Origin of the sequence: Skermanella mucosa, from assembly GCF_016765655.2 — a bacterium.
In the GTDB taxonomy this organism is placed as follows: domain Bacteria; phylum Pseudomonadota; class Alphaproteobacteria; order Azospirillales; family Azospirillaceae; genus Skermanella; species Skermanella mucosa.
On record NZ_CP086106.1, the window covers coordinates 4316986 to 4427118 of the forward strand.

General features: G+C 68.1%; 113 protein-coding genes and 1 pseudogene (2 of these 114 cut by a window edge). 67 read left to right on the top strand and 47 right to left on the bottom strand.

What is annotated here, in order from left to right; genetic code table 11:
* The 6 genes from JL100_RS20020 to JL100_RS20045 form a co-directional block, all read left to right on the top strand.
* Positions 1–509, top strand: partial view of a glycosyltransferase family 4 protein gene (locus JL100_RS20020; protein WP_202684242.1) — the end only. 628 nt of this gene lie to the left of the window's left edge; only the last 509 of its 1137 coding nucleotides appear in the window; its start codon lies beyond the left edge, outside the window; it ends in the stop codon at positions 507–509.
* 49 nt (positions 510–558) lie between these two features.
* Positions 559–1677: a CgeB family protein gene (locus JL100_RS20025; RefSeq protein WP_202684243.1), complete on the top strand. Its 1119-nt coding sequence runs from the start codon at positions 559–561 to the stop codon at positions 1675–1677.
* Positions 1677–2774, top strand: a complete 1098-nt coding sequence (locus tag JL100_RS20030) for a CgeB family protein (protein WP_202684244.1) — start codon at positions 1677–1679, stop codon at positions 2772–2774. The genes JL100_RS20025 and JL100_RS20030 overlap by 1 nt, the downstream gene beginning before the upstream one ends.
* Positions 2771–3895 carry a CgeB family protein gene (locus JL100_RS20035; protein WP_228420802.1) on the top strand — a complete coding sequence of 375 codons (1125 nt, stop codon included), beginning with the start codon at positions 2771–2773 and terminating at the stop codon, positions 3893–3895. The genes JL100_RS20030 and JL100_RS20035 overlap by 4 nt, the downstream gene beginning before the upstream one ends.
* A 210-nt stretch (positions 3896–4105) precedes the next feature.
* On the top strand, positions 4106–4744 hold the full coding sequence (locus tag JL100_RS20040; protein ID WP_202684245.1) for a helix-turn-helix domain-containing protein: 639 nt from the start codon (positions 4106–4108) through the stop codon (positions 4742–4744).
* A gap of 665 nt (positions 4745–5409) precedes the next feature.
* Positions 5410–5724, top strand: coding sequence for a S24/S26 family peptidase (locus tag JL100_RS20045; RefSeq protein WP_228420803.1), 315 nt, complete (start codon positions 5410–5412; stop codon positions 5722–5724).
* On the opposite strand, the gene JL100_RS20050 is transcribed toward JL100_RS20045, so the two are convergent.
* The 3 genes from JL100_RS20050 to JL100_RS20060 all read right to left on the bottom strand — a co-directional run bounded on the left by JL100_RS20050 (position 5715) and on the right by JL100_RS20060 (position 8535).
* Positions 5715–6020: an ATP-binding protein gene (locus JL100_RS20050; RefSeq protein WP_407696874.1), complete on the bottom strand. Its 306-nt coding sequence runs from the start codon at positions 6018–6020 to the stop codon at positions 5715–5717. The two genes, JL100_RS20045 and JL100_RS20050, sit on opposite strands and share 10 nt — an antisense overlap.
* Positions 6021–6080: 60 nt before the next feature.
* Positions 6081–7637, bottom strand: coding sequence for a PAS domain-containing sensor histidine kinase (locus tag JL100_RS20055; protein ID WP_202684247.1), 1557 nt, complete (start codon positions 7635–7637; stop codon positions 6081–6083).
* A 295-nt stretch (positions 7638–7932) separates the two neighbouring features.
* Positions 7933–8535 (bottom strand): HupE/UreJ family protein, encoded by a 603-nt coding sequence (locus tag JL100_RS20060; RefSeq protein WP_202684248.1) that lies wholly within the window; start codon positions 8533–8535, stop codon positions 7933–7935.
* Between the two features lie 364 nt (positions 8536–8899).
* Between JL100_RS20060 and JL100_RS20065 the strand changes: the two genes are divergently transcribed.
* The 17 genes from JL100_RS20065 to JL100_RS20145 all read left to right on the top strand — a co-directional run bounded on the left by JL100_RS20065 (position 8900) and on the right by JL100_RS20145 (position 23794).
* Complete coding sequence (locus JL100_RS20065) at positions 8900–10000, top strand: hydrogenase small subunit (RefSeq protein WP_202684249.1); 1101 nt, start codon at positions 8900–8902, stop codon at positions 9998–10000.
* 72 nt (positions 10001–10072) lie between these two features.
* Positions 10073–11866 (top strand): nickel-dependent hydrogenase large subunit, encoded by a 1794-nt coding sequence (locus tag JL100_RS20070; protein ID WP_202684250.1) that lies wholly within the window; start codon positions 10073–10075, stop codon positions 11864–11866.
* A gap of 16 nt (positions 11867–11882) precedes the next feature.
* Complete coding sequence (cybH, locus tag JL100_RS20075; protein ID WP_202684251.1) at positions 11883–12641, top strand: Ni/Fe-hydrogenase, b-type cytochrome subunit; 759 nt, start codon at positions 11883–11885, stop codon at positions 12639–12641.
* Positions 12638–13249, top strand: a complete 612-nt coding sequence (locus JL100_RS20080; protein WP_202684252.1) for a HyaD/HybD family hydrogenase maturation endopeptidase — start codon at positions 12638–12640, stop codon at positions 13247–13249. Before cybH ends, JL100_RS20080 begins: the two co-directional genes overlap by 4 nt.
* Positions 13250–13265: 16 nt before the next feature.
* On the top strand, positions 13266–13589 hold the full coding sequence (locus JL100_RS20085) for a HypC/HybG/HupF family hydrogenase formation chaperone (RefSeq protein WP_202684253.1): 324 nt from the start codon (positions 13266–13268) through the stop codon (positions 13587–13589).
* Positions 13589–13969 (top strand): thioredoxin domain-containing protein, encoded by a 381-nt coding sequence (locus JL100_RS20090; protein ID WP_202684254.1) that lies wholly within the window; start codon positions 13589–13591, stop codon positions 13967–13969. The genes JL100_RS20085 and JL100_RS20090 overlap by 1 nt, the downstream gene beginning before the upstream one ends.
* A gap of 34 nt (positions 13970–14003) precedes the next feature.
* Complete coding sequence (locus JL100_RS20095) at positions 14004–14870, top strand: hydrogenase expression/formation protein (protein WP_202684255.1); 867 nt, start codon at positions 14004–14006, stop codon at positions 14868–14870.
* Complete coding sequence (gene hybE / locus JL100_RS20100; RefSeq protein ID WP_202684256.1) at positions 14867–15628, top strand: [NiFe]-hydrogenase assembly chaperone HybE; 762 nt, start codon at positions 14867–14869, stop codon at positions 15626–15628. The genes JL100_RS20095 and hybE overlap by 4 nt, the downstream gene beginning before the upstream one ends.
* 4 nt (positions 15629–15632) lie before the next feature.
* Positions 15633–16817: a nickel-dependent hydrogenase large subunit gene (locus JL100_RS20105; protein WP_202684257.1), complete on the top strand. Its 1185-nt coding sequence runs from the start codon at positions 15633–15635 to the stop codon at positions 16815–16817.
* A 1-nt stretch (position 16818) separates the two neighbouring features.
* Positions 16819–17151, top strand: coding sequence for a hydrogenase maturation nickel metallochaperone HypA (gene hypA, locus JL100_RS20110; RefSeq protein ID WP_211113180.1), 333 nt, complete (start codon positions 16819–16821; stop codon positions 17149–17151).
* The gene (gene hypB / locus JL100_RS20115; RefSeq protein WP_202684259.1) at positions 17151–18014 is read left to right on the top strand and encodes a hydrogenase nickel incorporation protein HypB; all 864 of its coding nucleotides are present in this window, start codon (positions 17151–17153) and stop codon (positions 18012–18014) included. The genes hypA and hypB overlap by 1 nt, the downstream gene beginning before the upstream one ends.
* Before the next feature lie 3 nt (positions 18015–18017).
* Complete coding sequence (hypF, locus tag JL100_RS20120) at positions 18018–20267, top strand: carbamoyltransferase HypF (protein WP_228420805.1); 2250 nt, start codon at positions 18018–18020, stop codon at positions 20265–20267.
* 9 nt (positions 20268–20276) lie between these two features.
* Positions 20277–20534, top strand: a complete 258-nt coding sequence (locus JL100_RS20125) for a HypC/HybG/HupF family hydrogenase formation chaperone (protein ID WP_202684260.1) — start codon at positions 20277–20279, stop codon at positions 20532–20534.
* Positions 20531–21676, top strand: coding sequence for a hydrogenase formation protein HypD (gene hypD, locus JL100_RS20130; protein ID WP_202684261.1), 1146 nt, complete (start codon positions 20531–20533; stop codon positions 21674–21676). The genes JL100_RS20125 and hypD overlap by 4 nt, the downstream gene beginning before the upstream one ends.
* 5 nt (positions 21677–21681) lie before the next feature.
* Positions 21682–22734, top strand: a complete 1053-nt coding sequence (hypE, locus tag JL100_RS20135) for a hydrogenase expression/formation protein HypE (protein WP_407696876.1) — start codon at positions 21682–21684, stop codon at positions 22732–22734.
* Positions 22731–23456, top strand: coding sequence for a Crp/Fnr family transcriptional regulator (locus JL100_RS20140; protein WP_211113181.1), 726 nt, complete (start codon positions 22731–22733; stop codon positions 23454–23456). Before hypE ends, JL100_RS20140 begins: the two co-directional genes overlap by 4 nt.
* Positions 23456–23794 (top strand): endonuclease domain-containing protein, encoded by a 339-nt coding sequence (locus JL100_RS20145; RefSeq protein WP_202684262.1) that lies wholly within the window; start codon positions 23456–23458, stop codon positions 23792–23794. Before JL100_RS20140 ends, JL100_RS20145 begins: the two co-directional genes overlap by 1 nt.
* Positions 23795–23947: 153 nt before the next feature.
* Here JL100_RS20145 and purU read toward each other — a convergent pair whose 3' ends face one another.
* The 4 genes from purU to JL100_RS20165 all read right to left on the bottom strand — a co-directional run bounded on the left by purU (position 23948) and on the right by JL100_RS20165 (position 27844).
* Positions 23948–24802 carry a formyltetrahydrofolate deformylase gene (gene purU / locus JL100_RS20150; protein ID WP_202684263.1) on the bottom strand — a complete coding sequence of 285 codons (855 nt, stop codon included), beginning with the start codon at positions 24800–24802 and terminating at the stop codon, positions 23948–23950.
* Between the two features lie 88 nt (positions 24803–24890).
* Entirely contained in the window at positions 24891–26276 is a 1386-nt protein-coding gene (locus JL100_RS20155) for a hypothetical protein (RefSeq protein WP_202684264.1), read from the bottom strand.
* Complete coding sequence (locus JL100_RS20160; protein ID WP_228420806.1) at positions 26266–26844, bottom strand: BON domain-containing protein; 579 nt, start codon at positions 26842–26844, stop codon at positions 26266–26268. Before JL100_RS20160 ends, JL100_RS20155 begins: the two co-directional genes overlap by 11 nt.
* A 163-nt stretch (positions 26845–27007) precedes the next feature.
* Positions 27008–27844, bottom strand: coding sequence for an N-acetylmuramoyl-L-alanine amidase family protein (locus JL100_RS20165; protein WP_202684266.1), 837 nt, complete (start codon positions 27842–27844; stop codon positions 27008–27010).
* Between the two features lie 329 nt (positions 27845–28173).
* Here JL100_RS20165 and JL100_RS20170 point away from each other — a divergent pair, with 329 nt between their 5' ends.
* From JL100_RS20170 to JL100_RS20195, 6 genes are all read left to right on the top strand, one after another.
* Entirely contained in the window at positions 28174–28335 is a 162-nt protein-coding gene (locus tag JL100_RS20170; protein WP_202684267.1) for a hypothetical protein, read from the top strand.
* A 116-nt stretch (positions 28336–28451) separates the two neighbouring features.
* Positions 28452–29240 (top strand): 2-oxo-tetronate isomerase, encoded by a 789-nt coding sequence (otnI, locus tag JL100_RS20175; RefSeq protein WP_202684268.1) that lies wholly within the window; start codon positions 28452–28454, stop codon positions 29238–29240.
* Positions 29241–29333: 93 nt separating this feature from the next.
* Positions 29334–30215, top strand: a complete 882-nt coding sequence (locus JL100_RS20180; protein ID WP_202684269.1) for an FkbM family methyltransferase — start codon at positions 29334–29336, stop codon at positions 30213–30215.
* A 670-nt stretch (positions 30216–30885) separates the two neighbouring features.
* The gene (locus JL100_RS20185; protein WP_228420807.1) at positions 30886–31389 is read left to right on the top strand and encodes a MotA/TolQ/ExbB proton channel family protein; all 504 of its coding nucleotides are present in this window, start codon (positions 30886–30888) and stop codon (positions 31387–31389) included.
* On the top strand, positions 31376–31984 hold the full coding sequence (locus tag JL100_RS20190) for a hypothetical protein (RefSeq protein ID WP_202684271.1): 609 nt from the start codon (positions 31376–31378) through the stop codon (positions 31982–31984). The genes JL100_RS20185 and JL100_RS20190 overlap by 14 nt, the downstream gene beginning before the upstream one ends.
* The gene (locus JL100_RS20195; RefSeq protein ID WP_202684272.1) at positions 31984–32508 is read left to right on the top strand and encodes a hypothetical protein; all 525 of its coding nucleotides are present in this window, start codon (positions 31984–31986) and stop codon (positions 32506–32508) included. The genes JL100_RS20190 and JL100_RS20195 overlap by 1 nt, the downstream gene beginning before the upstream one ends.
* Before the next feature lie 78 nt (positions 32509–32586).
* Here JL100_RS20195 and JL100_RS20200 read toward each other — a convergent pair whose 3' ends face one another.
* From JL100_RS20200 to JL100_RS20220, 5 genes are all read right to left on the bottom strand, one after another.
* Positions 32587–33591, bottom strand: coding sequence for a TIGR01620 family protein (locus JL100_RS20200; protein WP_202684273.1), 1005 nt, complete (start codon positions 33589–33591; stop codon positions 32587–32589).
* A complete protein-coding gene (locus tag JL100_RS20205; RefSeq protein ID WP_228420808.1) occupies positions 33588–35006 on the bottom strand; it encodes a YcjX family GTP-binding protein in 1419 nt (472 codons plus the stop codon). The genes JL100_RS20200 and JL100_RS20205 overlap by 4 nt, the downstream gene beginning before the upstream one ends.
* 76 nt (positions 35007–35082) lie before the next feature.
* Positions 35083–36183, bottom strand: coding sequence for a right-handed parallel beta-helix repeat-containing protein (locus JL100_RS20210; RefSeq protein WP_202684274.1), 1101 nt, complete (start codon positions 36181–36183; stop codon positions 35083–35085).
* Between the two features lie 60 nt (positions 36184–36243).
* On the bottom strand, positions 36244–37242 hold the full coding sequence (locus JL100_RS20215; protein WP_202684275.1) for an esterase-like activity of phytase family protein: 999 nt from the start codon (positions 37240–37242) through the stop codon (positions 36244–36246).
* A 107-nt stretch (positions 37243–37349) separates the two neighbouring features.
* Positions 37350–38165 carry a 4Fe-4S cluster-binding domain-containing protein gene (locus JL100_RS20220; protein WP_202684276.1) on the bottom strand — a complete coding sequence of 272 codons (816 nt, stop codon included), beginning with the start codon at positions 38163–38165 and terminating at the stop codon, positions 37350–37352.
* Between the two features lie 244 nt (positions 38166–38409).
* On the opposite strand from JL100_RS20220, the gene JL100_RS20225 reads away from it, so the two are divergent.
* Positions 38410–38703 carry a hypothetical protein gene (locus tag JL100_RS20225; protein WP_202684277.1) on the top strand — a complete coding sequence of 98 codons (294 nt, stop codon included), beginning with the start codon at positions 38410–38412 and terminating at the stop codon, positions 38701–38703.
* Positions 38704–39126: 423 nt separating this feature from the next.
* Positions 39127–39726 carry a sensor histidine kinase gene (locus tag JL100_RS20230; RefSeq protein WP_202684278.1) on the top strand — a complete coding sequence of 200 codons (600 nt, stop codon included), beginning with the start codon at positions 39127–39129 and terminating at the stop codon, positions 39724–39726.
* Positions 39727–39843: 117 nt separating this feature from the next.
* Here the strand turns inward: JL100_RS20230 and rplS are convergent, their stop codons facing one another.
* From rplS to ffh, 5 genes are all read right to left on the bottom strand, one after another.
* Positions 39844–40242, bottom strand: coding sequence for a 50S ribosomal protein L19 (rplS, locus tag JL100_RS20235; protein WP_202684279.1), 399 nt, complete (start codon positions 40240–40242; stop codon positions 39844–39846).
* Between the two features lie 71 nt (positions 40243–40313).
* Complete coding sequence (trmD, locus tag JL100_RS20240) at positions 40314–41081, bottom strand: tRNA (guanosine(37)-N1)-methyltransferase TrmD (protein WP_202684280.1); 768 nt, start codon at positions 41079–41081, stop codon at positions 40314–40316.
* Complete coding sequence (gene rimM / locus JL100_RS20245) at positions 41081–41704, bottom strand: ribosome maturation factor RimM (RefSeq protein ID WP_202684281.1); 624 nt, start codon at positions 41702–41704, stop codon at positions 41081–41083. The genes trmD and rimM overlap by 1 nt, the downstream gene beginning before the upstream one ends.
* A gap of 37 nt (positions 41705–41741) precedes the next feature.
* Positions 41742–42119, bottom strand: coding sequence for a 30S ribosomal protein S16 (rpsP, locus tag JL100_RS20250; RefSeq protein WP_202684282.1), 378 nt, complete (start codon positions 42117–42119; stop codon positions 41742–41744).
* Between the two features lie 91 nt (positions 42120–42210).
* Positions 42211–43575: a signal recognition particle protein gene (gene ffh / locus JL100_RS20255; RefSeq protein WP_202684283.1), complete on the bottom strand. Its 1365-nt coding sequence runs from the start codon at positions 43573–43575 to the stop codon at positions 42211–42213.
* Between the two features lie 1526 nt (positions 43576–45101).
* On the opposite strand from ffh, the gene JL100_RS20260 reads away from it, so the two are divergent.
* Positions 45102–45689 (top strand): exopolysaccharide biosynthesis protein, encoded by a 588-nt coding sequence (locus JL100_RS20260; protein WP_202684284.1) that lies wholly within the window; start codon positions 45102–45104, stop codon positions 45687–45689.
* 415 nt (positions 45690–46104) lie between these two features.
* Here the strand turns inward: JL100_RS20260 and JL100_RS20265 are convergent, their stop codons facing one another.
* Positions 46105–46998, bottom strand: a complete 894-nt coding sequence (locus JL100_RS20265) for an MBL fold metallo-hydrolase (RefSeq protein WP_202684285.1) — start codon at positions 46996–46998, stop codon at positions 46105–46107.
* 196 nt (positions 46999–47194) lie between these two features.
* On the opposite strand from JL100_RS20265, the gene JL100_RS20270 reads away from it, so the two are divergent.
* Positions 47195–48526: a pentapeptide repeat-containing protein gene (locus tag JL100_RS20270; protein ID WP_202684286.1), complete on the top strand. Its 1332-nt coding sequence runs from the start codon at positions 47195–47197 to the stop codon at positions 48524–48526.
* Between the two features lie 30 nt (positions 48527–48556).
* Here JL100_RS20270 and JL100_RS20275 read toward each other — a convergent pair whose 3' ends face one another.
* From JL100_RS20275 to JL100_RS20285, 3 genes are read right to left on the bottom strand one after another with little or no spacing between them, the layout of a single operon-like run.
* Positions 48557–49921 carry a glutamate--cysteine ligase gene (locus JL100_RS20275; protein WP_202684287.1) on the bottom strand — a complete coding sequence of 455 codons (1365 nt, stop codon included), beginning with the start codon at positions 49919–49921 and terminating at the stop codon, positions 48557–48559.
* An 11-nt stretch (positions 49922–49932) separates the two neighbouring features.
* A complete protein-coding gene (locus JL100_RS20280; RefSeq protein WP_202684288.1) occupies positions 49933–50745 on the bottom strand; it encodes a 16S rRNA (uracil(1498)-N(3))-methyltransferase in 813 nt (270 codons plus the stop codon).
* 58 nt (positions 50746–50803) lie between these two features.
* On the bottom strand, positions 50804–51682 hold the full coding sequence (locus JL100_RS20285) for an alpha/beta fold hydrolase (protein WP_202684289.1): 879 nt from the start codon (positions 51680–51682) through the stop codon (positions 50804–50806).
* A 277-nt stretch (positions 51683–51959) separates the two neighbouring features.
* Between JL100_RS20285 and JL100_RS20290 the strand changes: the two genes are divergently transcribed.
* Complete coding sequence (locus JL100_RS20290; RefSeq protein WP_202684290.1) at positions 51960–53333, top strand: hypothetical protein; 1374 nt, start codon at positions 51960–51962, stop codon at positions 53331–53333.
* Positions 53334–53489: 156 nt separating this feature from the next.
* Positions 53490–54725: a hypothetical protein gene (locus tag JL100_RS20295; protein WP_202684291.1), complete on the top strand. Its 1236-nt coding sequence runs from the start codon at positions 53490–53492 to the stop codon at positions 54723–54725.
* Positions 54726–54756: 31 nt separating this feature from the next.
* Here the strand turns inward: JL100_RS20295 and JL100_RS20300 are convergent, their stop codons facing one another.
* Positions 54757–55020 (bottom strand): hypothetical protein, encoded by a 264-nt coding sequence (locus JL100_RS20300; protein ID WP_202684292.1) that lies wholly within the window; start codon positions 55018–55020, stop codon positions 54757–54759.
* Between the two features lie 299 nt (positions 55021–55319).
* On the opposite strand from JL100_RS20300, the gene efp reads away from it, so the two are divergent.
* The 6 genes from efp (at position 55320) to JL100_RS20330 (ending at position 61723) form a co-directional block, all read left to right on the top strand.
* Positions 55320–55886 carry an elongation factor P gene (gene efp / locus JL100_RS20305; protein ID WP_158046517.1) on the top strand — a complete coding sequence of 189 codons (567 nt, stop codon included), beginning with the start codon at positions 55320–55322 and terminating at the stop codon, positions 55884–55886.
* 9 nt (positions 55887–55895) lie between these two features.
* Entirely contained in the window at positions 55896–56717 is an 822-nt protein-coding gene (locus tag JL100_RS20310) for an inositol monophosphatase family protein (protein WP_202684293.1), read from the top strand.
* Between the two features lie 165 nt (positions 56718–56882).
* Positions 56883–57803 carry an OmpA family protein gene (locus tag JL100_RS20315; RefSeq protein ID WP_202684294.1) on the top strand — a complete coding sequence of 307 codons (921 nt, stop codon included), beginning with the start codon at positions 56883–56885 and terminating at the stop codon, positions 57801–57803.
* Between the two features lie 65 nt (positions 57804–57868).
* On the top strand, positions 57869–59011 hold the full coding sequence (locus JL100_RS20320; protein WP_202684295.1) for a flagellar motor protein MotA: 1143 nt from the start codon (positions 57869–57871) through the stop codon (positions 59009–59011).
* A 37-nt stretch (positions 59012–59048) separates the two neighbouring features.
* Positions 59049–60545, top strand: coding sequence for a peptidoglycan -binding protein (locus JL100_RS20325; protein ID WP_202684296.1), 1497 nt, complete (start codon positions 59049–59051; stop codon positions 60543–60545).
* Between the two features lie 68 nt (positions 60546–60613).
* Positions 60614–61723: an Rpn family recombination-promoting nuclease/putative transposase gene (locus JL100_RS20330; protein WP_202684298.1), complete on the top strand. Its 1110-nt coding sequence runs from the start codon at positions 60614–60616 to the stop codon at positions 61721–61723.
* A gap of 169 nt (positions 61724–61892) precedes the next feature.
* On the opposite strand, the gene JL100_RS20335 is transcribed toward JL100_RS20330, so the two are convergent.
* Positions 61893–63839: an AsmA family protein gene (locus tag JL100_RS20335; protein WP_202684299.1), complete on the bottom strand. Its 1947-nt coding sequence runs from the start codon at positions 63837–63839 to the stop codon at positions 61893–61895.
* 90 nt (positions 63840–63929) lie between these two features.
* Positions 63930–65603 (bottom strand): acyl-CoA synthetase, encoded by a 1674-nt coding sequence (locus JL100_RS20340; protein WP_202684300.1) that lies wholly within the window; start codon positions 65601–65603, stop codon positions 63930–63932.
* A gap of 169 nt (positions 65604–65772) precedes the next feature.
* Between JL100_RS20340 and JL100_RS20345 the strand changes: the two genes are divergently transcribed.
* The 3 genes from JL100_RS20345 (at position 65773) to JL100_RS20355 (ending at position 69609) form a co-directional block, all read left to right on the top strand.
* The gene (locus tag JL100_RS20345) at positions 65773–66429 is read left to right on the top strand and encodes a formyltransferase family protein (protein ID WP_202684301.1); all 657 of its coding nucleotides are present in this window, start codon (positions 65773–65775) and stop codon (positions 66427–66429) included.
* A gap of 6 nt (positions 66430–66435) precedes the next feature.
* A complete protein-coding gene (locus tag JL100_RS20350; protein WP_202684302.1) occupies positions 66436–67545 on the top strand; it encodes a glycosyltransferase in 1110 nt (369 codons plus the stop codon).
* Between the two features lie 156 nt (positions 67546–67701).
* Positions 67702–69609: a propionyl-CoA synthetase gene (locus JL100_RS20355; protein WP_202684304.1), complete on the top strand. Its 1908-nt coding sequence runs from the start codon at positions 67702–67704 to the stop codon at positions 69607–69609.
* 82 nt (positions 69610–69691) lie between these two features.
* Here the strand turns inward: JL100_RS20355 and JL100_RS20360 are convergent, their stop codons facing one another.
* Together JL100_RS20360 and JL100_RS20365 are read right to left on the bottom strand one after the other, a co-directional pair.
* Positions 69692–70201 (bottom strand): helix-turn-helix domain-containing protein, encoded by a 510-nt coding sequence (locus JL100_RS20360; RefSeq protein ID WP_202684305.1) that lies wholly within the window; start codon positions 70199–70201, stop codon positions 69692–69694.
* Positions 70202–70213: 12 nt separating this feature from the next.
* Complete coding sequence (locus tag JL100_RS20365) at positions 70214–70513, bottom strand: type II toxin-antitoxin system HigB family toxin (RefSeq protein ID WP_202684306.1); 300 nt, start codon at positions 70511–70513, stop codon at positions 70214–70216.
* A gap of 478 nt (positions 70514–70991) precedes the next feature.
* Here JL100_RS20365 and JL100_RS20370 point away from each other — a divergent pair, with 478 nt between their 5' ends.
* The 4 genes from JL100_RS20370 to JL100_RS20385 all read left to right on the top strand — a co-directional run bounded on the left by JL100_RS20370 (position 70992) and on the right by JL100_RS20385 (position 74679).
* Positions 70992–71501, top strand: coding sequence for a sigma-70 family RNA polymerase sigma factor (locus JL100_RS20370; RefSeq protein WP_202684308.1), 510 nt, complete (start codon positions 70992–70994; stop codon positions 71499–71501).
* 9 nt (positions 71502–71510) lie between these two features.
* Positions 71511–72431 (top strand): anti-sigma factor family protein, encoded by a 921-nt coding sequence (locus tag JL100_RS20375; RefSeq protein ID WP_228420810.1) that lies wholly within the window; start codon positions 71511–71513, stop codon positions 72429–72431.
* Positions 72432–72593: 162 nt separating this feature from the next.
* Complete coding sequence (locus JL100_RS20380; protein ID WP_202684309.1) at positions 72594–73889, top strand: O-acetylhomoserine aminocarboxypropyltransferase; 1296 nt, start codon at positions 72594–72596, stop codon at positions 73887–73889.
* Positions 73890–73896: 7 nt separating this feature from the next.
* The gene (locus JL100_RS20385; RefSeq protein ID WP_202684310.1) at positions 73897–74679 is read left to right on the top strand and encodes an alpha/beta fold hydrolase; all 783 of its coding nucleotides are present in this window, start codon (positions 73897–73899) and stop codon (positions 74677–74679) included.
* Here the strand turns inward: JL100_RS20385 and JL100_RS20390 are convergent.
* From JL100_RS20390 to JL100_RS20400, 3 genes are all read right to left on the bottom strand, one after another.
* The gene (locus JL100_RS20390; RefSeq protein ID WP_202684311.1) at positions 74672–74983 is read right to left on the bottom strand and encodes an AzlD family protein; all 312 of its coding nucleotides are present in this window, start codon (positions 74981–74983) and stop codon (positions 74672–74674) included. The genes JL100_RS20385 and JL100_RS20390 overlap by 8 nt on opposite strands.
* Positions 74973–75692, bottom strand: coding sequence for an AzlC family ABC transporter permease (locus JL100_RS20395; RefSeq protein ID WP_202684312.1), 720 nt, complete (start codon positions 75690–75692; stop codon positions 74973–74975). Before JL100_RS20395 ends, JL100_RS20390 begins: the two co-directional genes overlap by 11 nt.
* A 76-nt stretch (positions 75693–75768) precedes the next feature.
* Positions 75769–76680 (bottom strand): LysR substrate-binding domain-containing protein, encoded by a 912-nt coding sequence (locus tag JL100_RS20400; RefSeq protein WP_202684313.1) that lies wholly within the window; start codon positions 76678–76680, stop codon positions 75769–75771.
* A gap of 90 nt (positions 76681–76770) precedes the next feature.
* On the opposite strand from JL100_RS20400, the gene JL100_RS20405 reads away from it, so the two are divergent.
* The gene (locus tag JL100_RS20405; protein ID WP_228420811.1) at positions 76771–77634 is read left to right on the top strand and encodes an alpha/beta fold hydrolase; all 864 of its coding nucleotides are present in this window, start codon (positions 76771–76773) and stop codon (positions 77632–77634) included.
* A gap of 45 nt (positions 77635–77679) precedes the next feature.
* Positions 77680–78114, top strand: coding sequence for an acyl-CoA thioesterase (locus JL100_RS20410; protein WP_202684315.1), 435 nt, complete (start codon positions 77680–77682; stop codon positions 78112–78114).
* 68 nt (positions 78115–78182) lie between these two features.
* On the opposite strand, the gene JL100_RS20415 is transcribed toward JL100_RS20410, so the two are convergent.
* On the bottom strand, positions 78183–78659 hold the full coding sequence (locus tag JL100_RS20415; RefSeq protein WP_202684316.1) for an Hsp20 family protein: 477 nt from the start codon (positions 78657–78659) through the stop codon (positions 78183–78185).
* Between the two features lie 266 nt (positions 78660–78925).
* On the opposite strand from JL100_RS20415, the gene JL100_RS20420 reads away from it, so the two are divergent.
* Positions 78926–79327 carry a DUF1465 family protein gene (locus JL100_RS20420; protein WP_202684317.1) on the top strand — a complete coding sequence of 134 codons (402 nt, stop codon included), beginning with the start codon at positions 78926–78928 and terminating at the stop codon, positions 79325–79327.
* Between the two features lie 16 nt (positions 79328–79343).
* Here the strand turns inward: JL100_RS20420 and JL100_RS20425 are convergent, their stop codons facing one another.
* Positions 79344–80282, bottom strand: a complete 939-nt coding sequence (locus JL100_RS20425) for a LysR family transcriptional regulator (protein WP_202684319.1) — start codon at positions 80280–80282, stop codon at positions 79344–79346.
* Between the two features lie 93 nt (positions 80283–80375).
* Here JL100_RS20425 and JL100_RS20430 point away from each other — a divergent pair, with 93 nt between their 5' ends.
* Positions 80376–81392 (top strand): NADP-dependent oxidoreductase, encoded by a 1017-nt coding sequence (locus JL100_RS20430; RefSeq protein WP_228420812.1) that lies wholly within the window; start codon positions 80376–80378, stop codon positions 81390–81392.
* Positions 81393–81735: 343 nt separating this feature from the next.
* Here the strand turns inward: JL100_RS20430 and JL100_RS20435 are convergent.
* A pseudogene (locus JL100_RS20435) lies at positions 81736–83159 on the bottom strand (IS3 family transposase); the annotation flags it as partial.
* 206 nt (positions 83160–83365) lie between these two features.
* Complete coding sequence (rpmE, locus tag JL100_RS20440; RefSeq protein WP_037457659.1) at positions 83366–83590, bottom strand: 50S ribosomal protein L31; 225 nt, start codon at positions 83588–83590, stop codon at positions 83366–83368.
* Positions 83591–83770: 180 nt separating this feature from the next.
* On the opposite strand from rpmE, the gene JL100_RS20445 reads away from it, so the two are divergent.
* The 4 genes from JL100_RS20445 to JL100_RS20460 all read left to right on the top strand — a co-directional run bounded on the left by JL100_RS20445 (position 83771) and on the right by JL100_RS20460 (position 87183).
* Positions 83771–85612: an ABC transporter transmembrane domain-containing protein gene (locus JL100_RS20445; protein WP_407697025.1), complete on the top strand. Its 1842-nt coding sequence runs from the start codon at positions 83771–83773 to the stop codon at positions 85610–85612.
* A 9-nt stretch (positions 85613–85621) separates the two neighbouring features.
* Positions 85622–85846: a hypothetical protein gene (locus JL100_RS20450; protein ID WP_202684614.1), complete on the top strand. Its 225-nt coding sequence runs from the start codon at positions 85622–85624 to the stop codon at positions 85844–85846.
* A gap of 97 nt (positions 85847–85943) precedes the next feature.
* Entirely contained in the window at positions 85944–86408 is a 465-nt protein-coding gene (locus tag JL100_RS20455) for an RrF2 family transcriptional regulator (protein WP_202684615.1), read from the top strand.
* A gap of 172 nt (positions 86409–86580) precedes the next feature.
* The gene (locus JL100_RS20460) at positions 86581–87183 is read left to right on the top strand and encodes a hypothetical protein (protein ID WP_202684616.1); all 603 of its coding nucleotides are present in this window, start codon (positions 86581–86583) and stop codon (positions 87181–87183) included.
* Between the two features lie 21 nt (positions 87184–87204).
* On the opposite strand, the gene JL100_RS20465 is transcribed toward JL100_RS20460, so the two are convergent.
* A complete protein-coding gene (locus tag JL100_RS20465; protein WP_202684617.1) occupies positions 87205–87819 on the bottom strand; it encodes a PAS domain-containing protein in 615 nt (204 codons plus the stop codon).
* 284 nt (positions 87820–88103) lie between these two features.
* On the opposite strand from JL100_RS20465, the gene JL100_RS20470 reads away from it, so the two are divergent.
* Positions 88104–88310: a hypothetical protein gene (locus JL100_RS20470; RefSeq protein ID WP_202684618.1), complete on the top strand. Its 207-nt coding sequence runs from the start codon at positions 88104–88106 to the stop codon at positions 88308–88310.
* Between the two features lie 38 nt (positions 88311–88348).
* Here JL100_RS20470 and JL100_RS20475 read toward each other — a convergent pair whose 3' ends face one another.
* The 3 genes from JL100_RS20475 to JL100_RS20485 all read right to left on the bottom strand — a co-directional run bounded on the left by JL100_RS20475 (position 88349) and on the right by JL100_RS20485 (position 92882).
* Positions 88349–88645 carry an HNH endonuclease gene (locus JL100_RS20475; RefSeq protein ID WP_228420814.1) on the bottom strand — a complete coding sequence of 99 codons (297 nt, stop codon included), beginning with the start codon at positions 88643–88645 and terminating at the stop codon, positions 88349–88351.
* Positions 88646–88751: 106 nt separating this feature from the next.
* Positions 88752–89534 carry a 3-hydroxybutyrate dehydrogenase gene (locus JL100_RS20480; RefSeq protein WP_202684620.1) on the bottom strand — a complete coding sequence of 261 codons (783 nt, stop codon included), beginning with the start codon at positions 89532–89534 and terminating at the stop codon, positions 88752–88754.
* 111 nt (positions 89535–89645) lie between these two features.
* On the bottom strand, positions 89646–92882 hold the full coding sequence (locus JL100_RS20485; RefSeq protein WP_202684621.1) for an AsmA family protein: 3237 nt from the start codon (positions 92880–92882) through the stop codon (positions 89646–89648).
* 259 nt (positions 92883–93141) lie between these two features.
* Between JL100_RS20485 and JL100_RS20490 the strand changes: the two genes are divergently transcribed.
* Complete coding sequence (locus tag JL100_RS20490; protein ID WP_202684622.1) at positions 93142–93324, top strand: DUF4169 family protein; 183 nt, start codon at positions 93142–93144, stop codon at positions 93322–93324.
* Between the two features lie 120 nt (positions 93325–93444).
* On the top strand, positions 93445–94248 hold the full coding sequence (locus JL100_RS20495; RefSeq protein WP_202684623.1) for a DUF2189 domain-containing protein: 804 nt from the start codon (positions 93445–93447) through the stop codon (positions 94246–94248).
* 15 nt (positions 94249–94263) lie between these two features.
* Here the strand turns inward: JL100_RS20495 and JL100_RS20500 are convergent, their stop codons facing one another.
* The 3 genes from JL100_RS20500 to JL100_RS20510 form a co-directional block, all read right to left on the bottom strand.
* On the bottom strand, positions 94264–95379 hold the full coding sequence (locus JL100_RS20500; protein ID WP_202684624.1) for a 5-(carboxyamino)imidazole ribonucleotide synthase: 1116 nt from the start codon (positions 95377–95379) through the stop codon (positions 94264–94266).
* Positions 95376–95843, bottom strand: a complete 468-nt coding sequence (gene purE / locus JL100_RS20505; RefSeq protein WP_202684685.1) for a 5-(carboxyamino)imidazole ribonucleotide mutase — start codon at positions 95841–95843, stop codon at positions 95376–95378. Before purE ends, JL100_RS20500 begins: the two co-directional genes overlap by 4 nt.
* Positions 95844–95986: 143 nt before the next feature.
* Entirely contained in the window at positions 95987–96187 is a 201-nt protein-coding gene (locus tag JL100_RS20510; protein WP_158046558.1) for a YdcH family protein, read from the bottom strand.
* A gap of 197 nt (positions 96188–96384) precedes the next feature.
* Here JL100_RS20510 and JL100_RS20515 point away from each other — a divergent pair, with 197 nt between their 5' ends.
* The 5 genes from JL100_RS20515 (at position 96385) to JL100_RS20535 (ending at position 99169) form a co-directional block, all read left to right on the top strand.
* Complete coding sequence (locus JL100_RS20515; protein ID WP_202684625.1) at positions 96385–97470, top strand: ATP-dependent 6-phosphofructokinase; 1086 nt, start codon at positions 96385–96387, stop codon at positions 97468–97470.
* The gene (locus JL100_RS20520; protein WP_228420815.1) at positions 97460–98002 is read left to right on the top strand and encodes a TIGR02444 family protein; all 543 of its coding nucleotides are present in this window, start codon (positions 97460–97462) and stop codon (positions 98000–98002) included. Before JL100_RS20515 ends, JL100_RS20520 begins: the two co-directional genes overlap by 11 nt.
* A gap of 118 nt (positions 98003–98120) precedes the next feature.
* Positions 98121–98411 carry a hypothetical protein gene (locus tag JL100_RS20525; RefSeq protein WP_202684626.1) on the top strand — a complete coding sequence of 97 codons (291 nt, stop codon included), beginning with the start codon at positions 98121–98123 and terminating at the stop codon, positions 98409–98411.
* 75 nt (positions 98412–98486) lie between these two features.
* The gene (locus JL100_RS20530; protein ID WP_202684627.1) at positions 98487–98744 is read left to right on the top strand and encodes a type II toxin-antitoxin system VapB family antitoxin; all 258 of its coding nucleotides are present in this window, start codon (positions 98487–98489) and stop codon (positions 98742–98744) included.
* A complete protein-coding gene (locus JL100_RS20535; protein ID WP_202684628.1) occupies positions 98741–99169 on the top strand; it encodes a type II toxin-antitoxin system VapC family toxin in 429 nt (142 codons plus the stop codon). The genes JL100_RS20530 and JL100_RS20535 overlap by 4 nt, the downstream gene beginning before the upstream one ends.
* Here the strand turns inward: JL100_RS20535 and JL100_RS20540 are convergent.
* From JL100_RS20540 to JL100_RS20550, 3 genes are all read right to left on the bottom strand, one after another.
* Positions 99159–99785, bottom strand: coding sequence for a UbiX family flavin prenyltransferase (locus tag JL100_RS20540; protein WP_202684629.1), 627 nt, complete (start codon positions 99783–99785; stop codon positions 99159–99161). The two genes, JL100_RS20535 and JL100_RS20540, sit on opposite strands and share 11 nt — an antisense overlap.
* A 6-nt stretch (positions 99786–99791) precedes the next feature.
* Positions 99792–100487: a DUF1013 domain-containing protein gene (locus JL100_RS20545; protein WP_202684630.1), complete on the bottom strand. Its 696-nt coding sequence runs from the start codon at positions 100485–100487 to the stop codon at positions 99792–99794.
* Between the two features lie 144 nt (positions 100488–100631).
* Complete coding sequence (locus JL100_RS20550) at positions 100632–101639, bottom strand: NAD(P)H-quinone oxidoreductase (RefSeq protein WP_202684631.1); 1008 nt, start codon at positions 101637–101639, stop codon at positions 100632–100634.
* 156 nt (positions 101640–101795) lie between these two features.
* Here JL100_RS20550 and JL100_RS20555 point away from each other — a divergent pair, with 156 nt between their 5' ends.
* Together JL100_RS20555 and JL100_RS20560 are read left to right on the top strand one after the other, a co-directional pair.
* Positions 101796–101978, top strand: coding sequence for a DUF1192 domain-containing protein (locus JL100_RS20555; protein ID WP_202684632.1), 183 nt, complete (start codon positions 101796–101798; stop codon positions 101976–101978).
* Between the two features lie 64 nt (positions 101979–102042).
* Complete coding sequence (locus JL100_RS20560) at positions 102043–102897, top strand: sulfite exporter TauE/SafE family protein (RefSeq protein WP_202684633.1); 855 nt, start codon at positions 102043–102045, stop codon at positions 102895–102897.
* A gap of 12 nt (positions 102898–102909) precedes the next feature.
* On the opposite strand, the gene JL100_RS20565 is transcribed toward JL100_RS20560, so the two are convergent.
* The 3 genes from JL100_RS20565 to fumC form a co-directional block, all read right to left on the bottom strand.
* Positions 102910–103626, bottom strand: coding sequence for a DUF599 domain-containing protein (locus JL100_RS20565; protein WP_202684634.1), 717 nt, complete (start codon positions 103624–103626; stop codon positions 102910–102912).
* On the bottom strand, positions 103623–103853 hold the full coding sequence (locus JL100_RS20570) for a ribbon-helix-helix domain-containing protein (protein WP_202684635.1): 231 nt from the start codon (positions 103851–103853) through the stop codon (positions 103623–103625). Before JL100_RS20570 ends, JL100_RS20565 begins: the two co-directional genes overlap by 4 nt.
* 111 nt (positions 103854–103964) lie before the next feature.
* On the bottom strand, positions 103965–105365 hold the full coding sequence (gene fumC, locus JL100_RS20575) for a class II fumarate hydratase (protein ID WP_202684636.1): 1401 nt from the start codon (positions 105363–105365) through the stop codon (positions 103965–103967).
* A gap of 336 nt (positions 105366–105701) precedes the next feature.
* On the opposite strand from fumC, the gene JL100_RS20580 reads away from it, so the two are divergent.
* The gene (locus JL100_RS20580) at positions 105702–109205 is read left to right on the top strand and encodes a PAS domain S-box protein (RefSeq protein ID WP_202684637.1); all 3504 of its coding nucleotides are present in this window, start codon (positions 105702–105704) and stop codon (positions 109203–109205) included.
* Between the two features lie 36 nt (positions 109206–109241).
* On the opposite strand, the gene JL100_RS20585 is transcribed toward JL100_RS20580, so the two are convergent.
* Positions 109242–110133, bottom strand: partial view of an FAD-linked oxidase C-terminal domain-containing protein gene (locus tag JL100_RS20585; RefSeq protein ID WP_202684638.1) — the 3' portion only. It continues 521 nt past the right edge of the window; 892 of the gene's 1413 nt are visible here — the last part of the coding sequence; the start codon falls outside the window, past its right edge; its stop codon occupies positions 109242–109244.

The window sequence follows — 110133 nt, forward strand, 5'->3', positions numbered from 1 at the left end:
GACTGGACTGGCCGGTGGTGGTCGCCGGCTCCTGGCGGCACCCGGACGGGCGGCACCCGGACGGGCGGAGCCCGGAAGGCGATGCCCTGCCGGCGAACCTGCGGCTCCTGGGCCATCTCCGCCCCGACGAGCTGGCCGACCGGTACGGACGGGCGGCGGTCTTCGCCCTGCCCGCCCGGTACGAGCCGTTCGGACTGTCGATCCTGGAGGCCGCGCTGTCCGGCTGCGCCCTGGTGCTGGGCGACGTGCCGAGCCTGCGCGAGCTGTGGACCGGAGCCGCGGTTTTCGTCGCCCCGGACGATCCGGCCGCCCTGGCGCGCGAACTGCGGCGGATGGCCGCGGATCCCGCACACCTGCTGGCGCTCGCCACCGCCGCGCGCCAGCGCGCACGCAGTTATGGCACGGAACGCATGGTCGCGCGTTATCTCGACGTCTATGCCGACCTGCTGGACGCGCCGCGCTCGATCCCGCTTCACCGCGATGGCGCCGCCGTACCGCTGGAACGCTGACTCGACGCCGTTCTTCAAGCCAAGCGTTCTTCAAGCCAAGCGGAGACCCATGCGCTTCGTCTATTTCACCCATTCGCTGGTGTCCGACTGGAATCACGGCAACGCCCACTTCCTGCGCGGCGTGATCCGGGAACTGACCGCCCGCGGCCATCAGGTCCAGGTGTTCGAGCCGCGCAACGGCTGGAGCCTGCAGAACCTGATCGCCGACCAGGGAGCCGAGGCGGTCGCCCGCTTCGCCGCCGTCTTCCCCGGCTTCGGCTCCACCAGCTACGATCCTGCCACCCTGGACCTGGACCGCGCGCTGGACGGTGCCGATGTCGTGATCGTCCACGAATGGAACGACCATGACCTGGTGGCGAACATCGGCCGCAAGCGGGCCGCCGGCGGGCGCTTCCAGCTGCTGTTCCACGATACCCATCATCGTTCCGTCACCGATCCGAAGTCGATGGCGGCCTACGACCTGACGGCGTACGACGGCGTGCTGGCCTACGGCGCCGTGATCCGGGAGATCTATCTCAGCATGGGCTGGGGCCGGCGCGCCTGGACCTGGCACGAGGCGGCGGACACCGCCCTGTTCCGCCCGCTGCCCGGCCGCCCCCGCGAGGGCGACCTGGTGTGGGTCGGCAATTGGGGCGACGGCGAGCGCTCGATCGAGCTGGGCGAGTTCCTGTTGCTGCCGATCCGCCAGCTCAAGCTGAAGGCGCGGATCCACGGCGTGCGCTATCCCGCCGACGCCAAGGCGGCCATCGCGCTGGCCGGGGCCGAGTATGCCGGATACCTGCCCAACCACGAGGCCCCCGAGGCCTTCGCCCGGTTCCCGGTGACGGTCCACGTGCCGCGGCGCCCCTATGTCGAGACGCTGCGCGGCATCCCGACCATCCGCCCCTTCGAGGCCCTGGCCTGCGGCATCCCGCTGGTCTGCTCGCCCTGGGACGACGCCGAGGGACTGTTCCGCCCCGGCAGCGACTACCTGATAGCCCGTGACGGTACCGAAATGACCAAGCACCTCCGAGATGTCCTCAACGATCTCGACCTCGCCGCATCGCTCGCGCGGAGCGGCTACGAGACGATCCAGTCCCGTCACACCTGCGGCCACCGGGTCGACGAGCTGCTGGAGATCTGCCGCGGCCTGAAGCAGGAAAGACCCCTGTTGCAGGAGGCCCGCTGATGGCCGGCCTCGACATCTCCTTCTACGGGTCCAGCCTGGTCTCGGCCTACTGGAACGGCGCCGCGACCTATTACCGGGGCATCATCCGGGCCCTGGCGGCGCGCGGTCACCGCGTGACCTTCTTCGAGCCGGATGCCTATGGGCGCCAGCAGCACCGCGACATCCCCGATCCCGACTGGGCGCGGGTGGTGGTCTACCCCAACGACGAGGCGAGCGCCCGCCGGGCGCTGGAACAGGGCCGCAACGCCGACGTGATCGTCAAGGCCAGCGGCGTCGGGGTGTTCGACGGCCTGCTGGAGGCCGGCGTGCTCGACGTGCGGCGCCCGGACGCCACCGTGATCTTCTGGGACGTGGACGCTCCGGCGACCCTGGCGTCAATGCGGGAGAACCCCGGCGACACGCTGCGCCCGCTGATTCCCCGCTACGACATGGTGCTGACCTACGGTGGCGGCGACCCGGTGATCCGAGCCTACCGCGAGGTCGGCGCGCGGGACTGCGTGCCGATCTACAACGCCCTGGACCCCGACACCCACCACCCGGTGCCGGCCGACCCGCGCTTCGCCGCCGACCTGGGCTTCATGGCGAACCGCCTTCCCGACCGCGAGGCGCGGGTCGAGGAATTCTTCCTGAAGGCCGCCGCGGCGCTGCCCGGCCGGCGTTTCCTGCTGGGCGGCAACGGCTGGGGCGACAAGCCGATGCCGGGCAACGTCAATTATATCGGCCACGTCTATACCGCCGACCACAACGCCGTGAACTGCTCCGCGCTGGCCGTGCTGAACGTTGCCCGCGACAGCATGGCCGCCGTCGGCTTCTCGCCGGCCACCCGCGTGTTCGAGGCGGCGGGAGCCGGCGCCTGCGTGATCACCGACGCCTGGGAAGGAATCGAACAGTTCCTGATCCCCGGCGAGGAGATCCTGGTGGCGCGCGATGGCGCCGAGGTCGCGGCCCATGTGGACGCGCTGACGCCCGAGCGGTCCCGCGCCATCGGCGAGGCGGCCCGGCGCCGCATGCTCGACGCCCACACCTACGCCCACCGCGCCGGGGAGGTCGAGGCCCTGCTGGTGAACGGCGCCCATGCCGGGCGGGTCCCGGCATGACCGGGATCGTCTACGGGCGCATGGCCGAACGGGCGGCCGGGCTGTCGATCGTCGTCCTCGGCCTCAGCATCACGTCGTCCTGGGGCAACGGCCACGCGACCACGTACCGGGCGCTGGTCAAGGCCCTTTCCGACCGCGGCCACGACGTGCTGTTCCTGGAAGCCGACCGCCCCTGGTACGCCGCCCACCGCGACCTGGCGGAGCCGCCCTTCTGCCGGACCGCGCTGTACCAGGATCTGGAGGACCTTCGCGATCGGTTCACCCGGGAGGTCCGCGACGCCGACCTGGTGATCGTCGGGTCCTTCGTTCCGGACGGCGTCGATGTCGGCGGCTGGGCGATCCGGACCGCGCGCGGCGTCACGGCCTTCTACGACATCGACACCCCGGTGACGCTGGCGAAGCTGGAACGCGGCGACGTCGAGTATCTGAGCCCAGACCTGATCCCGCGCTACGACATCTACCTGTCTTTCACCGGCGGTCCGACCCTCGGGCGGCTGGAGAGGCAGTTCGGCTCGCCGATGGCCCGCGCGCTCTACTGCTCGGTCGATCCCGAGCGGTACTATCCGGAAACGGGAATCGGCCCGGGGTGGGACCTGGGGTATCTCGGCACCTACAGCCCCGACCGCCAACCGACGGTGGACCGGCTGCTGGTGGAACCGGCTCGGGCCTGGGCGGAGGGGAGATTCGTGGTCGCCGGGCCGCAGTATCCGGAAACCATCGGCTGGCCCGGCAACGTCGAACGGGTCGACCACCTGCCGCCGGACCAGCATCGCGCCTTCTACAACGCCCAGCGATTCACGCTTAACGTGACGCGGGCCGACATGATCGCGGCCGGGTGGTCGCCCAGCGTCCGGCTGTTCGAGGCGGCAGCGTGCGGGACGCCGATCATCAGCGACTGGTGGCCGGGCCTGGACGGCCTGTTCGAGCCAGGCACGGAGATCATCATCGCGGCGGATGCCGGAGCCGTGCTCGAAACCCTGCGATCCATGTCCGATGGTCACCGTCAGGCGATCGGCGAACGGGCGCGTTCGCGGATCCTCGCCAACCACACGGCGGCACACCGCGCGGCCGAGCTGGAAATGTTCGTCGCGGAAGCGCGGGCGGCCGTTTCCACCGCGTGACGGATCGGGAAAATGCCGGCCGTGGACATGTTGTCGCGGCCGGCCCCTTTGCCCCCGGATCAGCAGTCCGAATAACCGGGCGGCCACGCTCCGTCAAAGACGTATCCCGATAATGGCACGCCACCGGTGCGGGTTGAATCTGTTTCTATGTGCCGGGAATTTTAGGTAAAATGGAAATGTATTCGAGCAGCCGCAATTTTGAGAAAAAAGATGGAATCCAAGGTTGAGCATGACGGCACGCGTCTTCGCAACTACCGGATGATGAAGAACATCACCCTGACGAAAGCCGCCGGCATGTGCGGCGTATCGAAGAGCGAGTTGTCCAAGCTGGAATCCGGGGCGCGCCCCATCCGGCCCGACCATGTGATCAAGCTGGCCGGGGTCTATGGGATCACCCCGCTCGACCTGCTGACACCGGACAGCAAGCTGCGCGCCTTCATCGAGCGAGCCACCGATACGCCCCTCCACCAGCACGAGATCCCGCTGTTCGAAGGCCGGACGCTCTCCGCCCGGCAGAATGACGCGGTTCCGACCGGCAAGGTCCCCTGCCCGATCCAACTGGTCGACGTGCCGGGCGCCTATGCGGTCAGCATCGGCGACATGGCCAACGCCCCGGCACTCCTGCCCGGCGTGATACTGCACATCCACCCGCAGCGTCCGGTCGTCATCAACGATCTGGTCATCAACCGCGTGACCTGGTCCCCGCTGGTGTTCTTCCTGCGGCAATCCGACGACGGGGACCTTTACGGCCTGACCTTGTCGAAGAAGCGCGTCGATCTGGACCGCGACGCGATCGACCTGCTCCACAAGGTGGCGGGAGTCTGGATGATCAACGGCCCGCGCGAGTGAATGGACACGCACGAGTCGCTCCCCTTTTCCAAGCCGCAACCCCACGACGCCGCCTGTGCGGAGCGTAGCGGCCTGCGATCCGCCCCGTGCAATGCCGCAAGACCGAATTTCCGGTTCGGACATCCGCTCGGATTCCGCACAGCGCATTCCCTGAATCGGTATTCGAACGGCTTTGCTCTAAGTCGTCTTGTTACTTCCTGTTCATGAACATTCCTGGATCGGAACATTATCCGACGGCATCCGATAGCATTGATAACTAACCAATTTTCATCTTTCCAAGAGGCGAAATTAGAAAATACACCGGATTTTCTTTTTGCTATGACTGCGTAGCAAGCAGTTGGGGGCAGACGATGAAAATGGTCTTGGATGGCGCGGATGGTCATCGCCAGTCGGTTCTTGCCCTGATCAGGACCAAGAGCACTTTAAAGGCCGCCAGCATCGCCTGCGGCAGAAATCACGGCTACTTCCATCAATATCTGTTCCAAAGCAAGCCGCGCTTCCTCCCGGAAGACGTGCGGATCAAGTTGGCTCAGTACCTGGGAATAGGAGAAAGCCGGCTGCGTGAACCGGAATTGCTTGTTTCGGCGGAAATGCCGGTTTCCGCCTCCGCTGAAACGCGCCCCAGACTGATGGTTTACGGACGGGCATCCGATCTGGAGATCGACATGACCTCGCCGGTCGCCGAGACCGAGCGGCCGGCCACGCTGGCCCATGTGATCGACGCCTTCGCCGCTTATGTCCACGATGGGGCGCTCAGCCCATGCCTGCCGGTCGGCAGCCTGGTCTATGTCGATCCGAGCAAGCCGTTGCGGCCTGGCGATTTCGTCCTGGTCAAGCAGGCTACCACCGCCCGGATCGCGGTGTTCCGCGGAAGGAACGCCGATGGCGTCATCCTGGATTTCGGCGGCGGGCGGGAGGAATCGATGGGTATCGGGCGGTCGGCCGCCATCTGCAAGATCGTCGGTGCCGACTATCCCTGACGCGCAGCACCCAAGGGCAAAGCCAGCCCCGACAGGGGCAGGCCTGACCGGGGCAGTATGACGCAGACACGGGTGCCGATGCCAAGCTCGCTGCGGATGTCGATCCGGCCTCCGTGCATTTCCGTGAGGGAACGCGTCAGGGCCAGCCCGAGACCGGTTCCGGCATGCCTGCGGGTATGGCGGTTGTCGATCTGCTCGAACGGGGTCCCGACCCGGCGCAGATCCTCGGGCGCGATGCCGATCCCGGTATCGGATACCGCGACGTGCATCTCGTCCCCGACGACTTCGGTCGACACCGTTACCTTGCCCCCGCGGTCGGTGAACTTGATCGCGTTGGACAGCAGGTTGAGCAGGATCTAGTTGAGGGCGCGCTCGTCCGCGAGGACGGTGACGCCGTCGGGCGGCGTCCCGCCATCGCCGGTTTCGACGATCTCGATGCCCGCCTCGTCGGCCCGGAGGCGGACCATCCGGGTGCAGCGGCGGACCACTGCCGATACATCGACCTCGGTCCTGTGCAGCACGTATTTCCCGGCTTCGATCTTCGACATGTCGAGGATATCGTTGATCAGCTCCAGCAGGTGCCGGCCGCTGGTATGGACATCGCGGGCATATTCCACGTAGCGTTGCACGCCGACCGGCCCCAGCGCCTGGGTCTCGATCATCTCGGAGAAGCCGATGATCGCGTTCAGCGGCGTCCGCAGTTCATGGCTCATCATGGCGAGGAACTGCGACTTGATGCGGCTTGCCTCCTCCGCGTTGTCGCGCGCGGTCAGGTAGCGCGACGCCAGTTCGGACAGCGCGCAGGTCTGCGCTTCCAGCCGGGAGCGCGCCTCCTCCAGCTCCGCGACATGGACGCGCAGGCTTTCCTCGCTGGTCTTCAGCTTCAGTTCCTGCTGCTTCAGCAGGGTGATGTCGGTCCTGATGCCGACGATCCCGCCTTCGGACGTACGCCGGTAGCTGCCGAGCAGCCAACGCCCGTCCGGCAATTCCTGCTCGTGCTCGCCCTCCAGCCGGACACCCTGCGGCGCCAGGCACGCTTCGCCCGAATCCGAGGGAGACAGGTCCTTGTAGCGGCTGTTGCACAGGACCAGGCGCTGATCGGCGTCCCAGAGCACGAAGCCCTCGTTGACGCTTTCGATGGCGTCCCGAAGCCGCTGCTCGACGCGCTTGATCTCGGTGACGTCGACCCAGGCCGCCACCATGTGGCCGCGCGGCGTTTTCTGCTCGCTCACCCGGAAATGGCGCCCGTCGGTGAAAGCCACCGTGAGGTCCGTCCCGGTACCGCATTCCCCGCGGCATCGCAGCCGCGCCTCCATCCACTCCTCGGCATCGCCCTCGATCCGGTAGACACCCGCCTCCACGTTGGCCCGCAGCAGCCGTTCGAACCGGACCCCGGGGCGGATCAGGTCGGCGGTGGGTGCGAACAGATCCCGGAAGCGCTTGTTATGGAGAAGCAGCCGGCCCCGCGGATCCCACAGGGTGATGGCCTGCGAAACGGAGTCGACCGCCTCCTGCAGGCGGTTGTTCGCTTCGCGCAGGGCGTTCAGCTCAAGGCGCCGGGCATCCAGTTCCAACCGGTGCGCCGTGATGTCGCGCTGGACCGCCAGCACAAGGCGCCGCCCGTCGGTGGCGTCCTGGAAAGGCGAGATCGTCACGTCCGACCAGTATTCCCGTCCGTCCTTGGCATAGCCGCGGATTTCCGCCCGCACCGCCTGCCCGAGGCCAAGCGCCCGGCATATCCTGGCCAGCTCCCTGCGGGACGGATCGATGCCCGGGAGGAACCCGGGCGTCAGTCCGGCGATTTCCTCCGGCCGGTAGCCCGTCAATTCGGTGAAAGCGGGATTGACGTAGACGACTCGGGCTCCGGACAGATCGGCGGCGCCGTCGGCGAGCGTCCAGTCGGCGATGGTCACCGTATCCGGAGAATGGCGGAACAGGGAATCGAAAGCGGGTTCCGGCCGCAAGGCCGTTGGAACCGGGTTCATCTCCCTGGTGATCGCTCCGCTTTCCATGATCCCGGCGGTGTGCGGGCATTTCGCCCGGCCTCTTGTCGATATGAAAGGGTACCGGCCGGCGAATGAATCTTTCGTAAATGATCCGCCAGCAGGAGATGGCAAAAAGATACCTCCTCCCCGCGAAGGGAGGAGGTTTGCGACAGACGGATCCGCCGCGCCCGGGACCGGAGCGGCGGAGAAAGGGCCGCTCCGGTCAGCCCATCAGGACCAGGGCCACCCCGCCGATGCCGACCAGCGCGCCGCTGCCGCGCACCGCGATCGTTCCGGCCGTACCCCGGGCGACGTTGCGGATGGCGAGGATCGCCCCGATGCCGGCGCCGTGGAGCAGCGCGGTCGCCAGCGCGAAGCCCATGCCGTACAGCCACGGCGAGGCCGCCGCCGGCATCTCGGCGCCGTGCGCGTAGCCGTGGAAGACCGCGAAAAGCGCCGTGATCGCGGCGCAGGCGGCCAGCGGAAGCTTCGGCTGGAACGCCACGAGCCCGCCCAGCACCAGCACCGAACCGATGATGCCCAGCTCGACCGACGGCAGCGGCAGCCCAGCCATGCCGGCCAGCCCGCCCAGCACCATGGTCACGACGAACGACTCCGGCAGCACCCAGAGCGCCCGGCCGCCCAGTTGCGCGGCCCACAGGCCGACCGCGACCATGGCGAGCAGATGGTCCAGGCCGCCGAGCGGATGCTCGAAGCCGTGCATGAACCCGCCCGGCTCCATGTGCCCCGTGTGTGCGAACGCCGCCATCGGCATGGCCGCCAGCGCGGCCGCCACGAGCCCTAGTCCGAGACCTGTACGCCTCATGTGATCGTCTCCTGAAGAAAGAATTGAAGCCGCCAATGCGCAACCTTGCCAGAAGGCAACTGGCCAGCAGGTGACCTGGACCGGGACGGCGACAGCAAGGGTGGATATTTTAACAAAAATTGCCCAATCGCGGTTGATCCAGATCAATGTGAGCCAAAGACATAAGACAGATTGTCTATGACCTGGCTGGCAGGGGAAGGCCCGGACCAAGGAATCGCCGGGACAGCGACGGAAAGCAAGGGTCGCGTTCGGTTAGAGGCCTGATTTCGGGAAGCGGCGGCATTCTGCGGGGCATTCCGCCGCGGACGTCGATCGGGGCCGTCGGGAGCAAGGCGGATCGGGTACAAGCGAAAGGAACAGGCCTATGGCCAGGGTGGAAACCTTCTACGACGTGATCCGGCGGCAGGGTATCAGCCGCCGCAGCTTCCTCAAGTTCTGCTCGCTGACCGCGGCTTCCCTCGGACTGGCGCCGGCCTTCGGGCCGCGCATCGCCCACGCGATGGAGACCAAGCCCCGCATCCCGGTGCTGTGGCTGCACGGGCTGGAATGCACCTGCTGCTCGGAGAGCTTCATCCGCTCCGCGCACCCGCTGGTCAAGGACGTCGTCCTGTCGATGATCAGCCTGGACTACGACGACACCATCATGGCCGCCGCCGGCCACCAGGCGGAGGCGATCCTCGACGAGATCCGCCACGAGTACAAGGGCCGCTACATCGCGGCGGTGGAGGGCAATCCGCCGCTGAACGAGGACGGCATGTACTGCATCATCGGCGGCCGGCCGTTCGTCGAGCAGCTCCGCGAAGTCTGCTCGGACGCCATGGCCGTGATCTCGTGGGGCTCCTGCGCGTCCTGGGGCTGCGTCCAGGCGGCCAAGCCCAACCCGACCCGCGCCACCCCGGTCCACGAGGTCATCACCGACAAGCCGATCATCAAGGTGCCCGGCTGCCCGCCGATCGCCGAGGTGATGACCGGCGTGGTGACCTACATGCTGACCTTCGACCGCATTCCGGAACTGGACCGCCAGGGCCGGCCCAAGATGTTCTACAGCCAGCGCATCCACGACAAGTGCTACCGCCGGCCCCATTTCGACGCCGGCCAGTTCGTCGAGCAGTGGGACGACGAGCAGGCCCAGAAGGGCTATTGCCTCTACAAGATGGGCTGCAAGGGGCCGACCACCTACAACGCCTGCTCGACCACCCGGTGGAACGCCGGCGTCTCCTTCCCGATCCAGTCCGGCCACGGCTGCATCGGCTGTTCCGAGGACGGCTTCTGGGACAACGGCTCGTTCTACGACCGCCTCACCAACATCAAGCAGTTCGGCATCGAGGCGAACGCCGATCAGGTCGGCGGCGCCGTCGCGGGGGTGATCGGCACCGGCATCGCGGCCCATGCCGCCGTCAGCGCCGTCAAGCGCGCCCGCATGAAGGCCGGCGAGACCCAGGCCCCCGCCACTCCGCACGACTGACCGCTGGTCCGCCCCCGGAACAAGCGCCCGGACCCGTGAACGCGAAGATCTAAGGACTAGAGGAACAGCGCGATGGCAACCGTTTCGACGCCGAACGGATTCTCCCTGGACAATGCCGGCCGCCGGGTGGTGGTCGATCCCGTGACTCGGATCGAGGGGCACATGCGCGTCGAGGTCAACCTCGACGGCGACAACGTGATCCGCAACGCGGTTTCCACCGGCACCATGTGGCGCGGGCTGGAGGTCATCCTGAAGGGTCGCGATCCGCGAAACGCCTGGGCCTTCACCGAACGGATCTGCGGCGTCTGCACCGGCACCCACGCGCTGACATCGGTCCGCGCGGTCGAGGACGCGCTTGACATCAAGATTCCCGAGAACGCAAACACCATCCGCAACATCATGCAGCTGACGCTGCAGGTCCACGACCATCTGGTCCATTTCTACCACCTGCACGCGCTCGACTGGGTCGACATCGTCTCCGGCCTCAAGGCCGACCCCAAGGCCACGTCGGAGTTGGCCCAGAGCATCAGCTCGTGGGGCAAGTCGTCGCCGGGATATTTCCGCGACATCCAGGCCCGGCTGCGCAAGTTCGTGGAGAGCGGCCAGCTCGGCCCGTTCAAGAACGCCTACTGGGGGCACGCCGCCTACAAGCTGCCGCCCGAAGCCAACCTGATGGCGACCGCCCACTACCTGGAAGCGCTCGATTTCCAAAAGGAGATCGTGAAGATCCACACGGTCTACGGCGGCAAGAACCCGCACCCCAACTGGCTGGTCGGCGGCGTGCCCTGCCCGATCAACATCGACGGGACCGGTGGCGTCGGCGCCATCAACATGGAACGGCTCAATCTGGTATCGTCGATCATCGACCAGTCGATCGAGTTCGTGAACCAGGTCTATATCCCGGACCTGATCGCCATCGCCGGCTTCTACAAGGACTGGCTGTACGGCGGCGGGCTGGCCAGCACGTCGCTGATGTCCTACGGCGACATCCCGGAGCGGGCGAACGACTATTCCGACAAGAGCCTGATGCTGCCGCGCGGCGTCATCCTCAACGGCAAGCTGGACGAGATCCACGAGATCGACCTGAGGGCGCCCGACCAGGTGCAGGAGTTCGTCAACCATTCCTGGTACAAGTACGCCGACGAGTCCAAGGGCCTCCACCCCTGGGACGGCGTGACCGAGCCCAACTACGTGCTCGGCCCCAACGCCAAGGGCACCAAGACCCGGATCGAGGCGGTGGACGAGGGGGCGAAATACTCCTGGATCAAGTCGCCGCGCTGGAAGGGCCACGCGGTCGAGGTCGGGCCGCTGGCCCGCTACGTCATCGGCTATGCCCAAAACAAGCCGGAGTTCAAAGAGCCGGTCGACCAGCTCCTGAAGGCCCTGGACGTCCCGGTCACCGCCCTGTTCTCCACCCTGGGCCGCACAGCGGCGCGCGGGCTGGAATGCGCCTGGGCGGCGGAGAAGCTGCGCTACTTCCAAGACAAGCTGGTCCGCACCATCAAGGCCGGCGACGAGACCACGGCCAACACCGCCAAGTGGGACCCGTCGAGCTGGCCGAAGTCGGCCAAGGGCGTCGGCTTCACCGAGGCGCCGCGCGGCGCGCTCGGTCACTGGATCCGGATCGAGAACACCAAGATCGCCAATTACCAGGCGGTCGTCCCGACCACCTGGAACGGCAGCCCGCGCGACACCAAGGGCAATATCGGGGCGTTCGAGGCCTCGCTGCTCGACACCCCCATGGCCGATCCGGAGCAGCCGCTGGAGATCCTGCGCACCCTGCACAGCTTCGACCCCTGCCTCGCCTGCTCGACCCACGTGATCGCGCCGGACGGCAGGGAACTCACCGAAGTCACCGTGCGCTGAGCGGAGGAACGCCCCCATGACCGCGCATGTCGACAAGACCCCGGCACCATCCTCCGCCGACGACGAGATCGCCGATCTCGCGACCGCGCGGAACCACCTGCAGGTCCGCCAGACCGCCATCTACGTCTACGAGTGGCCGGTGCGCCTGTGGCACTGGGTGAATGCCGTCGCGATCCTGGTGCTCGCCGTCACCGGCTACCTGATCGGCTCGCCGCCGGGCTCCCAGCCGGGAGAGGCGAGCGACGCCTACCTGATGGGCTATATCCGCTTCGCCCACTTCGCCGCCGGCTACGTGATGGCGATCGGCATGGCCGGGCGGATCTACTGGGCTTTCGTCGGCAACGTGCATGCCCGCCAGATGTTCGTCCTGCCGTTCTGGTCCGGCAAGTTCTGGCGGGAAGTGCTGGTCGAGGCGCAGTGGTACGCCTTCATGCGCGACTACCCGAAGAAATATATCGGCCACAACCCGCTGGCCCAGCTCGCCATGGTGACGATCTACAGTGTCGGCAGCATCTTCATGATCGTCACCGGCTTCGCGCTCTACTCCGAGGGGGCGGGTCAGGACAGCTGGTTCGACACGCTGTTCGGCTGGGTGATCCCGCTGGTCGGCAACTCGCAGAACCTGCACACGATCCATCATCTCGGCATGTGGGTGATCGTCACCTTCGTGATCATCCACGTCTATGCCGCGATCCGCGAAGACATCATGAGCCGGCAGAGCATGATCAGCACCATGATCAGCGGCTGGCGGATGTTCAAGGACGACGGCAAGTGAGCATCGAAACCGGTCGTCCCGTCCTCGTCCTGGGCATCGGCAACATCCTCTGGGCCGACGAGGGCTTCGGCGTGCGGTGCGTGGAAGAGCTGCACCGCCGCTGGAGCTTTCCCGACGACGTGCTGGTGATGGACGGCGGCACCCAGGGCCTCTACCTCGTCCATTACGTCAAGGCCGCCCGCCGGGTCATCGTGTTCGACGCGATCGACTACGGCGAGGAGCCGGGGACCTTGAAGCTGGTGCGCGGCGAGGAGGTGCCCAAGTTCACCGGCGCCAAGAAGATGAGCCTGCACCAGACCGGCTTCCAGGACGTGCTGAGCGCCGCCGAGCTGCTGGGCGGCACCCTCGACGACATCCTGCTGATCGGCGTCCAGGCGGTCGAGTTGGAAGACTACGGCGGGAGCCTGACCCCGCCGGTCCGGGCCCGGATCGAGCCCGCCCTGGCCATCGCGGTCGAGCAACTGGAGCGCTGGGGCTATCCCGCGACGCCACGGACCGGCGCTGCCGACCATCTGCTGCACGGCGGCATCGGCCTCGCCGATTACGAAGCCGGCCGCCCCTCCGCCGAAGACGCCTGCCGCGTCGGCGACTCCCGCTTCTTCGCCTGATCGGAGCCGAACGGCCATGTGCATCGGCATCCCCATGCAAGTCCGCTCCGAAAATGGACTGACCGCTCTGTGCGCCGGCCGGGGCGAGGAACGTCGGGTCAGCCTGCTGCTGACCGGCGAACTGCCGGTCGGCGCCTGGGTCATGGTCCATGTGGACACCGCGATCCGCACCCTGGACGAGGCCGAGGTCCCGCTGATCAACGACGCCCTCGACGCGCTGGAGGCGGCCGGCCGGGGCGATCCCTTCGAGCACCTGTTCGCCGACCTGATCGGCCGCGAACCCCAGCTTCCCGACCATCTCCGCGAGCAGCAGCCCGCCCCTTCACGAGGAAAAGCCTGATGCCCGCAACGGTCATCGAACGCCTGATCGCGATCGAGAACTGCCCGGTGATCACCGAAGGGACGGTGGACCGTTTCCTGGACGGCAGCGGAATGGCGATCCTCTTCTTCACCGGGGATCCGCGCCAGCGGCCGGAAAGCAACGATGTCGCCGTCGTCCTGCGCGAGCTCAACACGGTGTTTCCGGGCCGCCTGCGCGTCGGCATCGTCGACCAGGCGGCCGAGGCCGCGCTCAAGCCTCGCTTCGGCGTGCTGGTCGTGCCCACCCTCGTCTATATGCACCAGGGCGAGTTCGTCGGCCTGATCCCCCGGATCCAGGACTGGCGGAGCTATGTCGAGAAGACGCGCATCTTCCTCGAAGCCGCGCCGCCGGGCCCCTGACCGAAACCCGCCGCCAGAGAAGGGAACGACCACGATGCGCCACCCGATGAAATGGGAAAACGAAGAGCAGCCGACCGGCGTGTTCCTGGGCGGTCCGGAAGCCGAGTCCCTGGACCTGATGCGGATGCCGGCCGCCGTGCGGCGTCTCGACCGGCTGTCGCTGCCCGGAACGACGCCGGGGCTGGCGGATGCCGCGCGCACCCTCATGGCGGTTCGCGCGGCCCTCGACGGCTTCACGGTCGACTCATCCCCGGCGCTGTTTCCGCTCTCCGGACTGGACGAGGCAGCGGTGGCGCTGCTCGACGACGCCCTGGGCGAGGGCGAGGTCGGCATCGTCGTGTCGGGCGCCAGCGAGTACCAGATCCAGGAATCGGTGCTGCCCGGCGTCTGGCGGGTCAAGACGTTCGCCCTGGCGGGCGGTCCCGCAGGCGCCCTGGCCGGCGACCATATCGAGGTGGCGGACGTCCCCGGCGTCGTGCGCGCCGCCGCCCTGGGCGGCACCCGCGCGCAGTTGGAAATCGGCGATCCGCCCGAAGGCTGCATGAACGTCATGCCGGTCCTGGCCGAGCTTCGGGCGCGCACGGCGGCCTACGTCCAGGGCGACCGCAACCATGTCATCAGCTTCACCCTGTTCCCCATGAACGAGACGGACATGGCGTTCCTCAAGCTGACGCTCGGGATGGGGCCGGTCCAGGCCGTATCGCGCGGCTACGGCACCTGCCGCGTCACCCTAACCGGCCAGCGCCACGTCTGGAGCGTCCAGTACCTCAACGCCATGGACACGGTGATCCTGGACACCATGGAGATCGGCGACGTCCCGGTCGCCCTGTCGGCGGCTGACGAGGATTTCCAGGACAGCGCCGAGCGGCTGGGCGAGATCCTGGAGGCCTATTTCCAATGACCTCGGCGTCCCCGGCACTCCGGAACCTGTTCGAAGGCTCGTTCCTGGGCGACGCCGCGCGGATCGCCCCGGACGCGCGGCTGGAATGCGGCATCTGCTGGACCCCCTACGACCCTGCCGAAGGCGACCCGGTCTGGCAGATCCCGCCGGGAACCCCCTTCGCGGCCCTGCCCGAGGACTGGCGCTGCCCGACCTGCGACGCGGAAAAGCACAAGTTCATGGTGCTGGACGCTCCGGCCGCCGCCCCGGCGGAGTCGCCGCCCGGCGACCCGTCCGGTGCGCTGGCCGAGGCCTATCGGCGGATCGCGCGAACGGTGATGTCCGACCTGCCGCTCTACAATCCACGCCTGGCCGTCGAGGCGGTCGGCTTCCGGCGATATGGCGACGGCTGGCTCGGCATCATGGTGACGCCCTGGTTCATGAACGCCGTCCTGGTGCCCGGCGTTCCGGGAGCCTGGGACGGCCTGAGGGACGGGGTGAAATCAGTCCGGACCCTGCCGTCCGGCGACTACGAGTTCGTCGCCGGCCGTCTCGACGGCGTCGGGACGATCCTGAACTGCTCGCTCTTCTCCCCGATGTTCGAGTTCGAGGAGCAGGCCGTCGCCCTTCAGACCGCCGAGGCCGCGCTCGCGGCCCTGCTCGAACCCGAACCGGGTGCCGAGGCATCCCCGCTACCCCCTCCCGCGCCCGCGGCCCCGGCACCCGCCCCGGTCGAGGTGAGCCGCCGCCATCTGCTGCGCGGCAGCTTCGGAGGCTGACCCCATGAACGCGCGCGCCGGCATCGAGGGTACCCTCTCTTTCCAGATCATGGTCATCGACTCCACAGTGGCCGACGTGCGCCTTAAATCGTCGCGAGGAACCGGCATCGACCGCATGCTGGCGGGACGCCCTGTGGCCGACGCCCTGTCGCTGGTTCCCATGCTGTTCAGCCTGTGCGGGACCGCCCAGGGCGTCGCCGCCGCCCGGGCCTGCGAGGCGGCGGCGGGCATCGTCCCGGCGGGCGCGCATCAGGCGGCGCGCGAGATTCTGATACTGGGCGAAATGGTCGCCAGCCACGCCTGGCAACTGGCGATCGAGTGGCCGCGCCTGATGGAGGAGGCACCTGACCCCGGTATCCTTCTCGGGATCCGCCGCCGCGTCTCGGCGCTTGCCGAATCGCTCTATCCCGCGCGCGACTGGACCCGGCCGGGCGGCGGCGCGCTCAAACCCGACGCCATCGCCCTGGACGATGCGCTGGACCATATCGCCGGCGCGGTCGAGGCACTGGTCGGTGCCGGCTTCGAGGAGATCCGGGACGGCGAGGATCTCGCCCGCTGGAGCCGCCGGACCGGCACGACGGCGGCCCGGCTGATCAGCCGCGTCATGGCCGACGATATGGCGGGCTTCGGGCGTAGCGGGGTAGCCAGGCTGCCCGGCCTGCCGGACCGCTGGTTCGCCGACCGGCTCTCGGCCGATCCGGGCTTCGCCACGGCCCCGGACCTGGACGGCGGGCCGGCAGAGACCGGCGCCCTGGGCCGGGCCGCCGGCACGCCGCTGATGGTCGCCCTGACCGGTTGCTTCGGCAACGGCCTGCTGCCGCGTTTCGCGGCACGGCTGGTCGACCTGTCGGGCTTGCCGGCCCGGATGCGCGACGCCGCGAGGCTGCTGGAAGCCGTCCGGCCGGCTCCGCCGGACTCCGTCCAGGGGATCACGGGCTCCGGCGCGGGCTCGGCGGAGACGGCACGCGGCCGGCTCGCCCACTGGATCGCGCTGAACCGGGGAGCGGTGACCACCTACCGGTCGGTCGCTCCCAACGAGTGGAATTTCCACCCGCGCGGCGCCTTCGTCCGGGGATTGGTGGGCCTGCCGGCCGACGACGGCCTGCGCCGGAGGGTCGACCTGCTGATCGCCGCGCTGGACCCCTGCGTCCCGTGCCACGTGATGATGGAGGAACGCGCCGGTGCATGAGATGGCGCTGTGCCAAGGCATCCTGGACATCATCCGCGACCGGGCCGCGGAGGAGCACTTCAGCCGCGTCGCGGTGGTCCGTCTGCGCGTCGGGGCGCTCTCCCACGTCGATCCCCGCGCCCTGGAGTTTGGGTTCGACGTCGTGGCCCGGGGGACCCTGGCCGAAGGGGCCGAGCTGCGGATCGACCGTCCGGCGGGACAGGCCTTCTGCATGGCCTGCTCACAAACGGTCACCCTGGCGGCCCGGGGAGATCCCTGCCCCGCCTGCGGCAGCCACCAGCTGATGGTGGTTGGCGGCGACGAATTGCGTGTCGAAGAACTGGAGGTCTCGTGATGTGCACCGTCTGCGGCTGCGGCCCCGGGGAAACCCGGATCGACGGGCTCGAACCCGGAACCGGCGCGGAGCATGACCATGAGCATGTATCCCCCGACGGCACCGTGGTACGCCACAGGCACGGTCACGGCCACTCCCATGGCCATGATCACCATCACGAGCACGATCATGCCCATCATCATGCCCATGACCACCCGACGCGGCTGATCCGGATCGAGCAGGATATCCTGGCGAAGAACGGCCGCTTCGCCGCCGTCAACCGGCAGCTCCTCGCGGCGTCGCGTGCCTTCGCCGTCAACCTGATGTCCAGCCCCGGATCGGGAAAGACGACGCTGCTGGTCCGGACCCTCACGGATCTCGCCGCGAGCATTCCCATGGCGGTGATCGAGGGCGACCAGCAGACCAGCTTCGATGCCGACCGCATCCGTGCCACCGGCGCGCCGGCTGTCCAGGTCAATACCGGCAAGGGGTGCCATCTCGACGCGCAGATGGTCACCCTGGCGCTCGGGACGCAGCCGCCGCCCGTGGGCGGCGTGCTGTTCATCGAGAATGTCGGGAACCTGGTCTGCCCGGCCGGCTTCGACTTGGGCGAGAACCGCCGGGTCGTCGTCGTTTCCGTGACCGAGGGCGAGGACAAGCCGCTCAAGTACCCCGACATGTTCGCGACCGCCGACCTGATGGTGGTCAACAAGATCGATCTGCTGCCCTACCTCAGCTTCGACGTTCCGCGCCTGATCTCCAGTGCCCGGCAGGTCAAGCCGTCGCTCGACGTCATCCAGGTTTCCGCCACGGCCGGGACAGGGTTGGACCAGTGGTATGCCTGGCTCGCCGCCGGCATCGCCGCCGCCGAAACCGGAGGCTGAGCCGTGGTCGTCGATCCCATGCCGGTAAGCCGCTCCCGCGTCCGCGTCCGGGGCTTGGTCCAGGGGGTCGGGTACCGTCCCTTCGTCCATGAACTGGCCGGGCGGTACGGCCTGACGGGCTGGGTGCTGAACGATACCGACGGCGTCCTGCTGGAGGTGCAGGGGCAGGATCCCGCCGGCTTCCTCGACGCCTTGGCGAGCCGCGCCCCGCCGCTCGCGCAGGTGGACCGCATCGAGGTCGAGGCGCTGTCGCCCAAGCCCGCCGAGAGCGGGTTCGAGATCCGCGACAGCGTCGCCGCCGGTCCCGCGCGCACCATGATCGGGCCGGATGCCGCCGTCTGCCCGGACTGCCTGGCCGAACTGTTCGATCCAGGCGCCCGGCGCTGGCGCTATCCCTTCGTCAACTGCACCCATTGCGGGCCGCGCCACACCATCACCCGCTCCTTACCCTACGACCGGCCGCAGACCTCCATGGCGGGCTTCCCGCTCTGCCCGGACTGCGCCCAAGAGTATGCCGATCCGAACGACCGCCGCTTCCACGCCCAGCCGATCGCCTGCCCCGTCTGCGGACCCAGGCTCCATATCCGGGTGGAGGAGATCGTCGCACGCCTCCGTGCCGGGGAGATCGTCGCGATCAAGGGCCTCGGCGGCTTCCATCTCGCCTGCGACGCCGGCAACCCCGGCACGGTCACCCGCCTCCGCGCGCTCAAGCAGCGCAACGGCAAGCCTTTCGCGATGATGGTCGCGAGCCTGGCCGAGGCCCGGCGGATCGCCGAGATCGGTTCTGCCGAGGCGGCGCTCCTCACCGGACCCGAGAGGCCGGTGGTGCTGGTCCGCCCACGGTCCGGCACGGCCGCCCCGCCGATCGCTCCCGACCTCGCCCCGGACCTGGCTTGGCTGGGCCTGATGCTGCCCTATACGCCCCTGCATTACCTGCTGTTCCACGAGGCGGCCGGACGCCCGGCGGGAACCGCCTGGCTGGATGCGCCGCAGGGGTTCGCCCTGGTGATGACCAGCGCCAACCCCGGCGGCGAACCGCTCGTGATCGGCAACGCCGAGGCGGCGGAACGGCTCGGCGACATCGCGGACTGCATCGTCACCCACGACCGGGACATCGTCGCCCGCAGCGACGACAGCGTGGCGCGGGTGATCGGCGGCGCGCCGATGCTGATCCGCCGCGCCCGGGGCTACGTTCCCCTCGGGATTCCCCTCGGCCGGCCGGTGCCGCCGGTCCTGGCGCTGGGCGGGCACCTCAAGAACACCGTCTGCGTGACCCGCGGAAGCCAGGCCTTCCTCTCCCAGCATCTGGGTGACCTGGAGAATGCCGCGACGCTGCGCTTCTTCGAGGAGACGATCGCCCATCTGCTGGACATACTGGAGGTCGAACCGGTCGCGGTCGCCCATGACCTGCACCCCGACTTCCTGTCGACCCGCCACGCGGAATCGCTCGACCTGCCCTGCATTCCGGTCCAGCACCACCATGCCCATGTGGCGGCGGTCGCGGCCGAATACGGCCGCTCCGGCCCGATGGTCGGCCTTGCCCTCGACGGCTTCGGCCTGGGCGACGACGGCGACAGCCGGGGGGGAGAGCTGCTGCTGGTGGACGGTGCGCGGTGCGACCGGCTGGGGCACCTCGCCCCCCTGGCGCAGCCCGGCGGCGACGCCGCGGCGCGCCAGCCCTGGCGCATGGCGGCGGCGGCCCTGCACCGGCTTGGCCGGAGGGACGAGATCGCGCACCGCTTCGCGCGCTTCGGCAACCCCGCCCTGCTGGTCCAGATGCTGGAGCAGGGATTCAACTGCCCGCCGACCACCTCCTGCGGGCGCTGGTTCGATGCCGCCTGCGGCCTGCTGGGCGTGCGCACCATGTCGGGTTTCGAGGGAGAGGCCGCGATGGTCCTGGAATCCCTGGTCACGCGTCCCGCCGTGCTGCCCGGCGGCTGGACCATCGACGGCGGCGTGCTCGACCTGATGCCGCTGCTCGACGCGCTGCGGGGACTTCCTCCCGCGGCCGGGGCCGACCTGTTCCACGGCACCCTGGCCGCCGCCCTGGTCGACTGGGCCCTGCCGGCCGTGGAGGGTGCCGAGATCGCCCTGTCCGGCGGCTGCGTCATGAACGCCGTGCTGACCGAGGGCCTGATCGAAGGCTTCGCCCGGCACGGCGTCACCGCCCTGGTGCCGCGCCGGGTGCCCGCCAACGACGGCGGCCTCAGCCTGGGCCAGGCCTGGGTCGCCGCGCACCACTTGATCCGTTAGGAAACCGCCATGTGCCTCGCCTTGCCCGCCCGGATCGTCGAGATCCATAGTGACGACAGCGCCACGGTGTCGCTCGGAGGCGTGCGCAAGCAGGTCTCCACCGCGCTGATCGAGGAGCCGGCCGTGGGCGACTATGTGATCGTCCATGTCGGCTACGCGCTCTCCAGGCTCGATCCGGCGGAAGCCGAACGGACCCTGGCGCTTCTCGCCGCCCTGGACCGGCCCGCACGCGAGCAGGAACCCGAACAGGAGGATGCCGCCGCATGAGATACGTGGACGAATACCGCGACGGCGCCCTGGCGTCCCGGGCCGCCGCCGCCATCGCCGCGGAGGCCGATCCCGGCCGGCACTATGCCCTGATGGAGTTCTGCGGCGGCCACACCCACGCGATCTGCCGTTACGGCATCGAGGATCTGCTGCCGCCCAACGTCTCGATGATCCATGGCCCCGGCTGCCCGGTCTGCGTGCTGCCGATCGGCCGTCTCGACATGGCGATCGAGCTGGCGATGCGGCCGGAGGTAATCCTGTGCACCTACGGCGACATGATGCGGGTGCCCGGCCGCGACCGGACCAGCCTGATGAAGGCCAAGGCCGGGGGTGCGGATATCCGCATGGTCTATGGCAGCGGCGACGCGCTGCGGGTCGCCCGGGACAATCCCGGCCGCGAGGTCGTCTTCTTCGCGATCGGGTTCGAGACCACGGCCCCGACCACCGCCGTGGCGCTGGTCCAGGCGGCGGCGCTGAACCTCCGCAATTTCAGCGTCTTCGCCAACCATGTGCTGACGCCGTCAGCGATCCAGGCGATCCTGGACAGTCCGGAGGTGACCGCGACCGGCACCGTGCGGGTCGACGGCTTCATCGGGCCGGGGCATGTCAGCACCATCATTGGCTCGGCGCCCTACGAGCGGTTCGCCCGTGATTATCGCCGTCCCATCGTGGTCTCCGGATTCGAGCCGCTCGACATCATGCAGTCGGTCCTGATGCTGGTGCGCCAGCTCAACGAGGGACGGTGCGAGGTCGAGAACCAGTTCAGCCGCGCGGTCTCGCGGGACGGCAACGGCAAGGCCCAGGCCCTGGTGGAACGGGTGTTCGAACTGCGCGACAGCTTCGAATGGCGCGGCCTCGGGACGATCCCGGACAGCGCGCTGCAGATCCGCGAGGAGTTCGCTGACTGGGATGCGGAACGGCGCTGGCAACTCCGCTACGTCCCCGTCGCCGACAACAGGGCATGCTCCTGCGCCCAGATCCTGCGCGGCGCGAAGAAGCCGCTGGACTGCGCGATCTTCGGCACGGCCTGCACCCCGGAGAATCCCATGGGGTCCTGCATGGTCTCGCCGGAAGGCTCCTGCGCGGCATATTATCTGTACGGCCGCTGGCGCGACATCCCCCAACAGGCCAAAGCGGGTTGAAATCCATGATGCAGGACGACCGCCGACCTTTCGCACGCAAGCTCGACCTGAAGAACGGGCAGGTCGACATGAGCCACGGCAGCGGCGGCAAGGCCATGGCCCAGCTTGTCGAGGAGCTGTTCGGCGCGGCCTTCGATAATCCGCTGCTGGCCCGCCGCAATGACCAGGCGGTCTTCGACCCGCCGCCCGGCCGGCTGGCGGTCACCACCGACAGTTATGTGGTCTCTCCCCTGTTCTTCCCGGGCGGCGACATCGGCTCGCTGGCGGTCCACGGCACGGTCAATGACCTTGCGATGGCGGGCGCCCGGCCGCTCTACCTGACGGCGGGATTCATCATCGAGGAGGGCTTCGCACTCCGCGATCTCGCCCGGATCGTCGCCTCGATGGCTGCCGCGGCGGCCGAGGCCGGCGTCGCGATCGTGACCGGCGACACCAAGGTGGTCGAGCGCGGCAAGGGCGACGGCGTCTTCATCAACACGACGGGCATCGGCGCGGTGCCGCCGGGCGTGGCTCCATCCGGCGACAGGGCGCGGCCGGGCGACGCCGTGCTGGTCAGCGGCTTCGTCGGCGACCACGGCGTCGCGATCATGTCCACGCGCGAGAATCTCAGCTTCGAGACGACCATCGCCTCCGACAGCGCGGCGCTCCATGGTCTGGTGGCGGCCATGGTCGACGCCGTTCCCGACGTCCACGTGCTGCGCGACCCGACGCGCGGCGGCCTGGCGACCACGCTCAACGAGATCGCGCGGCAATCCGGGGTCGGCATGCTGCTCGACGAACGGGCGATCCCGGTCCGCGGGGAAGTCGCCGCCGCCTGCGAACTGCTGGGCCTCGACCCCTTCTATGTGGCGAACGAGGGCAAGCTGGTCGCGATCTGCGCCCCCGGGGATGCCGCCCGGCTGCTCGACACCATGCGCGGCCACCCGCTGGGGATCGACGCCGCAGTCATCGGTACGGTCATTGACGACGACCATCGCTTCGTGCAACTGCAGACGACATTCGGCGGAAAGCGCATCGTGGACTGGCTGGCCGGCGAGCAACTGCCCCGGATCTGTTGAAGCGGGAGGACGGCGTGAAGGAGCGGGAGATCGGCGACGCCTGGAAGGGACCTCCGCAATGCCGGAACTGCGGCATCCGGGATCTCGTGCTGTTCGCCGACCTTCGGCAGGCCGACTTCAGCCTGATCCACCTGCCGATCGACGAAGTCCGTTTCAAGCCTGGCGAGTCGCTCTACCATGCCGGCGAGGGGAAGCCCTACCTTTTCACCGTACGCGAGGGCACGGTCAAGCTGGTGCAGTACCTCCCGGACGGATCGCACCGGATCGTCCGCCTGCTCCGCCGGGGTGCCGTCGCCGGGCTCGAGGCACTGTTGGGAGAACCCTACGCCCACACGGCGACGGCCCTGCAGCCAGTCCTGACCTGCCGCATCCCGCGGGCGGTGATCGATCGCCTCAGCGCCGAGACGCCGCGCCTGCACACGCAGCTGATGAAACGCTGGCACCAGTCGCTCCAGCAGGCCGACGACTGGCTGACCGAGCTGTCGACCGGCAGCGCGCGGCTCCGGCTGGCGCGCCTGCTGCTCCAGATGCTGGATGCGACGGACGGCGATATCTGCCACCTGCCGATCCGCGAGGATGTCGGCGCCATGCTGGCGATCACCATGGAAACGGCCAGCCGCACCGTTGCCGAATTCCGGCGCGCCGGCCTGATCGCAGACGTCGGCGACCATCTGGTCCGCTGCAATCGCGAGGCTCTGGAGGACGTGGTCGCGGAGGGGTAATGACGACGACGCAAGCCCGCGAACTCCGATCCCGTATGACCGACGCGGAAAGACGGCTCTGGTCCCTGTTGCGGGATCGCCGCCTTGACGGTTGCAAGTTCCGCAGACAGCACCCGATCGGCCGATACGTTGCCGATTTCGCCTGCGTAGAGCGGATGTTGATCGTAGAAGCTGACGGCGGACAGCATGCCGATGAGCCGGCCGACCAGCGACGCACCGATTGGCTGAACAGCCAGGGATGGCGAGTGATACGGTTCTGGAACACCGATATCCTGCGCAACACCGAGGGTGTCGTCACCGCGATCCGGGAGGCTCTCGAAGGTGAGGCAAGCCAATAAGGTCGAGCATTCCCAACCCCCTCACCCTACCCCTCTCCCCCAAGGGGGCGAGGGAACTTGTCTCGAGCATTTTTTCAACATGAACCCCCTCTCCCCCAATTGGGGGAGAGGGTTGGGGTGAGGGGGTCGGTGGCAGCTGTCCCAGGAAGGCGGCTACCGGAACACCACCGTCTTGCTGCCGTTCAGCAGGACCCTGTGCTCGATGTGGTACTTGACGGCACGGGCCAGCACCACGCTCTCCACGTCGCGGCCGACCTCGACCAGGTCGTCCGGAGTGCGGGTGTGGTCGACGCGCTCGACCTCCTGCTCGATGATTGGGCCTTCGTCCAGGTTGGACGTCACGTAATGGGCGGTCGCCCCGATCAGCTTGACGCCGCGGGCGAAGGCCTGGTGATAGGGCTTGGCACCCTTGAAGCTGGGCAGGAACGAGTGATGGATGTTGATCGCGCGCCCGGCCAGCCGCTCGCACAGCTCGGGCGAAAGCACCTGCATGTAGCGCGCCAGCACGACCAGGTCGATGCGCTCCTGCTCGATGATCTCCCACAGCCGAGCTTCCTGCTCCGCCTTGTTGTCGGACTTGACCGGCAGGTAATGGAACGGGACGTTATGCCAGGCCGCGAGCTGATAGAAGTCGCGGTGGTTCGACACGATCGCCGGGATCTCGACGTTCAATCCGCCGACCCGGTACCGGTAGAGCAGATCGTTCAGGCAGTGGCCGAACTTCGAGACCAGGATCAGCAGGCGCTGCGGGCGCTCCGCGTCGTGCAGGTGCCAGGTCATGCCGAACCGGCGGGCAACCTCGACGAACTGCGCCGCCAGGGCCTCGCGGTCGGGGCCCTCGGCCGGGGCGGCCAGGAAGATGCGCAGGAAGAACAGGTCGCTGGTGCGGTCGCCGAACTGGGCGCTGTCGATGATGTTGCAGCCCCGCTCCGCCAGGAAGCCGGATACGGCCGCGACGATGCCGACTGTGTCCGGGCACGAAATGGTCAGGATGTAGCGGGCGGTCATCTCGGCTCTTTCCAGGACGGCTTGTGGCACGATCCCTGGAAAGAAGCGCAATCGACCACCCTGTGCAAGTGGCAATCAGCCGCCGTGCTCAATCGAGCATCGGCAGCCCGCTCTCGATCCTGACCAGCGCCGCCAGCAGCGGCACCCCGATGTCGCGCCGGACGAAGGCGCTGCTCCGGTCTGCGGCGGCGATCGCCTGCGACATGGTGCTCCGCCACCGGTCGTCGCCATACATCAGTTTCTCCGCCTTGGCACGCTGGGCCAGCACGGTCGGCCGCCGGTTGGCCGGCACCTCGGCAAGCTTCACAAGCCGCCCCATCCACTGCTGGGCGATCGCCAACTCGCCCCGGCGGAGCGACGCCGCGACGAACTCCGACAGGATTTCCGACTGCGGATCGGGATCCTGGACCTGCTCCAGGTATGCCGACGTCAGCGATACCTCTCCCCGCGCCGCAAGGCGGCCGAGCACGGCGGGGACCGTCCAGGGGCTGTCCTCCTGGACGGTGCGCAGCAGTCCAAGCGCCAGGTTGACCTCGCCCAGGTCGGCGGCGGCTACCGCCAGTTCGGCCGGGCAGCATTCCTGCTTCGTCTCGCGGAAGCGGGAGAACTGCTGTTCCACCGTGTTCAGGAAGAGGGTCCGAGCCTCCGCCTCGCGTCCGACCCGCATCAGCGCCTGCACGACCAGCCCCAGTTCCCAGGCGCAGGCATTCGCCTGGGCGTAATTCTGGGCTTCTGTGGTCAGCGCCGACGCCAACTCCTTCTCCCCGCGCCAGCCGGCGATCTCGGCTATGTCGGTCAGGTTGTAGAGACGCGTCGAGCAGTCGGCGATGCCCCTCGTGATCTGGAGGGCGATGTCGGTCTGGCCGGTCAGCGCCAGGGCACGGGCGACGAACAGGTCCTCTTCCTGGGAATCGGCGCTGGTGGCCGCCCCGCGCCGCAGCGCGCCGACGAAGGGAGCGATGATCTCCCGCGCACGCTCGATACCGCCGTTCAGGTGGTAGGCTACGGCGAGCGAGAGCCAATCCCAGCGTGGCGTGGAGATCGGATGCTCGACCGGCGGCAGCAGGTTCTCGATCTTGTAGAGGAAGCAGGCCGTGGACAGGGCTTCGTTGCAGATCAGGGCCCGAACGCGGTTCCGGAACTCGAAGACGTCGAAATCGCCGATGAACTGGTTGGTGATGAGCTGGACGGCGACCGGGCTTTCGGGATAGCGCTGTACGATATCGCTCAGCAGCCGGTCGGCATCGCGCAGCAGGCGCGCCTCTTCGGCCGGATCGAACGTGGAATTGGCCTGCTGGATGAGCTGCATGGCCTGGACGAACTGCCGGTTCGCGCTGCCGGTGCTTTCCTGCGCCCGGGCGGCGGACGGGAATCCCGCCGCCACCCCGGCGGCCAGCAGGGCCAGCACCGCCGCCACGACCAGCAGGAACGCGCCGGGCCTGCGCCGACCATGGGCAGCTGCGTCAGCGGACATAGCTCACGACGCGCTTCACATAGGGCAACGACCTGGCATGGCCGGTCACCCGCTCCAATTCGGCCGGGTCGCGCGCGTTGCCCATCAGGTAAACGACGCCGTTGACCGTCTCGATCGAGTAGTTGATCGACGAGACCTCCCGGTCGAACAGGAGCTTGCCGCGCAATTGGGTGCTGATCCAGGTGTCGCGGGTCGAGTCCCCCAGCGTCGAGGTGTCGTCCACGACGATCTCGTTGATCACTTCGCGAACACCGTTCGCCTGCCACGCCAGACGCACCGCGTCGAGTCGTTCCTCCGGCGTCCTGGCGCGGCCGGTCAGGAGGACGACGCCCTGGTTGACCGTCATGCCGAGGCGGGAATGCATCTCGACGCTGTGCTGGAACCAGAAATGATTGATCTGCGCCTGGATCTCGGTATCGCTGATGGCGCCGCCCAATCCCCGCTCCTGCGAGGCCGCGACGACCGCGGTGGTGGCGGCGCCGCCGACGACAAGCGGTGCGCACCCCGCCAGGGCGGCTATGGCCAGGATCCCCAGGACGAACTGCGGAAAACGCGCGCGAGACCTCAAAGCTTCCTCCGTACACCGGTCGCCATCCACGTCCGGGCGGCGCGAACAAGTCACGCCCACCACGTGATTGCAACACATATTTGAATCACTCGAAACTGGAGCCACGCCTTTTCCGCCTATCGTGGCCCGATTGCAGCACCCGGTATCTTACCGGTCCACGCGCTCACGCGAAGGGAGCGCTGGTCATGACGTCAGCCAACTCGCGCGACAGCACGTCGGCGATGCGGCGGCGCTGGGCACCGTCGCGCAGCAGGTCCTCGTCACGCGGATTGGACAGGAAGCCGGTCTCGATCAGGACCGACGGAACGTCGGGCGCCTTGAGCACCGCGAAGTTCGCCGACCTCTTGGGATTGTCGAGCAACCGAAGCGAGCGCCCGGCCCCTTCAACGAGACTGCTCTTCGCCATCAGCGACGCGGTGACGGTATGGCGCGCGACCAGGTCGGACAGGATCGCCGCGACCTGCGGCCGGGTGTGGCGCAGGTCGATGCCCCCCGCGCCGTCCGCCAGGTTCTCCTGCTTGGCCAGCGCGAAGGCGAAATCGTCCGACGCCTTGTCGGACAGTGTATAGGCGGAAAGTCCGCGCGCATCGCGGTTGGGAGCGCTGTCGGCATGGATCGAGATGAAAAGGTCGGCCCCGGCGTCGCGCGCTATGGCGACCCGCTCGGCCAGCGGAAGGAATAGATCGGTGTCCCGCGTCAGCTTCACCGCGACGCCGGATACGCCCCGGAGCCGGCGCGCGATCTCCCGCGAGATGTCCAGCGTGATTTCCTTCTCCAGCGTCCCCCGGACACCGATAGCGCCGGGATCGTGGCCGCCATGCCCGGGGTCGATCACCACGAGCCGCCGGTTCGGCACCGCCACGGGAGGCTCCGGCTTGCGCTGCGGTCCGTTGGTGGGAGCGGCGGCGGCAGGGGATGCCAGAAGGTCCCCCAGCCCCGAGGCCCCGATGCCGAGCAAGGGCGCGCTCAACGCCAATCGAAGCAGAACCCTGCGCTTCATCCGATAAGACTGCCCATCGATCCTGTGGTCATCGATCCTGTGGTCATGGGCCCATTGGCCGGCCCCCGGGGCCGGCGGGAAGGACCTTGGCGACCAGTGTAGGGGGTTGTTGGTTAACTGTTAATTACCCCAGCCGCTGCTTGTCGAGTCCTGAGAGAGTGATCCGCCGGAATATCTGGCCCGACCTTCCGGCACCGGCCATGCCGTAAGCATTCCTCCCGGGGCATTCCCGAAGCGGCGGCAACATACACGGCATTTTCGACTTATGATATCTTGTTCTCGACCCCGACTCGGGTCAGACTGTTCCCTTGGAGATGGTGGAGGCGGTCATGAAGGAAGCCTTGATCAACATCATCCGCGAGGAGCGCGTCGCTCTTGAGGCCCGCATCGCCGACGAATTGAAGCGGCGGGTACCGGATGACATGAGGATCGAAGCCCTGCAGGAGGAAGCGTCCGACCTGCAACGGCAACTCGAAAAGTACGAGCAGTAGGCGACGGCCCCGCCGCGCCGAAGGCTACCCCCTCTGAGAGCCCGTACGGCCTTGCAACCGGGGCCGCTACGGGCTTTTGTTCGCCCTGCCACCAGATAAGGGAAAACGGGGGAACCATGCCGAAATTCGCCGCCAATCTGTCCATGATGTTCCAGGAGCATGATTTCCTGGACCGCTTCGGCGCCGCCGCCAAATGCGGCTTCCGGGGAGTCGAATACCTGTTCCCTTATGAATGGCCTGCCGCCGAGATCAAGCGGGCGCTGGACGACGCGGGGCTCGAACAGGTGCTGTTCAATCTTCCTCCCGGCGACTGGGCCGGCGGCGAGCGTGGCATGGCGGCCCTGCCGGGGCGGGAGGCGGAGTTCGCGGAAACGGTCGAACGGGCGATCGAGTACGCGCGCGTGCTGGACTGCCCGCGGCTTCATGCCATGGCCGGCATCGTTCACGCCGGGATCGACCGGGAGGAGGCGGAGGCGGTCTATGTCTCCAACCTGCGCCATGCCGCGGATGCGGCCGCCCGGCACGGCATCACCCTGCTGGCCGAACCGATCAACAGCCGGGACATGCCGGGATATTTCCTGAATACCTCGACCGCCGGCCGCAGGATCATGGCCGCCGTCTCCCGTCCGAACCTGAAGCTGCAGTTCGACATCTACCATACCCAGATCATGGAAGGCGATCTGGCGGAACGCCTGCGCCAGAACCTGGAAGCGATCGGCCACATCCAGATCGCCGGGACGCCGGGCCGGCACGAACCCGACATCGGCGAGATCAACTATCCCTTCCTGTTCAACCTGATCGACGAGATCGGCTATACCGGCTGGATCGGCTGCGAGTACCGGCCGCGCGCCGAAACCCGGGCCGGCCTGGGATGGGCGAAGGCGTACGGCATCACCGCCGGGTGACAATCAAGGTTAGGAATTCATTAATGACCCCATCGGCGAGCCATGCTAGTCATGGCCCGCCACCACTTCGCGCGTGGTCCATGGGGACAGGGAATGCCGCACTCGTCCGGGATCGACTCCGGGAACAACCAGGCCGGGATCAGCCATGATCCTCCGTTCGGCACCTATGCGCCGTCCCGTCTCCAGCGGGCCGTCATCGGGCTGACCCGGACCCAGCCCGAGACCTGGCTCGGCAAGCGCATCGCCTTCGCGGCCCGGCGGCTGGTCCTGGCGGGCTTGAAGTCCCCGCTGGATGTCGATGTCTTCGGGCGGAATTTCCGGATCCACCCGGAAGACAATGTCTGCGAGAAGCGGGTGCTTTTCACGCCGCAGTTCTTCGATCCGGTCGAACGCCAAGTGCTGGCCGCCAAGCTGCATGATGGTTTCACCTTCGTCGACCTCGGCGCGAATGTCGGCGTCTATTCGCTTTTCGTCGCCGGTCTGGCCGGGAAGAACGCCCGCGTGCTGGCCGTCGAACCCCAGCCTGAGATCTACCGCCGGCTCGCCTTCAACGTGGCGGCCAACGACCTGGGGACCATACGGACCCTGCAATGCGCGGTGGCGGACCGTACGGGAAACCTGGACCTGTTCATCGATCGCGGCAACCGGGGCCAGAGCAGCATCGCCATGAAGACGGGCGAGCGGGTCTCGGTGCCATGCCGGACCCTTGACGGCCTTCTCGCCGAAGCCGGCTTCGACCGGGTCGATGCGCTGAAGATCGACATCGAGGGAGCCGAGGATACCGTGCTGGTGCCGTTCTTCGCCTCGGCGCCGGAGCGGCGCTGGCCGGCGCTGATCCTGCTGGAAACGTCGAGCGACCGCTGGAAGACGGACTGCGTAAAGCTGTGCATCGACCACGGGTACCGGATCAGTCACACGACGCGCCTGAACGTGATCCTGCAGCGGACGCCGGACAAGGCCTCGGCTGCGGCCTGAGTCGGCCTGGAGTCGGGGTCCTGCACAGCCATTGTGCAGCGCAGCATGACGGTGTCTTTCCTTCGGGAAAATACCGGCGCGCCCGACGGGTTTTCCAATAAACCTTTCGCAAACAAAGCGATGGCTGCCGCGCGACAGCGCCGGACCGGCTTCGGCAATACCTGGATATGGTCGGCCATATCCGTGACATTGTGTCGCTCAAATCGTTAAAAAGTGCTTTATTTTCGGCTGATTTGCACAAATAATATGCACTGCAGATGCTTGTTCCGGGCTCTGCTTCAATAATGTGCAGGATTCGGCACCCTCGGCTGGACTCCTCCGTCTTGTGACGGTTGTGTTGCGGTGTACAATCAGCAGGTCGCGCTAAAAAAGATGCTTGGCATAACGATTGCGATAGGGAGTTGGAGAGATGAAGTTCTGATCAGCCGCTTGTCAACGGAGAGCCTTGATGACCGACGCGACTGCTGAGACCGTCCATACGGCGCGGAGTACCGTGCCGACCGTTCTACACACACGGTCTTCCAACACCATTGTCGACTTCGCCCGCAACCCTCAGAAATACCTTCTAGTTCTGCGTTTCGCCTTAGTCAATACAGTCGCTTCCGCTCTCCTGGCCGCGGCATGGCTTCAGGGATGGATCAATCCGATCCTCGCTACCGATGATACCGGGTTGTGCCAGCTCATCTTCGCCGTTTTCCTGGTGGGCCTGGCGGTCTCGGCGGCCAAGGTCTGGCGCACCAGCTGCGAGCTCAACGCGTGCAAAGACTTCCAGCTTCATGTCAATTCGCGCGCCGCGCGCTACGTCGCCGAGGTCACGGGCCATGACAGCGGCAGCAGGAGCATTCTCGCGGGTAACCTCCGCCTGAAGCTGTCGTCGCGGGTCGCGATGGTCCGGCATCTCGCGGCGAGCCTGGTCCTGCTCGGGCTGATCGGGACCGTGGTCGGCTTCATCATCTCGCTGAGCGGGGTCGATCCGGCGAAGGCCGGCGACGTGGCGTCGATCTCCCCCATGGTCACCACGCTGATCGAGGGCATGTCGGTGGCGCTCTACACGACCCTGGTCGGCGGCGTGCTGAACATCTGGCTGAGCATCAACTACAACTTGCTCGCCACCGGCACCGTCAACCTGATCACCGAGATCACGGCGCTGGGTGAACGCCATGCAGGGTCTTGACCAGTTCGACGACGAGGACGTCAACGGCACCGTCTTCCGCGACGTCATCACGCTGGCCCTGTGCGGCTTCGTGGCGGTCGTGATCCTGCTGCTGCCGCACCTCAACCCCAAGCAGGAGGCCCAGGCCGCCGTCAGCACGACCCCCGGCAACGTCATGGTGGAGGCCCGCTGGGCCGACGAGCTGGATACCGACATAGACCTTTGGGTCCAGGCGCCGGGCGACGTGCCGGTCGGGTATTCCAACAAGTCCGGCGTCATCTTCAACCTGCTGCGCGACGACCTCGGCCGCAACGCCGATCCGACCCAGCTGAACTACGAGGTCAGCTACAGCCGGGGCATACCGCCGGGCGAATACGCGATCAACCTGCACATGTACCGCAACAAGGCGCGGGTCTCGCCGGTCAAGGTCACGGTCGTGACCAGCGTCAAGAAGCCCAACGCCGAGTCGGCGAAGCAGGTGCTGTCCAGCTCGGTCGACCTGACGGTCGAGAACCAGGAACTGACGGTCTACCGGTTCAAGCTGACGGAGGCCGGGGATCTCGTTCCCAGCAGCGTCAACAGCCTGCCGAAGGCCCTGCGGAAGTGGAGGCAGTGATGCAACTCATGATGAACCTCTTCGTGGTGGCCGTCGTCCTGGCCGCGGGCCTCGCCACCATCAGCATCTGGTCACCCCGCAAGCTGTGGGTGAAGGTCGGCGCCGTGACCCTTGCCGCCGCCTTCATGCCGCTGTCCTATGCCAGCTTCGCGGACCTGCTCAGCAAGCCGAAGCCGGTGGCGCTGGAATGGTTCCACCGCAGCATGAGCGAGGCGACCGTGCTGAGCGCCCGGATGCAGGAGGGCGAAGCGATCTACCTGTGGCTCCAGCTGCCCGATACCGTCGAGCCGCGCTACTACAAGATCGGCTGGAGCGAGGACGTCGCCAAGCAACTCCAGCAGGCGATGCGCGAGGCCGAGAAGAACCAGGGCGGCCTGAAGATGGAACTCCCGTTCGAGAACACCTGGGACAAGGACAAGCCGATGTTCTACGCCCTGCCCCAGCCGAAGCTGCCGGAAAAGAACGGCGAGCGCGGCGGCGGCGACGCGCCCCTGGTCTATCAGCATCCCGGCACCAGCGCCTGACGGCCAGGCCTCCGGTCGAGCGGCTCTCCGGAACGCCTCCTCCCGATCCCGGGGAGGAGGCGTTTTGCATTCCGGACGCTACAGGACCTGCTTCGGCACGTTCAGCAACTCCCGCCGGATGCGCTTGAGGCTGGGGCGGTTGGTCTCGTCATAGGCCAGCGGACGGCACAGATGCATGGCGGTCAGCCCGACCCGGGCGGTCAGCAGGCCGTTGATCACCCCCTGCCCCACGCGGGTCGAGAGCGACGCCGCGAGCGTGCTTCCCAGCGCCTCCACCATCAGGTCGTTGCCACTCTCCGCGACGCCGGCGATCGCGATGTTGGCAAGCATCCGGCGCAGCAGCTTCAGGCTGCCGACATAGCCGGGACGGGCGCCGTAGAGGGTGGCGACCTCGCGGACCAGCTTCAGGTTCCGCCACAGCACGATCACCACGTCGAGCAGCGCCGCCGGGCTCAACGCCGTGGCGACCGCGGTGTCGCGGGCGGCCCGCAGCACCAGCTGGTAAGAGCGGCGGTCGATGTCCTGGAGCAGCTGGAGATCGACCATGCGGACGACCTCGCGGTCGTCGTGCGCGTCGTTCAGATTGTCCCGGAGAGCCTGGACCTGGGCCGACAGGTCGCGCCGGTCGCCGTAGAGCGAGGCGACCGCCCCGGCGTAGCGCGCAGCCTCGCCATGGGTGCCGGAAGTCCGCAGGTGCTCCGCCTCCTCCCGCAGCCCGTCGATCCGGCGCAGCCGGCGCAGGCTGCGCAGTTCCCCGGCGACCAGGCCGAAGCCGCCCAGCACGGCGCCGCCCGCCAGCGCCACGGCGCCGCCGCCCAGCAGAACGCTGGTCTCGAAGGCGCGCCGGACCAGGTCGACCGTGTCGTAGCCGACCGCCAATGCCACCAGGGCCGCCGCCGAGCCGACCAGCAGCCGGACCGCCCAGCGCCGGGGCGCGGGGACCGGCTCCGGCAGCACGGAGTCGACCATGGCTCCCGCCGCCGCAGCGGAGCCGGGCCGGTCGTCCGGAACGACGACGACAGCCCCGCCGGGGTCCAGCTCCATCGGCGCGATATAGTCCTTGTCCCGCGTCCGCCCGGTCATGACAGGAAATCTCCGATCAGGAAGTCCAGCGCCTGGTCGAGCCGGATGTTCGGCAGGCCCCGGCCCTGGCGTGCCGACAGCAGGGGCGGCCGGAAGTCCAGGAAGTTGAGCCGGCGCACGCCGTCGTCGGTCAGCAGCCGGTGGTCGTCGGGGATCTCGCCGGGATACAGGACGGTCGGTTCGGTCCGCCCGATGGGGATGCCGCGCACGCAGGCGAGTTGCCGGCCCTGGTGCTCGGCCATCACCGTCTCGGTGCATTTCAGCGCCGCGATCGCCATGGTCTCGACCCGCGCGCCCTCGAAGCGGATCGCGTTCCGCCGCTCCTCGACCAGACCGTCCAGCAGCCGGCGCAGGTTGGCGTGCTGGTTGGACGGGATGTGGTCGGCCTTGGTGGCGGCGAACAGAACCCGGTCGATCCGCCCGCCCAGCAGTCGGCCGAGCCAGCTCGACCTGCCGTGGCGGAAGGACTCCAGCGTGGCCGACAGGGACGTCTGCATGTCCGCCAGGGCGGCCGGCCCGGCGTTCAGCGCGCCGATCACGTCCACCAACACGATCTGGCGGTCCAGCCGGGCGAAATGCTCGGTGAAGAAACGCCGGACGACGTTGGTCTTGTAGGCCTCGAACCGCTCCTCCATCATCGCCCAGAGGGTATGCCGCCCGGCCCGCGCCGGCGGCTCCGGCAGGGGGCAGAAGGCGAGCACCGGCGCTCCGACCAGCTCGCCCGGCTCCACGAAGCGCCCGGGCTGGATCAGGCTGAGCAGTTGGTCCGAGGCGCGGCAGGCCAGCAGGTACTGGGTGTAAAGCTCGGCCGCCCGGCGGGCGACCGCCTCCTCGGCGGGGCCGGCCGGGTCGCGGTTGGACAGATAGGCCAGCCATTCCGCCGCCAGGGCGGCGCGCGGCGCACGCCCGGCAAGCTCCAGCGTCTCGCGCGACCACTCGGCATAGGTGCGATCGAGCAACGGCAGGTCGAGCAGCCACTCGCCTGGATAGTCCACGATGTCCAGGTTCAGCCGGGTCGGCCCCAGCAGCCGGCGCTTCAGCATCGTCCCCGGCATGTAGCGGAGCGCCACCCGCACCTGGCTGGTGACCTTGGTGTTGTTCGGCCATTGCGGGTCGGGCGCGGTCAGCCGGGCGATCTGGCTTTCGTAGTCGAAGCGCGGCACCGCCTGGTCGGGCTGCGGCTCCATGCGGGCGGCGATGAAGCGGCCGGTCGCGACCACGTCCAGGAACGGCAGCCGGTCGGCATGAAGCAGGTTGTCGATCAGGGCGGTTGTCAGGACCGTCTTGCCGGACCGGCGCAGGCCAGTCACGCCGATGCGCAGGTTTCCGTCCAGCATCCTGTCGGTCAGTTCGCCGACGCGGTCGAAGGCCCGGCTGCCCAGGTTGGTCAAATCGCGGAAGGGTGATGCAGGCAATCTCTGTCTCGACAGGTCCGGTTGAAACGAAGTCCCTAGGGAAGTCCCTGGATATGAATCCCGCGGCAGAGCCTGTCTATCGCGAACCGGCGGGAAGCACATCCGTCCTGTGCAGGTCGGCCCACCGCGCGAGATCGCCGCCCTGGACCGCCGCCGTGCCGATGCCCGGCGCCGGTTCGCGCTCGTTGTTCTCCAGCCGGTTGTCGTGGTTGTGCATCGGCTCGTGGCCCCGGTTGCTGACCCGCTCGTTCAGGCACGCCCGCTGTCCCGCGCAGAGGTTGTGCGTGACCTTGTTGCCGGTGGCGCCGTAGATCAGCAGCCCGACCCGCCCCGCCTGGACGTCGTTTCCGACCACCGTGTTGTACTTGGCCTCGGAATCCGTTCCGGGACGCATCCAGCGGCCCGTGGTCAGGCCGCCGACGGAGATGCCGTCGCGTTCGCACCCTTTCATGACATTGCCGGCGACGAAGTTCCCTTCGCTGCCGCCCTTCATCATCAGGCAGGTATGGCCGGACGTGCCGTCGACGACATTGCCGATCAGCTGCGAGCCGTTGACCGCCACGAGGTCGATGCCGCCGTCGCCGTTGTCGTTCCGGTCGGCGCCGCTGTCGCGGACGATGTTGCGATAGAGATGGACATTGTCCGCCTGGCTGATCTTGATGCCATCCTCGCCTGCCCGCTCGACCAGATTGTCGGCGATCACGATGTTCCGGGCATACCGGGACATGTCGCTGGTGTCGCGCCCGGACAGTCCGAACTGGATGCCGTTGCCCCCCGCCCCGGCGATCACGTGGAAGCCGAATACCCCGACATTCCGCGTCCCGAAGCCGTAGATCCCGGTCCTGTCCGACACGATGCGCGCCTCCCTGCGGCCGTCGGCCGAGATCAGCCGGATCGGGGCGTCCTCCGTCCCGTTCTTCGAGAACTTGACCGGCCCCCGATAGGTTCCCGCCTTGACCATGATGTCGGTGCCGGGCACCGCGCGCTCGATCGCCACGTTGATGTCGCTGACCGGCCCGTCGGGGGAAACCCAGATCCGGTATCTCTGCTCCCCGCTGCCGTCGAACGGCGGAGCGGACCGGGACGCGGCCGGAAAGGCGGAGACGACGCCCGACAGCAGCAGGGCGAAGAGGATCGGGTGCTTCATCGAAGGGGAAGGGAGGGACAGGCAAGGCATGGGTAACGCGAACTCCATCCGGTCAGGGAAGATTGCAGGGGCGGCCGAGCGGATCTCCGGTCAGGCGCCAAGCTCGAACATCAGAAGCAGGGTTCGCTGGAAACCCCAGAGGTTGTCGTCGGAGACGAGGTAGACAAACGTCCTGCCGTCGGGCGCCGACACAGCGGAGATGCCCTCGAAATTGTCGGTCGTGACCGGTGGCTCCAGCACCGCCAACTCGGTCCCGGACAGTTCGGCGCCCGCCTCGATCGAGGCGCCGGGCACCCGGACGATCCGGGCGCCGAACCCGCCCAGGATCGAAGCCCGCCGCTCCACGATCACGAGGTCGCCGTCCGGCAGGAAGGTGGCGTCGGTCGGCCTGTACGGCGCCTTGCCGCGATAGCTCAGGCTTTCCCAGCCATCGGCGCCGCCCAGCCAGGCCCGGCTGAAGCCGGCCCTGTCGTCGGGCCCTTCCTCGATCACCAGCATCCGTCCGTCGGGAAGGACCGCCAGCGTCTCCGGCCCGCTGTTGCCCTCGGCGCTGCGGATGCCCGGCGGGCGCGGCAGCTTGGGCAGCGGCCGGGTCACCGGTCCGTCCGGGTTGGAGGGATACAGCTCGACCCGGTGCCAGCGCTCGAAGCTGACCGCCCAGCGCCCGTCGGGCAGCCGGGCCAGCCCTTCGGAATCGGCCCGGTTGCCCTCGACCTGCTTTCCGTCGATGTCGAGCAGCGGCGCCACGGTGATGCCGCGCACCCCCGCGAGGTCGCCCGCGTCGTCGTGATCGATGTTCCCGGTGATCACCTTGCCGCGGTCGGAGACGGCGACGAACCGGCGCCCGTCAGGGTCGACCACGATGCCGGACAGGCCGCCGAAATCCGGATCGGGATCGGTGAGCGCCACGCCGCCGCGGTAGATCAGCGATCCGACGTCCCGCCGCTCGGGCTGGCTGTCGTCGAGCCGGACGGCATAGGAGTTTTCCAGGGGACCATTGGCGGTCAGCGGCGAACAGCCGACCACCGCCAAGGTGGCGAGCGACGCGAGGAGGAACGCCCGCCGGACGAAATCTTGAAGTGCAGCCATGGCCCCATAGATGGCATCGCCGATGATGCGGTGCGATGGCTTTTGTCGGCTCATGCCGGGTACCACGCAGCGGTAAGACGTTTGTTCTCCCGTCAGGACGGAGGTTTTCAGCAGGCGCGCAAGCCCCGGCTGCGGAAGATGTTCCGGACCGTGCGAACCTGCCGTGCGCTCGGCGGCCCCAAGGCGCGGATCGCCGGAGACGGGCAGCGGTCGCGGAGATGGATGGTCGCCAGCCGGTGGAACGGCAGCACCTCGACCCGCTCGACGTCCGGCAGGGACGCCGCGAACTCCGCCAGGGTCTCCACGTGGCGGGGATCGTCGTTGACACCGGGAACCACCGCGAAGCGCACCCAGACCGGCTTGCGGGCGGCCCGCAGCATTCCCGCGAACCGCAGGGCGCCCGGCGTCGATCCCGATCCCGATGGCCGCCGGACGAGCGCTCCGGGTTCGACCGGCGTGAGGTCGAGCACCACGAGGTCGGTCAAATGAAGCAGCCCCTTGGCCGCGAACAGGTTGCCGCCGCCACAGGTATCCAGGGCGGTGGCGATCCCCATGTCCCGGCAACGCCGGAACAGTTCCCGGATGAAGGCAGCCTGTTCGAGCGGCTCGGCGCCGGCCACGGTGACGCCGCCGCCGGAGACCTGCATATAGTCCGCATAACGGGCGATCCGGTGCATCAGGGCGTCGATCTCGCCGGTGCCGGCCCTGTCTCCGGGTTCAGCGTCGGCGCTGTCTGGGCTTGGGCCTTCGGTACACTGGGCGCAACGAAGCGGGCACCCGTCCAGGAAGATGACGAAGCGCACACCGGGCCCGCCGGCCCCCGTGCCGAGCGCGGAGACGGAATGGATCCGCCCCGCGACATTTCGGGAATTCTCCGGCCGGGAATTCTCCGGCGGCACCGTCTGGTTGGAAAGATCGGTCATGAAATCCCGTGCGCCCGTCTGGCCGGATGCGTTTTGCGCCAACGAGCCGCCGGTACGGCACCGACCTCGACCATCACCATGGAGCAATGCGGCGGCGGGAGCCTTGATCCAAATCAACCTTGACGGCATCGGCCCGGCTGGCCCCGAGTAACCGAATCTACACGCGTTGCGCTTAGCCTTGCTGGCGGTGCCCGCTTGGAGGGCTGGATCGGAAACGACGCGACGCAAGGCAATGACATCGCATATGACATATGAGCTCGTTCACAAGTTCCGTGGCCAGGGCAAGATGAACGAGGCCGAGGATTGGATAAGGGCCAACGTCAGGGGCCTGTGGGAGCTTCAGTTCCTCGGGATGTCCGAGGAGATCGACGAGTTCAAGAAGACCAAGACCTATATCTTCCATGTCCGGTTCACTTTCGGGCGCAGCGAGGACATGAAGCGCTTCAAGGACGAGTACATCGACGGCAAGCCGGTGCGACGAGTCCAGGCCGCGGCGCCGGCGAAGAAGCGTGGATTCTTCAGCCGCCTGTTCGGGTAGTCCGGGCGCAACTCTCCGGTCACGGCATTCCCCTGATCCTGTTCCGGCCTCCTGTTCCGACTACTGCGTCGGAACCCTCCGCCGGGCTGGATGTTAAACGCCGGATACAAGACGCGGATTCCGCTCCCAAGCCGCGGTTGGCAAAACCCAAGCGCGCCCCATATGGATTTTAGGCCAAATTAGAATAAAACTCCGCAGGCCCGATCACTCCCCTGGGTCCAATCACCTAAGCCGGAAAGTATATTTGAGAGTTAGCCTGTTTGCTGTACATAATGGCGCATTCGATGGAAACTCCGCGGGACGAATAATTTCTTTCCGCCGAGCTTTTGTTCCGCGGCGTTGCGACCACGGTCAGGAGATCCGCCTTTGACAACAGCACATGCTCCTGACATGGATGAACACACGCGGCAACTTGAACAGGCCTTGAAGGAGAAAGAGGCGGCCCTGCGCGAACTGCAGCACCGGGCCAAGAACAGCCTCCAACTCGTCATCAGCCTCCTGAAGCTCCAGAGCGGCCGTATCCGCGATCCCGATGCCCGCTCCGCCTACGACCTGACGCTCCAGCGGATCGAGGCGCTGGCGATCGCGTATCGCCACCTTCACGAGTCCGGCAGCGAGACCCAGGTCGAATTCGGCCGCTATTTGAGCGAACTGGTGACGACAACCAGCGCCAACGTGCCGGGCGGGGCGCAGGGGACCGAGATCGATGTCCAGTCGGAGAAGATCACCGGCGGGCTTTCGCTCGCCGTGCCGCTGGGTCTGATCGTCAACGAACTGCTGACCAACAGCCTGCGGCACGCCTTCCCGGCCAAGAGCTGGATCCGCATCTCGCTGACCCGCCCTGCCCCGGACACGCTGGACCTGGTGATCGCCGACAACGGCCGGGGCCTGCCCTCCGGCTTCGATCCCGACGCCGATGCCGGCATGCTGCTGGCCGAAGCGCTGGCGGCGCAGCTGAACGCGACCCTGGCGGCCGAGACGTCCGGCAGCGGCACCGTCGTGCGGATGTCGATCCCGATTTAGGATCCTGCGGTCCGGCAGCCGGAAACATGGCAGCCGGAAACATGAAGACATGAAGGCCCGCCGAACGGAGTTCGGCGGGCCTTCATGTCTTCTCCGGCAAGGGTGCCGGCGCGGTCCTTACTTGGACGCGCCCGCTTCCTTGGTGTTCATGCCGCGGCCGGTGGTGCGCTCGCTGATGCGCGCCCGCTTGCCGCGCAGCTCGCGCAGGTAATAAAGCTTGGCGCGGCGGACGTCGCCCTTGCGGACCAGCTCGATGCTGTCGATCCGGGGGCTGTACAGCGGGAACACGCGCTCCACGCCCTCGCCGTAGCTGATCTTGCGCACGGTGAAGCTGCTGTTCAGCCCGGCGTTCTTGCGGGCGATGCAGACGCCCTCATAGGCCTGGACGCGCTCGCGCGTGCCCTCGACCACCTTCACGTTGACGCGCAGCGTGTCACCCGGCGAAAACTCCGGAACGCCGCGCTTGTCGACCAGCTTCTGGACCTGTTCGGCCTCGATCTGCTGAATGATGTTCATCGCACTCACCCCTTACCTTCACTGATGGCGCGCCGAACCCTTGGCAGGCTCCCGGCGGACCCGTTTGTCATCTATTCCATCGTCGCGACGCGGTCGCGCCGGCGGCGCTTCCGCGGTTCTTCCGCCTCGCGGGCGGCCTCGTAGCGGGACCACAGGTCGGGCCGCCGGGCCCTGGTGATCCGCTCCGCCTCGGCCAGCCGCCAGGCCCGTACCTTCTCGTGGTGACCGGAAAGCAGGACTTCCGGCACCGTGCGCCCCTGCCAGTCGGCCGGCCGCGTGTAATGGGGATACTCCAGCAATCCCCGCTCGAAACTCTCCTCCCCGGCGGTCTCCTCGTTGCCCATGACGCCCGGCAGAAGCCGGACGACGGCATCGATCAGGGCCAGGGCCGCCGGCTCGCCGCCGGACAGCACGAAGTCGCCGAGGCTGACCTCCTCGGCCCGGTGGACTTCCAGGACCCGCTCGTCGACCCCTTCGTAGCGTCCGCACAGAAGGGTGATGACGGGTTCCGCCGCCAGTTCCCTGACCAGGGGCTGATCGAGCAGGCGCCCGCGCGGCGACAGGTAGATGACCCGGCCGCGTTCCGCCGCCTCCGGGCCGCCGGTGGCGGCCGTCAGCGCCGCGTCCAGGACATCCGGCCGCATGACCATGCCCGGGCCGCCGCCGAACGGGGTATCATCGACCGAGCGGTGTTTATCGCGTGCGAAAGACCGGATGTCCACTGCTTCCAGGGACCAGATCCCGTTTTCGAGCGCCCGCCCGGCGAGGCTGAGACCCAACGGCCCCGGGAACATTTCCGGGAAGAGGGTCAGCACGCGGACGGTCCATGCCCGGTCCATCACACCCCCTCCCCGCCGCCGGCGGTGTCGTCGTCGCCGCCGTCCTCGCCGTCCCGATCCCGGTCCCGATCCGGGGCGCCCGGCGGCGCCAGCAGATCCTCGGGCGGGTCGGCGACGATGCGTCCGCCGGCCACGTCCACCACCGGCACGATGGCCTTGGTGAACGGAACCATGGCGGTCCGCCGGTCGGGGAGCGCCAGTTCGAGCATGTCCCCGCCGCCGAAATCATGGAGGGCCACCACCGTGCCGATCCGTTCGCCGTCCGGCCGCAGGACCGGCAGGCCGATCAGGTCGGCATGGTAGAACTCGTCCTCGTCCTCGGGCGGCGGCAGGCGGTCACGCTCGACATGCAGCAGCACGCCGCGCAGGGCCTCGGCGGCGGTCCGGTCGGCGACCCCCTGCACCCGGGCCAGCCAACAGTCCTTCATCGCCGACTGGAGTTCGACGGTGAAGCGGCGGGCGCCGGTGTGGTCGGTCAGGGGGTTGTAGTCCGCGATGGCGGCGGGGTCGCCGGTAAAGCTCTTCAGCTTCACCAGGCCGCGCACGCCATGCACGCCGACGATCTGGCCGACGCACACGCGTGCGCCAGCTGCATCGGGCTTGCCTGCGGACCGGGGTGCCATGGGAGGAGACCTGAGCCTTCGAGATTACCGGACGGGATTACTCGGCGCTGCCGGCGGCTTCCGCCTCGGCGCGCTTGGCGGCGGCGGCCTGCTCCGCCTTGATCCGCTCCTGGGCCTTCGCCTTGGGGGCGGCCTTCTTGGGGTTCTGGCTCTGGGCCGGCATCGGGACGACCTCGGCGCGGCCGAGGAACAGCTCGACCCGGTCGGTCGGCTGGGCGCCGACGGACAGCCAGTGCTTGGCGCGCTCGGTGTTGAGCACGACGCGCTCCGGATGATCCTTCGCCAGCATCGGGTTGTAGGTGCCGATCTTCTCGATGAAGCGGCCATCGCGCGGGCTGCGCGCGTCGGTGACGACGATGGCGTAGAACGGGCGCTTCTTGGCGCCGCCGCGGGTCAGACGGATCTTCAAGGACATTGCGAAACTACTCTCTTCACTCAGGTTGCAGGTATTGGCTGTCTTGCCGACGGGCGAAACCGCCGGTCGGCGGAGCTTTGGGAGCGGCGGCTTACGGAAAGCCCTTGCCGCGGGGAAGGAGACCGGCCAGACCCTGGCGCATCATGCCTTTCTGGCCCATCTTCTTGACCTTCTTCATCATGGTCTGCATGTCCTGGAACTGCTTGAGCAGCCGGTTGACATCCTGGACCTGTACGCCCGACCCCAGGGCGATGCGGCGCTTGCGCGACGCCTTGATGAGGTCGGGATTGCGCCGCTCGGCCTTGGTCATGGACGAGATGATGGCTTCCTGCTTCTTCAGGATGCCCTCGTCGATGTTGGCGTCCTTGAGCTGGTTCTTGATCTTGCCGATGCCGGGCAGCATCCCGAGCATGCCGCCCATGCCGCCCATCTTGCGGATCTGCTTGAGCTGGTTCGCCATGTCGTCAAGGTCGAAGGTGCCCTTCTCCATCTTCTTGGCGAGCTTCTCGGCCTCCGCCTTGTCGATGTTCTCGGCGGCCTTCTCGACCAGGCTGACCACGTCGCCCATGCCCAGGATGCGGCCGGCGATGCGGTCGGGGTGGAAGGCTTCGAGCGCGTCCACCTTCTCGCCGACGCCCAGCAGCTTGATCGGCTTGCCGGTGATCTGGCGCATCGACAGCGCGGCGCCGCCGCGGGCGTCGCCGTCGATCCGGGTCAGCACGATGCCGGAGATGCCGACGCGGTCCTGGAAGTTGGTCGCGACCGTCACCGCGTCCTGGCCGGTCATGGCGTCCACGACCAGCAGCGTCTCGACCGGCTTGGTCGCGTCGCGGACGGCGGCCACCTCGGCCATCAGCTCGTCGTCGATGGCGAGCCGGCCGGCGGTGTCGAGCATGACGACGTCGTAGCCTTCGACGCGGCCGGTCTGCATGGCGCGCTTGGCGATCTCCACCGGCTGCTGGCCGGGGACGATCGGGAGGGTCGCGACCTGGACCTGCTCGCCGAGGATCTTGAGCTGTTCCTGGGCCGCCGGGCGCCTTGTGTCCAACGAGGCCATCAGGACCTTCTTGCGCTCGCGGGTCTTGAGGCGGAGCGCGATCTTGGCGGTGCTGGTGGTCTTGCCCGAGCCCTGGAGGCCGACCATCAGGATCGGCACGGGGGCGGCGGCTTCGAGGTTGATGCCTTCGCTGGACGAGCCCAGCATCTCGACCAGATGGTCGTGGACGATCTTGACGACCATCTGGCCCGGGGTCACCGAGCGCAGGACCTCCTGGCCGACGGCCTTCTCCTTGACGCCGGCGATGAACTGCTTGACGACGGGCAAGGCCACGTCGGCTTCGAGCAAGGCGACGCGCACCTCGCGCAGAGCGATCCCGACATCCTCCTCGCTCAGCGCGCCACGCCGCGTGAGACGATCGAAGATGTCTCCCAGCCGTCCGGTCAGCCCTTCAAACATGCGTCACTCGGTCATGGTTCGCGAAAGTCGGATGCCCCGCCCCACTGCGCCGCCGTGTCGTCCAGACTTGCTGGCCATGCGCCCAAACGGAAACGCGCCAGTGCGCGAAACTCGCGGACCGGCGGGCACCCTCGGGCGCAGACAAGGCGGCTCATGGGATTGAGCGGACCGCGAAACTAGGGGACCGGAGCGGCGATGTCAACAGAAGGGTTATGCCTTTGTGCGGCTCCCTCCGGCGGCTTCCTCGGCTACCGCCGATTCCCCCCGGAAAGGCCGCATATGTCATCATCCGTGACGGCGAGCCCGACGATCGGGAAGCCGACGGGCGTCCGTGACCGCGGCTGACGACATCCCCCTCCCCTGGCAAGGACGCAAATGTCAGCATCCGTGACGGCGAGCCCCGACGATCGGGAAGCCGACGGGCGTCCGTGACCGCGGCTGACGACACCCCCTCCCCTGGCAAGGACGCAAATGTCAGCATCCGTGATGACAGGGCTGTCAGCGGGCGATGTCGCGATGCGTCGAGCGGCCGTTGCGAGCCCGCAAAGTTGCATGCGTCATGAAGACGCTCGTATGAGGCGAATGCCTGTTCTAGTTTGGAAATGCGGACAGCGACCGGGACTGGCCCGGCCGCCTCCGCTACAGAGGGAGTAGCTCGATGCGCAAACATCGGTTCTCTCTCCAGGTCTGGTTCCAGGCGTTCAGGGTGAAGATCCTGTTCATCCTGCAATTCTAGACCGGGAGCCGGCGGCGGGATGTCCGTCCCGCCGCCTACCCTCGAAAGATAAGCGAACCGCCGAAATTCTTCAACGGTGTCGTGGCCCCTCGCAACCAGATCCATGAAAGTTATCATCCGTATCGGCCAGGCTCGATGATCCTGGAGGCCGGTGGGCGTCCGGAGGCGTGTTGCAGGCATACCCCCCCTTCTCAGGGACGCCAATGTCAGCATTCGTCATGATGGAGTCGTCGGCGGGCAGCCAACGCGATCTGCCGAGCGGCTGTCGCACGCCCACGGAGTTGTATGCGTCATGAAGACGCTCGTATGAGGCGAATGTCTATTTTAGTTTGGATATGCGGACAGCGACCGGGACTGGCCCGGTCGCCGCCGCTACAGAGGGAGTAGATCGATGCGGAAACATCGGTTCTCTCTCCAGGTCTGGTTCCAGGCGTTCAGGGTGAAGATCCTGTTCGTCCTGCAATTCTAGACCGGGAGCCGGCGGCGGGATGCACGTCCCGCCGCCTACCCTCTAAAGATAAGCGAACCGCCGAAATTCTTCAACGGTGTCGTGGACCTCCGGGGCGGAAGGTTGCACCTGACGTCAAGTAGGCATGCCGGCCAGCAGGACGGCTTCGTCCAGGCACTCGACCCTTTTTCGCCTGCGGATGCGGCGCACCCGGATATGCGGGACCCGCGCCCGGAATTATGCCCCGGATGTGGAGTTGATGGATCCTTGGGCGGGCATTTCCGGTTCATGCAGAATGTTCGCCGCCCAGAAGCGATCGGGTCCACTTCAGGAGAATGCAGCATGAATGATCAACCACACCGCGCCCTCAGCGATGTCCTTGATCGATTGGAGAGCACGGCACGAGGCGAGAGCATAACCGTGCAGCAAGTGGTCGAGAAACTTGGTCACAAATCCTTTGCGTCGTTGATGCTGATTTTTTCACTGATCTCCACATCGCCGGCCAGCGCGATCCCCGGCCTGACGGCGACGGTTGCGGTAATCATCTTCATTCTGGTCGTGCAGATGATCCTTGGACGGGATTGCGTCTGGCTGCCGCAGATCATCAGCCATCGGCGCCTGTCCACGGAGAAGCTCTGCAAGGGGATCGGCTGGCTGCGCAAGCCCGTGCTGTTCGTGGAGCGGTTCTTGAAGGCGCGGCTCACCTTTTTCCTTCATCGGCCGTGGCTTTTCCTGCCGTTGTTCCTGATCCTGGCGCTGACGCTGTTCATGCCGTTCATGGAGGTGATACCGACCTCGGGGTCCATCGCGTCGGCCGTGATCGCGTTTTTCGCTGCCGGGCTGCTGACCAGGGACGGCGGCCTCGTCCTGTTCTCGCTGATCCTGCTCCTGGCGGTGCCCGTGGCTGTCTGGCAGTTCGGCTTCAGTTGAACCGCGAGGGTTCAACGGAGCCCCCCGTCCTTGAGACTCTGGGATGGAACTTCAGGTAACCCGACGGCGATACACGGTCACAGGTCTCCGGAGCGGAACGGCGACAAATCGTCGGGCCAACCGTGTCGGCCTGCGCTCCTGATCGTGATTGCCAGGAAAACTACTCTGACCCCTTTTTAGTATCCCTCCGAGTGACACGGCCAAGCCGGCTAGAATTGTACCCGATCAGGTCGATCCGTCCGAGACAGCTGATCCGTTGCGTTGCGCCATGGGCGCAACCTACGACCGTCGGACCGCATCACCTCCGCCCTGCATCCAGCCGTAGCACTGTGTTGCCCCCTTGGCGCAACACAGTGCGGCGAGTGGAACGGCCGACTGCGAGGACCGAAGCGGTTCAACCTGATCGGGGACCGCTCTACCGGTAGGCCGAGCCGTCCTCCGCGCGGGCGGGATGGTCCAGGTACTTGCCCTGCCGGGGCACGGCGACGCGGTCGAACTCCTCCGCCAGGCGGTAGAGGGCGGTGCGCATCTCCGGCCCTTTCATGGGTTCGCCGTGGCCGGTGACGACCAAGTCGGGATCGAGGGCGGCGAGTTTGGCGACGGACTGCTTCGCCTTGTCCCATTCCACGGTGTAATAGGTCGGCGGGCCGTGCATCTCCGCCCGCTGGACCGCGACGGCGTAGGCGGACTCCTGCCCCGTCGTCACGAAGGCGTCGCCGGCGACGATGGTGCGGTCGGCCTCGCGCCAGAGCGACACGTGGCCGACGCTGTGGCCGGGCGTGTGGAGCCAGCGCCAGCCGGGCATTTCAGGGATCGTGCCGTCTTCCGGGAAGGCCCGGAGCCGGCTGCCGACATCGACAGGGCCGCGCGGGTAGAAGCGCGCCAGGGCCGCCATGGCACCGCCGCCGACGGAGGGGTCCCCCGGCGGGTACGAGGCCCTGCCGTTCAGGTAGGGATGTTCGAGCGGGTGGGCGTAGACGGGGGCGTCCCACTCCTCCGCCAGATCCTCCAGCGCGCCGATATGGTCGAAATGGCCGTGGGTCATGACGATCGCCGAGGGCCGGGCGCCGGGGCCGAACCGCTCCGCGGCGGCCTCCGTGATCATGCCCTTGGTCCCCGGTATGCCGGCATCGACCAGGACCCACTGGCGGTCGCCGGCCCCGGGACGGCCCCAGAAGACGACGTTGACGATGCCCAGCCGGCGATAGGCCAGGTCGGGGGCGATCTGGTGGGTCTTGTCGCCGCGCGCGGCGTCCAGTTCGGGATCGACCGCGCTGGCGCCCGGGGACAGGGGGATCTGTTCTGCCATCTCGGTGGTTTCCCGCCTCTGTTTTCCGGTGGTTGATCGTTGGGTTGTCTGAACCAACCGGCCGGTGTTTCGACCGTTCCCGGCGGGATATAGGAAAATTTCACACTTGGTTACCGATAGGTCACGGCGGCCTTAACGAATCCTTCGTCCTTTCAGCATAGCCTTGCCCGGGAAGATTCCAGGATGGCTCCCCCAAATGGCTTCTGCCTCCGCCGAGACCAGCGAGATCCCCCGCGCTAAGCTCTCCCAACAGGAGCTGAACGCACTGACGAACCGGCACAAGGCATTCCTGAAGCGCCAGCCGGGAGGGACGCGCGCGATCTTCAAGATGCGCGACCTGTCGCACCTGGACCTCAGCGGCCTGGACCTGACCGATGCCGATTTCAGCGGGGCCAAGCTGTTCAGCGCCCGGTTGCTGGGCTGCAACCTGACCGGTGCAGACCTCTACGGCACCGACCTGCGCCTGGCGAACCTGACTGGCGCCACCCTGATGAAGACCGACCTGCGCGGCGCCTGCCTGCGCGGCGCCATCCTGAGCGAGGCCATGCTGATCGAGGCGGACCTGCGCGACGGGATGCTGGTCCATATGGGAAAATCGGGCGAGATGGCGTCGGTCAACCAGGAGGCGGTCAAGCTGACGACGGAGCTGACCTGCGCGATCATGCGCGGGGCCAACCTGTCGCGCGCCCGGGTGTCCAACGCGTTCGTGATGCAGACCGATATGACCGACGCGGTCATGCGCGGCACCAAGTTCGTCCGGGCCAACCTGACCAATTCCGACCTGACCGGGGCGGACCTGCAAGGGGCCGACCTGACCGGGGCCAACCTGACCGGCGCCCGGCTGACCGGCGCCATCCTGTCCGGGGCCGTGATCGACAGCGCGCGGCTGGTGAACGCCGTCCTGATCGGCGCCATCCTGGACGATGCGCAGCGCCGCGCGCCCGAGTTGGCCGGAGCGGTGGTGGCCAAGGATTTCGCCGCGCTGGGCCGCACCCTGCCCGAGATCGCGGCCGGCCACGCCGCCTGGATGGACAGCGGGGGCAAGGAGGGGCACCGCGCCGACCTGTCGGGCTATGAACTGACCGGGTTCGACCTGCGGGGCTTGAACCTGTCGGCCGCGGTGCTGCAGGGCGCCACCCTGGTCAAGGCCGACATGAGTTCCGCCGTGCTCGCCATGGCCGACATGTCGCTTTGCGACCTGCGCCGGATCAACCTGTCGAACGCCGACCTGCGCGGCGCGAACCTGGAGCGGGCGACCCTGACCGGGGCCGACCTGCGCGGCGCCAAGCTGAACCCCGTGCATATCCAGAGCGGCAGCGGCCATGTCTGGCGCGCCAACCTGCACCGGGTCCGGCTGGAAGGGGCCAATCTCCAGGGTGCCGACCTGCGCAAGGCCAACCTGACAGACGCTGTGCTGTCGCGCGCCGACCTGCGCGGGGCCGACCTGCGGGAAACCAACCTGACCGGAGCCGACCTGAAGGGCGCCCGGCTGGAGGGCGCCGACCTGGCCGGTGCCACGGGCGCCTGACGGCCGGGTTCGTCCCGGCCGGGTTCCGCCTCAGTAGGAGAATTCGGCGTAGACGCGGTCGATGTCGCCCTGCCATTCGCCATGGTAGCGGTTCAGCAGGATCGTCGCGGGGGTCTGGCCGGTCTCGGCCACTTCCAGCAGGGTATTGATGAAGTGGGTCTCGTCGTCGCCCCAGCGGTCGTTGCGGGCGCGCCGCCGCAGGCCTTCCCCGGCGATACGCAGGACTTCCGCCGCGACCTCGCGCAGGGAACGGCCGCGGTGGGTGGCGTCCAGGGCGAGGCGCGGCACCTCGGCGCGGAGATGGGCGCGCTCCTCCGCCGTCCAGTCCTTGACCAAGTCCCAGGCGGCGTCCAGGGCGGTGTCGTCGTAGAGCAGCCCGACCCACAGGGCCGGCAGGGCGCACAGGCCGCGCCACGGGCCGCCGTCGGCGCCGCGCATCTCCAGGTAGCGCTTGAGGCGGACTTCCGGGAACAGCGTGGTCAGGTGGTCGGCCCAGTCGGTCATCAGGGGCAGCTCGCCCGGCAGCGCCGGCAGGCGGCCCTGGAGGAAGTCGCGGAAGCTCTGGCCGGAGGCGTCGATGTATTTCCCGTCGCGGTAGACGAAGTACATCGGCACGTCGAGGGCGTAATCGACATATTGCTGGAAACCGAACCCCTCCTCGAACACGAACGGCAGGTCGCCGCAGCGGTCGGGGTCGGTGTCGGTCCAGATGTGGCTCCGGAAGCTCTGGAAGCCGTTGGGCCGTCCCTCGGTGAAGGGCGAGTTGGCGAACAACGCCGTCGCGATCGGCTGGAGCGCGAGGCTGACGCGGAACTTCTTCACCATGTCGGCCTCGGACCCGAAGTCCAGGTTCACCTGCACGGTGCAGGTCCGCATCATCATGTCGAGGCCCAGCGTACCGCGCTTCGGCATGTATTCCCGCATGATCTTGTAGCGGCCCTTGGGCATCCACGGGATTTCGTCCCGCTTCCATTTCGGGTTGAAGCCCAGCCCGATCATGCCGATGCCCAGCTCGCGGCCGACCTGCTTGACCTGGTCCAGGTGCTCGTGGACCTCGGCGCAGGTGTCGTGCAGGGTCTCCAGCGGGGCGCCGGACAGTTCCACCTGGCCGCCCGGCTCCAGGCTGATGTTGCAGGAGCCGCAGGTCAGCGCGATGACGTTGTCGCCCTCGCGCACGGGTTCCCAGCCGAAGCGGGTCATCCGGTCGAGCAGCTCGCCGATGCCGTCCGGCCCGTCATAGGGCAGCGGGCGCAGGTCGCTGGTGCGGTACGCGAATTTCTCGTGCTCGGTCCCGATGCGCCAGTCGGACGCGGGCTTGCTGCCCTGCTCGAGATGGCTCACCAGACTGCGCGGGTCGGAGATCGGTTCGCCGCGGGACTTCGGAGGGGCGGACATGGGATGCCTGATCAACCTGGTTCTTGGTTTCGGGACGCCGGGGAACGGAACGGGGGACGCACGTCGGCGCCGCCTGCCGCCCAGTCCCCGGCCAGGGCCTGCCAGCAGGCGAGCGCGGCGAGCGCCGCCGTGTCGGCACGCAGGATCCTTGGCCCCAGCCCGACCGGAACAACAAATGGCAGTTTCAGCAACCCGTCAAGCTCATCCTTGGCGAAGCCCCCTTCCGGACCGGTCAGGATCGCCGCCGGGCCGGGCGCCAACTCCGCGACGGCGCTGGCGATCGGCCTTGCCGGCCCGGCTTCGGCGCATAGCAGGATCACGCGTTCCGCCGGCCAGTCGCGCATCGCCTGGTCGAGCCGCGCCGGCTCCCTCAGCTCCGGCACGGTCAGGCGCTCGCACTGCTCCGCCGCCTCGATCGCGTTGGCGCGCAGCCGGTCGACATTGACGCGGGCGACATCGGTGTGGCGGGTCAGCACCGGCCAGACCAGGGAGGCGCCGAGTTCGGCCGCCTTCTCCGCGACGAAATCGATACGCGCGCGCTTGATCGGGGCGAACAGCAGCCACAGGTCCGGCTCGGGCGCCTGGGGCCGGCGCCGCGACTCCACCGCAAGGCTGCACCAGCCTTTGCCGAAGCCGTCGATTCGGGCGCCCCATTCGCCGTCGCGGCCGTTGAACAGCGCGACCCGGTCGCCGCGGTCGAGCCGGAGCACGTGGCGCAGGTAATGCGCCCGCTCGTGGTCGAGGCCCACGGTGGCGCCGGCGGACAGGGGCTCCCCGACATAGAGGCGGGTCCGCGGCGGTTCGCGGTCGGTATCGGTCTCCATGGTCTCCATCGATGGCGGCGAAAAAAACAGGTATTGCGGGAATCAGGTTCTGCGGGATTCAGGTTTCGAGGAAATCGAGCAAGGCCGCGGTGAACTCCTCCGGCCGCTCCTCGGGGATGTAGTGGCCGCAGTCGAGCGCCTGGCCGCGCACGTCCAGCGCCACTTCCCGCCAGGTCGCCAGCACGTCGAAGCAGCGGTCCATGGTGGCCCGCGCGCCCCACAGGGCGAGCAGCGGGCACGACACCTTGACTCCGGCGGCGCGGTCGGCGCGGTCGTGCTCCAGGTCGATCGTCGCCGCGGCGCGGTAGTCCTCGCACATGGCGTGGATCGCGGCGGGGTTGCGGAAGCAGCGGATATACTCGGCCATCGCCTCCGGCGTGAAGTGGGCGGTGCCGACGCTCCACATATTGGTCTTGCGCCGCAGGTAGAATTCCGGGTCCAGGCCGATCATGTGCTCCGGCAGGGGGTGGGGCTGGATCAGGAAGAACCAGTGGTAGTAGGCGGTGGCGAGCTGCTGGTCGACGCTCTGGAAGGTGGTCAGCGTCGGCACGATGTCGAGCACCGCCAGCCGCCGGACCCGGGCGGCATGGTCGATCGCCATGCGGTGGGCGACCCGCCCGCCCCGATCGTGGCCGACCACCTGGAACCGCTCGAACCCCAGGATCCGCATGACCTCCACCTGGTCGCGCGCCATCTCCCGCTTGGAATAGGAGGAATGGTCGTCCGTGGTCGGCACCTTCTCGCTGTCGCCGTAGCCGCGCAGGTCGGTCGCCACGACCGTGAACCGTTCGGCCAGCGCACCCGCCACCTTGTGCCAGATCACGTGACTTTGCGGAAAGCCGTGCAGCAGCAGCAGGGGCGGACCGTCCCCGCCGACGACGAGGTTGATCTCGGCGCCGCTGGTTGCGATGCGCCGGCGCGTGAATCCTTCGAACATCCCGTCGTCTCCCGATGCTTCGTAGTCCCGGAGCGGGCTTCCCGTTCCCGGAGCGGCACCGCACTTTCCCATACCGCTTCGCCCGTTGTCTGCAAGATCCCGCGTTCAGGCCGGGTTCGGCGCAAAATGGTTAGGCCGGAAGCGGGGCCGCCGGGATGGAATCCCGACCCTCTTGCGGATGGGCTGACCACCCTCATAACCCTTAAGGAAGATTTAATTGATGTTAAATTCAGGTTAATTGATAGGGGTAGTCACCGCTTGGGCCGATCAGACCGACATGACCGCTTCCATCAGTCCCGCCGCCATCCTGAACTTCGTCCGGGGAACCGGAACCGCCGCCGGGTCCGGCGATCGCTTGCGCGAGGTCTACCGGCTGTCCGACGGCCTGGGCGACACGGCGATGCGCTCCACCCTGATGGAGGCGATGCGGTCCTGGCTGCGGGTCGAAAAGCCTCCCCGGCGGAACACCGCGCAGCGCCGATTCTGCGAACCGTTCGAGGAACTGCTGTGCGGCCCCGTCGGGCGACAGCGTCAGCCGTTCCAGATCCCCCGGCCGGTCGTGGCGCCGTTGTGGGACATGATCCTGCGCGAGGCCGGCGTGGATGAACCCGCCGACGCGGAGAGCTGCCACGGGGCTTTGCGCGCGGCCCTCGACCGGGCCAAGGCCGACCCGGCGTTCGCCCGGAAGCAGGCCCGCGCCCACCCCGATTTCTGGGAGATCGCGGCCGAGATCGACTGCGCCATCCAGGTCCGCGAGCCCGTGCTGGCCATGCGCCGCCTGCTGGCCGGCGCGGTGCCGGATCGCCCCGACCCGGCCGTCGTGGCGACGCTCGGCCGGATCGTCTCCGAGCTGGGCGACCAGGACCGCAGGAAGGCCGACCTGTTCCTGATGCTGCTGGCCCGGCATCCGGAGACGGGACGGTCGGCCCTGGACCTGATCGACGCCCTGGCGCGGCGACCGGGGGCCGCCATCCCCGCCGGAACCCTGGAGACCGTCTACGCCTCCGCGATCGGAGACCTGCACGCCGGTGCGAAGGCGGCGTTCGACGGCAGCCCGGGAACGGCCGACCTGAACAAGGCCCTGGACCGCATCGAACCGGCCGCGCACCACCTGACCGGCCTGAAGGCCAGCGCCGGCGGCCGGCTGCCGCGCAACGCGGCCCGGCTCCAGCGCCTGGAGGCCGAGCTTCACGATCTGCTGAACGACCGTTTCCTGGGCGAAGTCGCGGCGCGGACGGACGAGCATGCCCGGGTTCTCGCCGATCTCGGCGCCGGAGGGAATGCCGGACCGGCTCCGGACCGGCGGGCCTTCGGCCAGGCCCTGTCGGCGCTCGCCCGAAGCAGGCAGATGTTCAAGGCGCTGGGCCGACTGGACGCGTACCGGCGCGAGGTCGAGACGGTCCAGGCACAGGTTTCCCGCGACCTGGGCTCGCTCGCGGACAGGGCTGCCACGGCCGACGCGGGGACGAGGCGCTCCGCCCTGGAGGCGACCGTCACGACCGTCCACGCGCTGGAGCGGATCTGCCCCGGCGAGGCGCTGATGCCGCTGCTGGCGGATGGCTTCTCCAAGCTCGGCGCCGACGGAACCGGCGACCTGATGATCGACCTGATCCGCCACATGAATCCCGCCCCCGGTCCGGCAACACGGTGAATACCTCTTAATGGGGTGCGTTCATACCTCTTAAGTAAAGTTTAATTCGATCGATTTGGGGTCTATTGATACGGCTATTGATAGGAGTAGACGGATCGCCGGTCGGCGGTGCGGCGGCCTCCGGTTTACAACCCCGTACCCAGGCAGGGCTCGACCATGGCGCTGATTTCGTACCGGACGCTGTCAGTCTCATGCCGCCGCACCGCCGACGAGCCCTGGTCGGTCGAACCCCGCCCCATGGCGAACGAGATCCGTGCGGCGCTTCGCGATCCGGTGCCGACCTTGCCCCGGTGGCGCGAGCGTAGCCGCCGTCCCTCGGAGCTGCGCCGCTTCTGCGAGCCGTTCGCCGATCTGCTGTGCGATGCGGTTCCGCCGCGACGCCGGGTCGGCCAGATCCCGCGGTCGGTGCTGCGCCCGCTATGGACGCTCCTGGTGGCCGAACGGGCCATGGACCGGCGCGGGCGCTGCGCCTCGGGCGGGGAGATCGGGGCGGTCGAGATCGCGGGGCTGATCCACCGCGCCGGCCGGCAGCCCGACTTCGCCGAGCGGGCCGCGTCCGCCCATCCCGATTTCTGGAACATCGTCGACGACATCCGGGCGGCGCTGATCCTGAACGACCGCGTCCACGACGCCCGCGCGCACCTGGCGGCGGCGGCCGCGACGGGCCAGTGCCCCCACTGGCTGCTCGACCATCTGGCGGCATCCGTCGCCGGGCTGTCGGCGGCCGATCCGAAGGCGGCCGACCTGTTCGTCATGCTGGTGGCCCGGCACCGGCCGGTCGCCCGGACCGCCCTGGAGATGCTGGACCGGCTGGCCGACCGGCAGGAGACCCGGATGCATGTGGCGGGCCTGATCGACCGGCTGGCCGAGGACGTCCGCACCCGCGCCTACGCCGCCGTTCCGGAACGTGGCCCCGCCGACCCGTTGGCGCTGGAGGCGGCGGTGCGCGACCTGACGGCGCTCAAGCTGAGCGCCGGCCAGCTGGCCCATGCGTCGGCCGCGTTCGACGCGCTCGAAGCGGACCTGCGCGCCCTGCTGGGCGGCCGGTTCCTGGCCGGGATCGCCGAGCGCATCTCCAGCCTGGTTCCGGCGGACAGGACCGACCTTCGCCACCCCGACATTCACCGGCTGCGGACCGCCTTGGCGGCGCTGGCCCGCAGCCGCCGCCTGTTCAAGGCCCTGGGCACCCTGCCCGTCTTCGAGCGGGCCGTGGACGGAGTGATCGAGGACGCCGCGGGCCGGCTCGCCGGGCTGGCGGCCGGGATCGACGATCTGCCGGCGGAGGAGCGACCCGCCGCCCGCGCCGTGATCGGGGACGCGCTCGGCGCGCTGCACCTGGTGGCGCCGCCGCCGGCCTTCCGCCGGGCGGCGGCGCGGGTCCTGCCGGCCTGACCCCGGACCCGGCCCGGCATGATGGCCCGGCTCAGTCGTAATCGGTGTCCTGAGCCATCTCGTCCGCCAGTTCGCCCGCGAGTTCGGCGAAAAGTTGGGCATCGACGTCCAGTCCCTGCTCCTCGCAGATCCGCACGAAGACACGGTATGCGTGCAGGATCGCCACGTCCAGCACCGCCTCGTCGCCGTCCTCGCTGTGCCGGTCGGTGATCTCCCGCTCGCGCAGCGTCCCCACGATGTCGTGCTGGGCCGCCTGGAGAACCGCTTCCATTGCACGCCTGTGGAGATTGGACATTTCAGTTTTCCTCGTCGCAAGTGTTGGGTCGCAAATGTTGGTCCGGCTCCCGCCCCGCCGCCTGTCGCCTCGTCGGCGAAGCATCGGGGGTCGAAAGCGGTAACCGTCATAGCAGTTCGGCGTTCACCGCGCTCCCGTCGATTTCGCGAGGGAAGGAGGCCGACGCGCCGGCTTCGGCCTCCGGAGGCGTGGAAGTTCCCGATTTCATGCCTCCGGAACGCCGAGCGCACATTGCTACGGCCTCTCCGACCTGATAGGTTCCGCGCTTTCCAAAGCAGCGTCAGCGACGGTCAAATACCATGAAGGTCAACGCCAACCAGATGCGTCCGGGCCATGTCCTGGAGCATAATGGCAAGCTGATGGTGGTCCTGAAGACCGCCATCGTGCAGCCCGGCAAGGGCGGCGCGTTCATCCAGCTCGAGATGAAGGATGTCCGCACCGGCAACAAGATGGTCGAGCGGTTCCGCACCCAGGAGACGGTCGAGCGCGCCAGGCTCGACGAGCACGAGATGCAGTTCCTGTTCGCCGAGGGTGACAACTACACCTTCATGGACAAGGAGAACTTCGAGCAGATCGTCATCCCGCGGGACATCATCGGCGATCCCGCCGTGTTCCTCCAGGAAGGCATGTCGGTCACCGTGCAGACCCACGAAGGGTCCCCGCTCGGCGTCGAGCTGCCCGCCACCGTCACGCTGGAAGTGGTCGAGGCGGACCCCGTGGTGAAGGGCCAGACGGCCTCCTCCTCCTACAAGCCCGCCAAGATGGACAACGGCGAACGGGTCCTCGTCCCGCCGCACATCGAGGCCGGCACCCGCATCGTCGTGAACACCAGCGACGGCACCTACCTGGAACGTGCGAAGGACTGACAACCCGTTATGGCAAGCCGCTCGGCAATCATCAACGTCATGGCTCGCGCCGCTGAAAAGGCGGCGCGCGGATTGGTCCGCGACTTCGGCGAGGTCGAACACCTGCAGGTTTCCCGCAAGGGGCCGGCCGATTTCGTCTCGACCGCCGATACCAAGGCGGAGCAGACGCTCAGGGCCGAACTCCAGAAGGCGCGGCCGGACTTCGGCTTCCTGATGGAGGAGACGGGCGAGAGCGCCGGCAAGGACGCCAGCCAGCGCTGGATCGTCGATCCGCTGGACGGCACCACCAACTTCCTGCACGGCCTGCCGTTCTGGGCCATCTCGATCGCGCTGGAGCGCGAGGGCGAGATCGTCGCCGGCGTCATCTACGAACCGCTCCGCGACGAGCTGTTCTGGGCCGAGAAGGGAGCCGGCGCCTGGAACAACCATGCGCGCCTGCGCGTCTCCGGCCGGCGCAAGCTGGACGAGTCGGTAATCGCCACCGGCCTGCCCTTCAAGGGCCGCGGCAACCATCCGGAACATGCGGCGCAGCTCCAGGCCATGATGACGGAGACGGCGGGCATCCGGCGCTTCGGCTCGGCGGCGCTCGACCTCGCCTATGTCGCGGCCGGGCGCTTCGACGGCTATTGGGAAAGCGACGTGCAGCCGTGGGACGTGGCGGCCGGCATCCTGATGGTGACCGAGGCCGGCGGTTTCGTCACCGAGATCGGCGGCGGACGCAACCCGCAGCGCGGCGACAGCGTCCTTGCGGCCAATTCGCACCTGCATCTTATGATCGCCAAGGTACTTCGAGGTGCCACGGCAACCCGGAAGCCACAGGCCGAGGGCTGACCATCGCGTGTGGTTGATGGCGGGTTGTCGGACTCCCGCCGTTGGGCTATCGTGCCCGCGTGCCGCCCCGGTGTTGCCGGCCCCGAGGATCTTTGGACCAAGACCTTCGGAACGGCCGGGAAATCCAGGATGTCAGGCACCTTGAAGGCTTGGGTACGGGGGCAAATGAGTCGCTACGTTCCGACTGCCGTCCGCCGCATGGCGCTCGGTTGCGCGCTCGGCGCCGCGACGATTCCGTGGCCGGCGGGGGCTCCCGCCGTGGCGCAGGAGACGGCGGCGACGGCATCCCCCGCGATACCCCCGGGCATTCCGGCGCGCAAGCCCGCCGTGCCTGGGAGAGGACCTGAAGCGTCGGCGGCATCGGAATCCGCGCCAACGGCCGCCCCGCCGGTCGCTCCACCGGTCGCCAATGCGTCCCGGCCGCTTCCGGTCCCGCCCTCTCCCGGCCTGGGCGGAGCCCTGCCGACCGCTCCGGCCGGCCGGGCAGCGCCGCCGCCGCCCGGCCTGGATGTCGGCGTGCCGCCGGACATCGCCGCCGCCCCGGTTCCCCCCGCCCCCTCCGAGCTTCCCCGCGCCGAGGCGCCCGCGGGCGTGCAGTTCGACACGCCGGTGCCGCCCGCCGCTCCCGGCGAGCCCCGCCGGATCACCTCCATGCCGGACCTTCCGAATCCCCGCGGCCCGGATCCCCGGGACGGTTCCGGACCGGCCCGGCCGGCGCCCGAGGTGGCGGCGACTCCGCCGGCCCCCTCCGGCCCATCGGCCGAGGTGCCGGACGGAACCGAATTCCGCGTCGTGTATCCCGACACCAGGGCGGAAACCCTGTCGCCCCGGGACACCGCGCTGCTGGACGGCGTGGCCGCCCGGCTACGCCGGGACGAGGTGGTCCGTCTCCAGGTCACCGCCTATGCCAGCGGCACGCCCGAGACCGAACGGGATGCCCGGCGCCTTTCGCTGGACCGCGCGCTGGCGGTGCGCTCGTACCTGATCGGCCAGGGGGTGCGCAGCACCCGCATCGATGTCCGCGCGCTGGGGACGCAGGCGCCGGACGGCCCCGCCGACCGCGTCGACCTGATCCTGGTGAACTAGTGGCATACCCGGCCCACCCCCTCCCGACCTCGTCACCTGAGAGAGCCCCTGAGAGCATGGTGTCCATGTCGCGGCCGCAGCGCTACATCACCCGTATGGTCCTGTTCGTCGCCGCGGTGATCGCCATCGTGCTTCTGCTGTTCCCGGCGCTGGAGCGGTCCTTCATGGCCAATCCGGCGCTGAACGGGCTGATCATCGCCGTGCTGCTGCTGGGCATCGGCTACATCTTCCGGCAGGTGCTGATGCTGAAGCCGGAAGTGGCGTGGCTGGAGAGCTACCAGACCAACCGCCCGGCCTCCGACAACGTTCCGGAACCCGTACTTCTCGCCCCGATGGCCCGCATGCTGGGGGAGCGCAAGGGAAGGCTGAGCCTGTCGGCGCTGTCCATGCGCTCGCTGCTCGACGGCATCGACGCCCGGCTGGACGAGACCCGCGAAATCTCCCGCTACCTGATCGGGCTGCTGATCTTCCTGGGATTGCTCGGCACCTTCTGGGGCCTGCTGGGTACCGTCAGCGCGGTCGGCGGCGTGATCTCCAGCCTGTCGGTCGAGGGCGGCGACATGGGCATGATGTTCGGCAACCTGCAGCAGGGGCTGCAGGCGCCGCTGGCAGGGATGGGCACGGCCTTCAGTTCCTCGCTGTTCGGCCTCGCCGGGTCGCTGGTCCTGGGCTTCCTGGAGTTGCAGGCCAGCCAGGCGCAGAACCGCTTCTACACCGACCTGGAGGACTGGCTGTCCGGTGCTACTCGGCTGTCGAGCGGCGCCGGCTTCGGCGAGAGCGAGCAGTCGGTGCCGGCCTACCTGCAGGCCCTGCTGGAGCAGACCGCCGAGAACATGGAGAACCTCCAGCGCACCGTGGCCCAGGCGGAGGACGGCCGGCGCTCGGCCAACCAGAACCTGCTGGCGCTGACCGAGAAGCTGAGCACCCTGACCGACCAGATGCGGACCGAGCAGACGCTGATGCTGCGGCTGGCCGAGAACCAGATGGAGATGAAGCCGATCCTGGGCCGGTTGGCCGACGCGCTGGGCGGCCAGCAACTCGGCATGGACGAGGCGACCCGCCAGCACATCCGCAACATGGACGTCTACGCCGCGCGCCTGCTGGAGGAGGTCGCCACCGGCCGGGTCCAGTCGGTGCAGGAGATCCGCAGCGAGATCAAGCTTCTGGCACGCACCATCGCCGCCCTGGCGGAAGACGGCGAGCGATGAGCGGGCGCGGGCCGACGAGGCGGGACGGTAACGGGTAATGGCAGCCATCGGTCGCGGACGGCGCAGCGGCGAGCGTTCGGTCAATATCTGGCCGGGCTGGGTCGACGCCCTGTCCTCCCTGGTCATGGTCGTGATCTTCGTGCTGATGGTCTTCATCGTCGCACAGTTCTACCTGTCCAACACGCTGTCGAGCCGCGACCAGGCGCTGACCCGGCTGAACCGCCAGCTGTCCGAGCTGAGCGACCTGCTGTCGATGGAGCGGGAGGCCAACGCCGACCTGCGGGTGAACATCGCCCAGCTCTCCGCGGAACTCCAAAGCTCGACCGCGACCCGGGAGAGCCTGAGCGCCAGCCTCGCCGAGGCCCAGGCCCGGCAGGACGAGCTGAACGCCCAGGTCTCCGCCCTGTCGCGCCGGGGCGAGCAGGCCAGCGGCGAGATCACCCAGGTCAGCCGCGACCTGGAGGACGCCTACAAGGTGATCGAGGCCGACCGGCAGAAGATAGAGGCGTCGCTGCGCGAGATCGCCAGCCTGCAGGCCGACATACAGGCCCTGCGGGACGTCCGCGAGCGGCTGGAGGGCGAAGTCGCCGCCCTGACGACCCTGTCCCGAACCGCCGAGGCCGAGCGCGCCCGGACCGCCGCGACCCTGGAGCAGACGGAAGCGGCCCGCGCCCAGGCGACCGAGGAGCTTCGGCTGACCCGCGAGCAGCGCGAGGCGCTGATGGCCGAGCTGTCGGCCGTCCGCGACCGATCGCAGCAGCTTGAAGCCCAGCTCAGCAGCGAGCAGGAACGCACGGTGCTGGCGCAGCGCGAGATCGAGCAGCGGGAGACCCGGATCGAGGAGCTGGTCATCGCCCTGGACCAGACCCAGGCGGCCCTGACCGGCGAGCAGAAGCTGACCGAGGAAGGCCGCGCGGAAGTGGCCGTCCTGAACCAGCAGATCGCCGCGCTTCGCGACCAGCTCGCCCGCCTGACCGCGTCGCTGGATCTGGCGGAGGCGCAGAGCCAGGAGCAGCAGGCCCAGATCTCCGACCTGGGGCGCCGGCTGAACCTGGCGCTCGCCAGCAAGGTCGAGGAGTTGGCCCGCTACCGGTCGGAGTTCTTCGGGCGCTTGCGCGAGGTGCTGGGCAACCGGCAGGACATCAGGATCGTCGGCGACCGCTTCGTCTTCCAGTCGGAAGTGCTGTTCCCCAGCGGCTCCGCGACGCTGGAGGAAGGCGGCAAGACGCAACTCGCCCAGCTGGCCGCGACCCTGCTGGACATCGCGAACCGCATCCCGCCGGGCGTCAACTGGATCCTGCGCGTGGACGGGCATACCGATCCGCGGCCGATCAGCACGCCGCAGTTCCCGTCGAACTGGGAGCTTTCCACGGCACGCGCGATCTCAGTCGTCAAGTTCCTGGTGGAACAGGGCATCCCGTCGGACCGGCTGGTGGCGGCCGGCTTTGGCGAGTACCAGCCGCTGGACCCCGGCAGGAGCGACGATGCCTTCGCCCGCAACCGGCGCATCGAGATGAAGCTGGACCAGCGCTGAGGGGCGCCGGCGCGGCAGCGACAGGAAGCTCCGGCGGGTATGCACCAGGGTGAGGATATGGAAAGGCCATGAAGCAGACGCCTGCGGTGCCGGAGACTTCGCCCGAAAGCTCGCCTGGCGAAACACCCGATGATTCGCTCAGCCCTTCGGACGAGGACGACTCCGCGGGCGCCCGCCCCCTGATCCGCAGGCACGACCAGTTCGCGAAACTTGTCCTGGACCGGCCCGGCAACGCCGACACGTTCCTGCGCGAGCGGCTGCCGGCGGCGGTCGTGGCCGGGCTGACGGCAGACAAGGCGGTGGACCGGTCCGAAAGCTTCGTCGATCCGATGCTGGCGGAACTGCGCGGAGACAGGGTCTACAGCTTCGGCCTGCGGAGCGGGTTGCCCCTGCTGGTCTGGACCGTGCTGGAGCACAAGAGCGCCGGCGAGGCGGACGCCCTGGTGCAGATCCTCGGCTACCTGAACGGAACGGCGGTCAAGGGCGCGCGGCGGATCGAATACCCCGATGGCACCGTCCGGGTGGTGCCGGCCCCCGTCCTGGCCGTCATCCTCTATCATGGCAGCGGCCGTTGGCCTCATCCGCGCAGCCTCGGGGAGGCATACGGCGTACCGGATGAGGTGCTGGCAGCGGGTCCGCTGGATTTCAGCTATACCCTGGTCGACCTCTCTGCCATTCCCGACGCGGAACTGTCGCGCGATCCGGACCTGCAAGCCGGATTGCTCATGCTGAAGCACGCGACGCGCGACGGCGATCCGGAAGTCACGCTGGAGCGGCTGCTGGGCATCGCGGCGGTAATCGGCTTGACCGTGCTGCGGGCTGTGGTCAGATATGTTTTCGTGGTGGACGACGGCCGGAACCGGGAGCGGCTTCGGACGGTGCTGAGCCGGGTGGCGCCGGGACAGGAGGAGAAGATCATGCCGACGATCGCCGAGTTGTACATCGCCGAAGGCGAAGCCCGGGGTGAGTTGAGGGGCAGAGCCCAGGGCAAGGCGGAAGGCAAGGCCGAAGGTAAGGCTGAGGTTCTGCTGCGCATGGTTCAGCGACGGTTGGGCACCGTCCCGGCGCCGATCGAACAGACGGTGAAATCAGCCGGGGCTGACGATATGGACGGGTGGATAGAGGCCTTGCTGGACGGCAGGTCTCTGGACGAGGTCTTTCCGAACATCGTCAACTGAGAAACCGTCGATCCAGCCACTCCTGGGGCGGCTTCCGACCGGGTTGACGCGGTCCACGCAGCCTGCCGTTCCACTCGCCGCGATGTATTGGACCGCGGCCCAACCTACGGTTTGATGTAGGCCGGATCGAGCGGTGCGGCATCCAACCTGCGGGGCTGCGGGGCCGGCATCAGTTCTGGCCGGCTTGGCGGAGGAGTTGGCCGCAGGGGCTGTCCTGGCCGTCGCCCGGCTCCAGCAGGGGGATCAGTGCCGCCAGCGGCGTCAGGAAGACGCCCAGGGCGACAGCCGCGGCGCCCCGCGCTACCGCCGCCGTCGGATCGACGGTGACCTGCGGATTGGCGAAGGTGCCTTCCGCCCCGACTGGGGTGCGGGCGGAAAGCGGGCTCGGGTCCTTGGGGTGAGCAAGCATCTCGATGTCGAACTGCTCGGTCTTCAGGTTGGCGGACGCCTCGCCGGTGACATTGGTGTCCTCGGTGTCGAACACCAGCGCGTTGGACTTCACCATGCCGTCGGTGATGCCCAGGTCGGCCACGACGCAGCGGACGCCGACCGACTCGTCTTCGGACAGGACGAAGCCGAGGGCTTCGGCGACATCGAAGCCGATCACCTCCAGGATCAGGTTGCTGACCTTCCCGCCTTCCATCACGACCGACATCTGGCCGTTGCTCGATCCCAACATGCTGCGGACCGTGTCGCCGTTGCCCTTGAGCAGGAGCTTGCCGCCGAAGGTGCCGCCCATGTCCTCGGCGAACTGCGTGCCGCGGAAGAAACGCGCCAGGTCGAGCGCCCGCATTTCCAGGTTCATTTCGATGGCGGGCGGCTTTTCCTGCCCGTCCACCTGGATGATGCCGCCGGCCTTGCCGCCAGCCACCTGGAGCCTTACCGGCTCGAGACGGGCGCGGCCGTTCTCGACGATCAGCCTCGCATCCAGCTCCCCTGCCGGGACGTTGGGCACCAGCAGACGGTCGGCGTGGTAGCGCATCTCGACGTCGGCCGCCTTCAGCATCTCGACATTGATCTCCGTGTCGGGAATGACGCGGCCCTCCTGCTCCAGCTGACGGGCCAGCTCGATCTGGTCGGGCGACGCGGTCTCGCCCTCGCCGGTGCCGCCGGGCGCCCCGACGAACCCGGCGAGATCGTCATAGTCGAGATTGCGGGACGACAGGTTGCCGGTGATCTTCGGGCGCTCGTGCCCCAGGTCGATGCGGACCTCGCCGCCGATATCGCTGTCGCCGATCCGACCTTCGGAATCGGTCATTGACCAGACCTGCCCCTGCCGTTCCAGCCGGCCGGAGACGTTGAACGGCGGCGTGGCGGGCGACGGGAAGCCGATGATCGGGAACAGGTCGGCGAGGTTCTGCCCCTTGACGTCGACCGTGATGTCCATGCCGGCAAGCTGCTGCGGGTCGGTCAGCGAGCCCTCGACCACGGTGCGGGTGCTTCCGACCGTCGCTTCGGCACGGACGGGAAACGGGGTCTGCCTGTCGCGCAGCGCCAGGAAGGTGCCGGTGGTGGCGTCCAGGTGGAACGGCTCGTCGGCGTACCTGCCGTCGGCGACCATGCGGACGCGGTCCTCGCCCTGCTCGTTCCGCTCGGTATTGACCGTGCTGGCGACGTCGATGTTGAGCGCCTCGTCGCGGTAGGCGACTTCGCCGCCCTGGACGTCGATATGCCCGATTTCCGGCAGGTTCGGGCTGCCGTCGCCTTCCTGCGGGGGATCGCCCTGGAGATTGGGGAAGTCCCAGTTTCCGGTGCCCTCGGCGTTGCGGGCGAGGTTGATCTTGGGATCGACGAGCTTCACCTCGGGAATCGAGATGGTCCCGCCGATCAGGCGACGCAGGTCGATGGTGGCTTCGACCGCGCCGATGTCCGCCATGTTCCCCTCGCCGGCCCAGTCGGCGTTGGCGACATGGATGCCGCCGGCGCGGATGCGCGGGGTCAGCGACCAGTCGATGTCGAAATTCTCATCGATCCTGACCTCGCGTCCCAGCGCGGCGCTCGCCTGCCGGGCCACGAGATCCCGCGCCCAACTCGTCTCCAGCATCAGCAAAGCCCCGACGACCATGAGCACGAGCACCCCGATCACGATCCCGACCCACTTCAACACCCGACCCACAACGTCACCTCGACCGAACCAACAGGTCACGAGTCAACGGGCGCGGACGGCTTTCGTTTCGAAATCGATCGATCGGGGCGACCGGCTCCCTCAGGTCGCGGACGGCTTGCCCGCCGCGGCCTCCTGGTTCAGCTGCTTCGCCATGTCGCGCAGCACGAACTTCTGGATCTTGCCGGTGGAGGTCTTCGGCAGGTTGGTGAACACTACCGTGCGGGGGCTCTTGAAGTGGGCCAGGTGCTCGCGGCAGAAGGCGATGATCTCGGCCTCGGTGACCTGGGCGCCGTCCTTCAGGGTGACGAAGGCGCAGGGCGTCTCGCCCCAGCGCTCGTCCGGCCGGGCGACCACGGCGGCGTCGAGCACGGCCGGGTGGCGGTAGAGCACCGCTTCCACCTCGATGGTGGAGATGTTCTCGCCGCCGGAGATGATGATGTCCTTGGACCGGTCCTTCAGCTCGATGTAGCCGTTCTCGTGCATCACGCCCAGATCGCCGGTGTGGAACCAGCCGCCCTCGAACGCCTCCCGGGTAGCTACCGGATTCTTCAGATAGCCCTTCATCACCACGTTGCCGCGCATGAACACCTCGCCGATGGTCTTGCCGTCGGCCGGCACGGGTTCGAGCGTCGTGGCGTCGGCCACCATCAGCCCTTCCTGCACGACGTAGGTCACGCCCTGGCGGGCCTTGAAGACGGCGCGTTGCTCGATCGGCAGGGCGTCCCATTCCTCGTGCCAGGCGCAAACCACGTCTGGGCCGTAGACCTCGGTCAGGCCGTAGACATGGGTGATCGCGAAGCCCATCCGCTCGATCTTCTCGATCACCGCGGCGGGCGGCGCTGCGCCTGCGGTCATCATGCGGATCCCGGCGGGGATCTCGCGGCGCTGGTCGTCGGGCGCGTTGACCAGCAGGCCCATCACGATCGGAGCGCCGCACATGTGGGTGACTCCATGGTCGGCGATGGCGTCGTACATGCCCTTGGCGGTCACGGCGCGCAGGCAGACATGGGTCCCGGCCATGGCGGTGATGGTCCAGGGGAAGCACCAGCCATTGCAGTGGAACATCGGCAGCGTCCACAGGTACACGGGATGGTGCGGCATCGCCCAGGTGACGGAGTTGCCGATGGCGTTGAGATAGGCGCCGCGGTGATGATAGACGACGCCCTTGGGGTTGCCGGTGGTGCCCGAGGTGTAGTTCAGCGCGATCGCCTGCCACTCGTCTCCCGGCATTTCCCACCGGAAGTCCGGATCGCCCGTCTCCAGGAACTGCTCGTAGGTCTGCTCGCCGATCAGGTCGCCGCCCTTGGCCAGCGGGTCGTCGATGTCGATCACGATCGGCCGGTGGCGGGGATCGATCATGTGGACGGCCTTGTTGATCACCCCGGAGAATTCCCGGTCGGTGATCAGCACCTTGGCCTCGCCGTGCTGGAGCTGGAAGGCGATCGCCTCCGCGTCCAGCCGGATGTTCAGCGCGTTCAGCACGCCGCCGGCCATGGGTACGCCGAAATGCGCCTCGAACACCTCGGGGATGTTGGGCGCCATCACCGCGACGGTGGTGCCGAGTCCGACGCCGCGCTTCGACAGAGCCGAGGCCAAGCGGAGGCAACGCTCGTAGCTTTCGGCCCAGGTCCGGCGCACGGCGCCGTGGATGACCGCGGTGCGGTTCGGGTAGACCGAAGCGGTGCGGCGGATGAACGACAGGGGGGAGAGCGGGACGTAGTTCGCCTCGTTCTTGTCCAGTTCAATCTCGAAAGGATTGCGGTGCTGAGTCATCCGTTTGGTCCCGGGATTGCGGTGGGCGCCCTTGACGGGCATTCTTGTCCCGGCAGCATAGCCCGTACCGGTGCCGGTATGGAATGCTCCGGTGCGCGCTTCCCGCGACACTTCGCCTCCCAAGCCGCCTCCGGCACCCCAACCCCGACCACGGACCCCCGATCCCGGAATGGCAAGCGCCCTGATCCTCCTCACCGGGCACCGCGAAGCGCCCTACCTGACCGACTATCTTCGAGGCTACAGCGACACGCTGCCGATCCACCACGTCACCGACCACGAGGACCTGGAACGGGAATGCCTGCCCGGCCGGGTGCTGATCGCCTTCTGCACCGCCGTGATCGTGCCCCGGCACCTGCTGGACCGGCTGGGCCGGCCGGCCTTCAACTTCCATCCGGGACCGCCCACATATCCCGGCCGCAGCCCCGAGAGCTTCGCCGTGTATGACGGCGCCACGCGGTTCGGCGCCACGTCCCACGTCATGGCGCCGCGGGTGGACGAGGGGCCGATCGTCGGGGTCGAGTGGTTCGACGTGCCGCCGGGAACCGGCCAGATGGGGCTGGCCGACCTGGCGTTCCAGGCGACCCTGCGGCTGTTCGCCCGGCAGGCGCCGATCATGGCGCTGTCGTCCCAGCCGATGAAGGTGCTGGACGTTCGGTGGTCCGGCCGCAAGACCAGCCGGGCCGACTACGACCGCATGACCGACCTGCCGGCCGACATCGGCGCGGCCGAGTTCGAGCGCCGGCTGAAGGCGTTCGGCGAGGATCCGGAGACGCGGATCACGGTCACCCTGCATGGCCGCCGGTTCCTGCTGGAGCAGGAGGCCTGATCCCGGATGCGGCTGTGCTTCGTCGACCTGATGCCGTGGGACTACGACGCCGGCACGCCGTTCGAACGGCCGCTGGGCGGCATGCAGTCGGCGGCCTGCCATCTGGCGGCCGCCCTGGCGAAGCGGGGGCACGAGGTGGCGCTGGCGACCCATACCGGCCGGCCGGGCCGGCGGCGCGGGGTCGACTGCCTGGCGCTGCGCGACCCGGGCGATCGCGGCGCCCTGCGGGAGGGAAGCTGGGACGCCGTCGTGTCGCTGACGGCGCAGGCGGGTCCCGTCAGGGCGCTGGTGAGGCCGGGAACGCCGGCGTTCCTGTGGACCGGCCACGCCGCCGACCAACCGGCCGTGGCTTGCCTGGGCGACTCGGCGGAACGTCGGGACTGGGACGGCATCGTGCTGGTCAGCGAGTGGCAGCGGACCTGCTACGCCGCGAGATTCGGGCTGGAACCCGGTCGCAGCACCGTGCTCCGCAATGCCGTTTCCCCGCCCTTCCAGGACCTGTTCGAGGACGCCCGCGACCTCGCGGCGGCAAAGGCGGTGACTGACGGGCCGATGGATCTCGCCTATACCTCGACCCCGTTCCGCGGGCTGGAGCTTCTGACCGGCATGTTCCCCCTGGTCGCTCGCCCGGCGCGACTGCGCGTCTTCTCCGACATGGCGCCCTACCCCACCGGTCCGGCGGAGAGCCAGTTCGCCGGCCTGTACGAGCGCTGCCGGTCCACGCCGGGGATCGAGCATGCCGGGTCCCTGCCCCAGCCCGACCTCGCGCGGGCATTGCGGCCGATCCCGATCCTGGCCTACCCCTGCACCTTCCCGGAAACCAGCTGCATCGCGGTGATGGAGGCCATGGCGGCCGGCTGCGCCGTGGTCGCCAGCGACCTGGGCGCCCTGGCGGAGACCACGGCGGGCCATGCGCTGCTGGTCGAGCCCGGCGAGGACTGGAGCAGCTTCCCCGGCCGCTATCTGTGCGCCCTCGACCTGGTCATGGCGTCGGTCCTGTCGCCCGCCGGGATCGCCCGGCTATGGGAGCAGGTGCGCTTCGTCAACGCGACCGCGACCTGGGACATCCGGGCGCGGGAGTGGACCGATCGCCTGGCAGCCTGGCCGCAATGGTAAGACCGGTCCGAAGGCTCAAAATGTCGCACACGGCCGGAAACCGGAAACACCTGTGCAAAACGCCCGCGACGTGACGCAATATCCGCCCGCGTCGCCGGACCCGCTTCCAGGACGCGAGGAATCAAATCACCGCTCCAATCAAGAAGAAGGCGTTCCATGACCGGTCGTTATGCTGAGCTTCACACCCGCTCGATCACCGATCCCGCAGGCTTCTGGGGCGATGCCGCCCGTGACATCGATTGGATCAAGCCGTGGGACAGCGTTCTCGACAGCTCCAACCCGCCCTTCTACCGCTGGTTCACCGGCGGGGTGCTGAACACCTGCCACAACGCCGTGGACCGCCATGTGGAGGCCGGGCGCGGCGAGCAGGCCGCGATCATCTATGACAGCCCCGTCACCGACACCGTCCAGACCATCAGCTATTCGGAACTGCGGGACCTGACCGCGCGCTTCGCGGGCGTGCTGCGCGGCCTGGGCGTCGCCAAGGGCGACCGGGTGATCCTGTACATGCCGATGATCCCGCAGGCCGTGGTGGCGATGCTCGCCTGCGCCCGGCTGGGCGCCATCCACTCCGTGGTGTTCGGCGGTTTCGCGCCGCACGAGCTGGCGACCCGCATCAACGACGCCAAGCCCAAGGCCATCGTCACCGCGTCGTGCGGCATCGAGGGCAAGAAGGTGCTGGCCTACAAGCCGATGCTGGACGCCGCGATCGACCAGTCGGACCACAAGCCCGACCATGTGGTCGTGTTCCAGCGCCCCCAGGCGGCGGCCGAGCTGAAGGCTCCGCGCGACGTGGACTGGGCCGACGCCGCCGCGGTGGCGGAACCGGCGGAATGCGTACCCGTGGCGGCGACCGACCCGCTCTACATCCTGTACACGTCGGGCACCACCGGCCAGCCCAAGGGCGTGGTCCGCGACAACGGCGGCCATGCCGTAGCGCTCAAATGGACCATGACCAACATGTACGACATCAAGCCGGGGGAGGTGTTCTGGGCCGCCTCGGACGTCGGCTGGGTGGTCGGGCATTCCTATATCTGCTACGCCCCGCTGCTGCACGGCTGCACCACGGTGGTGTTCGAGGGCAAGCCGGTCGGCACGCCCGACGCCGGTACCTTCTGGCGGGTGATCCAGCAGCACAAGGTCACGGCCCTGTTCACCGCGCCGACCGCCTTCCGCGCGATCAAGCGCGAGGACCCGAACGCCGAGCTGATCGGGAAGTACGACCTGTCGAGCCTGCGCACCCTGTTCCTGGCCGGCGAGCGGTCGGACCCCGACACGCTGCACTGGGCCGAGGACAACCTGAAGGTCCCGGTGATCGACCACTGGTGGCAGACCGAGACCGGCTGGTGCATCGCCGGCAACCCGATGGGCATCGAGCGGTTCAAGATCAAGTACGGTTCGGCGACCAAGCCGCTGCCGGGCTGGGACGTACGCTGCCTGGACGTGTCCAACAACGAGGTCAAGCGGGGCGACATCGGCGCCATCTCGGTCAAGCTGCCGCTGCCTCCAGGCACGCTGATGACGCTGTGGAACGCGGACCAGCGTTTCGTGAAGTCCTACATGACGGACTATCCGGGATATTACCAGACGGGCGACGCCGGGTTCATCGACGAGGACGGCTACGTCTACATCATGGCCCGCACCGACGACATCATCAACGTCGCCGGACACCGCCTGTCCACCGGCGGGATGGAGGAGGTCCTGGCCTCCCACAAGGACGTCGCGGAATGCGCCGTGATCGGCGTGGCCGACGAATTGAAGGGCCAGGTTCCGCTGGGCTTCATCGTCCTTAAGAACGGCGTCGACCGCCCCCACGCCGACATCGTCAAGGAGGTGGTGCAGCTGGTCCGCGACGAGATCGGCCCGGTCGCGGCCTTCAAGCTGGCCATCGTGGTGGACCGCCTGCCCAAGACCCGCTCCGGCAAGATCCTGCGCGGCACCATGCAGAAGATCGCCGACAGCGAGTCCTATAAGATGCCGGCCACCATCGACGACCCCCTGATCCTGAGCGAGATCGCCGAAGCCCTCCAGGGCATCGGCTATGCCAAGGCGGGGATGGTTTAGTGCGACGGCTTACAGCCGGGAAAGGACGGCGTCTCCAGGGGCCGTCGTTTCCTGGCGGCGAACCGGTAGGTAAGAAGCCGAACTAGGCGGTTTTCTTTCGGGTGCCGAGTTGGCCCTCCTTCTCGGCTTCCCGATCGCCCAACCGGCTTCTTTCCCTTTTCAGCGACATGAGGCGTTGCCGGATAAGCTCCTGTCCCGGCCGTTGCCGCTCGGAGCTTGCCTTGGTTGCGATTTCGTACGGCTGGACCAACCAATCGGCCGGCAGTCCCCACGCTTTGGTCAGCTTGGCGATCATGTCTACGGTCAAGCGACGGCGGCGATTGAGGATCTCTGATGCCCGGGATTCGGAGCCGAACAGCTTCGACAGATCGGCCTGTGACAGGCCGTTCATCTCCATATGGGCCTTGATGGCATCGACCGGCTCAAGACGATCGATCGGCCAACGGGTTTTCTCATAATCATCGATCAGTATGGCCAGAACCTCCAGGGTGTCAGCCTGAGAGGTTCCGGCTTCTGCACCCCAGAGCCGGTCGACCTCCGCGAGAGCCGCTTCATGATCGACGTCATTGCGGATCGGCTTGATCGTGTACATCGGTGGCACCTTTCAATACAGGCCGACAGTCAGGGCATTGATCTTATCGTACTCGGCATGGGTACCGATGAACTTGATGTAGACGGCTTGCGCCGGATAGAAGATCGCCGCCACAAGCCGATGATTGCTCCCGATCTCGAACCTGACTCGTTCAGCATTCAGCACCTTTGCCGAGGGGAAATCACTCAAAACATCATCCGAATGCGTCCATTTGGCTTTCTGGGTTCTCTCCTGCCAAATGGTCAGCGCTGCCCGAGACACAGCATGGTCCACCGCATACTGTGCCAAGGTTGCCCGTTTGATTATCCTCATAACACGTCTTTCCCAATTTGGGAAGCAATCCCGTATTGGGAAGCCTCTTCGCATGGAACCGTCGGGCGACCGAAGCCTCGACTCATCCGCACGGCGGTGAGGCAAGTCCGGTGACGGCCCAAACTCTCTGAACAGGCAGCGCATGGGCGTTCGGCGCAAGCACAAGCTTCATCCTTGCCCTGCTCCATTGTGTCGCTCCTGCTCTCGATGAGTCATTTTCGCATGGCAATCCCGATAACGGTCGTTGGACACAGGGATGGCGGCGACAGGATCGCGCCTTGCCAGACGGCGCCCCTTCCCCACGCGCCGTCATTATTTTGACAAACGACCGGCGCCCCCTGGAATAAAGGGACAGCCGACGGTGTTCGCAGGGTCGAGTTTCGGCTCTTGGATTGAATCCGCTTTCGGGACCGCCGACATCGGAACTTTGCGGGCCATCGAAGGTTTCGCCTGAATTATCCACCAACCGGATGACGCAGTGAGCAGATTCGGGACTGAGCTGGAAGTACAGATCGCATCGCTTCGCCGATATGCGCGGGCTCTCCTGCGCGACAGGAACGATGCGGACGATCTGGTCCAGGAATCGCTGGCCCGCGCGCTGTCGCGTGCCGACCGATTCAAGCCTGGGACGAACCTCCGGGCCTGGTTGTTCACGATCATGCACAATGTGCACGTGAACCAGGTTCGCCAGAAGATCTCTCGGCCGGATGAGGTGCCGGTCGAGGACTACGAGATGCGGCTGGTCACGCCGGCCCGCCAGGAGACCAGCCTCGAACTGCGCGACATGTCCAGGGCGCTCGCGGATTTGCCCGAGGAACAGCGTCAGGTCCTGTTGCTGGTGGCCCTGGAGGGCTTGAAGTACGACGAGGTCGCCGCAGTCTTGCATATACCGATCGGCACCGTGATGTCCCGCCTCAGCCGGGCGCGCGAAGCGGTGCGGATCAAGCTCGCGAACGAGGGCGGAGTGCCTCTCCGCCGGGTCAAGTAGGACAATCACATGGTGGCGCGGCCCGTCGAAGATCGAGATCTTCATGCTTACGTCGATGGCTTGCTGGATACCCAGCGGCGCATCGAGGTGGAAGCCTGGCTGGCGGAGGACCCGGCCTCGGCCGAACGGGTGAATGCGTACCGCACCCAGATCGAACAGCTCCACGATCTCTTCGACGGCGTGCTGCGCGAGCCCGCGACGGCCGAGATGGACGATCTCCACGATCGCCTGTCAGGGCGCATGGCCGGCAACGACAACCGCCGGCGCGGCTGGCTCCATTCCCCCTTCGCCCGCATGGCGGCGGCGGTCGTCCTGCTGCTGGCCGGGGGCACCGGCGGCTGGCTCCTGCGGCCGCCGGCCGAACAGGTGGCGGTCGAGCAGCAGCCGACCTTGCAGTCGTTCGCCCAGGAAGCGGTCCAGGCCCATACATTCTACGCGTCGGACAACCGTTTCGCCGTCGAGATGGGCGGCGAGGACCGGGGTGCCCTGGACAGCTGGCTGTCGGAGCGCCTGGGACGGCGCATCTTCGGACCGGACCTGTCCAACTCCGGCTACCGGCTGATCGGCGGCCGGTCGATGCCGACCGCGGAGGGCGTCGGCGCGCAGTACATGTACGAGAACGACGCCAAGCGCCGCCTGACGCTGTTCGTCGGCACACCCAGCAAGGCCGGGCAGGAAGCCGCCTTCAGCTATGTGCAGAAGGGCGACGTGTCGATGTTCTACTGGGTTGAGGGCTCGATCGCCTACGCCCTGATCGGGCGGCTCGACCGCGAGCAGCTGATGAACATCACCCAGACCGTGTACCGCGAGCTGAAGGGCCGCAATGTTCCGCCCCCGCCGCCCGCTCCCGCGGCACCGCCGGAAGCGGCCAAGCAGCCGCCCCAACCCGCGGCCCAGCCGGTCGGCGACGTGAAGCGCAAGGACATGTAGAGGATGCGGACCTGACCGACCCGTCCGTCCGCAACCCGCTTGACTGCGGTGATTTGACACAATAGGCTCACGTCCATCGCTCGAGTTGAGCAGGCGAGGCAATAATAAAGAGGGCCGCACCAAGCGGCCCTCGTCCTTTTTGGGGGAGGGGACGACGCGACCATGGCAGACGGTCCGTTTCTGAAGTTCGACACGCTCAGCCTGCATGCCGGGCAGCAGCCCGATCCGACGACCGGCGCCCGCGCCGTCCCCCTCTACCAGACGACATCCTACGTCTTCCGAGACACCGACCATGCCGCGGCGCTGTTCAACCTGGAACGGCCCGGGCACATCTACAGCCGGATCTCCAACCCGACCGTGGCGGTGCTGGAGGAGCGGCTGGCGGCGTTGGAAGGCGGCGTCGGCGCCGTCTGCACCGCCAGCGGCCAGGCGGCCCTTCATCTCGCGATCGTGACCCTGATGGGGGCCGGCGGCCATATCGTGGCCTCCAAGGCGATCTATGGCGGCAGCCACAACCTGTTCACCCATACGCTGCCCCGCTTCGGCATCACCGCCAGCTTCGTCGATCCGCGTGACCCCGGCGCTTTCAGGGCAGCGATCCGGCCGGAGACGCGGCTGGTATTCGCCGAGGTGCTGGGCAATCCGGGACTGGACGTGCTCGACCTGCCGGCGGTCGCTGAGGTCGCCCATGCCGCCGGGCTGCCGCTGATGATCGACAGCACCTTCACGACACCCTATCTGTGCCGGCCGTTCGAGCATGGCGCCGACCTCGTCATGCACTCCGCCACCAAGTGGCTGGGCGGCCACGGCGTCGCGATCGGCGGCGCCCTGGTCGATGGCGGGCGGTTCGACTGGGAGGCGTCCGGCCTTTTCCCGACCCTGACCGAACCCTATGCCGGGTACCACGGCATCGACTTCGCCGAGGAGTTCGGCCCGGCCGCCTTCGTCATGCGGGCACGGGCGGAAGGCCTGCGCGACTTCGGCGCCTGCCTGAGTCCGGCAAACGCCTTCCAGATCCTCCAGGGCGTCGAGACCTTGCCGCTGCGCATGCGCGCCCACGTGGACAATGCCCGCAAGGTCGCGGGATTCCTGGACGGGGCGGACGGGGTCGCCTGGGTCCGACATCCCGACCTGCCCAGCCACCCGGACCACGAGCTGGCGCGCCGGCTGCTGCCCGACGGCGCCGGTTCGATCGTCACTTTCGGGATCGCCGGCGGACGGGAGGCGGGCCGGAAGTTCATCGAGGCGCTGCGGCTGTTCTCCCATCTCGCCAATGTGGGCGACGCCAAGTCCCTGGTGATCCACCCCGCCAGCACGACGCACCAGCAGATGGATGCGGAGGCGCTCCGCGACGCCGGGATCGGCGAGGAGATGATCCGGCTGTCGGTCGGGCTGGAAGATGCCGGCGACCTGATCGCCGATCTCAAGCAGGCGCTGCGCGCCTCGCGGAAGGGGTGAGCGGCCCATGGAACTGACAGTCGACGGCCACAAGGTCTTCGCCGCGACCGGCGGCAGGGACCTGGACGCGGCCTCCCCCCTGGTCGTGCTGATCCACGGCGCGGGCATGGACCATTCGGTCTGGAGCCTCCAGGCGCGCTATCTCGCCCACCACGGCCGTTCGGTGCTGGCGGTGGACTTGCCGGGCCACGGGCGCTCCGGCGGGACGGCGCTGGGCAGCATCGAGGATCTGGCGGACTGGACGGCGCGGCTGATCGAGGCGGCCGGCTTCGACCAGGCGGCGCTGGCGGGCCACTCCATGGGGGCGCTGGCCGCGCTGGAGACGGCGAACCGCCACCCCGGGCGGGTGCGCGCGCTGGCGCTGCTCGGCGTGGCCGAGCGCATGCCGGTCCACCCCGACCTGCTGGCCGCCGCCGCGTCGGAGGACGACCGGGCCTATGCCGGAGCGATCGCCATGGTGATCGGCTGGGGCTTCGGCAGCCTGCGCGGCGGATCGGCGGCACCGGGCCTGTGGCAGGTCGGGACCGGCATCCAGCTGATGCGCCGGGCGCCGCGCGGCGCGCTCGTCACCGACCTCGCGGCCTGCGACGCGTGGCGAGGCACGCCCGACGTGCGCTGCCCGACGACGCTCATCCTGGGCGCCGGCGACCGCATGACCCCGGCCAAGTCGGGGAAGGCGCTGGCCGCGAGGATCGCGGGATCGAAGACCGTGGTGCTCCCGGGCTCCGGCCACATGATGATGGTCGAGGAGCCCGACGCGGTGACCGACGCGCTCCTCGCGGCTATATGAGGCGGAGGATGGCGACGCCGGCCACGCCGGCCGCCATCGCGACCAGGAAGTTGCCGGTGGCGCGGGCCAGGACGAGCGTCAGCAGGGCCGCTCCCCACCCCGCCGGCCCGGAGTTGAGCACCAGCGGCGCGCACAGGGCGGCGAAGACCGCTCCGGGGATCTGGGCCAGCCAGGCTTCCAGGAACCGCGACGGCCGCAGCCGCTGGATCAGCCAGAAGCCGCCCGCCCGGGTCGCGTAGGTGGCCAGACCCATCAGGGCGATGGCAGCGATCCCCAGATAGCCGTCTTGCGCGTCAGCGGGCATGGCGCAGCGCCCCCACGAGGCTGCCGGCCAGGGCGCCGCCCAGGATGTACCAGGTGCCGGGAACCGTGCGCTCCATCGCCAGGGCGACCGCGGCGGCGACCAGCCAGGGCAGCAGGTCCCCGCGCCCGCGCCAGAAGCCGGCCAGCAGGGCCACGAAGAAGGCCGTGCCCAGGAAGTCGATGCCGTAGCGGTCGAGGTCGGGCAGCATCCCGCCGAATACCCGGCCGGCGATGGTCCCGGTGTTCCAGAACAGGAAGATCGTCAGCCCGCTGCCGAGCAGGAAGGCGGCGTCCCGGCCCCCGTTCCGCATGTCGGCGACGCTGAGCCCCCAGGACTCGTCGGTCAGGAAGTACAGGCTGCCATAGGCCCGCGACGGCGGGACATGCTTGAGCCAGGGTCCGAGGGTGGCGCCCATCAGCAGGTGGCGGGCGTTGATCACCAGCACGGTGGCCACCAGCGCGCCGACCGGCAGCGGATCGCCCCACAGTTCGACCGACAGGAACTGCGAGGCGCCCGCGAAGACCAGGGCGCTCATCAGGGAGGTCTCCAGCAGGGTCAGGCCGTTCTGGCCCGCCAGGAAACCGTAGAACACGCCGAAGGCCAGCCCGCCCGTCGCGATCGGCAGGGTCCGCACGGCGCCGGCGATCAAGCCGACCCGGGAAAAGGCGACGGGAGGTCCATCGGGAAGATGCTGGACGTTTTCGGGCATTCGCCGGCTCTCCTCTTGTTCTTATCTTTCTGAACGGGAATTCGGATTGAAGCTTCGGCCGGCGGATAGGTCAATCTTATTGTCGTTTATGGGTCCGTATGCCCGCCATGTACGGTATCGCCATGCGGTCCAGGATGAAGCGGGTCAGCCGGTCGGCCGCCGACGTCGCCGTTCCGGAACGGGCCACCAGGGCGATGGCGCTGTCGGGCAGCGGGGGAAAGCCCTCGTCCGGGGTCAGGACGCGCATGCCGGGCAGGATGGTGCTTCGCGCCAGCGCCGTGACACCGAGCCCGGCGAGGACGGCGGCCTGGAGCGCCGAGACCGCGGCGCTGGTGCAGCGGATCTCCCACGACCGGCCGACCTGCCCCAGGGCGGCCAGCATGAACCTCCGGTACAGGCAGGGGGCCGGCGAGACGGCCAGCGGGACCAGGCCGTCCGCGCCGCCCGTCCAGTCCGACCGGGCGACCCAGTGCAGCGGTTCCCGCCAGACGGTGCGGCCGGGACTCTCCTCCGGGACATGCTTGACCAGCACAAGGTCGAACAGTCCGGCCTCCACCCCGGACTGGAGCACGGCCGAGCTTTCCACGGTGATCTCGGTGGTGACGGTGGGAAAGCAGCGGGCGAACTCTCCCAGGATGTCGGACAGGAACTGGGCCGCGAACTCCTCCGCCGTGCCCAGCCGGACGGTGCCGCCGACCGGCGGGGCGACCAGCCGACCGACCGCCTCGTCGTTGATCGCCAGGATGCGCCGCGCATAGGTCAGCAGGTGCTCGCCGGCCTCGGTGGGAACCACGTGGCGGCCGCTGCGATCGCACAGCCGGGCGCCGATCTGGTCCTCCAGCCGCTTGATCTGGACGCTGACCGCGGACTGGGTCCGGCCCAGGATTTCGCCGGTACGGGTGAAGCTGCCGGTTTCGGCGACGGTCAGGAATGCCCGGAGGAGATCGATGTCGAGGGTCGGCGGCGAGGGACCATGACGGGACGGCATGCTGCGCATTCACCTTATGAATTTTCCCAGCGACTTCAGCACCTTTACGCTCTGCCAGAGGGGAACGCTTTTCCCATACCGGAGGTCCAATTGATCAAAAATTTTATGCATCGGCGCTTCGACCTGGGCGGTGCCGTGATCCACGCGGCGGTCGGCGGCGTGGGGCCTCCGCTGCTGCTGCTCCACGGCTATCCCCAGACCCACGTGACCTGGCACCGCGTCGCACCGATCCTGGCCCGGCGCTTCACCGTCGTGGCGCCCGACCTGAGAGGATACGGCGACAGCGCGCCGCCTCTGGACGGCGATTATTCCAAGCGGGCCATGGCGGCCGACCAGGCCGGGCTGATGGCCGAACTGGGCTTCGACCGGTTCGGCGTCACCGGGCACGACCGGGGCGGCCGGGTCGCCTACCGGCTGGCGCTCGACCATCCCGGCCGCGTCAGCCGGCTGGCCGTGCTCGACATGGTGCCGACGCTGGACATGTGGGAGATGATGGATGCCGGGATGGCGATGGCCGTCTACCACTGGCTGTTCCTGGCACAACCCGATGGCCTGCCCGAGAGCCTGATCGGAGCCGATCCGGGAGGCTACCTGACCCGGACCGTGCGGAGCTGGTGCGCCGATCCGGACGCCATCGATCCGGCGGCCCTGGCCGAGTATATCAGGTGCTTCCGCCGGCCGGAGGTGGTCCAAGCCGCCTGCGGGGATTACCGCGCCGGTGCGGGCGTCGACCGGGACCATGACGCCGCCGACCGCGCCGCCGGGCGGCGGATCGCCTGCCCCGTGCTGGCGCTCTGGGCACGCGGCGGGACCGACGGCCGGCCATACGATCCCCTCGCGGTCTGGCGCCGCTGGGCCGACGACGTGTCGGGACGGGAGATCGCCTGCGGCCATTTCCTGCAGGAGGAGGCGCCGGACGAGGTCGCGCGTGCCCTGCTGGGGTTTTTCGCATAGAAGAGCGCGGCGACGACGCGAAACCAAGGCGAAGAGGTTCGGCACGTGACTGCTGCGATCGAAACCCGGGAGGACTACCGGCATTTCCTGGCCATCCCGACGCGCTGGCTGGACAACGACATCTACGGCCACGTCAACAACGTGATCTATTACTCGTATTTCGACACGGTCATAAACGGATACCTGATCCGGGAAGGCGGGTTCGATATCCATGCCGCGCCGGTGATCGGCGTGGCGGTCGAGACCATGTGCAAGTTCAGGAAGTCGCTGGTGTTCCCGCAGATCGTGGACGCCGGCCTGAGGGTGGGCAAGCTGGGCAACTCCAGCGTGCGCTACGAGGTCGGCCTGTTCGCCGAGGGGGACGTGGAATTGGCGGCGTCGGGCCACTTCGTCCATGTCTTCGTGGAGCGGTCCACCATGCGCCCGGTGCCGATCCCCGACGCCCTGCGGGCCTGCATGGAGCGGTTGCTGGTGGCGTGAGCCGGAATGCAATGCGGCGCCCCGTTTCCGGGGCGCCGCCAGTACGGACCTTTGCAGGAGGCCTGCCGTTACGCGGCCTGCTGCTGATCAGACTGCTTGTGCTCCAGCACCTGGGACGGAGCCGCCGAAGCGATCTTGATCGTGCGGGGCTTCATCGCCTCCGGGATCTCGCGGACGAGTTCCACATTCAGGAGACCGTTCGCCAAATTGGCGCCAGTCACTTTGATGTGGTCGGCTAGCTGGAAGCGGCGCTCGAATGCCCGTCCCGCGATACCGCGATAGAGGTATTGGCCGTTTTCCGCGTCATTCTTAGTTTTACCAGTGATCACAAGCAGATTTTCCTGCGAAGTGATCTCCAGATCTTCCGCACCGAAGCCGGCGACCGCCATCGTGATGCGGTAGGAGTCATCGGACAGCTTCTCGATGTTGTACGGAGGATAGGACAGGGCTGAGTCATCGACCTTGAGCGCGGACTCCAGGACACGGGTCATGCGGTCGAAGCCGACGGACGAACGGAACAACGGCGACAGATCATAGGTGCGCATTTCATACCCTCCAAAGAGCGATACAAGCGTCGGGGTTCACCACCATGGTCTAACCCCTCTCCTTCGTGGACCGGGCCCGGCATCGGCGCCCCATCCACGTGAGATGAGATAATCACGCCGTTCAGGGGTTCAAGAGGGGGTTCGCGTCGAAGATTCCGTCGCAGGGCCGATGCGCGTTCGGGGGTGCCCGCCGCGTGTCATTCATTTTTAATCTGTAGCTGGGACCATCGATCATGGGACTTGAGATCCCCGAGACGGGAGACAGAGTGAGCGGCCCGACAGCCTTCTTCAATCGTACCTACGACGAGACGATGGCGCTGCTCATCGAGGCGAGGAACTACATCGCCTATAACGAGGCGGCGGACCAGCGGGGGCTGCCGCCCCAGGTCCGGTTGCAGGTGAGCTACGAGTCCCTGCGCGTGACCAGCCGCCTGACCCAGGTGATGGCCTGGCTGCTGGCGCAGAAGGCGGTGCATGCCGGCGAACTGACGGCGCAGCAGGTCGCGACCGAGGAATACGCCCTGGCGGGAGGCGACGTCTGCACCGATCCGTCCGGCCCCGACAACCAGGAGCTTCCGGCCGGCCTGCGCAGCCTGCTGGAGCGGAGCTACAAGCTTTACATGCGGGTCGCCCGTTTGGACGAGCAGGTCAGGCGCAGCGTCGCCTGAACGGCCTGCTGGCCGGTCAGGCCGGCGATCCGGTCGCGGCCGTCATCCGATCCCGGAAGACCTCCTGCAAACGGTCGATGAAGGCGCGCACGGCAGGGTTGGTTTGGCGGCTTTCCGGCCAGAGCGCGGTTATGTTGTGCCGCTCGACGGCGAATTCGGGCAGCACCGGAACCAGTTCCCCGCGCGCTGCGAGGGGCGCCGCCGCGAAGGTCGCGGCCATGCCGATCCCGCCCCCCGCCGCGAGCGTCGCCACCAGCGCATCGCTCGAATCGACGACGATGCCGGACGGCGGCACGATTTCGATCGTTCTTTCCCCGATCCGAAAAGGCCAGCGAAAAGCCTGGCCCGTGCTCTGGTACCGGAGATTGACGGTGTCGTGGCCCTCCAGTTCGTCCGGATGCATCGGGATGCCCCGTGCCGCCAGATAGGCTGGCGATGCGAAGGCGCAGAGCCGGTGCGGCGCAAGCCGGCGCGACATCAGCCGCGAGTCAGCGAGTTCCCCGATGCGCACCGCGACGTCGATGCCTTGCTCGATGATGTCGGCGATCTGGTCGTTCAGCCGCAGATCGATCGTCACCTTGGGATAGAGCTTGCGGAACGCCGGCAGGGCGGGCGCGATCACATGCATGCCGACCGGGAACGACGCCGAAATCCGCAGGGTGCCCGACGGCTCGGACTGCGCCGCCATCGCGGCCTGCTCGATCGCTTCCGCATCGTGCAGCAGTTTCAGCGCGAGTTGGTGCAGTTCACGGCCCTCCGGCGTGAGTGTCAGCGAGCGGGTCGTGCGGGTGAAGAGAGACACGCCCAGACGCTGCTCAAGCCGCTGCACGCTCTTGCTGACGGCCGAGGGGGAGATCGAGAGCGAGCGCGCAGCCGCTGTGTAGCTGCCCATCGATCCGGCGCGCGCGAACGCTATCAGGCCGGTCAACCGATCAAGCGCGATTTGTTCCTTCATGGCATCATTGAAGCGAAACGCGCCCCGATTATCAACCTCCCCCTACTCGACCAGATAACCGGTCGAGGAATGATGCACCCGGTGGAGGTCCCAGTGAGCCATACGATGAAGGCGGTCCGATTTCATGGGTTCGGCGGTCCCGAGGTGTTGCGGTACGAGACCGCGACGCGGCCCGAGCCTGGGGCGGGCGAGGTACTCGTCCGCGTCCGCGCGGTCGGTCTCAATCCCCCCGACTGGTACCTGCGGGAGGGTTACAGGATGCTCCCTCCCGAATGGCGGCCGCCGGTGCGTTTCCCCGCCGTCCCGGGGACCGACATCTCGGGCGTGGTCGAGGCCGTCGCCGAGGACATCGATCGCTTCTCGGTCGGGGACGAGGTCTATTCGATGGTGCGTTTTCCCAGCGGCCTTGCGGGGGACAGCAGGGCCTATGCCGAGTATGTGAGCGTGCCGGCCTCGGAACTTGCGCCCAAGCCGGCGGGGATCGACCACGTGCGGGCCGCCGGCGCCCCCATGTCGTTGCTCACGGCATGGCAGTTCATGATCGAGCCGGGGCACGACGAGCCGAACCCGCTTCAGCCGAACCGACATGCGCCGGTGCCGATCGAGGGCAGGAAGGTTCTTGTGAACGGGGCCGCGGGCGGCGTGGGACACTTCGCGGTGCAACTGGCCAAGTGGAGGGGCGCGCACGTCATCGCCGTAGCCTCGGGCAAGCATGAGACACTTCTACGTGAACTGGGTGCCGACGAATTCATCGACTACACCGGGACCGCCCCGGAGAACGTGGCCCGCGACGTCGACCTCGTCATCGACACGGTAGGCGGGCCGAACGCCGGCCGCTTCCTTCGCACCCTGAAGCGGGGCGGCGCGTTGTTCCCGATCTTCCCCCTGGGCTTCTCCGGAGCCGACGAGGCCGGGAAGCTGGGCGTGACGATCTCGACCACCCAGGTGCGCTCAAGCGGCGCCCAGTTGGAGGAAGTCGGGCGATTGCTCGATGATGGTACCGTCCGGGTCGTGATCGACAGCACCTATCCGCTCTCGCAGGCGCGCCTGTCCCACGAGCGGGCAGCGAAGGGGCACATCCAGGGGAAGATCGTCCTGACCGTCGAATGAGATCCAGTGACCGGAGCGTCGATGCAGGGTGTCGGCGTTCGCCCTGGCGGGCGAGGGCCGACCCGGTACATGTCAACGCGTATGAGACAGCTGCTCGTTTTGTCGTAGCTCAGGGTTGGGGCTGACTGCCGGCGGGGTGGTTTTCCCACGGCCGTTCGTCCGCTTCCAGGATGCCGGCGCTCTCGGGCCGCGCAAGGCCCTTCCGTCCCGCCCCGTGGGCGGGTCCCTCGAGAAGGACCTTGCCCGTTCCCTCGTGCGCCGGCGGTGAGGTCGGCAGGCCGGGACGGCGGGATGGCCGCTGTTCAGCCGAACATCGGGATGAGGGATGTGCGCCGCCGCCTTCCTCCGGCGCGGCCGGCGGGTTGATCCAGACCGCCGCGGGCGGTGCGGGAGCTTCGGGCCGCTTGCTCACGAAGCGTTCGGGATGCCGGCGGTGGACGTCATCGAGCACTGCCTGCCGTGCCGACCGGATCGCGCCGGTGTCGCCATAGTGGACCTGGTGCGGCGTCATCAGCGCCAGCCCGGAGTGCCGGTGCACGGTGTTGTACCAGGCGAAGAAGGTGCGGCAGAACACCCGGGCGTCCTGGATCGAGCCGAAGCGCTCGGGGAAGTCGCGATGGTACTTCAGCGTCTTGAACTGCGCCTCGGAGAACGGATTGTCGTTGGACTGCTGCGGCCGGCTGTGGCTGCGCGTCACGCCGAGGTCGGCCAGCAACTCGACCACCGCCCTGGCCTTCATGGCGCCGCCGCGGTCGGCATGCAGCGTCAGCCGGTCACGGGCGACACCCTGTTTGCGCACGGTCTGCCGGATCAGCCGCTCGGCAAGCGCGGCGCTTTCCCGGTAGGCTACCGTCCACCCCACCACGGCGCGGCTGAAGATGTCGAGAATGACGTACAGGCACAGCCACGTGCCCTTGACCGGCCCCTTCAGCTTGGTGATGTCCCAGCTCCACACCTGGTTGGGGCCGGTGGCCAGCAGTTCGGGCTTGGTATAGACCGGATGCCGGCGCTGCTGCCGGCGCTCCCGAACCTCGTCATTGGCGGCCAGCAGGCGGTACATGGTGCGCACCGAGCACAGGTATCGCCCCTCGTCGAGCAGCGTGGCGTAGACCTGGGCCGGGGCGGCATCGACGAAGCGCTCGCTGTGCAGCAGGTCGAGAACCTGACGGCACTCGGTCCTGCTCAGCGCGCGCGGAGGAGAGGGCCGGCGCACCGGCGGGAGGGGCGGCCCGACCTGGCGCAGCCTGTCGCGATGGCGGTAGAAGCTGGCGCGGGGGACGCCGAGCGCCCGGCAGGCGGTGGCGACGTCCACGGCCGGGACCGCCTGCTCGATGGCGGTCATCACCTGCGCTCGCCCGGATCGGTCGAGCCGAGTGAGGTCTCCAGCAGCTGAGCGACTTTTTTTTGGAGCTCGATGATCGCCTCGGCGCGGGTGAGCTGGTCGCGCAGGCGAGCGTTCTCCCGCTCCAGGCGCACCACGTCGTTCTTGTGAGGATTGGCCGGCGCGCTCTTCGGCCCCGATCTGGCCGGCGCCGGTCCGTGCAGCGTGCCGGCGTCGCGCTGTCGGCGCCACCGTCCGACATTGGACGAGTACAGACCTTCACGACGCAGGATGGCGCCGACATCACCGGGACGGGCGCGGTCGATCTCGTCCAGGATGCGCAGCTTGTCGGCCACGCTGAACGTCCGGCGCTGGGGCCGGTCACTCACCTCCGGGTCCGGTGGTGAAAGCGGGGTTCCGGTTTGGGGTAGGGAAGTCATGCTCATCAGGTCCTCAACAGCGCCCTCTACTGATCAGTTCAGCAGGCAACTGTCTCATCCGACGTTGGCACAGAGGGACCTGCCGTTTCTTCGCCGGGCGCGGACATGCGAAAAGGCGCCCGGGTTACGGACGCCTTTTCACGTAGTCGATCTCATGTCAGGCAAGGCCCTGCAAAAGCGTGCGGCTAATGGGCTTGACGCCCCGAAGCGGCTTACTTCTTCAGGCCGAAGCTGCCGAAGCGCTTGTTGAACTTCGCGATCTGGCCGCCGGTGTCGAGCAGCTTCTGAACGCCAGTCCAAGCCGGATGCGACTTCGGATCGATGTCCAGGCGCAGCGTGTCGCCAGCCTTACCCCACGTGCTCCGGGTCTGGAACGAGCTTCCGTCGGTCATGACGACGTTGATCTCGTGATAGTCCGGATGGATGTCTTTCTTCATGGCCCAAGTCCCCGAAAACGAGCGCGCCTTATAGCGGACCGCTCGCCGGGACGCAAGCGGCATATCCGGAAATCAGGCGTCGGGCGGGCTGATGTGACGCGGGCGGCCCCGCTTGTTGCCCTGGCGACAGCTTGCTATACCAACGAAGGCCGTTCAAGCTCCGTCATTGCGGGATTCCTCCTGGTGTTTCGAGAAAATAACAACGCTGAGGCCGCGCCCAAGCAGGCGTCCCCCCAGCGCCGTGACCTCGGCCCGCTGCGCCAGCTCATCCCGTTCCTGAAACCGTACCGCCTGGCGATCGCCGGCGCCGTGGTGGCGCTGGTCGTCGCGGCCGGCACGGTTCTGGGGCTGGGCGCCGGCCTGCGCGCGCTGGTCGACCAGGGATTCGCCGCCGGAAACTCCCGGCTGCTGGACCAGGCGCTGCTGGTCATGCTGGGCGTCATCTTCATCCTGGCGGCCTCGACCTTCGGGCGGTTCTACTTGGTCTCCTGGATCGGCGAGCGGGTCGTCGCCGACCTGCGGCGGGCGGTGTTCGACCATGTGGTCAGGCTGAGCCCCGCCTTCTTCGAATCCACCCGCACGGGCGAGATCCTGTCGCGGCTGACCACCGACACCACGGTGCTCCAGGTCGTGGTCGGCTCCACCGTGTCGATCGCGCTGCGGAACCTTCTGCTGCTGGCCGGCGGATCGGTGATGCTGGTGATCACCAGCCCCAAGCTGACCGGCCTCGTCTTCCTGGTCGTGCCGCTGGTGGTGGTCCCGATCATCGTGTTCGGCCGCCGGGTGCGCAAGCTGTCGCGGGAGAGCCAGGACCGCGTCGCGGATGTCGGCTCCTTCGTGGACGAGACGCTGGGCGCCATCCGCACGGTCCAGGCCTATGGGCACGAGGACGCGGAACGGCGCAATTTCGGCGGACGGGTCGAGGAAGCCTTCGCCGTAGCGGTCCGCCGGGTGCGGGTGCGCGCGATCCTGACCGTCATCGTCATCGTGATGGTGTTCGGCGCGATCGGCACCATCCTGTGGGTCGGCGGCCACGACGTGCTGGCCGGCCGCCTGACCGGGGGCGATCTCTCGGCCTTCGTCTTCTACGCGGTCGTGGTCGCCGGTTCGGTCGGCGCGATCAGCGAGGTGATCGGCGACCTCCAGCGGGCGGCCGGCGCCACCGAACGGCTGTTCGACCTGATGGCGACGGTGCCGGAGATCACGGCGCCCGCCGATCCGGTCCCCCTGCCGGTGCCGGTGCGGGGCGCCGTCGGTTTCGACGCGGTCCGCTTCCACTATCCCTCGCGCCCGGACGACGCGGCGCTCAATGATTTCAGCCTGTCCGTCGAGCCGGGCGAGACCGTGGCCCTGGTCGGGCCGAGCGGCGCCGGCAAGACCACGGTCTTCCAGCTCCTGCTGCGCTTCTACGATCCGCGCGAAGGCCGCGTGCTGGTCGACGGCGTCGACGTCAGGACGGCGGACCCCGCGGAGGTCCGCGCCCGGATCGGGCTGGTGCCCCAGGACCCGGTGATCTTCTCCACCAGCGCCCTTGAGAATATCCGCTACGGCCGGCTGGACGCCAGCGACGACGAGGTGCGCGCCGCGGCCGAGGCGGCGCACGCGCTGGAGTTCCTGGATCAGTTGCCGGAGGGGCTGAACACCTATCTGGGCGAGCGGGGCGTCCGGCTGTCGGGCGGCCAGCGCCAGCGCGTCGCCATCGCGCGGGCCATCCTGCGCAATCCGCCGATCCTGCTGCTGGACGAGGCGACGTCGGCCTTGGACGCGGAAAGCGAGCGAGTCGTCCAGGCGGCGCTGGAGCGCCTGATGGAGAACCGGACCACCCTGATCATCGCCCACAGGCTTTCGACCGTGCTGAACGCGGATCGCATCGCCGTGATGGAGGGCGGGCGACTGGTTGCAACCGGGGGTCATGCAGACCTGATCCGCCAGGGAGGTTTGTACGCGCGCCTCGCGTCGCTCCAGTTCGACCTTCGCGAGGATGACGGGCAGTCCCTTGCCTTGCGCGGCGTCGCGGAGTAAGTGTTTGACATGGTTGACACGCGCCCCACCGGTCCGAACACGAATCTTCCCGTCCGCAGCGACACCGGCAGCGGTCGCACGCCGGCTGGCCGCCCTGTCGAGGAGCCGCGGAGCAGGCGGACCCATGCCGGGCGCGTTCCCAGCCTGAAGCAGTTGGCAAGCCTGATGGTGGACGGCATCCTGACCTTGCCCTCCTATTACCGCCGGGGCATGTACCTGGATCTGCTGGTCTGAGTCCCGGCTTCGGCCTTGGCCGGCCGGTCCCTGGCCCGACACCCCGCGGCGTCCCTTTTCCCGTTTCCACCTTCCGGCCCCGGCGGCACCCTTCCCCATGCTTTCCCAGAAAGCCAAGTACGCTCTCCGCGCCCTCCTGATGCTGGCGGAGCGCCCCGACGACGACTTGGTCATGATCGCCGACATCGCCGAACGGGAGAACGTTCCGCGCAAGTTCCTGGAAGCGATCCTGCTGGACCTGCGCAAGCGCGGACTGCTGGACAGCCGCCGGGGCAAGAACGGCGGCTATCGCCTGGCCAAGCCGGCGGCCGCGATCTCCTTCGGCGAGGTCATCCGGATCGTGGACGGCCCGTTGGCGCCCCTGCCCTGCGCCAGCCGGAGCAGTTTCCGCCCCTGCGAGGACTGCACCGACGCGGAGACCTGCTCGGTCCGCTGGCTGATGCAGCGGGTCAGGGACGCCACGGCGGACATCCTGGACAACTGCTCGCTGGAAGACGGGCTGAAGCACCGGCGGGCGACCGGGACGCTGCCGGGCGAGGAGTCGGTCGCCTCTCCCGCCTGAACGCCGCCGCACGGTCGGTTCAACGCCGTTTCCATACTTCCTGGGCGCGGAGCTTTCGTGACGACGCCCTATGCACCATGTTCAATGCATTCTGAATTTGAGATGCTCCGCCCATGGCTGGCCGCTTGGCCGCCGGCCATGGCGCGGCGGCATTCGTGCGGGAGTGCAGGTCATGCAGCGAAATCACCAGCGACCCTCGGTTCTCCGGGCGCTCATGCTCGGATTGTTATTCGTGACGGCGCTGGCATCGCAGTCGGGAAGCGCTGGCGCCTGGAACACGGGAAAGCTTAACGAGTTCATGGGCGACTATGTCGGCCAGAGCATTTCGCTGGCCGACCAGGGCCTCAACGAGCGCGACTTGGCCGTGACCATCAAGCCTTACGGGAACGACGGCTTCTCCCTGGACTGGACCACGATCACCAAGCGGATCGACGGCAAGACGAAGCAGCAGTCCTATTCGGTCGCGTTCGAGCCGACCCAGCGGCAAGGCATCTTCAGGGCGGCGCAGCGGCGCAACATGTTTGGCCACTTCATGCCCCTCGACCCGATGGCGGGCGAGCCCTACCTTTGGGCGCATCTCGAAGACGATACGCTGACCGTCCAGGCGCTGCTGATCACGGACGATGGCGGTTACGAGATCCAGACCTATGAGCGCACGCTGGCGCCCCATGGCCTGGACCTCAAGTTCTCGCGGGTATCGGACGGCAAGGTCCTGAAGACGATCAGCGGCGTCCTGCGAAGGGTCAAGGGCGGCCAGGTCGAGCAGGGAAAGTAGACGGCGCCCGGGACGGCGCGCTCAGTCCAGCATGGTGCTCCTGACGGTGATGAATCGGGTGATGGTGCCGAGCCAGCCGGGGGCGAGGCCAAGCCCTTGGAGGAACAGGCAGCCGACCACCCGCGAGACCCGTCCCTCCGCGTCCGCGAAGGGAAGCAACAGCCGCTCGCAGACCACCGGCGCGGCACCCCGCCGGCGCAACTCGTCGTCGGACCAGATGACCTGCCCGGTCGCGCGGACCTTCTGGCAATCGCTCTCAAGGCGTTCGCTTCCCGGTCCCAGGAGGCCGCCGCCCAGATGGCGACCGGAGAGGTCCACCCCGAAAGTCCTGACAAGGCCGCTTCCGAAGCGGCTGAGGCAGGCTCCGGCGTCGGTGAACTTGACCTCGAACATGTCGGGCAGCCAGGGACCCAGTTCCGGCACGATGTCGAGCGACCAGACCGGCAGATGATCGTGCGTGTGCTGGTGGCGCAACCAAAGCTCGTACATGCACCAGAGGCGCTGGTCGCCCGGATAGTAGCTGCTGAGGTTCCAGGAGAAGCCGTCGCAGATCCCGGCGGCCGCCACGGGGTTGGCGACGGAAGGTTCGCTGTAGAACCGCTCCAACTGAGCCGTAACGGCTTGCGCAATGGACATCGGGGCCTCGCCGGTAGGAGGCCAGGGGACTTCCTGGCCTCCCAGTACCAAGCACGAAGTATGCCAATCGGAGGAGTTCCCGCCAAATCACCTGTTCCAAAGATGTGATCTCTGTTCCGAGGCATATGGAACCGACCGTCTGGGCACGCCGGCCGGGTAGATTCTGCCGGTAGGAAACTCCTGCCGGAACATGTTGCTGCAAGTCTTGTTCGTTTTGAAGCGACCCGGGGCCCCAGGATCGCCGCCAGACTTCTCAAAAAGCGAATGCGAACAGGAGAAAACCCATGAGCACGATTTCGCGTTTTGCAACCGGGGCAGTCCTGCTGCTGGCCCTCGCCGGCTGCACCGACAACATGATGGGCCGTTCCGATCCGCCGGCCACCTCGCCTGCCGGCACTTCGACCAACGGGCTCGGTACCGACCAGGTGATCTGCCCGCCCGGAAGTCAGGACCCCGAGTGCCTGCGTCCCAGGACCAACCCCGACGACTGATCCGCTAGCATCCGACGAGCGACGGGCCGGGGCCGCGATCAGCGGCGCCCGGCCCGGTGTTTCGCCATGAAGGTCGGCGGCTTGCGGCAGACCCAGCGGATGAAGCGGGCGATCTCCGGATGTTCCCGCAGCCGGTCCACCGTGTGGTAGTGGTCGCGAAGCTCCTTTTCGCTCAGCACCGCGTGGATCTTGGCGTGGCAGATCCTGTGCAGGACTACCGTCTCCGTCCCCTTGTAGGTCCGCGGCACCAGATGGTGGAGGTTCACGCTGGGTCCGGGCACCAGCGGACGGCCGCAGAGCGGGCAGATCCCCCCGGCCTCCTTTTCCTCCGTCACCACGGCCGGTTTCTCACGACTGGATCGGACCCGCTTCAGGAATGACCGGACCACTCCCGGGCGAAGGCGCCAGGAGCGCCCTCTCCCTGAGCGCGGGTGGACAGGGCTACTGGGCCGTCCATCCGCCATCCATCGGCAGGGCGGTGCCCGTCATGTTTCCGGCGGCCTCGGAACACAGGAACACCGCGAGTTCCCCCAGTTGCTCCGGGGTCACGAACCGCTTCGATGGCTGCTTCTCTCCCAGCAGTTCGCGCGCCGCGTCCTCGCCGCTCAGGCCCTTGCGTTCGGCCAGCGCGTCGATCTGCTTCTGGACGAGCGGCGTCAGCACCCAGCCCGGACAGATCGAGTTGGAAGTGACGCCGGTTTCAGCGTTCTCCAGGGCGATCACCTTGCTGAGGCCGATGACTCCATGCTTGGCGGCGACATAGGCCGACTTGTTGACGCTGGCGACGAGACCGTGAGCCGATGCGATGTTGATGATGCGGCCCCACCCGCGCTGCTTCATCTGCGGCAGGGCGTAATGGGCGCCGTAGAAGACCGCGGACAGGTTGATCGCGATGACGGCTTCCCAGCGCTCGGCCGGGAATTCCTCGACCGGGGAGGTGAACTGGATACCGGCATTGTTGACCAGGATGTCGACCTTGCCGAGCTCTGCGGTGGCATGATCGATCAGCCCCTTGATCTGGTCGGGCTTGCTCATGTCGGCACCGTCATAGCCGACCCTGACGCCGAAACGGTCGGCGATGCCCCTCTTCAGGGCGTCGATGGCATCGGCATCGCCGAAGCCGTTCAGCATCACGTCGGCTCCCTTGGCCGCCAGGGCCTCGGCGATGCCGAGGCCGATGCCGCTGGTGGAGCCGGTGACGACGGCGGTCTTGCCTTTAAGCATTCTTGATCTCCTTCGAGGGCGAGGCTGCGACGGGAGTGATAGACGCTGGTGGGGAACAGGCCAAGCACTTCGCTGTGCGCCACGCCCGAATGCCCGCGCGGCGGCGGCGGATCAGCGGGAGGGGTCCGGCTCCACCGGGACGACCACCGCCCCCGGGGGCACCGGGCCGGCGTCGGCCGCCTTGCGCCGGCTCGACTCAGCGGCCCGGCTTTCCAGGAATTCGGCCAGCTCCCCGGTGTCGAGGGACCGGCGCGGTCGGTCCAGGGGACCGGCGAGCGTCAGGCCGAAGGCCGGCAGCTCGGGATCTGCGATCAGCTTGACGCCGAGGCCCAGGTCGAGCGACCACTCGGCCAGGTTGGCCGAACCGCCGCCGGTGATGTCGGCGTTCGGAGCGGTCATGGCGAGATCGTCCGATCGAACCACGCCCTGCTCGATCTCCAGGGTTCCGGCAAGCCGGTCGAACGGGCTTTCTCCGCCGGCCATGGCGCGGGCGAGCTGGTCGAGCGTACGTTGCGGCTTGTCGGCGCCGGCCACCGCGGCCAGGGCGCCTTCCAGATCCATTCCCGAGAGGGTGCCTTCCCGTATCACCACCCGGCCGGAGCCGCCGAGGGCGGCGACCAGGGCCGCGGGGCTGTTCCCGACGGTGCCGAGATCCAGGTCGAGGTTGAGGACGCCGTCCGTAAGGTCGACTCCGGCCGGTCCGGTGCGGAGCCGGGACAGGTCGGCGTCGACGACCGCCAGCTTGGCCGCGACCCGCGGGGGTTCGCCGGGCACCGCCGCCAAGCTGCCGGACAGGCCGATCCGCCCGCCGAAGGCACCGCCGTCGAGCTGTTCGACGGTGAGGATGCCGCCCTCCAGCCGGGCGCGGACGGCGGGGTCCGCCAGACGCCGGTCGTCATGGACGATCGCGCGGGAGGTCAGCGCGAACTTGCCGTCGACGGCCCGCAGCCAATCGAGGGAGACCGGGGTCTCGGACCACAGCTCTCCTTCCGCCGCCAGGGCGGGCTGGATCAGCGAGGGGACCACCAGGGCTCGGGAGGATGACTGGAGAAACCGGTCGATCACGATCTCCCCGGTCTGGAGGCGGGCGTCGATGACGGGCCGCTCGCCCGCGAGGTCGATGGTGGTTTCGCCCTGGACGCTGACCGGTCCGGCCATGCCCTGGATCGCCGACAGCGACAGCGCGGATTCGGACCCCGCCACCTCGGCATAGACGTCGAACGCGCCGAGAGTGCCGGCCGGGCGCCAATCCGGCGCGAACAGCTGGACGAGCCGGGCGGCGTCCGGATGGGTGGCCCGGACCTTGATGTCGTAGTTCGGCGCGGTCGCGACCTGGCTCAGGCTGCCGCCGGCCTGGACGGACCCGCCGCCGCCGGCGAAGGTCAGGTCGAGCGCCAGCCGCTCCGAGTCGCCCGCCACCCTGCCCTTCAGGGCCGCCTCCCCCAGGCGGTCGGCCGGCAGCGTCGCCGGCCATGCCGCCGGAAAGGCACGGCTGAAGGGGACCAGGGAGCCGGCCTTGAGATCGACCGACAGGTCGATGTCGTCGAGCGGCTTCAGCTTCCGGATCCCGCCCTGGACGGTGCCGGAGATGCCGGCGGCGTCGGCCGCGCGGAACTGGCGGACCGACAGCGACCCGTTGGACAGGGTGCCGTCGAAGCCGGCCTGCTGGACCGGGACGCCTGAAACGGTCAGGGTGCCGATCTCGGCATTCAGGTTGGCGTCGAAGCCTTCGAGCCACCCGGCGACATCGGGCCGGGCGACTCCTTCCGGCCTGACATGGACCTCGCCGGTGTCGGTCACCCCGGTCAGGTCGGGCGCGTAGGCGTCCAGGTTGAGGCGGTCGATCTCCAGCCGGGCGCCGAAGCCCGGGCGCCCGCGGTCCACATAGGCGACGCCGCCCGTCATCCGGGAGGTATCGACCCTGAGGTCCAGCCCGGCGAACTGGAAATTGTCGGGCCGGCCGGTTAGGCGGCTGGTCATGGAGAATTTGCGCAGGCGGTCGGCCGGGACGCGGTCCACCGAGTAGCCGAGCCACTCCAGCAGCGCCCTGAGATTGTCGGCGTTGGCATCGACCGAGACATCCACGACGGGCAGCCCGCGTTCGGCCGTCAGGGTGCCGGTGACCGCGACGTCGGCGCCGCCCGGCAACAGGGCCGAAAGCCGGCGCAGGGTCATCGATCCGTTCTCGAGGCCGGCATCCAGCCGCGCCTGCCGGACGATGTTGCCGCGATAGTTGAGGGCGTCGATGTTGAGCGTCAGCTTGCCCAGCAGGCCGGCGGGCAGCCGGAAGGCCGGCGCGCCGTCGCTCCCCAGGGCCGCCCAGCTGTCCAGGTCGAAGCGGTTGAAGGTCAGCGCCAGCTCGCCCTGGGCCGGCCCCGCCGCGCCTTGGGACGCCACGGCGGCGGGCAGGTACTTGAGCGCGCCGGTGCCGCGGGTATCGCCGACCTGGAGCTCGATCCCGTTCAGCTCGACCAGCCGGGTCGAGGCGTTGACCGCGGTGCGGAAGGCGAAGGGCTGCCGCAGCACCCCCGGCAGCTCGGCCGACGGTGGCTCCCCGGCGGCCTTCAGCACCGCCGCGGTGGCCGGCCGCAGGTCCGGCCCCTCCGCCCGGAGGTCGCCCTGGACCCGCGCCTCCGCCCCGGTGATGACGATGCCGGCGAACCGCAGGGTGCCGGCGGCGTCGGGCTGGCGGAGCGCCACCCGGACCGGAAGCGCGCCGCCCTCCCCCATCCTGCCGGCGGTCAGCTCGACCGCGAGCGGAACGCCGCGCGCAAGCACCGACCCCTGGATCTGGAACGGGCCGACCAGGCTGCCCGCGACGATCTGGGCATCGACCGACTCGACGCGCTCGTGGATGGCGGCGGTCGCGTCGCGATAGACGACGGTGCCGTTCTCGATCGTGACCTTGTCGAGCTGGACCGCCTCGGCGAAACGGTTCGACGGGAGGGCCGCGTTGCCGGCCGGGGTGAAGTCCCAGTTGCGGCGACCGTCGCGCATGACCTCCAGCGCGATCACCGGCTCGATCAGCGCGATGCTCTGCACCTGGATGCGCCCGCTGAGCAGCGGCATGAAGGCGACTCGGACGTCCAGCTTGCGCAGCCGCGCCATGTCCGGCTCCGCGGCGCCGGGCAGGCTGGCGAGCCGGGCGCCGGCCACCGACAGGGTCGGCCGGGGCAGCAGGGCCAGGTCGATGTCGCCGTCCAGGGTGACCGCGCGGCCGGTGGCGGCGCTGATCCGCTCGGCGATATCCACCTTGTAGCTGTTCCAGTCGATCAGGCTGGGAATCACGAGGACGGCGCCGACGACAAGCAGCAGGACGGCCAGGAATCCGATGAGAAGCTTCTTCACGAGGGGTCCGCCGATACCATTCGTTCCAGTGGCCCGGGGCACCAGGGTCCGGTCATGGTGCTGCCGAGGGGGGCGCCGTCCGTACTATGGATGCCGATCCCGCCGTTACCGCCCGATTGGGCGAGTATGCGGGACCGGGTACCTGCGCTAAGCTAAAGAAGCAGGCGTGTTTAAGCAAACCACCATTGCTCCAAGTCGCAATTTCGGCTTACGCAAGGCGATTTGTAGGCACAGACAACAAACAGGGCGGGACCATCCCATGGGAGACGTCGTCAATCTGAACCGCTTCCGCAAGGCGCGGGAGAAGAGCGAGCGGGAAGCCCAGGCGGCGGCCAACCGGGCGAAGCACGGGCGCACGCGCGAGCAGCGCGCCCGAGAGAAGGACGAGGCGGTGCGCCGGGCGAAGGACCTGGAAGGGAAGAAAATAGACGACCCTGTCTAGTTAACGCAAAACTAAGTTTGCGGAATTACAGCATCGTGAAAGATTCGCTCTTACCCCAAAGGTAAAATGCGCTACATTGTCGCAGATCGCTGCCCAGTGTGGGCTTTTGGGGAGGCCACGATGACTTACGCTCACAATAAAGCGAACGGCTCGCACGCCGGCTCGTCTCACGCATCCGCGGTTCCGCACATCCGCTCCGTCAGCCTGGACCGTCCCTGGGCTTGGCTTTCGGCGGGATGGGACGACTTCAGCCGCGCCCCCATGGTCAGCCTGAGCTACGGCATCGCCCTGGTGGCCGTCAGCTATATGCTCGTCCTCGGTCTTTCGTCGGTCGGCCTGTTCTACCTGGTATTGCCGCTGGTCGCCGGCTTCATGCTGGTGGGACCGATCGTCGCGGTCGGCCTCTACGAGGTCAGCCGGCTGCATGGCGAGGGGCGGCCCGCCGGGCTGTCGGATGCCTTCGGCGCCTATGCCCGCAACGCCGGCCAGATCGCCGGTATCGGGCTGGCGCTGATGCTGATGCTTCTGTTCTGGGTCCGGGTGGCCCTGCTGGTGTTCGCGCTGTTCTTCAGCTACCAGCCTCCGACCCTGGAAGGCTTCGTCAACACCGTCTTCTTCACCGAGCAGGGCATCATGTTCCTGATCGTCGGCTCGGCCATCGGCGGCGTCATCGCCTCGGCCGTCTTCGCGGTCACCGCGCTCTCGATCCCGATGCTGCTGGACCGCGACACCGACCTGTTCACCGCGATCACCACCAGCATCACCGGGGTGATGAAGAACTGGAAGACCATGGCCGGCTGGGCCGGGCTGATCGTCCTGTTCACCGCGGCCGGGCTCGCCACCGCCTTCATCGGCCTCGCCCTGGCGCTGCCGCTGATCGCCCACGCCAGCTGGCACGCCTACAAGGACATCGTCGGCGACTGAGCGGCCAAGCCGGGATCAAGGTCCGGCTATCGACCCCAAGGGAACGAGGCGCGTCACATGGCCCATCTTGCGGCCGGGGCGCGCCTCAGCCTTTCCATAGAGATGAAGCCGGGCGCCGGGTTCGGCCAGGAGCGCCTGCCACTGGTCCACGTCCGAGCCGATCAGGTTCTTCATCACGGCGTCGGCGGTGCGCTCGACCGATCCGAGCGGAAGGCCGCAGACGGCGCGGACCAGCTGCTCGAACTGGCTGGCGGCGCAGGCGTCGATAGTCCAGTGGCCGGAATTGTGCGGCCGGGGAGCCACCTCGTTGACCAGCACCTCCCCATCGCGGGTGACGAACATCTCCACCGCCAGCACGCCGACGAACTGGAGCGCCTGGGCGATCCGGCAGGCGATCCGCCCGGCCTCGTCCGCGATCTCCGGCGCCACGGCGGCGGGCGCGATCGTCTCGTCCAGGATGTGGTCGGCGTGCCGGTTCTCGACCGCCGGATAGGCCGCCATGGCGCCGTCCTGCCCCCGGGCGACGATCACCGAGATTTCCAGCGCGAAATCGACGAACCCCTCCACGATGGCGTCCACGCCGCCGATGCTTTTCCAGGCGTCCACCGGCGCCACGTCGCCGGTCAGCTTGACCTGCCCCTTGCCGTCATAGCCCATGCGGGCCGACTTCATCACGCAGGGCGTCCCGATCTCCTGGAAGGCGGAGGCTGCCTGGCCGGGGCAGCGGGCCGGCCGCCAGGGCGCCGTGGCGATGCCGAGGCGGTTGACGAAGTCCTTCTCCAGCAGGCGGTCCTGGGCGATGGCGAGCACGCCGGGGCCGGGATGGACCGGGACGAACTTGGCGAGGAAGGCGACGGTCTGGACCGGGATGTTCTCCCACTCCAGCGTGACCACGTCGACCGAGCGGGCGAACCGGGCCAGCGCCTCGTGGTCGCCGTAGCCGGCCACGGTCTCCGCCGCGGAGACCTGGGCGCACGGGCTGTCCCGGTCGGGCGAATAGACATGGGTCCTGTAGCCCAGCCGGGCCGCCGCCAATGCCGTCATCCGGCCGAGCTGGCCGCCGCCGAGCATGCCGATGGTGCCGCCCGGGGCGACGGTCCGCACGGGACCTCCCGTCACGGGGCCGGTCATGGCGCGACCTCCGCCGGAATCTCGGCCACGGCGCCGGTCTGCCGCTCCCGCCAGGCGTCGAGCGCCCGGGCGATGGACCCGTCCGACAGCGCCAGGACGGCCGCCGCCAGCAGGGCCGCGTTGATGGCGCCCGGCTTGCCGATCGCCAGCGTCCCGACGGGAATGCCGCCGGGCATCTGGACGATCGACAGCAGGCTGTCCATGCCCTTCAGCGAATGGCTCTCGATCGGCACGCCGAACACCGGCAGCGGGGTCATGGCGGCGGCCATGCCCGGCAGATGGGCGGCGCCGCCGGCTCCGGCCACGATCACCTTGATGCCGCGGCCGCGGGCGCCCGAGGCGTACTCGTAGAGGCGCTGCGGCGTGCGGTGGGCCGAGACGATACGGGCCTCGAACGGGACGCCGAGCGCGTCGAGGACGTCGGCGCCGTGCTTCATGGTCGGCCAGTCGGACTGGCTGCCCATGATGATGCCGACCAGCGGCGCCGGGGCGGAATCGGGGATCGGTGTTGCGTTGGCGCTGGTCACTGTGGGCGGCCCGATGCTCGAAGTTTGGAAAACGGCGATTATAGGAACGCAGAACGGCGGAGCAAGCCCGCCCCGCCCGGTCAGGCGATGATGTCGGGGAGCAGCCGGCTTTCCAGCCGGGCGATCTGGTCCTTGAGCAGCAGCTTGCGCTTCTTGAGCCGCTGGATCTGGAGCTGGTCGAACGGAGCCTGCTCGCCGATGCGGGCGATCACATCGTCGAGGTCGCGGTGCTCGCTGCGAAGCGACGCCAGCTTCTGCTGCAATATTTCCTGTTCATTCATCGGTAGGTACGCATCTTCGTGCAAAGCCGGGGCCGCCCGGACCGATCGGGGCCGGGATGTCGAGGGCGCGTTATAACAGAATTCCACGCCACCCGTGAGAGGCTTGCATGGGTGGTTGCGGCATTGGCGCGGTTTGGTAACACTGCCCTGGCCCTCTACGGGGCCTCGACACCGGTCACAGCGAAAGACGGGCGGACATGAAGGGTGAAAAGCGCATCGGCATCCTGACCAGCGGCGGCGACTGCGCGGGTCTCAACGCGGTGATCCGCGCGGTGGTCCACCGGGCGACGCTGACCTACGGATGGCAGGTGATAGGGATCAAGGAAGGCACCATGGGCCTGCTGTCCCGGCCGGTCCAGTACGAGGTGCTCGACCTGGACATGGTCGGAAGCTCCATGATGCGCCAGGGCGGGACGATCCTGGGCACCACCAACCGCGGGGACCCGTTCGCCTTCCCCATGTCGGACGGGACGGTCAAGGACCGCAGCGCCGAGATCGCCGGCGGCTACCGGGAGATGGGCCTGGACGCGCTGATCGGCATCGGCGGCGACGGCAGCTTCGCGATCCTGCGGAAGCTGGCGCAGCAATGCGGCATGAACCTGGTCGGCGTGCCCAAGACGATCGACAACGACCTGGGCCTGACCGAGGTGTCGGTCGGCTACGACACCGCCGTCGCGGTCGCGACCGAGGCCCTCGACCGGCTCCAGCCGACGGCGGCCAGCCATGCCCGCGTCATGGTGCTGGAGGTGATGGGCCGCGACGCCGGGCACATCGCGCTGGCGGCCGGCATCGCGGGCGGCGCCGACGTGATCCTGATCCCGGAGATCCCGTTCCAGATGGACCGCATCGCCGACAAGATCCGCCAGGTCCGCAACCAGGGCCGGAACTTCGCGCTGGTCGTGGTGTCGGAAGCGGTCAAGACCACCGAGGGCAAGGAGATCCAGAAGGAATACCAGGGCGGCGAGAAGCGGTTCGGCGGCATCGGCAACTATATCGGCGAGCAGATCGCCGCGGCCACCGGCGCCGAGACCCGCGTGACGGTGCTGGGCCATGTCCAGCGCGGCAGCATGCCCAGCCCGCGCGACCGGCTGATCGCCTCGGCCTTCGGCGTCCACGCGGTCGACCTGATCGCCGAGGGCAAGTTCGACCGCATGGTCGCCTGGTCGAACCGCGAGGTGATCGACGTCTCGATCGAGGACGCCATCGCCCGCTACCAGGCGGTCGAGCTGGACGGCGCGCTGGTCAAGACCGCGCGCGGCCTGGGCATCTGCCTTGGCGACTGACGGCGCAAAGGACCCGGCGGCGGACCCCGCCGGTGACCTGTGGCGGTTCGCGCTGGCGCTCTACGGCCGGCCGGGGGTGTCAGGCCACTGCCTGATGCTCCAGGACCGGCACGGATGCGACGTGACGGTGCTGCTGTTCGCCGCCTGGGCCGGGGCCGCGCGGGGCATCGCCCTGGCGGCGCGGGACCTGGCGGCGGCCCGGGCGGCGGTCGAGGCTTGGCACGGCGAGGTGGTCCGGCCCCTGCGCGCGGTCAGGCGCCGGCTGAAGCAGGGTCCGCCGCCGGCCCCGACCGGGCGGACCGGGGAACTTCGGGCCAGGATCCAGGCGATCGAGATCGAGGCGGAGCGGATCGAACTGGAAGTGCTGGCCGGCCACCTGCCCGGCCCCGCGGAGTTCCGGGGGCGGGCCACGCCGGAACTGGTGCTCGCCAACCTGGAGCTCGTGGCGCCGGGCCTGGAGGGGGAAGGCCGGGCAGCACTGGCCGCAGTCGCCGCGACGGCATATTCAATTGGTAATACCATCGAACTTTAGGCTCGCCGGGGAGTTTCCTGAAGATATCCGAGCCGTAGCGTCTATCCTGTCATGGGACTGCAATGGATGCGGACGGGCCGAATTCTTCAAGGGAAGCACCGGCGCGATGATGGAACTTATGTTTACGCTTAAAGGCTGCACTCCGACCGTCGAGGAACGCGCCCGGCGCCTGTTGAAGTTCGAACTGGGATACGAGGCGGCGGGATCGACCGTGACGGTGGCGACGCTGTTCGGCCGCTGCCATGTGGACCCCGGAGAGACCGCGCAGCACCTGATGCGCATCCCGCCGCACGACGCGGTCGATCACCTGGCCGACTGGATCCACAGTTTCCAGATTGACGGCGAGTTCTGCCCGGAACCGAAAGCCCTGGCCACCGCAGCGCTTCGCCACGCCGGACGGGCGGTGTGAACCGGCTCCAAGGTAGACGGGGAATGCACGCTCGGGCATAATCGGAGAACGTGCAGGAGACGGCGGACGGCAGCCATGCCTCTTGATATCAAGGACCCGGAAGCTGACCGCCTGGCCAGCGAGCTAGCGCGGCGGCGCGGAGTGAGCGTCGCCGAAGCCGTGTTGGCGGCCCTTCGGGAGCAGATCAGGCGCGAAGACGAGAAGAGCAATTCGAGCGTCACTGCCGGAGAACTTCTCGAAATCGCCAAACGATACAGCAGCCTTCCCATTCTGGACGACCGGCCGGAGGAGGAAATCCTTGGCTACGATCAGCATGGCCTCCCGCGACGATGATCGTCGATACCTCCGCGGTCATCGCGATTCTCGAGCTTGAACCCGAGGCTGCCGACTTCGCGGGTCTCATCGCGAAGGCCGATACCCCTTGGATCTCTGCGGTTGCCGTAGTCGAGGCTGGAATTCTGGCGGAAAGCCGACGTGGCCCGGCGGGTGCCGATGAATTGGACAGGTTTCTCGTCCGGGCCAAGTTTCAAATCATACCGTTCGACCATGTCCAGGCTCGGATCGCACGTCAGGCATTTCGCCGGTACGGCAAGGGCCGCCACCCGGCCAGCCTGAATTTCGGCGATTGCATCGCCTATTCCCTGTCAAAGGCTTCCGGCAAGCCTCTTCTGTTCAAAGGCAATGATTTCGGCAAAACCGATGTCATCACCTGCTTACCCACGTCCCCGCTCCCCGTACAAGACGAGCCTATCGCATAGGACCCCGCCCGCGCCTGACGCCGCCTTCCTCCACCGGTTCGCCCCAGCGGCGGACGAGACCGGCATCCAGGTCGAACATGTCGAGGACACGGCCGACGGTGTGGTCGATCAGGGCGTCCACCGTGTCCGGGCGGGCATAGAGGGCCGGGACCGGCGGGGCGATGACGGCGCCCATCTCGGCGAGCGAGACCAGGGTCCGCAGATGGCCGAGGTGGAGCGGGGTTTCCCGGACCATCAGGACGAGGCGGCGGCGTTCCTTCAGGACGACGTCGGCCGCCCGGGTCAGCAGCGTCGAGGTGACGCCGGTGGCGATCTCGCTCATGGTCCGGATCGAGCACGGCGCCACCACCATGCCCAGGGTCCGGAAACTGCCGCTGGAGATCGCGGCGCCGATGTCCTGGATGGGATAGGCGACGGTCGCCAGGGCGCGGACGTCGGCGACCTTCAGGTCCGTCTCGCAGGCCAGGGTGACTTCCGCCGACCGGCTCATCACCAAGTGGGACTCGACGCCGAGCCGGTTGAGCGCCTCCAGCAGCCGGACGCCGTACATCACGCCGGACGCGCCGCTGATTCCGACGATGAGGCGGAGCGGCCGGCCAGCGGCGCTGTCATCCATGGCGGATCAGTCTACCGTCTCGTCCAGGTCGGAACCGTAGCCGCCGGCGTACTTGTCGCGGCCCCGGTCGTCGTCGTCATCGCGCCCGGCGGCAGCGGGCTCGTCGGCGAAGCCGGAGCCGCCTTCACCCTCGTACTCCTGATCCTCGCCCTCCTCGTCGGCCATCGTGACCGGGGCGCCGCCCGGACGGCGGATGGTGGCGATCGCCTCCTCCAGCTCGCGCTGGGTGCACAGGCCCAGGAGCACGGGGCTGCGCGGCTTGATGTTGGGCGTGTTCCAGTGGGTCCGGTCGCGCACGGCGGCGATGGTCGGCTTGGTCGTGCCGATCAGGCGGCTTACCTGGGCGTCGGACAGGTCGGGGAACTGCTTGACGATCCAGGCGATGGCGTCCGGCTTGTCGCCGCGCTTGGTCACCGGGGTGTAGCGCGGCCCCTTGGAGCGGGAGACCGGCTGCGGCAGGTCCTGGACGAGCAGCCGGAGCTTGGCGTCGGGGTCCTTCTCGCACCGATCGATCTCCTCCTTGGAGAGCTGGCCGTTGGCGATCGGGTCGAGCCCGACCATGCCGACCGCCACCTCGCCGTCGGCGATCGCCTTGATCTCCAGCGAATGAAGGCCGCAGAAGGCTGCGATCTGCTCGAAGGTGAGCGCGGTGTTTTCGACCAGCCAGACGGCGGTCGCTTTCGGCATCAATGGCAGGGGCATCGGTCCTCCGGAAACTCTCTGGCTGGCTCGTCGTTGCGCAAGCGCGACCCTTGATATCCAATATAGGGAGTCGGGACAGCGTCGGCGAGCAGGTTGGTCGTCGATAGTCTGTGCATGTACTTAAGGTCGGTCCGGGCTTTCAACTCAGGCGTCGAAGGTCAGGACGATCTTGCCGATATGGCTGCTGGTCTCCATCAGCGCGTGGGCGGCCGCCGCCTCGCGGAACGGATACGTCTTGTGGATCAGCGGCTTGACCTTGCCCGCCTCGATCAGCGGCCAGACCTTCTCCAGCAGGGACGCGGCGATCCGGCCCTTGTCGGCCACCGTGCGCGGACGCAGGGTCGAGCCGGTCAGGGTCAGGCGCTTGATCATCACGGGGGTCATGTTCAGCGTGACCTTGGAGCCACCCAGGAAGGCGATGCTGACATGCCGGCCGTCGGGCGCCATGCAGTCGATGTCGCGCTGGACATAGTCGCCGCCGACCATGTCGAGGACGACGTCCACGCCCTTGCCGCCGGTCAGTTCCTTGACCACGGCGGCATAGTCCTCGGTCTTGTAGTCGATCGCCCGGTCGGCGCCCAGCCGTTCGCACGCCCGGCACTTGTCGGCGCTGCCGGCGGTCGTGAAGACCCGCGCGCCGAACGCCTTGCCCAGCTGGATGGCCGTCGTCCCGATGCCGCTGGAGCCGCCGTGGACCAGCAGGGATTCGCCCTCCGCGAGGCGCCCGCGGTCGAACACGTTGGTCCAGACGGTGAAGTAGGTCTCAGGCACGCCGCCGGCCTCCGTCAGGCTCAGCCCCCTGGGAATGGGCAGCACCTGGGGAGCGGGCGTCACGCAGAACTCCGCATAGCCGCCGCCCGGCGTCAGGGCGCAGACCTGCTGGCCGACCTGGAAATCCGTCACGCCGGAGCCGACCGCGGCCACCTCGCCGGCCACTTCCAGGCCGGGCAGGTCGGAGGCGCCGGGCGGCGGCGGATAGGCTCCCTGGCGCTGAAACACGTCGGGCCGGTTGACGCCGGCCGCCGAGACACGGATCAGCACCTCGCCCGGCCCGGGCTGGGGAACCGGCCGGGTCGTCGGTCGCAGCACGTCGGGACCGCCGGGGGCGGAGATCTCGATCGCGGTCATGGTGTGCGGCAGGGCGGAGGCCATGGGCTTCCTCTTGTAGGCTTCGATCGATTGCGGGATAGATTGCACATGTACCCCTCGGGGAAGGTCGATACAAGCGGACTCGGGGGTGGCGCATCCTGATTTACCCCGGACCGCCCCCTGGGCGCCCCTGGACCAAGCGAAGCGGGAGGACGAGCGATGAACCTGGAAGACCTGGAGCCGGCGAAGAAACCGGCGGCCAAGAAGGACCTGACAGTGATGTCCGTCGACGAACTTCGCGACTACATCGCCGTGCTGCAGGGCGAGATCGAGCGGGCTGAAGGCGCCATCGCCGCCAAGCAGGCGCACCGCAGCGGCGCCGAGGCCTTCTTCAAGAAGTAGAGGCGCCTGCGGCCGGCCGATCGGACTCATTGCGGCGGATCGGGGATCGTCGTATCCCGGTGTGATGAGCGATTCGGAACAAGGCCCCAGGGGGCTGGTGCGCACCCGGGCATTCGGCTTCGGCGGCGCCATCGGCGTGCTCGGGGGGCTGATCGGCCTGGGCGGCGCGGAATTCCGCCTGCCGGTCCTCCATGGGCTGTTCGCCTTCCCGATCCACCGGGCCGTCCGGTTCAACCTGCTGATCAGCCTGGCGACCGTGGTCGTGTCCCTGGCGGCCCGCCTCGCCTTCGCGTCGTTCCCGGCGCTCGGCCCGCTGGCGGGGGAGATCCTGGCGGTGGCCGCCGGGGCCGTGGCGGCGGCCTGGTTCGGCACGGGCTTGCTCGGCCGGCTGTCGGAACGCTCCCTTACCTTTCTGGTCGCGGGCCTGCTGGCCGGCATCGCCGGACTGCTGCTGGTGGAAGCGGTGCTTCCCGACGGGTTTTCGGCCGGACTCCCCGATGTCGCCCCGCTTCGGATCGCGGTCGGCGTCGCCGCCGGGATCGCCATCGGCATGGTCAGCAGCCTGCTCGGGGTCGCGGGCGGCGAGCTGATCATACCGACCTTCATCTTCGTCTTCGGCGCGGACGTCAAGACGGCCGGAACCGCCAGCCTGATCATCAGCCTGCCCACCGTGCTGGTCGGCGTGGTCCGGTACTGGCGCCAGGGAGCCTACCGGAGCCGCGGTCCCCTGGTGGACGTCGCCGCTCCCATGGCGGCAGGGTCGGCGGTCGGCGCCGTCGTCGGGGCCGGACTGGTGGGAATCCTCCCCGCCGGGCTGCTCAAGCTGGCGCTGGGGCTGATCCTGGCGGTTTCCTCGATCAAGATGCTGAGAGGCATGGCGAAGAGATCGGCTGTGCCGCCCCGCTCCGGGAACCCGTGATCCGCCCCGTTCTCATTGCCCATCCCCGGCCTGGAGCTTTTCGGCGTGGCGGTGCATGGCGCGGAAGGTGCGGGAGATGAACTGGCGGCGGAGCAGGATCATGACGACCCACAGGGTGGCGGCCATGAACAGGTACGGGCCGATGAACCAGGTCAGCGCCGCCAGCGCGAAGTAATAGGCCCGCAGACCGCCGTTGAAGCTGGCGCCGGCGAGGCTCAGGATGATGCCGATCTCCTCCGCATAGGCGTCGCGATCGGCCGGAGCCAGCGGCGGCATGGGCGCGCTGCCTATCATGGCACAGCAGTAATTGTACTGGCGGATCGCCCAGGTGAACTTCATGAAGCCGAAGATGAAGATGCCGAACAGCAGCAGGATCTTCAGCTCGAAGAACTCGCGGCTGACCGGGCTGGCGAAGCTGAACTGGCTGAGCATGCCGTGCGCCGCGTCGACCGAGCCGAGCAACCCGACGAGGCCGGCCAGCACCAGCATCGAGGTGGAGGCGAAGAAGGTCACGGAATGGATGGTGTGCCCGACCAGGGCGGTGTCCATGATCCGGTTCTCGCGGTCCAGCATCCGGCGCATCCACTCGCTCCGGAGCAGCTTGAGATGCTGGTTGACGCCCCAGAGGCCGCTGGCGAGATGGTCCATGACCAGGGTGTAGCCGCACCATGCGGTCAGGAACAGGCCGAAGGCCGTCAGGTCGGGCATCGAGACGTCTGGCGGCATCATTGACCTTCCGGGGATCGGGGCCTGGAGACTTCGGCGAGGACGAAGACCCGGATGGCGCTGGACAGGTTGCCGGACCGGCCCTCGTCGATCGCTTCGATCAGGGCGTTGACCGAAACGCCGCGGTCCGCCGCGATGTCCTTGAGCGCGTCCCAGAAGGCGGCCTCGAGTGAAACGCTGGTCGAGTGCCCGGCGATGGTGACCGAACGTTTCCGGATCGCGCTGTCCATGAACCTTCCAGGAATGCCGGCCAGGAATGCCGGCCAGGAATGCCGGACGGTGCCGCCCGCCGGCCCCCTTCCCTGTCGGGAGGAGACGCCCGCGGGCGGTCGGAAGTGCCGTCAGCGCGGGCCGATCATGTCCAGCGGGCGGACCCACTGGTCGAACTGCTCCGGCGTCAGCAGGCCGAGCGCCACGCCGGCCTCGACCAAGGTGGTGCCTTCCTTGTGCGCCTTCTTGGCGATCTTGGCGGCGTTGTCGTAGCCGATATGCGGGTTGAGCGCGGTCACCAGCATCAGCGACTCGTTCATCAGCTTGGTCACGCGGTCCAGGTTGACCTCGATCCCGACCACGCAGTTGTCGGTGAAGCTGCGCGCCGCGTCGGCCAGCAGGCGGACCGACTGCAGGAAGTTGTAGATGATGACCGGCTTGAAGACGTTCAGCTCGAAATGGCCGTTGGCGCCGGCGAAGGTGACCGCGGTGTGGTTGCCCATGACGTGGGCGCAGACCATGGTCATGGCTTCGGACTGGGTCGGGTTGACCTTGCCCGGCATGATCGACGAGCCGGGCTCGTTCTCCGGCAGGCTGATCTCGCCGATGCCGCAGCGCGGGCCGGACCCCAGCAGGCGGATGTCGTTGGCGATCTTGAACAGCGACACCGCGACGGTGTTGAGCGCGCCCGAGCCCTCCACCAGCGCGTCGTGGGCGGCCAGCGCCTCGAACTTGTTCGGCGCGGTGACGAAGGGCAGGCCGGTGATCTGCTCGACGTTCTTCGCGAAATCCTCGGCGAAGCCCTTCTTGGCGTTCAGGCCGGTGCCGACCGCGGTGCCGCCCTGGGCCAGCTGCAGCAGGCGCGGCAGCATGGCCTTGACCCGCTCGATGCCGTAGGCGACCTGGGTCGCGTAGCCCGAGAACTCCTGGCCGAGGGTCAGCGGCGTCGCGTCCTGGAGATGGGTGCGGCCGATCTTGACGATCTCGGCGAAATCCTTCGCCTTGGCGTCGAGGGCGGAATGCAGGTGCTCCAGCGAGGGCACCAGCTCGTGGTGGACCTGCTCGACCGCGGCGATGTGCATGGCGGTCGGGAAGCTGTCGTTGGACGACTGGCCCATGTTGACGTGGTCGTTGGGATGGACCGGCTTCTTGGAGCCCATCTCGCCGCCCAGGATCTCGATCGCGCGGTTCGAGATCACCTCGTTGGCGTTCATGTTGGTCTGGGTGCCGGAGCCGGTCTGCCAGACGACCAGCGGGAAATGATCGATCAGCGTGCCGTCGATCACCTCCTCCGCCGCGTCGAGCATGGCCTGGCCGATCTTGGCGTCGAGCACGCCGAGCGACATGTTGGCCATCGCCGCGGCCTTCTTCTGGATGCCCAGCGCGCGGACCAGGGGAGCCGGCATGCGTTCGCCGCCGATCTTGAAGTTCTGCAGCGACCGCTGGGTCTGCGCCCCCCAGTAGCGGTCGGCCGGTACTTCGATGGGACCGAAACTGTCGGATTCGGTGCGAAACGCTGGCTTCTCGGCCATGGACTGGTTCCCCCGGGAGATGGTGTCGTCGATTGACCGGGGTTTTACCACAGCCTCGCCCCGGAACAAGCGGCGAGGGAGCGGTGGCGGTGGCGGGTCAGCTTATGCCGCACCCGGGCGGCTGGGCCGTCGCCAGTTTGATATTGACAGTATGCTGGTAGATCTATCTCGGTCTTGGCCTTTTGAGGTACCATCGCGCTCGGCACGGGGGCGCCAAGCGGAACAGGCCGGGGTTGGGGCCGCCTGTCCAGGGATTCCTTGGCTGGGCATCCACTCTCCGGCGGTTCATTATCCCGCAATCGACCATCGAGCAGTTCCGGGGCAAACCTGCAGAAGATGCATACGCTAGAGTCGAAAGATCCGAAGAACGGCATCGCTCCCGACGAGAGGCACTATGCGCGCCTGCTCCAGGGCATGCTCGACAGCGCGTTCATCGGGCTGATGGCCTTCCGCTCGGTCCGGGACCCGGAGGGGCGCATCATCGATTTCGAATGGGTGCTGGTCAACGCCGCGGCGGAAGCGATGATCGGCCGGCCGGCGCTCACCCTGATCGGCCAGCGGCTGCTCGAGGAAATGCCCGGCAACCGCACCGACGGGCTGTTCGACGCCTATGTCGGCGTGGTGGAAAGCGGCGAGCCCTGGGAAGGCGAGCACTGGTACGACCATGACGGCATCCGGAGCTGGTTCGCGATCCGGGCGGCGCGGCTGGAGGACGGCTTCGCCGTGACCTTCGCCGACATCACGGAGGCCAAGCGGGTCGAGCGCGAACTGCTGGACAGCCGCGAATTGCTGACCCTGGCCCTGCAGGCCGGCCGCGACGGCATCTGGGACTGGGACCTGCGGACCGGGCGGATCTGGTTCTCCCCCCAGTGGAAGGCCCAGCTGGGATATGCGGACCACGAGATCCCGAACACGTTCGACGCCTGGAGCGAGCTGATCCTGCCCGAGGACAAGGCGGAAGCGCTCCGGCTGGTCGAGGACTACAATTCCGGCCGGGTGGACGGCTTCGAGACGGTCCAGCGGTTCCGGCACAAGCAAGGGCACATCGTCTATATCTACAGCCGGGCGATCCACGTCCTGGATGCCGCCGGCAAGGCCGTGCGCATGGTAGGGGCGCACACCGACATCACCCAGCAGAAACGCTCGGAGGAGGCGGCTCGGAGGGCCGAGCAGCGCCTGCGCGAGGCGATCGACGCGATCCCCGACGGCTTCGTGCTGTTCGACTCCGACGACAGGATGGTGATCTGCAACGAACGCTACTGCACCATCTACGGCATGCCGCCGGACGCCTTCCAGCCCGGCATGAGCTTCGCCGAGATCCTGAGGCTCTACACCGAGGAGGTCCGGCCGGACGAGGCGACCGGGCATCCCGGCGGGATCGAGGGCTGGATCCGCGACCGGCTGGAGGCCCACGAGAACCCCGGCTCCCGGATCGAGCGCCATCTGGGCGACGGCCGCTGGCTTCGGATCGAGGAGCGCCGCACCCGCGACGGCGGCATCGTCGGGACCCGAAGCGACATCACCTGGATGAAGGACCAGGAGCGCAGGCTGCGCGAGCAGGCGCAGCTTACCGAAGCGATCCTCGACGCGATCCCGGTGAACGTCTTCGTCAAGGACGAGGCGCGGCGCTTCGTCCTGTTCAACCGCCACTTCGCCAATTTTATCGGGCAGGACAAAGCCTCCCTGATCGGGCGGACGGCCTACGACATATTCGACAGCCGGACCGCCGACCGGCTCGACGCGGAGGACCGGGAGGTGCTCCAGGAAGGCGCCCTGCTGAACTCGGTGATCGACCTGGAGATCGGCGGGAAGACGCGCACCCTGCTGGCCCACAAGCATGTCGAGGTGCTGGACGACAGGCGCCTGCTGATCGGCTCGTCGGTCGACATCACGCATCGGCGGGAGGCGGAAAAGGCCCTGGCGGAGAGCGAGGCCCGCTTCCGAGACCTGATCGAGGGATCGATCCAGGGAATCGTGATCCACCGCGGCTTCCGCCCGCTGTTCGTCAACGGCGCCTTCGCGCGGATGCATGGTTACCCATCGGCCGACGAGGTCATGGCCCTGCCCTCGCTGCTGGCCCTGCTGACGGAGGAGCGCCGCGCCGAGGCGGCCGCGGGCCTGGCCGGCCTGATGGACGGTTCCGATACCGAGGCGCTGGGCGCGCGCGAGCCGCACCTGCGCAAGGACGGCGCGCTGATCTGGGTCGATGTCCAGGGCCGCGTGGTCGACTGGATGGGCGAGCCGGCGCTCCAGGTCACCGTGATCGACGTGACCGACCGCAAGCGGTTCGAGGACGAGCTGGAGCGCGCCCGGCGCGACGCGGACGAGCAGCGCGAACGGGCCGAGGCGGCCAACCGGGCGAAATCCCAGTTCCTGGCGATGATGAGCCACGAGCTTCGGACCCCCATGACGGGCGTGCTGGGGATGATCGACCTGCTGCTGGGCGGCGACCTGCCCGAAGAGCAGCAGGGCTTCGTCGAGGTGCTGCGCACGTCGGCGGGCACGCTGATGAACATCCTGAACGACATCCTGGATTTCTCCAAGATCGAGGCGGGGCAGCTCCGGCTGGAGACGATCGAGTACCGGCCCCGCGAGGTGATCGACGAGGTGGTCAGGCTGTTCGCGGCGCGGGCGTCGGCGAAGGGCGTCGGCCTCCACGTGACGGTGGGCAGCAGGATGCCGGACGTCGTCCTGGGTGACCCGACGCGGCTGCGCCAGGTGCTGTTCAACCTGGTGGGCAACGCGATCAAGTTCACGGAACGCGGGCGGATCACCGTGCTGGCCGACCGTGAGGGCGCGTCCGAGGCGGGCGGGTACGTGATGTCCTTCGAAGTCGTCGATACCGGCATCGGCATGACTCGGGAGGAGCAGGATCGGCTGTTCGAGGCGTTCGTCCAGGCCGACAGCTCGACCACCCGGCGATTCGGCGGGACCGGCCTGGGCTTGGCAATCTGCCGACGCCTGGTCACCGCCATGGGCGGGGAGATCGGGGTCCGGAGCGCGCCCGGCGGCGGCTCCTCGTTCCGCTTCACCATCCGGGCGGAAGCCGCGGTTCAGCCGAAGGCGTCCCCGCGGCCGTCGCGGACCGTGCCTGAAGCGTCGCGGGCCTGCCGGGTGCTGCTGGCCGAGGACAGCGACATCAACAGGATGATGATCTCGACCGGGCTCCAGCGCATGGGCCATTCGGTCGAGGCGGTGGCGAACGGCCAGCTGGCGCTGGAAGCCGCGGCGCGCGAGCGCTTCGACATCGTGCTGATGGACATGCAGATGCCGGTGATGGACGGCCCGGCGGCCGCCCGGGCGATCCGCGAGCTGGACCCGCCTTTCCGGTCGGTGCCGATCGTGGCGCTGACGGCGGACGCCATGCCGGAGAACCGCGAAGCCTACGCCGCGGCCGGGCTGGACGGGTTCCTCACCAAGCCGATCGAGTGGGCCAAGCTTTCGGCCGTGATCATCGACCTGGTCGGCCGGTCCGAGGCGCCCGCGCCGGCCGGGGAGTCCGGCGAGGCGGCCGGCATGGCGGCAAAGCTGAGCGAGCTCGCCCGGGCGGTCGGCCGGGAGAACCTGGAAGCGATGCTTGCGGTGGTCCCCGACGCGGCGCGGCGGGAGCTGGCGCGCCTGCGCGCGGCCGGCGAAAACCGCGCCGACGCCGTGAGCGCGGCCCATAGCCTCCACGGCCTCGCCGCCAATTTCGGCCTGGAGCGGCTGCGCCTGCTGGCGGAGGCGGTGGAGTCCGGGCGGATGCCGGCGAACGGCGCCGAAGCTCAGATCGGCGAAGCGATCGACGAGTGCGAGGCGACGATCGCCGGATGGCGGGAAGCCTCCCGGATCGCCCCCTAGCGCCTCGTCAGCGGAAGCCGAGAGGCCGGCGCTCCCTCAGACCCGGATCACCTTGCCCGGGTTCATGATGTTCTTCGGGTCGAGCGACTGCTTGATCATGCGCATGACGCTGACCGCCTCGCCATGCTCGGCGGGCAGGAAGTGCATCTTGCCGTAGCCGACGCCGTGCTCGCCGGTGCAGGTGCCGCCCATGGCGAGCGCGCGCATCACCATGCGCTCGTTCAGCTCCGCTGCTTCCGCGAGTTCGGCCGGGTTGGCGGGATCGACCAGGTAGACCAGGTGGAAGTTGCCGTCGCCGACATGGCCGACCAAGGGCGCCGTCAGGCTGGAGGCCGCGATGTCGGCCTTGGTATCGACGATGCACTCGGCGAGGCGGGAGATCGGCACGCAGACGTCGGTAGGCCAGCCCTTGGAGCCGGGACGGAGCGCCAGCGCCGCGTAATAGGCCTCATGACGGGCCTGCCACAGGCGGGAGCGGTCCTCCGGACGGGCCGCCCACTGGAAATCGATGCCGCCGAACTCCTCCGCGATGGCGGAGACCATCTCGGCCTGCTCCTTGACGCCGGCCTCGGTCCCATGGAACTCGAAGAACAGGGTCGGGGCGACCTTGTAGTCCAGTTTGCTGTAGGCGACGACCGCGCCCATCTGGACCTCGTCCAGCAGCTCGATCCGGGCCACGGGAATGCCGGACTGGATCGTCGCGATGACGGTATCCACCGCGTCCTTGATGGTCGGGAACGGGCAGACCGCGGCGGAAACCGCCTCCGGGATGCCGTAGAGGCGCAGGGTCACCTCGGTGATGACGCCCAGCGTGCCCTCGGCGCCGACGAACAGGCGGGTCAGGTCGTAGCCGGCGGCCGACTTGCGGGCGCGTCCGCCGGTCCTGATGATGCGGCCGTCGGCCATCACCACGGTCAGGCCCAGCACG

Excerpts from the sequence above, each read along its gene's own strand:
- JL100_RS20200 (WP_202684273.1), bottom strand. The coding sequence starts at position 33,591 with ATGACCGGGCGGACGCGGGACAAGGACTATATCGCGCCGATGGAGCTG.
- JL100_RS20220 (WP_202684276.1), bottom strand. The coding sequence starts at position 38,165 with ATGACCGATCTTTCCAACCAGACGGTGCCGCCGGAGAATTCCCGGCCG.
- JL100_RS20470 (WP_202684618.1), top strand. The coding sequence starts at position 88,104 with ATGAGCACGATTTCGCGTTTTGCAACCGGGGCAGTCCTGCTGCTGGCC.
- trmD (WP_202684280.1), bottom strand. The coding sequence starts at position 41,081 with ATGGACCGGGCATGGACCGTCCGCGTGCTGACCCTCTTCCCGGAAATG.
- JL100_RS20330 (WP_202684298.1), top strand. The coding sequence starts at position 60,614 with ATGAAGCAGACGCCTGCGGTGCCGGAGACTTCGCCCGAAAGCTCGCCT.
- JL100_RS20360 (WP_202684305.1), bottom strand. The coding sequence starts at position 70,201 with ATGTACACGATCAAGCCGATCCGCAATGACGTCGATCATGAAGCGGCT.
- JL100_RS20215 (WP_202684275.1), bottom strand. The coding sequence starts at position 37,242 with ATGGCTGCACTTCAAGATTTCGTCCGGCGGGCGTTCCTCCTCGCGTCG.
- JL100_RS20290 (WP_202684290.1), top strand. The coding sequence starts at position 51,960 with ATGACCGCTTCCATCAGTCCCGCCGCCATCCTGAACTTCGTCCGGGGA.
- JL100_RS20580 (WP_202684637.1), top strand. The coding sequence starts at position 105,702 with ATGCATACGCTAGAGTCGAAAGATCCGAAGAACGGCATCGCTCCCGAC.
- JL100_RS20390 (WP_202684311.1), bottom strand. The coding sequence starts at position 74,983 with ATGCCCGCTGACGCGCAAGACGGCTATCTGGGGATCGCTGCCATCGCC.
- JL100_RS20450 (WP_202684614.1), top strand. The coding sequence starts at position 85,622 with ATGGTTGACACGCGCCCCACCGGTCCGAACACGAATCTTCCCGTCCGC.
- JL100_RS20555 (WP_202684632.1), top strand. The coding sequence starts at position 101,796 with ATGAACCTGGAAGACCTGGAGCCGGCGAAGAAACCGGCGGCCAAGAAG.
- JL100_RS20030 (WP_202684244.1), top strand. The coding sequence starts at position 1,677 with ATGGCCGGCCTCGACATCTCCTTCTACGGGTCCAGCCTGGTCTCGGCC.
- rimM (WP_202684281.1), bottom strand. The coding sequence starts at position 41,704 with ATGGCACCCCGGTCCGCAGGCAAGCCCGATGCAGCTGGCGCACGCGTG.
- cybH (WP_202684251.1), top strand. The coding sequence starts at position 11,883 with ATGACCGCGCATGTCGACAAGACCCCGGCACCATCCTCCGCCGACGAC.
- hypA (WP_211113180.1), top strand. The coding sequence starts at position 16,819 with ATGGCGCTGTGCCAAGGCATCCTGGACATCATCCGCGACCGGGCCGCG.
- JL100_RS20180 (WP_202684269.1), top strand. The coding sequence starts at position 29,334 with ATGCCGCACTCGTCCGGGATCGACTCCGGGAACAACCAGGCCGGGATC.
- JL100_RS20495 (WP_202684623.1), top strand. The coding sequence starts at position 93,445 with ATGACTTACGCTCACAATAAAGCGAACGGCTCGCACGCCGGCTCGTCT.
- JL100_RS20170 (WP_202684267.1), top strand. The coding sequence starts at position 28,174 with ATGAAGGAAGCCTTGATCAACATCATCCGCGAGGAGCGCGTCGCTCTT.
- JL100_RS20460 (WP_202684616.1), top strand. The coding sequence starts at position 86,581 with ATGCAGCGAAATCACCAGCGACCCTCGGTTCTCCGGGCGCTCATGCTC.
- JL100_RS20395 (WP_202684312.1), bottom strand. The coding sequence starts at position 75,692 with ATGCCCGAAAACGTCCAGCATCTTCCCGATGGACCTCCCGTCGCCTTT.
- JL100_RS20550 (WP_202684631.1), bottom strand. The coding sequence starts at position 101,639 with ATGGCCTCCGCCCTGCCGCACACCATGACCGCGATCGAGATCTCCGCC.
- JL100_RS20195 (WP_202684272.1), top strand. The coding sequence starts at position 31,984 with ATGCAACTCATGATGAACCTCTTCGTGGTGGCCGTCGTCCTGGCCGCG.
- rplS (WP_202684279.1), bottom strand. The coding sequence starts at position 40,242 with ATGAACATCATTCAGCAGATCGAGGCCGAACAGGTCCAGAAGCTGGTC.
- JL100_RS20340 (WP_202684300.1), bottom strand. The coding sequence starts at position 65,603 with ATGACTCAGCACCGCAATCCTTTCGAGATTGAACTGGACAAGAACGAG.
- JL100_RS20190 (WP_202684271.1), top strand. The coding sequence starts at position 31,376 with ATGCAGGGTCTTGACCAGTTCGACGACGAGGACGTCAACGGCACCGTC.
- JL100_RS20540 (WP_202684629.1), bottom strand. The coding sequence starts at position 99,785 with ATGGATGACAGCGCCGCTGGCCGGCCGCTCCGCCTCATCGTCGGAATC.
- JL100_RS20345 (WP_202684301.1), top strand. The coding sequence starts at position 65,773 with ATGGCAAGCGCCCTGATCCTCCTCACCGGGCACCGCGAAGCGCCCTAC.
- JL100_RS20260 (WP_202684284.1), top strand. The coding sequence starts at position 45,102 with ATGAATGATCAACCACACCGCGCCCTCAGCGATGTCCTTGATCGATTG.
- JL100_RS20275 (WP_202684287.1), bottom strand. The coding sequence starts at position 49,921 with ATGTCCGCCCCTCCGAAGTCCCGCGGCGAACCGATCTCCGACCCGCGC.
- JL100_RS20355 (WP_202684304.1), top strand. The coding sequence starts at position 67,702 with ATGACCGGTCGTTATGCTGAGCTTCACACCCGCTCGATCACCGATCCC.
- efp (WP_158046517.1), top strand. The coding sequence starts at position 55,320 with ATGAAGGTCAACGCCAACCAGATGCGTCCGGGCCATGTCCTGGAGCAT.
- JL100_RS20380 (WP_202684309.1), top strand. The coding sequence starts at position 72,594 with ATGGCAGACGGTCCGTTTCTGAAGTTCGACACGCTCAGCCTGCATGCC.
- JL100_RS20035 (WP_228420802.1), top strand. The coding sequence starts at position 2,771 with ATGACCGGGATCGTCTACGGGCGCATGGCCGAACGGGCGGCCGGGCTG.
- hypE (WP_407696876.1), top strand. The coding sequence starts at position 21,682 with ATGATGCAGGACGACCGCCGACCTTTCGCACGCAAGCTCGACCTGAAG.
- JL100_RS20210 (WP_202684274.1), bottom strand. The coding sequence starts at position 36,183 with ATGCCTTGCCTGTCCCTCCCTTCCCCTTCGATGAAGCACCCGATCCTC.
- rpmE (WP_037457659.1), bottom strand. The coding sequence starts at position 83,590 with ATGAAGAAAGACATCCATCCGGACTATCACGAGATCAACGTCGTCATG.
- JL100_RS20060 (WP_202684248.1), bottom strand. The coding sequence starts at position 8,535 with ATGAGGCGTACAGGTCTCGGACTAGGGCTCGTGGCGGCCGCGCTGGCG.
- JL100_RS20400 (WP_202684313.1), bottom strand. The coding sequence starts at position 76,680 with ATGCCGTCCCGTCATGGTCCCTCGCCGCCGACCCTCGACATCGATCTC.
- JL100_RS20455 (WP_202684615.1), top strand. The coding sequence starts at position 85,944 with ATGCTTTCCCAGAAAGCCAAGTACGCTCTCCGCGCCCTCCTGATGCTG.
- JL100_RS20535 (WP_202684628.1), top strand. The coding sequence starts at position 98,741 with ATGATCGTCGATACCTCCGCGGTCATCGCGATTCTCGAGCTTGAACCC.
- JL100_RS20415 (WP_202684316.1), bottom strand. The coding sequence starts at position 78,659 with ATGCGCACCTATGATCTGTCGCCGTTGTTCCGTTCGTCCGTCGGCTTC.
- JL100_RS20570 (WP_202684635.1), bottom strand. The coding sequence starts at position 103,853 with ATGGACAGCGCGATCCGGAAACGTTCGGTCACCATCGCCGGGCACTCG.
- JL100_RS20385 (WP_202684310.1), top strand. The coding sequence starts at position 73,897 with ATGGAACTGACAGTCGACGGCCACAAGGTCTTCGCCGCGACCGGCGGC.
- JL100_RS20285 (WP_202684289.1), bottom strand. The coding sequence starts at position 51,682 with ATGTTCGAAGGATTCACGCGCCGGCGCATCGCAACCAGCGGCGCCGAG.
- JL100_RS20145 (WP_202684262.1), top strand. The coding sequence starts at position 23,456 with ATGACGACGACGCAAGCCCGCGAACTCCGATCCCGTATGACCGACGCG.
- hybE (WP_202684256.1), top strand. The coding sequence starts at position 14,867 with ATGACCTCGGCGTCCCCGGCACTCCGGAACCTGTTCGAAGGCTCGTTC.
- JL100_RS20085 (WP_202684253.1), top strand. The coding sequence starts at position 13,266 with ATGTGCATCGGCATCCCCATGCAAGTCCGCTCCGAAAATGGACTGACC.
- JL100_RS20155 (WP_202684264.1), bottom strand. The coding sequence starts at position 26,276 with ATGTCCGCTGACGCAGCTGCCCATGGTCGGCGCAGGCCCGGCGCGTTC.
- JL100_RS20525 (WP_202684626.1), top strand. The coding sequence starts at position 98,121 with ATGTTTACGCTTAAAGGCTGCACTCCGACCGTCGAGGAACGCGCCCGG.
- JL100_RS20310 (WP_202684293.1), top strand. The coding sequence starts at position 55,896 with ATGGCAAGCCGCTCGGCAATCATCAACGTCATGGCTCGCGCCGCTGAA.
- JL100_RS20510 (WP_158046558.1), bottom strand. The coding sequence starts at position 96,187 with ATGAATGAACAGGAAATATTGCAGCAGAAGCTGGCGTCGCTTCGCAGC.
- JL100_RS20280 (WP_202684288.1), bottom strand. The coding sequence starts at position 50,745 with ATGGAGACCGATACCGACCGCGAACCGCCGCGGACCCGCCTCTATGTC.
- JL100_RS20425 (WP_202684319.1), bottom strand. The coding sequence starts at position 80,282 with ATGAAGGAACAAATCGCGCTTGATCGGTTGACCGGCCTGATAGCGTTC.
- JL100_RS20365 (WP_202684306.1), bottom strand. The coding sequence starts at position 70,513 with ATGAGGATAATCAAACGGGCAACCTTGGCACAGTATGCGGTGGACCAT.
- JL100_RS20490 (WP_202684622.1), top strand. The coding sequence starts at position 93,142 with ATGGGAGACGTCGTCAATCTGAACCGCTTCCGCAAGGCGCGGGAGAAG.
- JL100_RS20045 (WP_228420803.1), top strand. The coding sequence starts at position 5,410 with ATGACCTCGCCGGTCGCCGAGACCGAGCGGCCGGCCACGCTGGCCCAT.
- JL100_RS20350 (WP_202684302.1), top strand. The coding sequence starts at position 66,436 with ATGCGGCTGTGCTTCGTCGACCTGATGCCGTGGGACTACGACGCCGGC.
- JL100_RS20480 (WP_202684620.1), bottom strand. The coding sequence starts at position 89,534 with ATGCTTAAAGGCAAGACCGCCGTCGTCACCGGCTCCACCAGCGGCATC.
- fumC (WP_202684636.1), bottom strand. The coding sequence starts at position 105,365 with ATGGCCGAGAAGCCAGCGTTTCGCACCGAATCCGACAGTTTCGGTCCC.
- hypD (WP_202684261.1), top strand. The coding sequence starts at position 20,531 with ATGAGATACGTGGACGAATACCGCGACGGCGCCCTGGCGTCCCGGGCC.
- JL100_RS20315 (WP_202684294.1), top strand. The coding sequence starts at position 56,883 with ATGAGTCGCTACGTTCCGACTGCCGTCCGCCGCATGGCGCTCGGTTGC.
- JL100_RS20265 (WP_202684285.1), bottom strand. The coding sequence starts at position 46,998 with ATGGCAGAACAGATCCCCCTGTCCCCGGGCGCCAGCGCGGTCGATCCC.
- JL100_RS20295 (WP_202684291.1), top strand. The coding sequence starts at position 53,490 with ATGGCGCTGATTTCGTACCGGACGCTGTCAGTCTCATGCCGCCGCACC.
- hypB (WP_202684259.1), top strand. The coding sequence starts at position 17,151 with ATGTGCACCGTCTGCGGCTGCGGCCCCGGGGAAACCCGGATCGACGGG.
- JL100_RS20500 (WP_202684624.1), bottom strand. The coding sequence starts at position 95,379 with ATGACCGGCCCCGTGACGGGAGGTCCCGTGCGGACCGTCGCCCCGGGC.
- JL100_RS20165 (WP_202684266.1), bottom strand. The coding sequence starts at position 27,844 with ATGAAGCGCAGGGTTCTGCTTCGATTGGCGTTGAGCGCGCCCTTGCTC.
- JL100_RS20375 (WP_228420810.1), top strand. The coding sequence starts at position 71,511 with ATGGTGGCGCGGCCCGTCGAAGATCGAGATCTTCATGCTTACGTCGAT.
- JL100_RS20225 (WP_202684277.1), top strand. The coding sequence starts at position 38,410 with ATGACATATGAGCTCGTTCACAAGTTCCGTGGCCAGGGCAAGATGAAC.
- JL100_RS20025 (WP_202684243.1), top strand. The coding sequence starts at position 559 with ATGCGCTTCGTCTATTTCACCCATTCGCTGGTGTCCGACTGGAATCAC.
- JL100_RS20325 (WP_202684296.1), top strand. The coding sequence starts at position 59,049 with ATGGCAGCCATCGGTCGCGGACGGCGCAGCGGCGAGCGTTCGGTCAAT.
- rpsP (WP_202684282.1), bottom strand. The coding sequence starts at position 42,119 with ATGTCCTTGAAGATCCGTCTGACCCGCGGCGGCGCCAAGAAGCGCCCG.
- otnI (WP_202684268.1), top strand. The coding sequence starts at position 28,452 with ATGCCGAAATTCGCCGCCAATCTGTCCATGATGTTCCAGGAGCATGAT.
- JL100_RS20105 (WP_202684257.1), top strand. The coding sequence starts at position 15,633 with ATGAACGCGCGCGCCGGCATCGAGGGTACCCTCTCTTTCCAGATCATG.
- JL100_RS20125 (WP_202684260.1), top strand. The coding sequence starts at position 20,277 with ATGTGCCTCGCCTTGCCCGCCCGGATCGTCGAGATCCATAGTGACGAC.
- purE (WP_202684685.1), bottom strand. The coding sequence starts at position 95,843 with ATGGGCAGCCAGTCCGACTGGCCGACCATGAAGCACGGCGCCGACGTC.
- JL100_RS20465 (WP_202684617.1), bottom strand. The coding sequence starts at position 87,819 with ATGTCCATTGCGCAAGCCGTTACGGCTCAGTTGGAGCGGTTCTACAGC.
- purU (WP_202684263.1), bottom strand. The coding sequence starts at position 24,802 with ATGACCGCCCGCTACATCCTGACCATTTCGTGCCCGGACACAGTCGGC.
- JL100_RS20095 (WP_202684255.1), top strand. The coding sequence starts at position 14,004 with ATGCGCCACCCGATGAAATGGGAAAACGAAGAGCAGCCGACCGGCGTG.
- JL100_RS20545 (WP_202684630.1), bottom strand. The coding sequence starts at position 100,487 with ATGCCCCTGCCATTGATGCCGAAAGCGACCGCCGTCTGGCTGGTCGAA.
- JL100_RS20065 (WP_202684249.1), top strand. The coding sequence starts at position 8,900 with ATGGCCAGGGTGGAAACCTTCTACGACGTGATCCGGCGGCAGGGTATC.
- JL100_RS20090 (WP_202684254.1), top strand. The coding sequence starts at position 13,589 with ATGCCCGCAACGGTCATCGAACGCCTGATCGCGATCGAGAACTGCCCG.
- JL100_RS20530 (WP_202684627.1), top strand. The coding sequence starts at position 98,487 with ATGCCTCTTGATATCAAGGACCCGGAAGCTGACCGCCTGGCCAGCGAG.
- JL100_RS20565 (WP_202684634.1), bottom strand. The coding sequence starts at position 103,626 with ATGATGCCGCCAGACGTCTCGATGCCCGACCTGACGGCCTTCGGCCTG.
- JL100_RS20040 (WP_202684245.1), top strand. The coding sequence starts at position 4,106 with ATGGAATCCAAGGTTGAGCATGACGGCACGCGTCTTCGCAACTACCGG.
- JL100_RS20270 (WP_202684286.1), top strand. The coding sequence starts at position 47,195 with ATGGCTTCTGCCTCCGCCGAGACCAGCGAGATCCCCCGCGCTAAGCTC.
- JL100_RS20300 (WP_202684292.1), bottom strand. The coding sequence starts at position 55,020 with ATGTCCAATCTCCACAGGCGTGCAATGGAAGCGGTTCTCCAGGCGGCC.
- JL100_RS20320 (WP_202684295.1), top strand. The coding sequence starts at position 57,869 with ATGTCGCGGCCGCAGCGCTACATCACCCGTATGGTCCTGTTCGTCGCC.
- JL100_RS20560 (WP_202684633.1), top strand. The coding sequence starts at position 102,043 with ATGAGCGATTCGGAACAAGGCCCCAGGGGGCTGGTGCGCACCCGGGCA.
- JL100_RS20070 (WP_202684250.1), top strand. The coding sequence starts at position 10,073 with ATGGCAACCGTTTCGACGCCGAACGGATTCTCCCTGGACAATGCCGGC.
- ffh (WP_202684283.1), bottom strand. The coding sequence starts at position 43,575 with ATGTTTGAAGGGCTGACCGGACGGCTGGGAGACATCTTCGATCGTCTC.
- JL100_RS20515 (WP_202684625.1), top strand. The coding sequence starts at position 96,385 with ATGAAGGGTGAAAAGCGCATCGGCATCCTGACCAGCGGCGGCGACTGC.